General features: G+C 72.0%; 97 protein-coding genes and 1 tRNA gene (2 of these 98 cut by a window edge). 40 read left to right on the plus strand and 58 right to left on the minus strand.

Going from position 1 to position 114327, the window contains the following annotated elements:
- The 3 genes from OG892_RS06845 to metH all read right to left on the minus strand — a co-directional run.
- On the minus strand, window positions 1-166 hold the start of the coding sequence (locus tag OG892_RS06845) for an ABC transporter substrate-binding protein (protein WP_371628693.1). It extends 1436 nt beyond the left edge of the window; only the first 166 of its 1602 coding nucleotides appear in the window; the start codon lies at window positions 164-166; its stop codon lies off the left edge, out of view.
- 375 nt (window positions 167-541) lie between these two features.
- The gene (locus OG892_RS06850) at window positions 542-1243 is read right to left on the minus strand and encodes an HAD family phosphatase (protein ID WP_073737383.1); all 702 of its coding nucleotides are present in this window, start codon (window positions 1241-1243) and stop codon (window positions 542-544) included.
- Between the two features lie 120 nt (window positions 1244-1363).
- Window positions 1364-4876: a methionine synthase gene (metH, locus tag OG892_RS06855; protein ID WP_073737382.1), complete on the minus strand. Its 3513-nt coding sequence runs from the start codon at window positions 4874-4876 to the stop codon at window positions 1364-1366.
- A 239-nt stretch (window positions 4877-5115) separates the two neighbouring features.
- On the opposite strand from metH, the gene OG892_RS06860 reads away from it, so the two are divergent.
- From OG892_RS06860 to OG892_RS06880, 5 genes are all read left to right on the plus strand, one after another.
- A complete protein-coding gene (locus OG892_RS06860) occupies window positions 5116-5880 on the plus strand; it encodes an IclR family transcriptional regulator (RefSeq protein WP_242436800.1) in 765 nt (254 codons plus the stop codon).
- A 239-nt stretch (window positions 5881-6119) separates the two neighbouring features.
- Window positions 6120-6911, plus strand: coding sequence for an MIP/aquaporin family protein (locus tag OG892_RS06865; RefSeq protein WP_073737380.1), 792 nt, complete (start codon window positions 6120-6122; stop codon window positions 6909-6911).
- 56 nt (window positions 6912-6967) lie between these two features.
- On the plus strand, window positions 6968-8509 hold the full coding sequence (gene glpK / locus OG892_RS06870) for a glycerol kinase GlpK (protein ID WP_073737379.1): 1542 nt from the start codon (window positions 6968-6970) through the stop codon (window positions 8507-8509).
- A 6-nt stretch (window positions 8510-8515) separates the two neighbouring features.
- Entirely contained in the window at window positions 8516-10129 is a 1614-nt protein-coding gene (locus OG892_RS06875; protein ID WP_328867630.1) for a glycerol-3-phosphate dehydrogenase/oxidase, read from the plus strand.
- Between the two features lie 189 nt (window positions 10130-10318).
- Window positions 10319-10990: a FadR/GntR family transcriptional regulator gene (locus tag OG892_RS06880; RefSeq protein ID WP_024490929.1), complete on the plus strand. Its 672-nt coding sequence runs from the start codon at window positions 10319-10321 to the stop codon at window positions 10988-10990.
- Between the two features lie 103 nt (window positions 10991-11093).
- On the opposite strand, the gene OG892_RS06885 is transcribed toward OG892_RS06880, so the two are convergent.
- The 5 genes from OG892_RS06885 to OG892_RS06905 form a co-directional block, all read right to left on the minus strand.
- Entirely contained in the window at window positions 11094-12146 is a 1053-nt protein-coding gene (locus OG892_RS06885) for an ABC transporter permease (protein WP_073737377.1), read from the minus strand.
- A complete protein-coding gene (locus OG892_RS06890) occupies window positions 12143-13663 on the minus strand; it encodes a sugar ABC transporter ATP-binding protein (RefSeq protein WP_327336109.1) in 1521 nt (506 codons plus the stop codon). The genes OG892_RS06885 and OG892_RS06890 overlap by 4 nt, the downstream gene beginning before the upstream one ends.
- Before the next feature lie 2 nt (window positions 13664-13665).
- On the minus strand, window positions 13666-14706 hold the full coding sequence (locus tag OG892_RS06895) for a sugar ABC transporter substrate-binding protein (protein WP_371628694.1): 1041 nt from the start codon (window positions 14704-14706) through the stop codon (window positions 13666-13668).
- Window positions 14707-14828: 122 nt separating this feature from the next.
- Entirely contained in the window at window positions 14829-15608 is a 780-nt protein-coding gene (locus tag OG892_RS06900; RefSeq protein WP_073737374.1) for an SDR family NAD(P)-dependent oxidoreductase, read from the minus strand.
- Window positions 15605-16942 (minus strand): L-fuconate dehydratase, encoded by a 1338-nt coding sequence (locus OG892_RS06905; RefSeq protein WP_327336111.1) that lies wholly within the window; start codon window positions 16940-16942, stop codon window positions 15605-15607. The genes OG892_RS06900 and OG892_RS06905 overlap by 4 nt, the downstream gene beginning before the upstream one ends.
- A gap of 257 nt (window positions 16943-17199) precedes the next feature.
- Between OG892_RS06905 and OG892_RS06910 the strand changes: the two genes are divergently transcribed.
- Window positions 17200-18363 (plus strand): PAC2 family protein, encoded by a 1164-nt coding sequence (locus tag OG892_RS06910; protein ID WP_371628695.1) that lies wholly within the window; start codon window positions 17200-17202, stop codon window positions 18361-18363.
- A 63-nt stretch (window positions 18364-18426) separates the two neighbouring features.
- Here the strand turns inward: OG892_RS06910 and OG892_RS06915 are convergent, their stop codons facing one another.
- The 5 genes from OG892_RS06915 to OG892_RS06935 form a co-directional block, all read right to left on the minus strand.
- The gene (locus tag OG892_RS06915) at window positions 18427-21471 is read right to left on the minus strand and encodes an NPCBM/NEW2 domain-containing protein (protein ID WP_371628696.1); all 3045 of its coding nucleotides are present in this window, start codon (window positions 21469-21471) and stop codon (window positions 18427-18429) included.
- Between the two features lie 109 nt (window positions 21472-21580).
- Window positions 21581-22810, minus strand: coding sequence for a cysteine--1-D-myo-inosityl 2-amino-2-deoxy-alpha-D-glucopyranoside ligase (gene mshC / locus OG892_RS06920; RefSeq protein WP_371628697.1), 1230 nt, complete (start codon window positions 22808-22810; stop codon window positions 21581-21583).
- A 179-nt stretch (window positions 22811-22989) separates the two neighbouring features.
- The gene (locus OG892_RS06925; RefSeq protein WP_371628698.1) at window positions 22990-23829 is read right to left on the minus strand and encodes an SCO1664 family protein; all 840 of its coding nucleotides are present in this window, start codon (window positions 23827-23829) and stop codon (window positions 22990-22992) included.
- Window positions 23793-24383, minus strand: coding sequence for a DUF3090 domain-containing protein (locus OG892_RS06930; protein ID WP_073737368.1), 591 nt, complete (start codon window positions 24381-24383; stop codon window positions 23793-23795). The genes OG892_RS06925 and OG892_RS06930 overlap by 37 nt, the downstream gene beginning before the upstream one ends.
- A 107-nt stretch (window positions 24384-24490) precedes the next feature.
- Entirely contained in the window at window positions 24491-25201 is a 711-nt protein-coding gene (locus OG892_RS06935; protein ID WP_328867625.1) for a histidine phosphatase family protein, read from the minus strand.
- Window positions 25202-25260: 59 nt separating this feature from the next.
- On the opposite strand from OG892_RS06935, the gene corA reads away from it, so the two are divergent.
- Window positions 25261-26256, plus strand: coding sequence for a magnesium/cobalt transporter CorA (gene corA / locus OG892_RS06940; RefSeq protein ID WP_073737562.1), 996 nt, complete (start codon window positions 25261-25263; stop codon window positions 26254-26256).
- Between the two features lie 18 nt (window positions 26257-26274).
- Here the strand turns inward: corA and OG892_RS06945 are convergent, their stop codons facing one another.
- Window positions 26275-27063, minus strand: a complete 789-nt coding sequence (locus OG892_RS06945) for a hypothetical protein (RefSeq protein WP_073737366.1) — start codon at window positions 27061-27063, stop codon at window positions 26275-26277.
- Window positions 27064-27323: 260 nt separating this feature from the next.
- The gene (locus tag OG892_RS06950) at window positions 27324-28373 is read right to left on the minus strand and encodes an LLM class F420-dependent oxidoreductase (RefSeq protein WP_073737365.1); all 1050 of its coding nucleotides are present in this window, start codon (window positions 28371-28373) and stop codon (window positions 27324-27326) included.
- Between the two features lie 140 nt (window positions 28374-28513).
- Between OG892_RS06950 and OG892_RS06955 the strand changes: the two genes are divergently transcribed.
- The gene (locus OG892_RS06955; RefSeq protein WP_073737364.1) at window positions 28514-29497 is read left to right on the plus strand and encodes an aldo/keto reductase; all 984 of its coding nucleotides are present in this window, start codon (window positions 28514-28516) and stop codon (window positions 29495-29497) included.
- Entirely contained in the window at window positions 29494-31812 is a 2319-nt protein-coding gene (locus OG892_RS06960; protein ID WP_371628699.1) for a helix-hairpin-helix domain-containing protein, read from the plus strand. Before OG892_RS06955 ends, OG892_RS06960 begins: the two co-directional genes overlap by 4 nt.
- Window positions 31813-31901: 89 nt before the next feature.
- Here the strand turns inward: OG892_RS06960 and OG892_RS06965 are convergent, their stop codons facing one another.
- Window positions 31902-32573, minus strand: coding sequence for a hypothetical protein (locus OG892_RS06965; protein ID WP_073737362.1), 672 nt, complete (start codon window positions 32571-32573; stop codon window positions 31902-31904).
- 47 nt (window positions 32574-32620) lie between these two features.
- Between OG892_RS06965 and OG892_RS06970 the strand changes: the two genes are divergently transcribed.
- On the plus strand, window positions 32621-32809 hold the full coding sequence (locus OG892_RS06970; protein WP_024493806.1) for a DUF5703 family protein: 189 nt from the start codon (window positions 32621-32623) through the stop codon (window positions 32807-32809).
- A 75-nt stretch (window positions 32810-32884) separates the two neighbouring features.
- On the opposite strand, the gene OG892_RS06975 is transcribed toward OG892_RS06970, so the two are convergent.
- The 3 genes from OG892_RS06975 to OG892_RS06985 form a co-directional block, all read right to left on the minus strand.
- Window positions 32885-33703: a chaplin gene (locus tag OG892_RS06975; protein ID WP_328867623.1), complete on the minus strand. Its 819-nt coding sequence runs from the start codon at window positions 33701-33703 to the stop codon at window positions 32885-32887.
- 138 nt (window positions 33704-33841) lie between these two features.
- Window positions 33842-34075: a chaplin gene (locus OG892_RS06980; protein WP_073737360.1), complete on the minus strand. Its 234-nt coding sequence runs from the start codon at window positions 34073-34075 to the stop codon at window positions 33842-33844.
- 142 nt (window positions 34076-34217) lie between these two features.
- Window positions 34218-35552 carry a M20/M25/M40 family metallo-hydrolase gene (locus OG892_RS06985; RefSeq protein WP_073737359.1) on the minus strand — a complete coding sequence of 445 codons (1335 nt, stop codon included), beginning with the start codon at window positions 35550-35552 and terminating at the stop codon, window positions 34218-34220.
- A gap of 183 nt (window positions 35553-35735) precedes the next feature.
- Here OG892_RS06985 and OG892_RS06990 point away from each other — a divergent pair.
- Window positions 35736-35823: transfer RNA gene (locus tag OG892_RS06990), tRNA-Leu, on the plus strand.
- A 143-nt stretch (window positions 35824-35966) separates the two neighbouring features.
- On the opposite strand, the gene OG892_RS06995 is transcribed toward OG892_RS06990, so the two are convergent.
- Both OG892_RS06995 and OG892_RS07000 read right to left on the minus strand, forming a co-directional pair.
- A complete protein-coding gene (locus OG892_RS06995; RefSeq protein WP_371628700.1) occupies window positions 35967-39935 on the minus strand; it encodes an AAA domain-containing protein in 3969 nt (1322 codons plus the stop codon).
- Between the two features lie 152 nt (window positions 39936-40087).
- A complete protein-coding gene (locus OG892_RS07000; RefSeq protein WP_371628701.1) occupies window positions 40088-40825 on the minus strand; it encodes a dienelactone hydrolase family protein in 738 nt (245 codons plus the stop codon).
- A 268-nt stretch (window positions 40826-41093) separates the two neighbouring features.
- Here OG892_RS07000 and OG892_RS07005 point away from each other — a divergent pair, with 268 nt between their 5' ends.
- From OG892_RS07005 to OG892_RS07020, 4 genes are all read left to right on the plus strand, one after another.
- The gene (locus tag OG892_RS07005; RefSeq protein ID WP_371628702.1) at window positions 41094-43982 is read left to right on the plus strand and encodes a glycoside hydrolase family 2 TIM barrel-domain containing protein; all 2889 of its coding nucleotides are present in this window, start codon (window positions 41094-41096) and stop codon (window positions 43980-43982) included.
- A gap of 170 nt (window positions 43983-44152) precedes the next feature.
- Window positions 44153-45220 (plus strand): hypothetical protein, encoded by a 1068-nt coding sequence (locus tag OG892_RS07010; protein ID WP_371628703.1) that lies wholly within the window; start codon window positions 44153-44155, stop codon window positions 45218-45220.
- A complete protein-coding gene (locus tag OG892_RS07015; RefSeq protein WP_371628704.1) occupies window positions 45217-46440 on the plus strand; it encodes a hypothetical protein in 1224 nt (407 codons plus the stop codon). The genes OG892_RS07010 and OG892_RS07015 overlap by 4 nt, the downstream gene beginning before the upstream one ends.
- A gap of 101 nt (window positions 46441-46541) precedes the next feature.
- Window positions 46542-47477, plus strand: coding sequence for a pseudouridine synthase (locus OG892_RS07020; RefSeq protein ID WP_328867617.1), 936 nt, complete (start codon window positions 46542-46544; stop codon window positions 47475-47477).
- 9 nt (window positions 47478-47486) lie between these two features.
- Here the strand turns inward: OG892_RS07020 and OG892_RS07025 are convergent, their stop codons facing one another.
- The 3 genes from OG892_RS07025 to OG892_RS07035 form a co-directional block, all read right to left on the minus strand.
- Entirely contained in the window at window positions 47487-48116 is a 630-nt protein-coding gene (locus OG892_RS07025; protein ID WP_328867616.1) for an MBL fold metallo-hydrolase, read from the minus strand.
- Window positions 48116-49201, minus strand: a complete 1086-nt coding sequence (locus OG892_RS07030; protein WP_328867615.1) for an S-(hydroxymethyl)mycothiol dehydrogenase — start codon at window positions 49199-49201, stop codon at window positions 48116-48118. Before OG892_RS07030 ends, OG892_RS07025 begins: the two co-directional genes overlap by 1 nt.
- 128 nt (window positions 49202-49329) lie before the next feature.
- Entirely contained in the window at window positions 49330-50031 is a 702-nt protein-coding gene (locus tag OG892_RS07035; protein WP_073737350.1) for a FadR/GntR family transcriptional regulator, read from the minus strand.
- 143 nt (window positions 50032-50174) lie between these two features.
- On the opposite strand from OG892_RS07035, the gene OG892_RS07040 reads away from it, so the two are divergent.
- Window positions 50175-50684 (plus strand): gluconokinase, encoded by a 510-nt coding sequence (locus OG892_RS07040; RefSeq protein ID WP_073737349.1) that lies wholly within the window; start codon window positions 50175-50177, stop codon window positions 50682-50684.
- Between the two features lie 11 nt (window positions 50685-50695).
- A complete protein-coding gene (locus tag OG892_RS07045; RefSeq protein WP_073737348.1) occupies window positions 50696-52093 on the plus strand; it encodes a GntP family permease in 1398 nt (465 codons plus the stop codon).
- Here OG892_RS07045 and OG892_RS07050 read toward each other — a convergent pair.
- Window positions 52055-52759, minus strand: coding sequence for a cytochrome b/b6 domain-containing protein (locus tag OG892_RS07050; RefSeq protein WP_371628705.1), 705 nt, complete (start codon window positions 52757-52759; stop codon window positions 52055-52057). The genes OG892_RS07045 and OG892_RS07050 overlap by 39 nt on opposite strands.
- The gene (locus tag OG892_RS07055) at window positions 52701-53465 is read right to left on the minus strand and encodes a molybdopterin-dependent oxidoreductase (RefSeq protein ID WP_371628706.1); all 765 of its coding nucleotides are present in this window, start codon (window positions 53463-53465) and stop codon (window positions 52701-52703) included. The genes OG892_RS07050 and OG892_RS07055 overlap by 59 nt, the downstream gene beginning before the upstream one ends.
- 110 nt (window positions 53466-53575) lie before the next feature.
- Between OG892_RS07055 and OG892_RS07060 the strand changes: the two genes are divergently transcribed.
- On the plus strand, window positions 53576-54019 hold the full coding sequence (locus OG892_RS07060; protein ID WP_371628707.1) for an ASCH domain-containing protein: 444 nt from the start codon (window positions 53576-53578) through the stop codon (window positions 54017-54019).
- Window positions 54020-54025: 6 nt separating this feature from the next.
- Here OG892_RS07060 and OG892_RS07065 read toward each other — a convergent pair whose 3' ends face one another.
- Window positions 54026-55279, minus strand: a complete 1254-nt coding sequence (locus OG892_RS07065; RefSeq protein WP_327336131.1) for an aromatic acid exporter family protein — start codon at window positions 55277-55279, stop codon at window positions 54026-54028.
- Window positions 55280-55381: 102 nt separating this feature from the next.
- On the minus strand, window positions 55382-57037 hold the full coding sequence (locus OG892_RS07070; RefSeq protein WP_073739366.1) for an FAD-binding dehydrogenase: 1656 nt from the start codon (window positions 57035-57037) through the stop codon (window positions 55382-55384).
- A 217-nt stretch (window positions 57038-57254) separates the two neighbouring features.
- Between OG892_RS07070 and OG892_RS07075 the strand changes: the two genes are divergently transcribed.
- From OG892_RS07075 to OG892_RS07100, 6 genes are all read left to right on the plus strand, one after another.
- Window positions 57255-58148 (plus strand): DMT family transporter, encoded by an 894-nt coding sequence (locus OG892_RS07075; protein WP_073739365.1) that lies wholly within the window; start codon window positions 57255-57257, stop codon window positions 58146-58148.
- A gap of 96 nt (window positions 58149-58244) precedes the next feature.
- Window positions 58245-58874, plus strand: coding sequence for a TetR/AcrR family transcriptional regulator (locus tag OG892_RS07080; RefSeq protein WP_371628708.1), 630 nt, complete (start codon window positions 58245-58247; stop codon window positions 58872-58874).
- 63 nt (window positions 58875-58937) lie between these two features.
- The gene (locus OG892_RS07085) at window positions 58938-59711 is read left to right on the plus strand and encodes a glucose 1-dehydrogenase (protein WP_371628709.1); all 774 of its coding nucleotides are present in this window, start codon (window positions 58938-58940) and stop codon (window positions 59709-59711) included.
- Window positions 59712-59745: 34 nt separating this feature from the next.
- Window positions 59746-60258, plus strand: coding sequence for an NUDIX hydrolase (locus OG892_RS07090; protein WP_371628710.1), 513 nt, complete (start codon window positions 59746-59748; stop codon window positions 60256-60258).
- 43 nt (window positions 60259-60301) lie between these two features.
- On the plus strand, window positions 60302-60697 hold the full coding sequence (locus OG892_RS07095) for a YidH family protein (protein ID WP_123528100.1): 396 nt from the start codon (window positions 60302-60304) through the stop codon (window positions 60695-60697).
- On the plus strand, window positions 60694-61005 hold the full coding sequence (locus OG892_RS07100) for a DUF202 domain-containing protein (protein WP_073739360.1): 312 nt from the start codon (window positions 60694-60696) through the stop codon (window positions 61003-61005). Before OG892_RS07095 ends, OG892_RS07100 begins: the two co-directional genes overlap by 4 nt.
- 43 nt (window positions 61006-61048) lie before the next feature.
- Here the strand turns inward: OG892_RS07100 and OG892_RS07105 are convergent, their stop codons facing one another.
- Together OG892_RS07105 and OG892_RS07110 are read right to left on the minus strand one after the other, a co-directional pair.
- A complete protein-coding gene (locus OG892_RS07105; RefSeq protein ID WP_328867608.1) occupies window positions 61049-61984 on the minus strand; it encodes an NADP-dependent oxidoreductase in 936 nt (311 codons plus the stop codon).
- Between the two features lie 59 nt (window positions 61985-62043).
- On the minus strand, window positions 62044-63333 hold the full coding sequence (locus tag OG892_RS07110; protein ID WP_371628711.1) for a glucarate dehydratase family protein: 1290 nt from the start codon (window positions 63331-63333) through the stop codon (window positions 62044-62046).
- A 155-nt stretch (window positions 63334-63488) separates the two neighbouring features.
- Between OG892_RS07110 and OG892_RS07115 the strand changes: the two genes are divergently transcribed.
- Window positions 63489-64517, plus strand: coding sequence for a phosphotransferase family protein (locus OG892_RS07115; RefSeq protein ID WP_073739384.1), 1029 nt, complete (start codon window positions 63489-63491; stop codon window positions 64515-64517).
- 8 nt (window positions 64518-64525) lie between these two features.
- Window positions 64526-65740 (plus strand): acyl-CoA dehydrogenase family protein, encoded by a 1215-nt coding sequence (locus tag OG892_RS07120; RefSeq protein ID WP_073739357.1) that lies wholly within the window; start codon window positions 64526-64528, stop codon window positions 65738-65740.
- Window positions 65741-65817: 77 nt separating this feature from the next.
- Here OG892_RS07120 and OG892_RS07125 read toward each other — a convergent pair whose 3' ends face one another.
- Both OG892_RS07125 and OG892_RS07130 read right to left on the minus strand, forming a co-directional pair.
- A complete protein-coding gene (locus tag OG892_RS07125) occupies window positions 65818-70350 on the minus strand; it encodes a HEAT repeat domain-containing protein (protein ID WP_371628712.1) in 4533 nt (1510 codons plus the stop codon).
- Window positions 70351-70412: 62 nt separating this feature from the next.
- The gene (locus OG892_RS07130) at window positions 70413-70577 is read right to left on the minus strand and encodes a hypothetical protein (RefSeq protein WP_199884560.1); all 165 of its coding nucleotides are present in this window, start codon (window positions 70575-70577) and stop codon (window positions 70413-70415) included.
- A gap of 74 nt (window positions 70578-70651) precedes the next feature.
- Here OG892_RS07130 and OG892_RS07135 point away from each other — a divergent pair, with 74 nt between their 5' ends.
- Window positions 70652-71536, plus strand: a complete 885-nt coding sequence (locus OG892_RS07135; RefSeq protein ID WP_371628713.1) for a LysR family transcriptional regulator — start codon at window positions 70652-70654, stop codon at window positions 71534-71536.
- 4 nt (window positions 71537-71540) lie between these two features.
- Here OG892_RS07135 and OG892_RS07140 read toward each other — a convergent pair whose 3' ends face one another.
- The 3 genes from OG892_RS07140 to OG892_RS07150 are packed head-to-tail and all read right to left on the minus strand — an operon-like array spanning window position 71541 to window position 74601.
- Entirely contained in the window at window positions 71541-72134 is a 594-nt protein-coding gene (locus tag OG892_RS07140) for a TetR/AcrR family transcriptional regulator (RefSeq protein WP_073739354.1), read from the minus strand.
- Window positions 72135-72181: 47 nt separating this feature from the next.
- On the minus strand, window positions 72182-73840 hold the full coding sequence (locus OG892_RS07145; protein ID WP_371628714.1) for an AMP-binding protein: 1659 nt from the start codon (window positions 73838-73840) through the stop codon (window positions 72182-72184).
- The gene (locus OG892_RS07150) at window positions 73837-74601 is read right to left on the minus strand and encodes an SDR family oxidoreductase (protein WP_073739353.1); all 765 of its coding nucleotides are present in this window, start codon (window positions 74599-74601) and stop codon (window positions 73837-73839) included. The genes OG892_RS07145 and OG892_RS07150 overlap by 4 nt, the downstream gene beginning before the upstream one ends.
- A 182-nt stretch (window positions 74602-74783) precedes the next feature.
- Between OG892_RS07150 and OG892_RS07155 the strand changes: the two genes are divergently transcribed.
- Complete coding sequence (locus OG892_RS07155) at window positions 74784-76070, plus strand: exo-beta-N-acetylmuramidase NamZ domain-containing protein (RefSeq protein WP_371628715.1); 1287 nt, start codon at window positions 74784-74786, stop codon at window positions 76068-76070.
- A 45-nt stretch (window positions 76071-76115) separates the two neighbouring features.
- Here OG892_RS07155 and OG892_RS07160 read toward each other — a convergent pair whose 3' ends face one another.
- Window positions 76116-78956: a penicillin acylase family protein gene (locus tag OG892_RS07160; RefSeq protein WP_371628716.1), complete on the minus strand. Its 2841-nt coding sequence runs from the start codon at window positions 78954-78956 to the stop codon at window positions 76116-76118.
- A 231-nt stretch (window positions 78957-79187) separates the two neighbouring features.
- Between OG892_RS07160 and OG892_RS07165 the strand changes: the two genes are divergently transcribed.
- The gene (locus OG892_RS07165; RefSeq protein WP_073739350.1) at window positions 79188-79799 is read left to right on the plus strand and encodes a hypothetical protein; all 612 of its coding nucleotides are present in this window, start codon (window positions 79188-79190) and stop codon (window positions 79797-79799) included.
- 140 nt (window positions 79800-79939) lie between these two features.
- Here OG892_RS07165 and soxR read toward each other — a convergent pair whose 3' ends face one another.
- Window positions 79940-80422, minus strand: coding sequence for a redox-sensitive transcriptional activator SoxR (soxR, locus tag OG892_RS07170; protein ID WP_073739349.1), 483 nt, complete (start codon window positions 80420-80422; stop codon window positions 79940-79942).
- 131 nt (window positions 80423-80553) lie between these two features.
- On the opposite strand from soxR, the gene OG892_RS07175 reads away from it, so the two are divergent.
- Window positions 80554-81015, plus strand: coding sequence for a MaoC family dehydratase (locus tag OG892_RS07175; protein WP_327336150.1), 462 nt, complete (start codon window positions 80554-80556; stop codon window positions 81013-81015).
- A gap of 24 nt (window positions 81016-81039) precedes the next feature.
- Here the strand turns inward: OG892_RS07175 and OG892_RS07180 are convergent, their stop codons facing one another.
- From OG892_RS07180 to OG892_RS07190, 3 genes are all read right to left on the minus strand, one after another.
- Window positions 81040-81663 (minus strand): TetR/AcrR family transcriptional regulator, encoded by a 624-nt coding sequence (locus OG892_RS07180; protein ID WP_327336151.1) that lies wholly within the window; start codon window positions 81661-81663, stop codon window positions 81040-81042.
- Window positions 81664-81742: 79 nt separating this feature from the next.
- Window positions 81743-82033 carry a YiaA/YiaB family inner membrane protein gene (locus OG892_RS07185; RefSeq protein ID WP_199884559.1) on the minus strand — a complete coding sequence of 97 codons (291 nt, stop codon included), beginning with the start codon at window positions 82031-82033 and terminating at the stop codon, window positions 81743-81745.
- 117 nt (window positions 82034-82150) lie between these two features.
- Window positions 82151-83302, minus strand: coding sequence for an acyl-CoA dehydrogenase family protein (locus tag OG892_RS07190; RefSeq protein ID WP_371628717.1), 1152 nt, complete (start codon window positions 83300-83302; stop codon window positions 82151-82153).
- A gap of 64 nt (window positions 83303-83366) precedes the next feature.
- Between OG892_RS07190 and OG892_RS07195 the strand changes: the two genes are divergently transcribed.
- The 3 genes from OG892_RS07195 to OG892_RS07205 are packed head-to-tail and all read left to right on the plus strand — an operon-like array spanning window position 83367 to window position 85742.
- Window positions 83367-84041 (plus strand): TetR/AcrR family transcriptional regulator, encoded by a 675-nt coding sequence (locus OG892_RS07195; protein WP_371628718.1) that lies wholly within the window; start codon window positions 83367-83369, stop codon window positions 84039-84041.
- A 15-nt stretch (window positions 84042-84056) separates the two neighbouring features.
- A complete protein-coding gene (locus OG892_RS07200) occupies window positions 84057-84767 on the plus strand; it encodes a winged helix-turn-helix domain-containing protein (RefSeq protein WP_328867599.1) in 711 nt (236 codons plus the stop codon).
- A 33-nt stretch (window positions 84768-84800) separates the two neighbouring features.
- Window positions 84801-85742: a DMT family transporter gene (locus tag OG892_RS07205; RefSeq protein WP_073739344.1), complete on the plus strand. Its 942-nt coding sequence runs from the start codon at window positions 84801-84803 to the stop codon at window positions 85740-85742.
- A 6-nt stretch (window positions 85743-85748) separates the two neighbouring features.
- Here the strand turns inward: OG892_RS07205 and OG892_RS07210 are convergent, their stop codons facing one another.
- The 8 genes from OG892_RS07210 to OG892_RS07245 form a co-directional block, all read right to left on the minus strand.
- Window positions 85749-86828 carry a Zn-dependent alcohol dehydrogenase gene (locus tag OG892_RS07210; protein ID WP_371628719.1) on the minus strand — a complete coding sequence of 360 codons (1080 nt, stop codon included), beginning with the start codon at window positions 86826-86828 and terminating at the stop codon, window positions 85749-85751.
- 59 nt (window positions 86829-86887) lie between these two features.
- Entirely contained in the window at window positions 86888-88282 is a 1395-nt protein-coding gene (locus OG892_RS07215; RefSeq protein ID WP_371628720.1) for an aldehyde dehydrogenase family protein, read from the minus strand.
- A gap of 116 nt (window positions 88283-88398) precedes the next feature.
- Window positions 88399-89757 (minus strand): ABC transporter ATP-binding protein, encoded by a 1359-nt coding sequence (locus tag OG892_RS07220; protein ID WP_073739341.1) that lies wholly within the window; start codon window positions 89755-89757, stop codon window positions 88399-88401.
- Between the two features lie 195 nt (window positions 89758-89952).
- Window positions 89953-90573, minus strand: coding sequence for a TetR/AcrR family transcriptional regulator (locus OG892_RS07225; protein ID WP_327336159.1), 621 nt, complete (start codon window positions 90571-90573; stop codon window positions 89953-89955).
- A gap of 178 nt (window positions 90574-90751) precedes the next feature.
- Window positions 90752-91441: an SDR family NAD(P)-dependent oxidoreductase gene (locus OG892_RS07230; RefSeq protein WP_328867596.1), complete on the minus strand. Its 690-nt coding sequence runs from the start codon at window positions 91439-91441 to the stop codon at window positions 90752-90754.
- A gap of 104 nt (window positions 91442-91545) precedes the next feature.
- The gene (locus OG892_RS07235) at window positions 91546-92829 is read right to left on the minus strand and encodes a hypothetical protein (protein ID WP_371631589.1); all 1284 of its coding nucleotides are present in this window, start codon (window positions 92827-92829) and stop codon (window positions 91546-91548) included.
- A gap of 50 nt (window positions 92830-92879) precedes the next feature.
- On the minus strand, window positions 92880-93683 hold the full coding sequence (locus OG892_RS07240) for a hypothetical protein (RefSeq protein WP_371631590.1): 804 nt from the start codon (window positions 93681-93683) through the stop codon (window positions 92880-92882).
- An 89-nt stretch (window positions 93684-93772) separates the two neighbouring features.
- Window positions 93773-95887: a right-handed parallel beta-helix repeat-containing protein gene (locus OG892_RS07245; RefSeq protein WP_371628721.1), complete on the minus strand. Its 2115-nt coding sequence runs from the start codon at window positions 95885-95887 to the stop codon at window positions 93773-93775.
- Window positions 95888-96009: 122 nt separating this feature from the next.
- Here OG892_RS07245 and hmgA point away from each other — a divergent pair, with 122 nt between their 5' ends.
- From hmgA to OG892_RS07260, 3 genes are all read left to right on the plus strand, one after another.
- Window positions 96010-97338 (plus strand): homogentisate 1,2-dioxygenase, encoded by a 1329-nt coding sequence (gene hmgA / locus OG892_RS07250; protein ID WP_371628722.1) that lies wholly within the window; start codon window positions 96010-96012, stop codon window positions 97336-97338.
- A 97-nt stretch (window positions 97339-97435) separates the two neighbouring features.
- Window positions 97436-98221, plus strand: coding sequence for a GntR family transcriptional regulator (locus OG892_RS07255; protein WP_371628723.1), 786 nt, complete (start codon window positions 97436-97438; stop codon window positions 98219-98221).
- A gap of 104 nt (window positions 98222-98325) precedes the next feature.
- Window positions 98326-99549, plus strand: a complete 1224-nt coding sequence (locus OG892_RS07260; RefSeq protein ID WP_371628724.1) for a type ISP restriction/modification enzyme — start codon at window positions 98326-98328, stop codon at window positions 99547-99549.
- 98 nt (window positions 99550-99647) lie between these two features.
- On the opposite strand, the gene OG892_RS07265 is transcribed toward OG892_RS07260, so the two are convergent.
- The 3 genes from OG892_RS07265 to OG892_RS07275 all read right to left on the minus strand — a co-directional run bounded on the left by OG892_RS07265 (window position 99648) and on the right by OG892_RS07275 (window position 101777).
- On the minus strand, window positions 99648-100256 hold the full coding sequence (locus tag OG892_RS07265; protein WP_073739334.1) for a TetR/AcrR family transcriptional regulator: 609 nt from the start codon (window positions 100254-100256) through the stop codon (window positions 99648-99650).
- A gap of 176 nt (window positions 100257-100432) precedes the next feature.
- On the minus strand, window positions 100433-100696 hold the full coding sequence (locus OG892_RS07270) for a hypothetical protein (RefSeq protein WP_073739333.1): 264 nt from the start codon (window positions 100694-100696) through the stop codon (window positions 100433-100435).
- A 271-nt stretch (window positions 100697-100967) separates the two neighbouring features.
- Window positions 100968-101777, minus strand: a complete 810-nt coding sequence (locus OG892_RS07275; protein ID WP_073739332.1) for an SGNH/GDSL hydrolase family protein — start codon at window positions 101775-101777, stop codon at window positions 100968-100970.
- 251 nt (window positions 101778-102028) lie between these two features.
- On the opposite strand from OG892_RS07275, the gene OG892_RS07280 reads away from it, so the two are divergent.
- Window positions 102029-103135 (plus strand): DUF5925 domain-containing protein, encoded by a 1107-nt coding sequence (locus tag OG892_RS07280; RefSeq protein WP_371628725.1) that lies wholly within the window; start codon window positions 102029-102031, stop codon window positions 103133-103135.
- Window positions 103136-103228: 93 nt separating this feature from the next.
- Here the strand turns inward: OG892_RS07280 and OG892_RS07285 are convergent, their stop codons facing one another.
- Complete coding sequence (locus tag OG892_RS07285; RefSeq protein WP_073739330.1) at window positions 103229-103603, minus strand: GntR family transcriptional regulator; 375 nt, start codon at window positions 103601-103603, stop codon at window positions 103229-103231.
- Between the two features lie 99 nt (window positions 103604-103702).
- Between OG892_RS07285 and OG892_RS07290 the strand changes: the two genes are divergently transcribed.
- Together OG892_RS07290 and OG892_RS07295 are read left to right on the plus strand one after the other, a co-directional pair.
- Window positions 103703-104623 carry a GNAT family N-acetyltransferase gene (locus OG892_RS07290; RefSeq protein ID WP_073739329.1) on the plus strand — a complete coding sequence of 307 codons (921 nt, stop codon included), beginning with the start codon at window positions 103703-103705 and terminating at the stop codon, window positions 104621-104623.
- The gene (locus OG892_RS07295) at window positions 104604-105140 is read left to right on the plus strand and encodes a DUF402 domain-containing protein (protein WP_371628726.1); all 537 of its coding nucleotides are present in this window, start codon (window positions 104604-104606) and stop codon (window positions 105138-105140) included. The genes OG892_RS07290 and OG892_RS07295 overlap by 20 nt, the downstream gene beginning before the upstream one ends.
- A gap of 15 nt (window positions 105141-105155) precedes the next feature.
- Here the strand turns inward: OG892_RS07295 and OG892_RS07300 are convergent, their stop codons facing one another.
- From OG892_RS07300 to OG892_RS07315, 4 genes are all read right to left on the minus strand, one after another.
- On the minus strand, window positions 105156-106634 hold the full coding sequence (locus OG892_RS07300) for a trifunctional class I SAM-dependent methyltransferase/NUDIX hydrolase/VOC family protein (RefSeq protein ID WP_371628727.1): 1479 nt from the start codon (window positions 106632-106634) through the stop codon (window positions 105156-105158).
- Between the two features lie 67 nt (window positions 106635-106701).
- A complete protein-coding gene (locus tag OG892_RS07305; protein WP_328867588.1) occupies window positions 106702-107595 on the minus strand; it encodes an alpha/beta fold hydrolase in 894 nt (297 codons plus the stop codon).
- A 213-nt stretch (window positions 107596-107808) separates the two neighbouring features.
- Window positions 107809-108792 carry a hypothetical protein gene (locus tag OG892_RS07310; RefSeq protein WP_371631591.1) on the minus strand — a complete coding sequence of 328 codons (984 nt, stop codon included), beginning with the start codon at window positions 108790-108792 and terminating at the stop codon, window positions 107809-107811.
- 5 nt (window positions 108793-108797) lie between these two features.
- Window positions 108798-112334, minus strand: a complete 3537-nt coding sequence (locus tag OG892_RS07315) for a DNA polymerase III subunit alpha (protein WP_371628728.1) — start codon at window positions 112332-112334, stop codon at window positions 108798-108800.
- A 197-nt stretch (window positions 112335-112531) separates the two neighbouring features.
- Between OG892_RS07315 and OG892_RS07320 the strand changes: the two genes are divergently transcribed.
- Window positions 112532-113623 carry a DUF3533 domain-containing protein gene (locus OG892_RS07320; protein WP_371628729.1) on the plus strand — a complete coding sequence of 364 codons (1092 nt, stop codon included), beginning with the start codon at window positions 112532-112534 and terminating at the stop codon, window positions 113621-113623.
- A gap of 3 nt (window positions 113624-113626) precedes the next feature.
- On the opposite strand, the gene OG892_RS07325 is transcribed toward OG892_RS07320, so the two are convergent.
- Window positions 113627-114037: a hypothetical protein gene (locus tag OG892_RS07325; protein ID WP_073739323.1), complete on the minus strand. Its 411-nt coding sequence runs from the start codon at window positions 114035-114037 to the stop codon at window positions 113627-113629.
- Window positions 114038-114191: 154 nt separating this feature from the next.
- Window positions 114192-114327: the final stretch of an oxaloacetate decarboxylase gene (locus OG892_RS07330; RefSeq protein WP_073739322.1), read on the minus strand. It continues 731 nt past the right edge of the window; 136 of the gene's 867 nt are visible here — the last part of the coding sequence; its start codon lies beyond the right edge, outside the window — the gene reads right to left on this strand; it ends in the stop codon at window positions 114192-114194.

Raw genomic sequence — 114327 nt, forward strand, 5'->3', positions numbered from 1 at the left:
CGGGGTCGAGCGGTGCGGGGGCGTCCTTCGAGCCGACGAACCGGTCCGTGGTGCCGACAACGATGGCGCCGCTGCCATCGCTCCCACCGTCCGACGCGCCGCAGGCGGCGAGTACGGGCGCGAGCAGGCCGACCACGGCCGGCAGCACCAGTGTCTTGCGGTTCATCGTGGACGTTCTCCCTCATCCGGTCATGGAGAAAACGACATTAGTAGGCGTCATCGGCAATGCCGGACCGGAGCCGTCCGATACGTAATCAGGTGGTCACGGGCATGCGGGGAGCACAGTTTCCCGGATGCCGGAATGATTCGTACAGGGATTCATGAACCAGGACACTTGGGTACGCCAAAACGGACAGCCAGGTGAATCTCCCGAACACATTACCGGCCATTCGGGTGACGAAGGTCACTTCAATGGAAACAGGGTGAGCGGTTCCAGGTATTGACATGCACTCGACTTGCTTACACGTGAGTGCGACAGGAACTGCACGTCCCGTACCGAGAGATTCTCCATTCATTCACAGAAATACTCTCGGTGTACGGCTCAACGCATTCCCGTGACCAGGCCCCTGAGAAATGCGAGGTCGACTTCTTCGAGGGAACTCACGACGACCCGGCCGGGGGCGGGGGCGATCGGTGACACCGACGGCACGGCGACCACCCGGCACCCGGCGGCCTCCGCCGCGGCCACCCCGGTCGCGGTGTCCTCGATGACCGCGCAGAGCCGGGGATCGGCCCCGAAGCCGCGCGCGGCGGTGAGATACGGCTCCGGGTGCGGCTTCGTCCGGGTGACCTCGTCGCCCGCGACGGTCAGCCCGAAGTGATGGTGGCCCACCGAGTCCAGCACCCGGTCGATGATCCGCCGGTGCGAGGCCGAGACCAGGGCGGTGGGGATCCGGTGCCGGCCCAGCTCGGCCAGCAGCCGGGCCGCTCCGGGCATCAGCGGCGCACCGAGGCCGATGCGCTTCTCGAAACGGTCGTTGAGCAGCACGGTCAGCTCGGGAAGTGTGATGTCGGCGCCCGTGGACTCGATCAGGTATCCGGCGCTGCGGGTCATCGGGCCGCCGACGACCACCTCACGCCACGCCTCGTCCAGGGTGTGCCCGAGGTCGGCGAAGACCTCCTTCTCGACGTCCCACCAGAAGCCCTCGGTGTCGACCAGGGTGCCGTCCATGTCGAGAAGCACGGCCTGCAGGGCCGCACCCTCGGCCGTACGGGTCAAGGACGCGGGAATCGTACTGGTCATCCGGCACACCTTTCATGAGGGGCGAGAAGGCCGGCCACCGTTCCCCTGAGGGACGGTGACCGGCCTGCACTGGACCGACCAGTGTACGACTCGTCCGGCTACCACGCGTTGAACGGAGCCCTACCGCGCGTTGAAGTACTTCGCCTCCGGGTGGTGGATGACGATCGCGTCGGTGGACTGCTCCGGGTGCAGCTGGAACTCCTCGGAGAGGTGCACGCCGATCCGCTCGGGCTGGAGCAGGTCCGCGATCTTCGCCCGGTCCTCCAGGTCGGGGCAGGCGCCGTAGCCGAGGGAGAAGCGCGCGCCCCGGTACTTCAGCGCGAACATGTCCTCGACGTCGGCCGGGTCCTCCCCGGCGAAGCCCAGCTCCGAGCGGACCCGGGCGTGCCAGTACTCGGCGAGCGCCTCGGCCAGCTGGACGGAGAGCCCGTGCAGTTCCAGGTAGTCGCGGTAGGCGTTGGCCTCGAAGAGCTTGGCGGTCTCGCCGCCGATCCGCGATCCGACGGTGACGACCTGGAGGCCGATCACGTCCGTCTCGCCGGACTCCTCCGGGCGGAAGAAGTCGGCGAGGCAGAGGCGGCGGCCGCGGCGCTGGCGCGGGAAGGTGAAACGGGTGCGCTCCGAGCCGTCCTCGTGGAGCAGGATCAGGTCGTCGCCCTTGGAGACGCAGGGGAAGTAGCCGTAGACGACGGCGGCCTCCAGCAGGTTCTCGGTGTGCAGCTTGTCGAGCCAGCCGCGCAGGTGCGGGCGGCCCTCGGTCTCGACCAGTTCCTCGTACGTCGGTCCGTCACCGGCGCGGGCCTGCTTGAGGCCCCACTGCCCCTTGAAGAGGGCGCCCTCGTCGAGCCAGGAGGCGTACTCCTTGAGCTGGATGCCCTTGATGACCCGGGTGCCCCAGAACGGCGGGGTGGGCACCGGGTTGTCGACGGACACGTCGGAGCGGACACCCTCCTCCGGCTCCTCGACCTCCAGCACCGCGGTCTCCCGCTTGGGCACGCGCCGCTGCTTGAGTTCGGGGAGGGTGGCGCCGGGGACGCCGCGCTTGACCCCGATGAGGGCGTCCATCAGGCGCAGCCCCTCGAAGGCGTCGCGGGCGTAGCGGACCTCGCCCTCGTAGATCTCGTGCAGATCCTGCTCGACGTAGGCGCGGGTGAGGGCCGCGCCGCCGAGGATGACGGGGTACTCGGCGGCCAGCTTGCGCTGGTTGAGCTCCTGGAGGTTCTCCTTCATGATCACGGTGGACTTGACCAGGAGACCGGACATGCCGATGACGTCGGCGCGATTCTCCTCTGCGGCTTCCAGGATCGCGGAGACGGGCTGCTTGATGCCGATGTTGACGACGTTGTAGCCGTTGTTGGACAGGATGATGTCGACGAGATTCTTGCCGATGTCGTGGACGTCGCCGCGGACGGTGGCCAGCACGATGGTGCCCTTGCCCTCGGCGTCCGACTTCTCCATGTGCGGTTCCAGGTGGGCCACCGCGCTCTTCATGACCTCGGCGGACTGGAGCACGAACGGCAGCTGCATCTGCCCGGAGCCGAACAGCTCACCGACGACCTTCATGCCCTCCAGCAGGGTGTCGTTGACGATGTCGAGAGCGGGACGGGTCTGCAGGGCCTCGTCGAGGTCGGTCTCCAGGCCCTTCTTCTCGCCGTCGATGATCCGGCGCTGGAGACGCTCGTCCAGCGGCAGGGCGAGGAGTTCCTCGGCCTTGCCCGCCTTCATCGACTTCATGTTGACGCCCTCGAAGAGCTCCATGAGCTTCTGCAGCGGGTCGTAGCCCTCGGCGCGGCGGTCGTAGATCAGGTCGTGAGCTGCCTTGAACTGCTCCTCGTCCAGCCGGGCGATCGGCAGGATCTTCGACGCGTGCACGATCGCGGAATCGAGTCCGGCCTTCACGCACTCGTCGAGGAAGACCGAGTTCAGGACGACGCGGGCGGCCGGGTTGAGACCGAAGGAGATGTTGGACAGGCCCAGCGTCGTCTGCACGTCGGGGTGGCGCTTCTTGAGCTCACGGATCGCCCCGATCGTCGCGATGCCGTCGCCCCGCGACTCCTCCTGCCCGGTGCAGATGGTGAAGGTGAGGCAGTCGATGAGGATGTCCGACTCCTGGATGCCCCAGTTGCCGGTCAGATCCGCGATGAGCCGCTCCGCGATGGCGACCTTGTGCTCGACGGTACGGGCCTGGCCCTCCTCGTCGATGGTCAGCGCGATCAGCGCGGCGCCGTGCTCGGCGGCCAGCTGCGTGACCTTCACGAACCGCGACTCGGGCCCGTCACCGTCCTCGTAGTTCACCGAGTTCAGCACCGCACGGCCGCCGAGCTTCTCCAGACCGGCCCGCAGCACCGGCAGCTCCGTGGAGTCCAGCACGATCGGCAGGGTGGAGGCGGTCGCGAACCGGCCGGCCAGCTCCTCCATGTCCGCGACCCCGTCGCGGCCGACGTAGTCGACGCAGAGGTCGAGCATGTGCGCGCCCTCGCGGATCTGGTCGCGGGCCATCTCCACGCAGTCGTCCCAGCGGGCCTCCAGCATCGCCTCGCGGAACTTCTTCGACCCGTTGGCATTCGTCCGCTCACCGATCGCCAGGTACGAGGTGTCCTGCCGGAACGGCACCGTCTGGTAGAGCGAGGCGGCGCCGGGCTCGGGGCGCGGGTCGCGGACGGCGGGGGTGAGGTCACGGGCCCGGTCGACGACCTGGCGCAGGTGCTCCGGCGTCGTACCGCAGCACCCGCCGATCAGGGACAGACCGTAGTCGGTCACGAAGGCTTCCTGCGCGTCCGCCAGACCCTCGGGGCCGAGCGGGAAGTGCGCGCCGTCCTTGGTCAGCACGGGCAGGCCCGCGTTCGGCATGCACATCAGCGGGGTACGCGAGTGCCGGGCCAGATAGCGCAGGTGCTCGCTCATCTCGGCCGGGCCCGTCGAGCAGTTCAGGCCGATCAGGTCGATACCCAGCGGCTCCAGAGCCGTCAGGGCGGCGCCGATCTCCGAGCCGAGCAGCATGACGCCGGTCGTCTCGAAGGCGAGCGAGCAGATCAGCGGCACGTCGACGCCCAGGGCGTCCATCGCCCGGCGCGCGCCGATCAGGCTGGACTTGGTCTGCAGCAGGTCCTGCGTGGTCTCCACGATCAGGGCATCCGCGCCGCCGGCGAGCAGGCCCTCGGCGTTCTTCTGGTAGCCGTCGCGCAGCACGTCGTACGCGATGTGGCCGAGCGAGGGCAGCTTGGTGCCGGGGCCCACCGAGCCGAGGACCCAGCGCTGGCGGCCGTCCTTGGCCGCGAACTCGTCGGCGACCTCGCGGGCGATGCGGGCGCCCGACTCGGACAGTTCGTGGATGCGGTCGGCGATCTCGTACTCGTTCGCCGCCGAGTGGTTCGCGCCGAAGGTGTTCGTCTCCACGCAGTCCACGCCGACCGCGAAGTACTCCTCGTGCACCGAACGCACGATGTCCGGCCGGGTGAGATTCAGGATCTCGTTGCAGCCTTCGAGGTTCTCGAAGTCCTCGAGCGTGGGGTCCTGGGCCTGGAGCATGGTGCCCATCGCGCCATCGGCCACCACCACCCGGGTGGCGAGCGCTTCACGGAGTGCTGCGGATCGGGTCCTGCTGTCGGCGGAAGGGGTCGGCGACGGGGCCATGGATGTACTCCCTGGGATGCGACGGCTGTCGGCTTTGCGGCTTCGGCGGAAGGCGCACCTGGCCAGCCTAGCCGGGCGGCGTCCTGAGCCGTCACTCTGTCCCACGAATCGGACGGCATGCTGTTCCGGGGGCTGTCCGGACCGGCGGGGTGCCGCAGACTTCTCCTGCGATCGAGCACGGGTCGGCATCGACCGATAGTGTTCAGCATTGTCGAACCACAGTGGAGGAGTACGGCGCGATGGCCAAGAACATCCAGTCGCTGGAGCGGGCGGCCGCGATGCTGCGACTGCTGGCGGGCGGCGAGCGGCGACTGGGACTCTCCGACATCGCCTCCTCGCTGGGCCTGGCCAAGGGCACCGCCCACGGCATCCTGCGCACGCTCCAGCACGAGGGCTTCGTCGAACAGGACGACACCTCCGGCCGCTACCAGCTCGGCGCCGAGCTGCTGCGCCTGGGCAACAGCTATCTGGACGTCCACGAGCTGCGGTCCCGCGCGCTGGTCTGGACGGACGACCTGGCCCGGTCCAGCGGTGAAAGCACCCATCTGGGCGTACTGCACCAGCGTGGCGTCCTCATCGTCCACCACGTCTTCCGGCCCGACGACAGCCGGCAGGTCCTGGAGGTCGGGGCCATGCAGCCGCTGCACTCCACGGCCCTGGGCAAGGTGCTGGCCGCCTACGACCCGGTGGCGCACACGGAGGCCATGGAGGCCGAACGGCAGTCGTTCACGCCCCGCACCGTCACCGATCCGCAGGAGTTCGAGTCGATGCTCGACCTGATCCGCGCGCGCGGCTGGGCGGCCGACATGGAGGAGACGTGGGAGGGCGTGGCCGCGGTGGCCGCCCCCATCCACGACCGGCGCCGGATGCCGGTCGGCGCCGTGGCCGTGACCGGTGCGGTGGAGCGGGTCTGCGTGGACGGCGGACTCAGGCCCGACCTGGTCGCCGCGGTACGCGACTGCGCCCGCGCGGTCTCCCGGGATCTGGGCGCCAGGCGCTTCTGAGCTCCGTAAGGAATCATCGGATATGGGTCCCACGATCGAGTTGTAGGCCACAGACCCCTTGACGCCCCATTCACCTGAGAGAAACACTGCCGTGCACCGGTCGGCATTGTCGAACGTCTAACGGAAACAAGCGTTAGGGTGTGACAGTGCCAAGGGCCGGTAACGCCCTCACATGAGGGCGCGGACCACCGGAGGGACCCGGGGTTCGGCTTCCTGGACGAAGGACAAAGGAGTCGCGGGTGTCCAGCTCCGACATCTTCATCGGCGAGACCATCGGTACCGCCGTACTCATTCTGCTCGGCGCCGGTGTCTGTGCCGCCGTCACCCTCAAGCACTCGAAGGCACAGAACGCCGGCTGGCTGGCGGTCACGTTCGGGTGGGGCTTCGCGGTCCTGACCGGCGCGTATATCGCGGGCGGCGTTTCCGGCGCCCACCTCAACCCGGCGGTCACCATCGGTCTGGCGATCGAGGGCGGCACCAAGTGGAGCGACGTACCGCTCTACCTGGCGTCCCAGCTCCTCGGCGCGATGATCGGCGCGGTGCTGGTCTGGCTGACGTACTACGGGCAGTTCCGGGCGCATCTGACGGATCCGGAGATCCTGAAGGCGCACCTGGGCGAAGAGGGCATGGTGGACCAGGCTTCTGCCCCCAAGGCCGGACCGGTTCTCGGCATTTTCTCGACCGGTCCTGAGATCCGCAACGCCGTGCAGAACGTCGTCACCGAGATCATCGCGACGGTCGTCCTGGTGCTGGCGATCCTGACCCAGGGCCTCAACGACAACGGCAACGGCCTCGGCGCGCTCGGCGCGCTGATCACCGCCCTGGTCGTCGTCGCCATCGGCCTCTCGCTCGGCGGGCCGACGGGTTACGCGATCAACCCGGTCCGCGACCTCGGTCCGCGCATCGTGCACGCGCTGCTTCCGCTGCCGAACAAGGGCGGTTCCGACTGGGGCTACGCATGGATCCCGGTCGTCGGCCCCCTCGTCGGCGGCGCACTCGCGGGCGGGCTCTACAACCTCGCCTTCGCGTGAGACACCGGGCCCAGAGCCGTAACCCCAAGACCCTCACAGACCTCCGGGAGCACACCGTGACCGACGCACCTACCACCGGCACCCACGGAACCGGGCCGTTCATCGCGGCCATCGACCAGGGCACCACCTCCAGCCGCTGCATCGTCTTCGACAAGGACGGCCGGATCGTCTCGGTCGACCAGAAGGAGCACGAGCAGATCTTCCCGAAGCCGGGCTGGGTCGAGCACAACGCGACCGAGATCTGGGAGAACGTGCAGGAGGTAGTGGCGAGCGCCATCGTCAAGGCGGGCATCACCGCCGCCGACGTGAAGGCGATCGGCATCACCAACCAGCGCGAGACCACCCTGATGTGGGACAAGAACACCGGCGAGCCCGTCCACAACGCCCTCGTCTGGCAGGACACCCGCACCGACGCGCTCTGCAAGGAACTCGGCCGCAACGTGGGCCAGGACCGCTTCCGCCGTGAGACGGGCCTGCCGCTCGCCTCGTACTTCGCCGGGCCCAAGGTCCGCTGGCTGCTCGACAACGTCGAGGGGCTGCGCGAGCGGGCCGAGCGCGGCGACATCCTCTTCGGCACCATGGACTCCTGGGTCATCTGGAACCTGACCGGCGGCACCGAGGGCGGTGTGCACGTCACCGACGTCACCAACGCCTCGCGCACCCTCCTGATGAACCTGCACCGCATGGAGTGGGACGACAAGATCCTCTCGTCCATCGGCATCCCGGCCGCGGTGCTGCCCGAGATCCGGTCCTCCGCCGAGGTCTACGGCCACGCCAAGGGCGGCGTGCTCGACGGTGTGCCGGTCGCCTCCGCGCTCGGTGACCAGCAGGCCGCGCTGTTCGGCCAGACGTGTTTCGCCGAGGGCGAGGCGAAGTCCACGTACGGCACCGGCACCTTCATGCTGCTGAACACCGGCGAGACGCCCGTCAACTCCTACAACGGGCTGCTGACCACGGTCGGCTACCAGATCGGCGACCAGAAGCCGGTCTACGCCCTGGAGGGGTCGATCGCCGTCACCGGTTCGCTGGTGCAGTGGATGCGCGACCAGATGGGCCTGATCCAGTCCGCGGCCGAGATCGAGACCCTGGCCCTGTCGGTCGAGGACAACGGCGGCGCGTACTTCGTGCCCGCCTTCTCCGGACTGTTCGCCCCGTACTGGCGCCCCGACGCCCGCGGCGTCATCGCCGGTCTCACCCGCTACGTCACCAAGGCGCATATCGCCCGTGCCGTACTGGAGGCCACCGCCTGGCAGACCCGCGAGATCAGCGACGCCATGACCAAGGACTCCGGCGTCGAGCTGACCGCGCTCAAGGTCGACGGCGGCATGACCTCCAACAACCTGCTGATGCAGACCCTCGCCGACTTCCTGGACGCACCCGTGGTGCGGCCCATGGTCGCCGAGACCACCTGCCTCGGCGCCGCCTACGCCGCCGGCCTCGCCGTCGGCTTCTGGCCGGACACCGACGCGCTGCGCGCCAACTGGCGCCGGGCCGCCGAGTGGACCCCCCGCATGGACGCGGACACCCGCGACCGCGAGTACAAGAGCTGGCTCAAGGCCGTACAGCGGACCATGGACTGGCTCGAAGACGAGGAGTAGAGATACATGACCACCCTGCAGAGCGTCCCCGCCCTCGGGACGCATCCGGCCTCCGGCTCCCTTCCGAGCCGCGCCGAGACCCGGGAGCAGCTTTCCAAGGCGACGTACGACCTCCTGGTGATCGGCGGCGGCATCCTGGGCATCTCCACCGCCTGGCACGCCGCGCAGTCCGGACTGCGGGTGGCTCTGGTGGACGCCGGTGACTTCGCCGGCGCCACCTCCTCCGCCTCCTCCAAGCTGCTCCACGGCGGTCTGCGCTACCTGCAGACCGGCGCGGTGAAGCTGGTCGCGGAGAACCACTTCGAGCGGCGTGCGGTGTCCCGTCAGGTGGCCCCGCACCTCGCCAACCCGCTCACCTTCTACCTGCCGGTCTACAAGGGCGGGCCGCACGGCGCCGCCAAGCTCGGCGCGGGCGTGTTCGCGTACTCGGCGCTCTCCGCCTTCGGTGACGGCGTCGGCCACGTGATCAGCCCGGCGAAGGCGCAGCGCGATGTTCCGGAGCTGCGGACCGACAACCTGAAGGCCGTCGCGGTCTACGGCGACGACCAGATGAACGACGCGCGGATGGCGCTGATGACGGTCCGCGCGGCCGTCGAGGCGGGCGCCGCCGTGCTGAACCACGCTGCCGTCACCGGGCTCCGCTTCACCAGGGGCCGGGTGACCGGTGCCGATCTGCGGGACGCCGTGGACGGTACGGAGTTCGGGATCAACGCCCGTCTGGTGCTGAACGCCACCGGGCCGTGGGTCGACCACCTGCGCAAGATGGAGAACCCGGACGCGGCGCCTTCCATACGCCTGTCCAAGGGCGCGCACCTGGTGCTCAGGCGGACCCGCCCCTGGAAGGCCGCGCTCGCCACCCCGATCGACAAGTACCGCATCACGTTCGCCCTGCCGTGGGAGGACATGCTGCTGCTCGGCACGACGGACGAGGAGTACGAGGGCGATCCGGCGGATGTCGCGGTCACCGAGAAGGACACCGCGCAGATCCTGGACGAGGCGGCGTTCTCGGTCCGGGACCAGCAGCTGTCGCGGGATCTGATCACTTACTCCTTCGCTGGTCTGCGGGTGCTGCCGGGCGGTCCCGGCGGTACGGCCAAGGCCAAGCGCGAGACCGTCGTGACGGAGGGCCGCGGCGGGATGCTGTCGGTCGCGGGCGGCAAGTGGACGACGTTCCGCCACATCGGCCGGACGGTGATGAACAAGCTGGCCGCGCTCCCCGGGCACCCGCTGGCCGAGGACATGGAGCCGATGGCCCGGCTGCCGAAGAAGCTCCCGCTGCCGGGGATCGCCAACCCGAACGCGGTCGCGCACCGGCTGCTGGCCGACGGCGGCGTGCCGGGACCGCGGATGTCCGCCGACACGGCACGGCACCTGGCCACGCACTACGGTTCGCTGTCCTTCGACATCGCCCGGCTGGCCAACGAGGACCCGGTGCTCGCCGAGCGCATCCACCCGGACGCGCCGGAGATCTGGGCGCAGGTCGCCTACGCGCGCGACCACGAGTGGGCCGAGACGGCGGACGACGTGCTGCGGCGCCGCACGACGCTGACCATCCGGGGACTGGCCACGGACGAGATCCGGGCCGGCGTCGAGTCCGTGCTCGGCGACCGCAGGAGCTGACCGGCCGGGAGGGGGCGGCGTCCATCCGTGGACGCCGCCCCCTCCCGTATGCGTAAGGACGTATGTGTACGGACCCGGGTGAATCTCCGCGCCTCGGCGGTCATCGTCGCAGAGGTTGCCCCGAAGGGACTGTGGGCCGCCGTCGGGGACGCATAATGGAGCGATACATCGGATGTCTGGAGGTCGCCCATGGCTGTCACTGACGAGGCCATCGAGAAGATCAAGGGAATGATCGTCTCGGGTGCGCTACGGCCCGGCGATCGTCTCCCCAAGGAGAGCGAACTCGCCGCGGAGCTCGGCCTGTCCCGCAACTCACTGCGGGAGGCGGTGCGCGCTCTGTCGCTCATCCGCATTCTCGACGTGCGCCAGGGCGACGGCACGTACGTCACCAGTCTGGATCCGCAGCTGCTGCTGGAGGCGCTGAGCTTCGTGGTGGACTTCCACCGCGACGACACGGTGCTGGAGTTCCTGGCGGTCCGCCGGATCCTGGAGCCGGCCGCGACCGCGATGGCGGCGAGCCGGATCACCGAGGAGCAACTGGACCTGCTGAGCTCCCAGCTGGACGCCCTGGGCAGCCACCCCTCTGTCGAGGAGCTGGTGGCCTGCGATCTGGAGTTCCACCGCGGGATCGTCCAGTCGTCCGGCAACTCGGTGCTCTGCTCACTGCTCGACGGGCTCTCGGGGCCGACGACCCGGGCCCGGGTCTGGCGCGGTCTGACCCAGGAGGACGCGGTGAGCCGCACGCTGCATGAGCACCGGGCGATCGTCTCGGCGCTGCGGGACCGCGACGCGGAGGCCGCGCGGGCGTGGGCGACGGTGCATGTGGCCAGCGTGGAGCAGTGGCTGCGGTCGACGCTGTAGTCGGGGTGCGGGGTGAACCGGGGCTCCGCCCCGCACCCCGCACCTCAAACGCCGGCGGAGCTGAAAAGATCAGCCCCGCCGGCGTTCTTCGAACGTATAACGCTCAGTCCTGCTTCTCACCGCTCGCGAAGCGGGAGATGACCAGGGCGACGATGATGATCGCGCCGTTGAGGAACTGGTTCCACAGGGCCGGGACGCCGCCGAGGGTCATCACGTTGACCACCAGCTGGAGCGTCAGGACGCCGGTCAGCGCACCGAACAGGGTGCCTCGGCCGCCCTTGAGGCTGATACCGCCGATCACCGCGGCCGCGAACACCTGGAAGATCCAGCCGTTGCCCTGCGTCGCGGCGACCGCGCCGTAGTGGCCGGTGTAGAGGATGCCCGCGAAGGCGGCCAGCAGGCCGCCGATGGCGAGGACGATCCAGGTGACCCGGTCGACCCGGATACCGGCGGCGCGCGCCGCTTCCGGGTTGCCGCCGATCGCGTACAGCGAGCGTCCGTGGCGCAGCCAGGCCAGGGCCGCGCCGCCGACCGCGAAGAGGAACAGGCAGATCCAGACCGCGGCCGGCGCACCGAGCCACGAGGTCTTGCCGAGGTAGCGGAAGGACTCCGGGACATCGGTGATGGACTTGCCCTCGGTGATGCCGATGTGGAGTCCGCGCAGCATGGTCAGCATGCCGAGCGTGGCGATGAAGCCGTTGACCCGCAGTTTCAGCATCAGGAAGCCGTTGATCGCGCCGATGACGAGACCCACCAGCAGGCAGAGCGGGATCGCCATCCAGGTGGGGAGGATTCCCAGGCCGGCGAAGCGGCCGTCGTCACCGGGCAGCACCAGCCACATGGCGACGACGGGCGCGATGCCGATCGTCGACTCCAGCGACAGGTCCATCCGCCCGCAGATCAGGATCAGGGCCTGGCCCAGGACCAGCAGACTGAGTTCGGAGGACTGCTGGACGACGCTGATCAGGTTGTCGGAGGTGAGGAAGACCGGCGACACGATGAAGCCGATCACCATCAGCACCAGGATCACCGGCACCAGCGAGAAGTCGCTCCACCGGATCAGCTTGAGCCGGCTCAGCGGGCTGTCGTCCCCGGGTCCGCCCTTCGGTCCCGCTTCGATGTCGTCGGCCGTGGACGGCCGTATCGTGCCGGTCATTCCCTTTCCCCCACACCTTCCATGGCGGCGACGAGTTCCCCGTCGGTCCACCCGCTTGCGAACGTGGCGACCACTCGCCCGTGGAACAGGGCCAGCACCCGGTCGCAGACCCGCAGATCGTCCAGCTCGTCGGAGACGACGACCGCGGCATTGCCCTCGTCGGCCACCCGGCGGACGACCCCGAGGAGCGAGTCCTTGGACTTGACGTCCACGCCCGCGGTGGGCCGGACCGCCACCAGCACGCTGGGCCTGCGGGCCAGCGCGCGGGCGACCACCACCTTCTGCTGGTTGCCGCCGGAGAGCCCGGCGACGGGCTGCTCGGGGCCCTGGGTCTTGATGTCCAGTGAGTCGATCATGCCCCGGGCGAACTCCCGCGTACGGGAGGGCAGTACGGTCCCCCACGGTCCGAGCTGGTCGGCGACCGTGAGGGTGGCGTTCTCCGCGACGCTGCGCTGCAGGACCAGGCCCTGGTCGTGCCGGTCCTCCGGGATGTAGCCGATCCCGGCGGCCAGCGCGTGCGGCACGCTCCCCGGTCGCACGGTCTCGCCGTGCACCCGGACCGTGCCGCCGCCCTGCTTGCGCATCCCCGCGAGCACCTCGCCCAGCGCGGTGTTGCCGCTGGCCGCGGAACCGGCCAGGCCGAGCACCTCGCCGGGGCGCACCTGGAGGTCCAGCGGTTCGAACCGGTCCTCCAGGGTGAGCCCCTCGACGCTCAGGACGGGCGCCGCGGAGGCGTCGGGCGGTGTGGTGGTGCCGGCCGCGTGCCAGGCGACGGCGCCGCCGGACTTCTCGCCCGTCATCGCCGCCACCAGCTCCGTCTTCGCCACGTCCGCCACCGGGGCGGTCAGTACGTGCCGGGCGTCGCGGTAGACGGTGACGGCCGTGCAGAGCTCGTACACCTCCTGCAGGTGGTGGGAGATGAAGAGGAACGCCACTCCCTGGCTCTGCAGTTCCCGGAGCTTGTCGAAGAGCCGCCCGATGCCGCGGGCGTCGAGCTGGGCGGTCGGCTCGTCGAGGATGATCAGCCGCGCGCCGAAGGACAGCGCGCGGGCGATCTCGACGAACTGCCGCTGCTCGACGGCGAGGTCGCGGGCCCGGGTGTTCGGGTCGACCTGGACGCCGTAGTCGGCCAGGAGCTGCTCCGCGCGCTTGCGCAGCCGCCCCCAGCTGATCCAGCGGGCGTTGTCGTCGAACCGGTTGAGGAAGAGGTTCTCCGCGACGGTCAGGTCGGGGACGACCATGGACTTCTGGTAGACGCAGGCGACCTTCGACTGCCAGGCCGTGGTGTCCCCGAAGGCGGGCGCGGGTTCCCCGCCGAAGGTGACCGTGCCCGCGTCCGCCTTGTGGAGCCCGGTCAACACGCTGACCAGGGTCGACTTGCCCGCGCCGTTGCGGCCGACCAGGGCGTGCGACTCCCCCGGCTGCACGGTGAGCTTCACCCCGTCGAGCGCGACGGTCGGTCCGAAGCGCTTGACGACGCCTTCCGCCTGTACGGCAGGTGGTGGTGCCTGGTCCATGGCTAGCTCTTCTTCTCCAGCTGGTTGGCCCACAGCTTCGGGTCGTCGACGTTTTCCTTGGTCACCAGCGGGGCGGGCAGCTGGTCCTCGAAGCCGTTCGGGATCTTGATGATGGTGGAGTCGTGGTCGGTCGGGCCCTCCTTGAAGGTCTTCCCGTCCAGCGCCGCCTTCGCGTAGTACAGCGCGTACTTCGCGTAGAGGTCGGCGGGCTGGGAGATCGTCGCGTCGATCTTCCCGGCCTTGATCGCGTCGAACTCCTCCGGGATGCCGTCGTTGGAGATGATGGTGATGTGGCCGGGCGAACCGGCCGGCTTCAGCAGCTTCTTCTGCTCCAGGAGTGCGAGGGTCGGCTGCAGGAAGACACCGCCGGCCTGCATGTAGATGCCGTTGATGTCGGGGTGCGCGGCCAGTGTCGACTGGAGCTTCGCCGAGGCGACGTCACCCTTCCAGTCGGTGGCCAGCTCGAACACCTTGATGCCGGGGAAGTCCTTGTCCATGCAGGCCTTGAAGGCCTCCGAGCGGTCGCGGCCGTTGATCGAGGACAGGTCGCCCTGGAACTCGACGACCTTGCCCTTGCCCTTCAGCTGCTCACCGAGGTACTTGCAGGCGTTCGTCCCGTACGCCTTGTTGTCGGCGCGCACCACCATGTAGATGTCGCCCTTGTCCGGGCGGGTGTCCACGCTGATGACCGGGATCTTCTTCTCGTTCAGCGTGTTCAGCGACTCGGCTATCGCGCCGGTGTCCTGAGGGGCCATCACCACGGCCTTAGCACCCTGGTCGGCGAAGGTCTGGACGTTGGCGACCAGCTTGCCGATGTCGTTCTGCGAGTTGGTCAGCGGAAGCGCCTTGACCTCGCCGCCCTTGACCCCCTTCTGGATGTAGTTCTGGTAGGAGTTCCAGAAGTCGCTGTCGCTGCGCGGCAGGTCGATGCCGACCTTCCCGCCACCCGCACCGTCGTCCGATGATTCGCGGTTGCAGCCCGCGAGGGCAGTGACGGCCAGCAGTACGGCGCAGGCTGCCGCACTCGTCGTACGCACTCTCATTGGTGTCCCGTTCCTTTGTGGAGTACCGGCTCTGAGATCTGTTGGCATGTACTGGGGTGCCTGGTGCGGGTGGTACGAGGCGGGCGGCCCAGGTGGTTCGGCTCGGGCCGCCCGCCCTGCTGTCAGCTGTCGGCGGGGCGCAGACGCAGGCCCTGCATTCCGCCGTCGACGGCCAGCGCGGTGCCCGTCACGGAGGCGGCGGCCGGGCTGGCGAGGTACACGATCGCGGCGGCCACCTCGTCGGCGGAGACCAGCCGGCCCAGCGGCTGCCGGGCGTTGAGGGCCGCGCGCTCCGCGGCCGGGTCCCCGGCCTGGCCGAGCAGCCGCCCGATCCACGGGGTGTCCGCGGTGCCGGGGTTGACGCAGTTGACCCGGACGCCCTCGCGGACGTGATCGGCGGCCATCGCCAGGGTCAGCGAGAGGACCGCGCCCTTGCTCGCGCTGTACAGGGCGCGTTGCGGCAGCCCGGCGGTCGCGGCGATCGAACAGGTCTGGGTGATCGAGACGGCGCCGGGGCGCTCGGCCGCGGCGCGCCGCAGGTGCGGCAGGGCGTGCCGGGCGGTGCGGACCATGCCGAGGACGTTGATGTCCAGGACCCGGGTCCACTCGTCGTCGTCGTTGTCCTCGACGGAGCCGATGGACCCGATGCCCGCGTTCGAGACGAGCGTGTGCAGGGAGCCCAGTTCGGCCGCCGCCCGGTCGACCGCGTCGCGCACGGCCGCGTCGTCGGTGACGTCCGCCTCGACGGCGAGGGTGCCCGCCGGGGCGCCCGCGGTCTCCCGGTCGAGGACGGCCACCTGGGCGCCCCGCTCCAGGAGCATGGTCGCGACGGCGGCCCCGATACCGGAGGCGCCGCCCGTCACCAGAGCGTTCATCCCCTCGAAGTCGCGTGTGCCGGTCATCGGCTGTCCTCCTCAGTGGTGCGGCGGGCCTGCCATACGGGGCCCTCCGGATAACGGTGTGCGGCGATCGACTCGGGAAGCATCCGGGCGGAGAAGCCCGGGGAGGCCGGGGCCCGGTAGCGGCCCGATTCGATCACGGTGGGGTCCGCGAAGTGTTCGTGCAGATGGTCGACGTATTCGATCACCCGGTCCTCCCAGGTCCCGGAGACCGCCACGTAGTCGAACATCGAGAGGTGCTGCACCAGCTCGCACAGGCCGACGCCGCCCGCGTGCGGGCAGACCGGTACGCCGTACTTGGCGGCGAGCAGCAGGATCGCCAGGTTCTCGTTGACACCCGCGACCCGTGCGGCGTCGATCTGGACGAAGTCGACCGCGCCGGCCTGGAGCAGCTGCTTGAACACGACCCGGTTGGCGACGTGTTCGCCGGTGGCCACCTTGACCGGCTGCCCGGCACGGACGGCGGCGTGGCCGAGGATGTCGTCGGGGCTGGTCGGCTCCTCGATCCAGTGCGGGTCGTACGGTGCGAGCGCGTTCATCCACTCGACCGCGTCGGCGACGTCCCAGCGCTGGTTGGCGTCGACCGCGATCCGCACGTCGGCGCCGACGGCCTGCCGGGCGAGCCCGAGCCTGCGGACGTCGTCGGCGAGGTCGCCGCCGACCTTGAGCTTGATCTGGGTGAAACCGTCCGCGACGGCCTCCTTCGCCAGTCCGACCAGTTTGTCGTCGGAGTAGCCGAGCCAGCCGGGCGAGGTGGTGTAGGCGGGGTATCCCTCGGCGCGCAGCCGCTCGGCCCGCTCGGCCCGGCCCGGTTCGGCGGCGCGCAGGATCGCGAGCGCCTCCTCTGGGGTGAGGGCGTCGCTGAGGTAGCGGAAGTCGACGAGGGAGACGAGCTCCTCGGGCGTCATCTCGGCCAGGAACTGCCAGACGGGTCTGTCCGCCCGCTTCGCCGCCAGGTCCCAGGCCGCGTTGACGACCGCACCGGCCGCCATGTGCATCACGCCCTTCTCGGGCCCCAGCCAGCGCAGTTGGGAATCGTGGGTGAGGTCCCGGTACAGCGCGCCCAGATCGGCCGCGGTGCGGGGCACGGGACGGCCCACGACGTAGGGCCGCAACGCCTGGATGGCGGCTGCCATCACCTCGTTGCCGCGCCCGATGGTGAAACAGAAGCCATGTCCCTCGATACCGCCACCATCATGGTCCGCGGCGTCAGTACGTAGTACGACATAGGCAGCCGAGTAGTCGGGATCGGGGTTCATGGCGTCCGAGCCGTCCAGTTGCTCCGAGGTCGGAAAACGGATGTCGTGAACCTCGAAGTCCGTGACGGTCTGACTCATGTGCGCCCCCAGGGGAAATAACATCGGACCTCTGCTCTGGTCATCCGATGTATAGCGCCCCGAAGGGGCCAACGTCCAGGGTTGAGCCGAAATTGCCCCCACACAGCTCGGATGTATGACGGGCTTGATGCCCTGATTCGACCGGTGATGCACCCCCGTGGCCCGGCTTCGCCCGGCCGTGCGCGGGGGCTGCGGCGGGAGTGGCCGGACGCCGTAAGGTTGTTCCGTACGCAAGGGAACTTCGGAAGGAGGCCTGGGTGATCGAGCTCGACGGGGTTCCCGAGCTGATCGACCCGGTCATGGTGGCCGCGTTCGAGGGGTGGAACGACGCAGGTGATGCGGCTTCCACGGCGGTCGCGCACCTGGACCGGGAGTGGAAGGGAGAGGTGTTCGCGGCGCTGGACGCCGAGGACTACTACGACTTCCAGGTCAACCGGCCGACGGTGTTCCTGGAGGGCGGGGCGCGCAAGATCACTTGGCCGACGACCCGGCTCTCGGTGGTCCGCATCGGCGGGGAGAAGCCACGCGATCTCGTCCTGGTCCGGGGCATCGAGCCGTCGATGCGCTGGCGCTCGTTCTGCAACGAGATCCTGGGCTTCGCCCACGAACTGGGCGTCGAGATGGTGGTGGTGCTCGGTGCGCTGCTCGGCGACACCCCGCACACCCGTCCGGTACCGGTCAGCGGTGTGACGTCCGATCCGGACCTGGCGCGGACCATGGACCTGGAGGAGACCAGGTACGAGGGGCCGACCGGCATCGTCGGCATCCTCCAGGAGGCGTGCACCCACGCGGGCGTGCCCGCGGTGAGCCTGTGGGCGGCGGTGCCGCACTACGTGTCGCAGCCGCCCAACCCGAAGGCCACCCTGGCGCTGCTGAACCGGCTGGAGGACCTCATCGGGCTGCGCATCCCGCTGGGCGAACTGGCGGAGGACGCACGCGCCTGGCAGCTCGGGGTGGACCAACTGGCCGCGGAGGACAGCGAGGTCGCGGAGTACGTGCAGACGCTGGAGGAGGCCCGCGACACCGCGGAGCTTCCCGAGGCGAGCGGTGAGGCCATCGCCCGGGAGTTCGAGCGCTACCTGCGGCGCCGTGACCCCGGTCCGGGCGCCGGACCGGGTGGACACGCGACGGAGAGCGGCGACGGCTCGTACCTGCGCGACACGTCGAGCGGCCGGACCAGGCCGCCGAAGCCGACCCGGCCGGACACCGGTCCGGGTCCGGTGAGTGGGCCCGGAAGCGGTCCCGCGCGCGGCACGGATTCCGGTTCGGGCTCCGGTTCGGGTCCCGGTTCGGGTCCGACGCCGGGCGAGGCGCCGAAGGACACCCCGAAGGATGCTCCGGGCGACGCCTCCGCGGACTCGCCGCAGGATCCACCGGACGACGCGGCGGGCGATTCATCGGAGGATTCGTCGGAGGACTGATCCGGACAGCCGGGAGCCGGGCGGGTGGACACCCGCCCGGCTCCCTTGTTCCGCCGCTGACGATCAGGAGCAGGTGAAGCGCGCGGCGCCCCAGTCGGCGTGGTCGCCGGTCTTGGACGCGTTGGTGTCCGTGACCTTCAGGCGCACATGGCGCGCACCGTCCAGCGGTACGTCGACGGGGACGGCAGCCGACGCCCCGGTCACCTTCGGCGAGGTCCAGAGCACCTTGCCGTCGGCCTCGACGGAGAACGCCACCTCGCCGTATCCGTCGATCTCGTCGTCGATCCCGGCGTCCGCGGTGAACTTCGAGCACTGTCCGCCGGTGTAGAACTCGATGTCGGAGTCGGCGTGGGTGCCGATCCCCTTCTCGTACGTCTTCCCGGCCAGCGTGAGGGGCTTGCCGTCCTCCGCGCCCGATTCTCCGTTGCTGCGGTCGCGTTCCGCCGGACCGTAGCCGTTGACCGAGCTCAGCCACTCCAGATCGCTCGCCCACGCCTCACCGGTGGGCGGCGGCGGCATCACGGAGGCGGCGATCCGCTGGACCGCAGTACGGGATTCGCCCGCCGAACGGTAGCGGGCCAGCGCGGTGATCTGCGCCTCGCCCACGGTCGCGTCCTTCGCCGGGGTCACCGACACCTCGACCCGCCGGGTGGTGCCCGCCGGGATCCGGCGCACGGCGGCTGCCGGGGTGGCCTTCCAGCCCTTGGGGACGTCCAGCGAGACGGCGGCGTCCGTGACGTCGCCGCGGCCCGCGGTGACATCGACGGCGACGGTGGCCGGGGCGCCCGCGCCGATCTCCTGGCCCCCGGGGGCGGAGACGGTGGCCGTGGCCGCCGCGTTCCGTCCGCCGACCGCGCTGGTGTGCTCCAGCTTCACGGAGAACTTCTTGCCCGTGGACAGCGGGGCGGTCTTGATCTTCACCACGCCGCCGCGGTCGTCCCGGTCGTACCACCAGCCCTGCTTCGCCTTCGCGTACGCGGCGGCCGAGCCGAGCCGGGGCAGCTTGCCGGTGAGCTTCACCGCGCTCGGCTCAGAGCCCGTGTGCACACTGAACTCGTACGGACGGCTGCTCTGCTTGCCGGTGAACTTCCCCTTGCTCTCACCGATGTTCACGGTGATGTCGCCCGCGCCCTTGGACGGTGCGCGGACATCGGCCCGCTGGGTCGCGTACGCGCCGTCGCGGTGCTCGCGGGTCACGCCGTCGTCCTCGTACAGGGTGAAGGAGGACGTGCCCTGCGGGTAGATGTCCCAGGCGAGCGGGGAGCCGGCGGTGCGGTCCTTGTAGGAGCGGATGCCCGGCCACATCGGCACACTGGCGCCGCCCCTGACGAACAGCGGCAGGGTGTCGAGCGGGGCGCTGTAGTCGTCGACGGTCGTCGGCCCCTGGTAGGTCCGCCCGGTCCAGTAGTCGGTCCAGGTGCCCTTCGGCAGGTAGATGCCGTCGCGCTCGGTGCTGTCCTGGTAGACGGGGGCGACGAGGAAGTCCTCACCGGACATGAACTCGTACTTGGCCGCGTCCGTAGCGGCCTTCGGGTCGTCCGGGTACTCCAGCACCAGCGGGCGGACCATGCCGACGCCGGTCTTCGTCGCCTCGTGCGCGTAGGAGTACTGGTAGGGCAGCAGCGACTCCTTGAGCTTCAGGTAGTCGCGGTTGATGGAGGTGTACGGCTCCCCGTAGCGGAAGGGCTGCTTGTCGCTGGCCGCCCAGCCGTCCATGGTCATCGTGGTCCCCAGGAACATCTTCCACTGGAGGTCACGGGTGTACGTCTTGGCGCTGCCGCCGAAGATGCCGTCGACGTCGCCCGTGGTGTAGGCGAGGCCGGACATCGTGGCGCCCGCGTAGGTCGGGATCTGCCAGCGGATGTAGTCCCAGGTGCCGTACTGGTCGCCGGACCACTGGACTCCGCAGCGCTGGGCGCCCGACCAGCTCTCGGGGGCGTAGGTGAAGCCCCGGGCGTCGCTGTTGTCCTCGATGCCCTTGTAGGCGTCCTTGCAGCCGTCCAGGGCGAACTTGTAGCCGTCACCGATCCAGGCGACGTCGAGTTTGGCGACGCGCTGGCCTGCCTTGACCTGTTCGGCGATCTTGTCGATGCCGTCCTGGGTCCACAGGCCGAGCTGCATGTCGCGGTCCTGGAGGCCCTTGGCGGTCTCCGCGAGGTCCTCGTGACCGCAGCCGTAGCCGTCGTTGACGAGCATCCAGCCGTTCGGCATGTCGTTCTCGACGTAGCCGTCGGCGACCTTCAGCGAGTCCAGGGTGTGGCGCTCGCCACGGTTGGCGTTGTGCAGGTAGCAGTCGGCGTCGCCGATCTCCATGCCGTAGACCGGCGGCAGGAACGGCTTGCCGGTGAGCTCGGTGTACTGGCCTATGACGTCCTTGGCGTCGCCCGCGAAGTAGTAGGCGTCGAAGCGCTGTTCCTGCGCGCTGGTGCTCACCGGGTCGTTGAAGGCGTAGGTGTTCGGCGCGAAGGTGTTGCGGAACACGCCGTAGCCGGCCGAGGAGAGGTAGAAGGGCACCGAGTTGGGGTGCCCGCCGTCGTCCCAGTTGTAGTCGACGCCGACCTCGACGGTCTGGCCCCGGTGCGAGGTGTTGCCCCGGCCGTTCTGCATTCCGGCGCCGTAGAACTGCTCGTCGCCGCCGCGCGCGAGGGTCTGGGTGGTCTTCTCGCCGTCCCAGCTGAGCCCCTTCGCCTCCGACCACACCTGGGTGCCGTCGGCCCGGTACAGGGCGAACCGCAGCGGCGACTTGTAGGCACGCAGGGTGACATCGCCGGTGGAGAGGTCGTAACGGTCGCTCCGCTCCTTCCAGTGGGTGCGGGGCGGGGTCCCCTGGGGCAGCACGATGGCGTCGCCCGCCGGGTCGGTGAACGTGCCGTCCGGGGCGAGTTCGATCCGGAAGGTCTCGTCGGACACGAAGCTGACCCGGGCCTGTGCGGTGCCCGCCCGCAGGTGGTAGACGGATCCGTCGGCCGAGAAGCCGGTAAGATCGCCGACCGTCGACTCGGTGGGGGCGGCCGAATCCGCCTGGGCACCGCCCGGTCCCGAGACGACGGCGAACAGTCCCAGCAGCGCTGCAACTACAGCCGTTCTGATGCGTGTTGATGATTGCATAGAGCGCTTTTAGCGCAGCATCGAGCATTTGACCATGGACAAAACGGAACCGGCCCCGAACTTCATCAAGAAGTTCGGGGCCGGTGAACGGACGTAATACGGCGGGCGGTTACAGCGCGACACCGAACAGCGCGTCGACGGTGCGCGAGACGAGTCCCGGCGCCCCCTCGTCCGGGCCGCCCGCGGCGCTCTGCCGCTCCGCCCAGCGGTCCACCGCGGCCAGCGCCGTCGGGGTGTCCAGATCGTCGGCGAGGGCCTCGCGGACCTCCTCGACCAGCGCGTCGGCGGCGAGCCCGTCGGGCCGCGAGACGGCGGCGCGCCAGCGGGCGAGCCGGTCCACCGCGTCCGCGAGGACCTGGTCCGTCCACTCCCAGTCGGAGCGATAGTGGTGCGAGAGGAGGGCCAGGCGGATCGCCGCCGGGTCCACGCCGTCGCGGCGCAGCGCAGAGACGAAGACCAGGTTCCCCTTGGACTTGGACATCTTCTCGCCGTCCAGGCCGACCATGCCGGCGTGCACGTACGCCTGGGCGAACGGGTGCTCGCCGGTCAGCACCTGGGCGTGCGAGGCGCCCATCTCGTGGTGCGGGAAGGCGAGGTCGGAGCCGCCGCCCTGGACGTCGAAGCCCATGCCGAGGTGGTCCAGGGCGATGGCGACGCACTCGATGTGCCAGCCGGGCCGGCCGGCGCCGAGCGAGGCGCCGTCCCAGCTCGGCTCGCCTTCGCGGGCGGCCATCCAGAGCATCGGGTCGAGGGGGTTCTTCTTGCCCGGACGCTCCGGGTCCCCGCCGCGCTCCGCGGAGAGCAGCCGCATCGCCTCCGCGTCCAGGTTGGAGACCTGGCCGAAGTGCGGATCGGTGTCGACGGAGAAGTACACGTCGCCGTCGAGGTCGTAGGCGGCGCCCGCGTCCCTGAGACGTTCGACGAGCGGCACGATGCCGGGTATCGCCTCGACGGCTCCGATGTAGTGCTGCGGCGGGAGCATGCGCAGGGCGGTCATGTCCTCACGGAACAGGGCCGTCTCGCGCTCGGCGAGCTCGGTCCAGTCCTGACCGTCGCGCACGGCCCGCTCCAGCAGCGGGTCGTCCACGTCCGTCACGTTCTGGACATAGTGAACCTGCCGCTTGGTGTCGAGCCACACGCGCTGGACGAGGTCGAACGCGTTGTAGGTCGCCGCATGACCCATATGGGTCGCGTCGTACGGCGTGATGCCGCAGACATAGATGCGGGCGACGGGACCGGGGTCAAGGGTGATCCGTCCGCCGGTCGCGGTGTCGTGGATCCGAAGGTCGCGGCCCTTGCCAGGAAGGGCGGGGACCTCAGAAGCGGGCCAGGCATGCATGCGACGAGCGTAACCGGACGCGGCTTCCGGATACGAACCGGAGGGGGGATCCTGTCCGAAGAGGCACTCTTGCGCCCGGCCCCGGAGCGTGCTTCACACCCCCGGGACGCAGACGCCGGACGCGCGCCCGAGCGGGAGCGGGCCGGGCGGCCCGGCGGGGGCCGCCCGCCGGGCCCCGCCTACACCGGCGGCCACGGAATGGCCGGCCAGCCCCCGCTCGGCTCCCGGTGGAGTCCGGTGGACCGCAGCCCCGCCACCCGGGCCCGCAGCGCCTCGATCTCGGCCGCGGTGATCAGTTCCTCCAGCCGGGTGACCAGGGCCGCCCCCGGCTCCAGCTCGCCGGCCAGCCGGTCCAGCACCTCGACCGCCTCCGCGGGCAGCGGCTCTCCCGCCCAGCCCCAGAGCAGGGTGCGCAGCTTGTCCTCCGCGTTGAAGGTCACACCGTGGTCGATGCCGTACAGCCGGCCGTCGGGCGCGGGCAGCAGGTGCCCGCCCTTGCGGTCGCCGTTGTTGATCACCGCGTCGAGCACGGCGAGCCGTCGCAGCCGGGGATCGTCCGCGTGCACGAGCAGCGCGGTCTTCCCCTCCGCCACCTCGGCGAGGGCGACGGCCTTCCAGCCATCGCCCGGCTCCTCGTCCTCGACGAGCGCGAGCAGTCCCGGATCGTCCTCGCCCTGCGGCGCCGCCTCGATCCACAGCTGGCACATGCCCTGGCCGTACGGACCGTCCCGCAGCACGGTCGGCGGCACCAGGCCCCAGCCGGTCGCCTCCGAGACCTCGTAGGCGGCCACCTCGCGCTGGGCGAGAGTGCCGTCGGGGAAGTCCCACAGGGGCTGCTCACCGGCGACCGGCTTGTACACGCAGTGCGCCTCTTCGCCCTCGTACGCGACCGAGCAGTACAGCACCGCGTTGGACGCTCCGCGGACCTGTCCGAGGACGGTGAGCTCGCCCTTGCCGAGCAGGGTCATCCGCCCGGCGTCGGTCAGGCCCCGCGACGGTATCCGTTCTGGCGCGGGCATACGTGTCCTTCCGGATCGAGCGGGAGGCTGCACAGCGGGCACGGCGGGCGGCCGGCGTTCACGACGTCCAGGGCGCGTTTGGCGAAGGCTCGGGCCTGGGCTCCGCCGAGCCGGACCCGGAGCATCGGCGGGCCGTTCTCCTCGTCCTGGAGCAGCCGCTCCTCGGCCTCCGCGAGATCCTCGACGGATTCCGCGTCCAGCTCGACCAGGGCCTGCGCCTCGACGATCATGCGCTGTTCCTCGCCGTCCCAGGCGAGGGCCATCGTGCCGACCCGGAACTCCTCCTCGACGGGGACGTCGAGCGGAGCGGTGTCGGTGACGTCCATCGGGGCCACGGCCGGCACCGGGGAGTTGCCCCCGGTGCGGCGGACCACTTCGTCGAGCAGTTCGTCCACCCGCTCTGCGAGGGCGGCGACTTGGGTCTTCTCCAGGGCCACGCTGGTGACACGTCCGCCTGAGGATGCCTGCAGGAAGAACGTACGACGTCCAGGCAGCCCGACCGTACCGGCCACGAAACGGTCCGGGGGGTCGTAGAGGAACACCTGACGGGACACGTCCTGTCTCCCTTGTGATTTGACGCGGATGAGGGATCGGCCGGGGCCCGGGAGAGAGTCCTCCCGGAACGGCGCCTACGGCGCGTCCACCCTACTGCGCGGAGCGATCACGGCGCCCCAGCGCCGCCCCCGACCGCGGCATCGGCCTCCGTACCGGCCGTCTTCGTCTCGTCGGGAGACGGTTCGCGCGGCGCCAGCGGGGCGAGATCGCCCGTGTCGCCCAGCCTCAGCAGGAAGGGCCGCAGCCTGGTGTAACGGATCGCGGTGACCGAGCACGGGTCGGCGTGGACCCGCTGGAAGAGGTCCAGGTGCATGCCGAGCGCGTCGGCCACAAGGGACTTGATGATGTCCCCGTGCGAGCACATCACGTAGACGGCGTTCTCACCGTGCTCCGCCTCGATCCGCGCGTTCCACTCCCGGACCGCGTCGACGGCGCGTGCCTGCATCGCCCTCATGGACTCGCCGCCGGGGAAGGCCGCCGCCGACGGGTGCTGCTGCACGACCGTCATCAGCGGCTCGTCGGTGAGTTCGGCGAGCTTGCGGCCCGACCAGTCACCGTAGTCGCACTCGCTGATGCGCTCCTCGGTGTGCAGCGGCAGTTCCGGCCGGGCGTCGAGCAGGGGGCGCAGCGTCTCGCGGCAGCGCTGCAGGGGGCTGCTGACGGCCGCGACGAGCGGCAGTGCGGCCAGCCGTGCGGGGAGCGCCGCGGCCTGCTCGGCGCCGCGCTCGTCGAGCGCGACGCCGGGGGTCCGGCCCGCGAGCACCCCGGCCGTGTTGGCGGTGGAGCGTCCGTGGCGTACGAGGATCAGGGTGGGCATACCGGCCAGGGTAGGCCGACGCCCCGGCAAAGGTGCGCCCGGGACCTGGGCAGGGCACAATACGCGCCGTGATTGTGGACTGCGCCATCTACCGCGACGGGCGCCGCACCGACGGCCCCGCCGACTTCTCCGACGCCCTCGACGAGGCCCGCGCCACCGGTGACGCGTTCTTGTGGATAGGTCTGCACGAGCCGACGGAGAAGGAGTTCGAGCTGGTCAGCAGCGAGTTCGGACTGCACCCGCTGGCGGTGGAGGACGCGCTGGCCGCGCACCAGCGGCCGAAGCTGGAGGTCTACGACGACTCGCTGTTCGCGGTCATAAAGCCGGTCGTGTACGACCACGAGAGCGACACGGTCTCCGCGGACGAACTGATGGTGTTCATAGGCGACTCGTTCGTCGTGACGGTCCGGCACGGCGAGGGTGCTCCGCTCGCCGCCGTACGCCGTCGGCTGGAGGCCGAGACCGATGTGCTCAAGCACGGTCCGACCGCGGTGCTGTACGCGATCAGCGACGCGATCGTGGACCACTACATCGACGTCGCGGGCGAGCTCCAGGTCGACCTGGAGGAGCTGGAGACCGAGGTCTTCGCCCCGGCCGCGACCGGCGACTCGAAGAACACCGCGGCCCGCATCTACACGTTCAAGCGCCAGGTGCTGGAGTTCCGCAGGGCGACCGTTCCGCTGGGCGCCCCGATGGCCCGGCTGGCGAGCGCGGGGGTGCCCTTCGTCCATGAACAGTCGCAGCCGTTCTTCCGGGACGTCCAGGACCATCTGACGCGCGCCAACGAGCAGGTGGAGGGGCTCGACCGGCTGCTCTCCGACATCCTGTCCGCGCATCTCGCGCAGATGGGGGTGCGGCAGAACGACGACATGCGCAAGATCTCGGCCTGGGCGGCGATGGCGGCGGTCCCGACCATGGTGGCTGGGATCTACGGCATGAACTTCGACCACATGCCGGAGCTGAAGTGGGTCTGGGCCTATCCGGCGGTGATCCTGCTGATGGCGGGCGTGGTCCTCGGCCTGTACCGACAGTTCAAACGGCGCGGCTGGCTCTGACCGAGGGCCCTGTCCCGCTCAGCCGTACTCGGGCGCCGGGACGGCCGGGCCCCCGAGCGCGTCGCGCCGCTCCGGCGGTGCCAGGCTGACCATGCGCCGCCAGCCCACCAGGCGCTCGTAGGCGTAGACGGCGTGGATTCCCGCCGCCAGGAGCGCGACCTTGGCTCTCGGCCAGCCCAGGATGCGGCCCATGTGGTCCATCACGGCGAGGCTGACGTCGCGGTAGACCCGGATCTCACCGAGTGCGCACTCGCGCAGGACGCTCTGGATCGTACGGCCGTGTCCGGACCGGGCGAAGCGCAGCAGTTCCTCGTGGCAGTACGCCAGGTGGTTGTCCTCGTCGTTCGAGATCATCCTGACCGCGCGGCCCAGCTCCGGGTGGTCCGCGAAGTACTTCCGCAGCAGCCGCATCTGCTCGGAGGCGCGCTGCTCGGTGACCCGGCTGTGGGCGAGGTAGGTGATGATGTCGCGCTCGGCCAGCGGCTCCTCGCGCCCCAGCTGCTCATGGGCGAGGCCGATGCCGTACTGCTCCAGCAGCATCGTGTAGTCGGTCTCGTGGGGGACCTCGACGGGCGTCAGACCGCGCTTCCTGAGGAGTGCGTCGAAGATCCGGCCGTGCTTGTCCTCGTCGGCTCCGTGCCGGGCGATCTTGGGGGCCAGGGCGCGCTGGCTCACGGGGGCGAGGGCCGCGATGCGGCCGTTCTCCCAGCCTCCCTGGGACTCCCCGCCGGCGGCGATGGAGCAGAACAGCCGGAACGACTCGTCGTCGTCGAGAATCTCCTGGAACAGGTTCTTTGCCGAGAGCATCACTGCCACCTCCGTGCCGGCATCCGCCGAGCGACAGTCAAATGCTCCCGGCCCCGGCGGGCAACACGAAGGCCCCCGGACTGGGCCGAACGTGCGCCCCGTGCGGGCCCCGCTTCCGGCCCCGGCGAACCGTTTCCGCACAGGCCCCGTAACCCAGCCGCCCCGGCCGCGTTGTTCCGCGTGACGGCCGTGGCGGGGAGGCCCCGAGCCCCCACCACGGCCGTAGTGCTGCCCGGCAGACGGCAGTTTGACGACAGGCCCTACGCGAGCCCGGAGCGCTCCAGCGCGTCCGTGCCGGCGCGCAGCGCGGCGATCCGCTCGTCGAGCGTGAAGCCTGCCGGGGCCAGGGTCAGGGTGGTGACGCCCGCGGCCGCGTAGGCCTGCATCCGGTCGGAGATCCGCTCCACCGGGCCGAGCAGCGTGGTCTGGTCGATCAGCTGGTGCGGAACGGCGGTGGCGGCACCGCTCTTGTCTCCGGACAGGTACTTCTCCTGGATCTCGGCGGCTTCCTTCTCGTACCCCATGCGCTGGGCGAGCTGGTTGTAGAAGTTCTGCTTGGGGCTGCCCATGCCGCCGACGTACAGCGCGGTGTACGGCCGGAACATGTCCGCGAGGCCGGTGACGTCGTCGCCGACCGCGAGCGGCAGGGTCGGACAGACGTCGAAGCCCTCCATGGTCTTGCCGGCCTTCTCCCGGCCGGCCCGCAGGTGCCTGATCGCGGTGTCCTCCAGGTGCTCGGCGGAGGGGAAGATCAGCAGTGCCCCGTCACCGATCTCGCCGGTCTGCTCCAGGTTCTTCGGGCCGATCGCGGCGATGTACACCGGGATGTGCTCGCGCTCCGGGTGGATGGTCAGCTTGATCGGCTTGCCCGGCCCGTCCGGCAGCGGGAGCGTCCAGTGCTGTCCCTCGTACGACAGCCGCTCGCGGGTCATCGCCTTGCGGACGATCTCGACGTACTCGCGGGTGCGGGCCAGCGGCTTGTCGAACTTGACGCCGTACCAGCCCTCGGAGACCTGCGGCCCCGACACCCCGAGGCCGAGCCGGAACCGGCCGCCGGAGAGCGAGTCGAGGGTGGCGGCCGTCATCGCCGTCATGGCGGGCTGGCGGGCCGGGATCTGCATGATCGCGGAGCCGATGTCGATGGACTCGGTCTGCGCGGCCACCCAGCTCAGCACGGTCGGGGCGTCGGAGCCGTAGGCCTCGGCCGCCCAGCAGACGTCGTAGCCGAGCCGGTCGGCCTCCTGCGCGACGGCGAGGTTGTCCCCGTCCATACCCGCGCCCCAGTAGCCGAGATTGATGCCGAGCCGCATAGCCGCTCCCCTTACTGATCAGTAACGTCTCTGTGCTCCGGACTCTAGCGCGCGGGAACACGTTCCGGCAGGGGTGACCCGGACCCCGGTTGTCCACAGCCCCGCACCGAGTGGAGCCATGGCCAGTAATCTCAGCGCCCATGGAGCAGAGGCATCTCGGCCGCACCGGCCTTCGAGTGTCCCGGATCGGGCTCGGCACCCTCACCTGGGGCAGGGACACCGACGAGCACGACGCTGCCGAGCAGCTCAAGGCCTTCTGGGAGGTGGGCGGCACCCTGGTCGACACGGCGGACGTGTACGGCGGCGGCGAGTCCGAGTACCTGCTCGGGCGGCTCGTCGAGGGGCTGGTGCCGAGGCGTGATCTGGTCATCGCCACCAAGGCCGGCAGCGTGCCCGACCCGTACCGCAGGTTCGACGGTTCACGCGGGCATCTGCTGGCCGCCCTCGACGCCTCGCTGGCCCGGCTCGGCACGGACTACGTGGACCTGTGGCAGGTGCACGCCTTCGATCCGGTGACGCCGCTGGACGAGACGCTCCAGGCGCTGGACCTGGCGGTGTCCAGCGGGCGCGCCCGCTACGCGGGAGTGTCGAACTTCTGCGGCTGGCAGCTGGCCAAGGCCGCGACCTGGCAGCTGGCCGCCCCGGGCCTGCGGACCCGGCTGGCCAGTACGCAGATGGAGTACTCGCTGCTGCAACGGGGCGTGGAGCGCGAGGTGTTGCCGGCGGCGCTCGACCTCGGGGTGGGGCTGCTGCCGTCCTCGCCGCTGGGCCGGGGCGTGCTGACCGCCAAGTACCGCACCGGCACCCCGACGGACTCGCGCGGCGCCTCAGAGCTGCTGGCCCCGTTCGTGGAGCCGTACCTCGACGAGCCGGCGAGCCGCATCGTGGACGCCGTGGCGACCGCCGCCGACGGACTGGCCACGACGCCGCTGCAGGTGGCGCTCGCCTGGGTGCGGGACCGTCCGGGCGTGGTCGCCCCGATCGTCGGCGCGCGCAACGCGCACCAGCTCACGGAGGCTTTGTCAGTGGAGACGCTTAGTCTTCCTGACGAGATCTGCCGCGCGCTCGACGATGTGTCGGCGCCCGTGCACCGCTATCCCGACCAGGACTGGAGCACGCTGTGACTGCGCTTCCCCGGGGGGAAACCCCCGGCTCCCCGGCCACCGACGACGAAAGCGTCGTCGCGGACGTCTCCACGCCCTCCCCCGCGGAGGAGGCCGCCGCCGGGACCGACGAAGCGACCGAAGGCGCGGCTGACGACGCGGCCGACGAAGCCACCGACGGGGCAGCTGACGGCTCGTCGGCCGACGCGCCGGCCGACGACGGTACCGACAGCGAGCCGGCCGACGGCGGAGGGACGGCCGGTGGGGCTGACGCGAGCGGCGACGGCGACACCGCCGCCGCCCCGGTCCTCTCCGAGGCGGAGGCGGAGCTGGCGGCCCAGCGCGAGCTGCTGGAGCGGATCGAGAAGCGCAAGGCCGAGAAGGACGGCCCCATCCCCGCCGGTACGAAGCTGAGCGGACCGGCCGCCGATCTGCTGGCGGCCGTACGCGCCGTGGAGAGCGGCGAGAAGCCGGGCGCCGCGTTCTTCGACGCCCCCGCGCCCGCCACCCCCCGCAGGCCCGCTCCCGCCCCGGTCCGGGAGCGGGCCCCGGAGCCCGTCGGCGCGGACCGGGGCGCCGCCCCGGAGGCGGTCGCCGCCGTGGCCGCCGTGCTGGCCTCCGGCGGCGCCCCGGAGAGCCTGGCCGCCCCGGCCGCCGGGACGCTCGGCGCACACGCGGCCGACGTCCTGCGCGAGGACCCCTGGCAGCTGCTCGCCCTGCCCGGCGTCGGGCCCGAGCAGGCCGACGGCTTCGCACGGGCGCTGCTGGGCGCGGAGTGCGGCCCTGACGACGAGCGGCGCACCGACGCCCTGATCGGCTGGCTGCTGGAGCGCGCGGCGCTGCAGGGCCACACCGCGCTGGACTCCGCGGAGGTGCGCACCGCGCTCACCGGACGGTCGGTGAGCGACCCGGACGCCGCCGTACAGCACGCCGTCGCCGAGGGCGTCGTCCTGGTCTTCCAGAACGGGGCGGAGGACGGCGCGGAGGACGGGGCGGAGGAGGAAGCGCAGGAGGAGGGGCCGGAAGCCGCCGAGACGCCCGCAGAGGACCGGGAAGCGGGCCCGCAGGAGCCGGTGCAGGTGTTCCTGGGCCTCGACCGCTATGCCCTGGCGGAGGAGAGCCTCGCGGACGGGCTGGCCCGGCTGGTGAACGCGGTGGAGAAGGACGCCGACTGGACCGGGGCCGCCGAGTCGGCGCCCTCCCCCTCTGCCGCCGAGCTGATCCGTACCGCCGCCGCCCACGGGCTCGTCGCGCACACCGGCGGCGAGGCGGCGAGGGCCGAGCCCGCCGCCCTGATCGCCGCGGCGAGCGGCCTCGGCCTGCGGGCCCTGGGCACCACCCACAGCGCGGACGGCGCACGGCGGCTGGCCGAGGCGGTGGGCGACGCCTCGGCGGCCGTCACGCTGGCCGGGCTGCTCTCCGGCGCCGAGGGCCCGGGACGGGACGAGGAGGGGGCCCTCGCCGTCGACCTGCTCGTCGTGCTGGACGCCCCTCAGCTCGACGTCGAGACCGGCGCGATGCTGGTGGAGGCCCTCGCGGACGGGGCCCGGCTGGTCCTCAGCGGCGATCCGGGCGTGCTGGGCTCAGCGGGTGCGGGCCGGGTCTTCGCCGATGTGCTGGCCGCCCGCGCGTGCCCGCAGGTCGTCTCCCGTACGCCGGATCCCGGTCCGATCGGGGAGCTGGTCTCCGGCATCGGCATCGGGGAGCTGAACCAGGTGGCGGCGCCGGGCCGGGAAGTGGTGATCGTGCCCGTGCGTGACGCGGGCGAGGCGGTGCACCGCACGGTGCAGCTGGTGGCCGACTCGGTGCCGCGCGCCATCGGCGTCCCGTCGTCCGACACCCAGGTGATCACCGTGGGCCACGGCGGGTCCGCGGGCACCCGGGCGCTGAACGAGGCGCTCAAGCAGCGGCTCAACCCCGGCCCCGGCCGCTTCGGCGGCTTCGACCCCGGCGACCGGATCGCCCATGTCCCCGCACCGGGCCGGACGGTGCCCGGCGTGGTCGTCTCGGCCGACGCGGAGGGCCTGCACCTGGACTGTGCGGGGACCCCGGTCGTCGTGCCGCAGGAGCGGGTGGAGGCGTCCGTACGCCACGCCTGGGCGCTCAGCGCCCATCAGGCGGCCGGTATGCGGTGGCCCGCGGTGGTCGTCGTACTGCCGGGTGACGCCGCGCAGGGGCTCAGCCGCCCCTGGGTCTACACCGCCTTCGGCCGGGGCGAACGGCACCTGTCCGTGGTCCACGGGGTGGATCAGGCGCTGCCGCGCGCGGTCGCCCAGTCCCCCGCGCAGGACCGCACCACCCGGCTGCGCACCCTGCTGGAGGCGTCCGAGGGCTGAGACCCGGCGGGGGCCGGGCGGACGCGTGACGCGTCCGCCCGGCCCCCTGACACGAGCACGGGCACGAGCACGGGCACAGGACGGACCGGTCAGGAGCCGTCCCGCGCCAGACCGTCGAGTTCCCCGCCCAGTTCGCCGTCCAGCTCGTCCTCGTCGAAGACGGCACTGACGTCGAACCGGCAGACCACCAGTTCCGGATCCGCGTCGTCGAAGGGCGCGCCCAGCCACTCCCCCGGCTCCGGCAGCTCGTCCGCCGCCGCGACCCAGAGCGTCGAGTCGCCCTCCTCAAGGCCGAATTCGGTGTGCCGGGACGCGATCTCGTCCGCCTCGTACTCCCCGAAGAGCACCCCGAGCGCCGCGTGGACGCTACTGCCGGCCGAGGCCGCGCTCTCGCTGTCGCGGACGTCCGGGTCCAGGTCGGCGAGGCGCTGTGCCTGGGCGAGCAGCCGCTGCGGCTCCACCACCGCGTAGTCGCGGCGGATCAGCACGCTGAGCGCGTTCGGCTCCTCGGGACCGCTGTAGGGCGGCAGGGAGTCCCCCGCGCCCGGAATCTCGAAGGGGGTGACCTCGTCGTGGCGGTCGTAGAGGAGTTCGTCGTAGACCTCCGCCGCAGCGGCCAGTGCGTTGAACGCGTCGTAGACAGCGGGGTCGTCGTCCCCGGACCGGCGTTCGACCGCGTCGAGGTGACGGTCGAGCGCGACCTTGACCGCATCAGCGGCGGCGCGTACCTCGGCAGCGGATGGCTGCGCAGCATCAGACATAGGGCAGACGCTATCCGTACCGGGGGTCTGCCCGCACAATAGATGCGATGCCGGAATACGAATTTGTCGACGTGTACGTGCCGCGCGGGCTGTCCCGGAAGGAGACGACCCGCCTGCTGACCGACCATGCCGAGTACGGGCACTGGGAGTTGGACCGACTGACGCTGCGCCTGGACGGCAGCCGCCGGGTGCGGCTGCGTCGGCGGATCATCCGCCAGCTGCGGGCCACCTGGTGAAACGGAACGGGCCCCGCTGTTCGCGGGGCCCGCTCTCCGATCCAGCCTGATCCAGCCTGATCCAGCCGAAAGAACCTAGGCGGCGGCCTTGCCGCGGCGGTACAGCACCGTGCCCGCGCCTGCCAGCAGCAGGCCCGCGCCGGCCGGGATCAGCAGGTCGAGCCCGCCCGATCCGGTGTGTGCGAGCTGCGGAGTGCCCTCGGGCATGCTCTGCGGCTCCGGCGCGTTCGGGATGGTGCGGGGCCCGGGTGCCGGCGGCGCCTTGGGGTGGGTGACCGGAGTCACCGGAGGAGCCACCGGAGGAGCGACCGGCGGCGTGACCTGCGGCGTGCTCTCGTTCTCGCAGTCGTTGCCGAAGCTGGGGTTCAGCAGTCCGACGATGTCGATGCTGTTCCCGCAGGCGTTCACGGGGATGTCGATGGGGGCCTGGATCTGGTTGCCAGAGAGCAGACCGGGCGAGCCCTGCGCGTAGCCCTGTGCCGTTGCCCCGCCACCGTTGTCCGTGGGCACGGCACGGTGCTTGCCGGTGCCCGTCCGCGCCCCCTGGCCACGGTCCTGCGACGCGCGGCTGCCGGAGGCCCGGCTGTCCGCAGCGTGGCTGCCCGACCCAGTACCTGCGGACGATCCGGTCCGGCCTGCGGCCGCACCCCCAGAACCGTTTCCGCAGGCGTTCCCGAAGGTCGGATTGATCAGTCCGACGACGCTCACGGAGTTACCGCAGACGTTCACCGGTACGTCGACCGGGATCTGTACCGAATTCCCTGAAAGCACCCCCGGGGAATTCGACGCACCGCCGGACGCTCCCGCGTCGGCGTGCGCGTAACCGCCACTGAGCGCGAGTACGCCGCCCGCGGCCGCCATGGTGATCAGGCCTTTACGCGTGACCTGTCGCATAGGTTGTTTCCTGCCTTCTACCTTCCGGAATACCCCCGGACTTGAGCGTTCGGAGGCAAAGGACCCGGCGGCCCCGGAGCACATGGCGCGCGCTCCGAGGCCGACCGGGCTCAAACCCTTGCGGGTTGACGCGCAACGTCAGGCGTTGACGCAGGTGTTGCCGAAGGACGGGTTCAGCAGACCGATGACGTTAACGGTGTTGCCGCAGAGGTTGACCGGGATGTGAACCGGAACCTGGACGACGTTGCCCGAGAGCACGCCGGGGCTGCCGATAGCGGCACCCTGGGCGCCCGCGTCGGCGACGGCCATGCCGGCGCCCGCGAGCACCAGACCACCGGTGACAGCCGCAGCGGCGACGATCTTCTTGATCATTGTTCCTCCTAGTTGGCAAATGCGGTCCCAGCCGCGGACCGCATCACCTGTAACGAGGAGAAAGCATTCGGGCTACGAGCAGAAACCCCCTTTCACTCGTTCCGGTCTGCCCGTACACGCTGTCGAATTACTCGGCCCGGGGTCAGCTGTTGTCGATGAAACGGTCGAGAACCCGGACGCCGAACTTCAGGCCGTCGACCGGTACCCGCTCGTCCACGCCGTGGAACATGCCCGCGAAGTCCAGCTCCGGGGGGAGCTTCAGCGGGGCGAACCCGAAGCAGCGGATGCCCAGGTCGTCGAAGGACTTGGCGTCCGTACCGCCCGAGAGCATGTACGGGACCGCGCGGGCGATCGGGTCCTCCGCCTTGAGCGCGATCTGCATCGCGTCCACCAGGGAGCCGTCGAAGTCGGTCTCCAGCGCCTTGTCGCCGTGCACGTCCTCGCGCTTGACGCGCGGGCCGAGGATCCGGTCGAGGTCGGTCAGGAACTCCTGCTCGTACCCCGGCAGGAAGCGGCCGTCGACATGGGCGGTGGCCTGCCCCGGGATCACGTTCACCTTGTAGCCCGCGCCCAGCATGGTGGGGGCGGCGGAGTTGCGCAGGGTGGCGCCGACCATCTTGGCGATGCCGCCCAGCTTGGCCAGCGTGGCGTCCATGTCCTCGGGGTCCAGCGGGGTGCCGAGCGCGTCGGACAGCTCGTCCAGGAAGGACCGCACGGTCTTGGTCACCCGAACCGGCCACTTGTGCCGCCCGAGCCGCCCGACCGCCTCGCACAGCTCGGTGATCGCGTTGTCGTCATTGGTCATGGACCCGTGCCCGGCCGTGCCGTCCACGGTCAGCCGCATCCAGTGCATGCCCTTCTGCGCGGTCTCCACGAGGTAGAGGCGCAGGTTCTCGTTGACCGTGAAGGAGAAGCCGCCGACCTCGCCGATCGCCTCGGTGACGCCCTCGAACAGGTCGGGGTGCTTGTCGACGAGATACCGGGCCCCGTAGGTGCCGCCCGCCTCCTCGTCCGCGAGGAAGGCGAGCACGATGTCCCGCGGGGGCTTGCGGCCGCTGCGCATCCGCTCGCGCACGACCGCGAGGGTCATCGCGTCCATGTCCTTCATGTCGACCGCGCCCCGGCCCCACACGCAGCCGTCCGCGATCTCCCCCGAGAAGGGGTGGTGCGTCCAGTCGTGGGCGTTCGCCGGGACGACATCGGTGTGGCCGTGGATCAGCAGCGCCGGCTTGGAGGAGTCCTCGCCCTCGATCCGCGCCACGGTGGAGGCCCGGCCCTTGTGGGACTCGAAGATCTGCGGCTCCAGCCCGACCTCCGAGAGCTTCTCGGCCACGTACTCGGCGGCCAGCCGCTCACCCGGCCCCGAGTGGTCCCCGTAGTTGCTGGTGTCGATCCGGATCAGGTCACGACAGAGGTCCACGACCTCACTCTCGGCGCTCTCACCCGAGCCGGTCCGGGCCGCATTGGTCTCGCTCACGCTGGTTCCTTCCACTGTCGCTGTGGTGCTCCCCCTCATCCTCCCGCGCCCGGCCCGCACACCCAAGGCCCCCCACCCCCCGTCATCCGCCCTTCACACAGACCGGGGCGTGATCGAGCACCTCCCAATGTTTGCTATGGTTTTCCACGTCGGAACGGGCCGGGCCCGCGAGACAGACACCTTGTCCGGGTGGCGGAATGGCAGACGCGCTAGCTTGAGGTGCTAGTGCCCTTTATCGGGCGTGGGGGTTCAAGTCCCCCCTCGGACACCATGGCCGATCGACCAAACAGAGCCGGTCAAAGCGACACTTTGTCGCTTTGACCGGCTCTGTTGTGTGCACCGGACCGTGATCCGCCTCCCCCGGTTCGCGGGAGGCGGATCTGTCTGTGCCGGTCGGCGGGGACCAGCGCAGGGTCACTCTCCGTCCGGCGGCCAGGTCTCGCGGTCACTGACGTGGTCGAACTCCGTCAGTTCGCGAGCGAGGACGTCGAAATGGGCGAGCGGGGCCCACAGGTCGCGCTCACCGATGACGTAGAGGCGGCGCTTGGCGCGGCTCGCGGCCACGTTGAGCAGATGCGGGCTGCCGGCCGCCCACTCGCGTGCTCCGCGACGGCCGCCGCCGAGCACGAGGACGACGACATCGGCTTCCTTGCCCTGTGCGCGGTGGACCGTGGCGCAGCGTTCTTCCAGGAGTTCAGCGGTCCAGCCTGCGCGGTCGCGGCAGACCTTCTTGCACTCGGCGACGAGGGCACGGAACGGGGCGATGACCCGTATGCGCTCGACGCCGACGCCGTTGCGCTCCAGGAGATCGAGGACGAACTCGAACGCACGCCGGTCGCGTACGCCCCACGGGGCGTCGGCCGGGCGGGCGGAGTCATCGGTGTTGAGCCAGCGGCTGGGCAGCAGCCCGTCCCGTTCGCTGTCGGGGAACGCCTGTCGCGCGGTGCCGTGGACCATGAGGCCGCCGTACGCGACCTCATTGCTGACGGTGAACATCGGCTCCTCGCAACGGCGGTGGACGCGCAGCGGTGACCCCACCCAGACGTGGCCGTCGTCGCTGTCCGGTGCCGGCAGGTAGGTGCCGTAGCGGTTGGTCCGGTCGGCCACGGCCTGGGCCGAGGTGGCCGAGGGCAGCCACCGCTCGTCGACGCCGTAGGCGCGCAGCAGCCTGCGCTGCAGAGCGGTGGGCATGGTGACGACGGGCTCGAGCTGGAGCGGATCGCCGACCAGCACGGCACGGCGGGCACGCCACAGCGCGCCCACGGCGGCCTGTGGTGTGGCCTGCCCGGCCTCGTCGACGAGCAGCCAGCCGATCGACTCCCGGCCGAGGCGCGCGAACATGCTGCCGACGGAGGAGAACGTGGTGGACACTACGGGCACCACGAGGAACAGGGTCTGCCAGGCATGCTCGACCTCTTCGTCGGGCAGCGGCCCATTGGTTCCCGCCATCAGCTCCATGAGTACCTGGAGATTGCCCCGGACCTTTTGCGCGGCCCCGGCCACAAAGGCGCGGTGCAGGTCGAGAGCGCGCAGGAACAGGTCGCTGCGCGCGGTGGACCATTCCTCGTCCGACCAGGGAGAGCCGAGTTCCTGCACGGCCTCGTCGTCATGCTGCCAGCCGAGCGGCAGTGAGGGCAGAGCCGCAGCCGCCCATTGCAGCGCGTTGTGGCGCCGGTTGAGCTCGGTCGTGGCGGCCCGCAGGTCGCCCAAGGCCGTGTCGACGGCCTGCCGGGCCTGCCGCAGGGCAGTGTCCGCCGCGGCCTGCCGGGTGCGCGCGGTCCGTTCGTGCGCGCGGGCTGCGGTGAGACCGGCGGCCGCCTCTTCGGCTGCGGTGGCGGACCGCGAGATCCGGCCTACGGCCAGGGACTCGGCGTGCACGGCTGCGGCGACCCGCGCCACGGAGTCGTCGAGGGCGGCGCGGTGCTGGAGGAGCAGTTCCGTGATCTCGGCCTGGGTTCGCTCCTGCCGGTGTTGGGCGGCCTGCCGGTCGGCAGAGCTCTGGAGCAGGCGCCGCAGCCCGCCGCGCAGGCCCGGCTCGACGGTTTGTGGTGCGTCCTGGCGGGAAGTGAGCGCGGTGACGTAGTCGCGGTGGTGCGCGGCCAGTTCGCGGGCGGCCGACACATCCGCGCGGGCGGCGGCCAGTTCCTGCCGGGCTCGTGGCACGTGCTCGGTCGCCGCCCGGTGCCGGGCCTCGGCGGCCGCTGTGGCGCTCTGCGCTTCTTCGGTGACGCCGGCGGCCCGCTCCACGGCGGCCGCCGCGGCGACGACCTTCCGGTCCGCGCGGGGTACGGCGGCTTCCAGGTCCGCGATCCGCTGCCCGGCCGACGGGGAGTCGACGGCCGCCAGTTCGGAGGCCAGCCGGGCACGCTCGACGCGCAGGCGCTCGACCTCGTCCTGGGCGGTGCGGAACGCGAGGACCGCGTCGGACCACGACGGCACGGGCTCGACGGGCCCGGCCGGTGCGCCGCCGGCCGCCGAGGCGGCGGGGCGCCGGCCGCCGGGCGGAATCCTCGGCGGGATCCAGTCACTCAGAACGGCCCGCATACCGCGCAGTGGCGGCCGTCCCGCCTCGGACCGGGCGTCGGCCTCCCTCTCGGGCAGCCTGCCCCACCAGAACCGGTCGCCGAACTCCTTGCGGTTGGTCTTGTTTCCGAGCACCGCCGCGACCAGCCCCCACGCGGGGCCGCCGAGGAGGGCCGAGGCGAGGTCGGAGAAGTGGTCGGGTCCGCCGTGCCAGTGCTCATCGAGCGCGCTGAGGCCGGGCAGTTCAGCGGTGATGTTCTCGACCGCACCGTTGTTGGAGGAGGCGACCACGATCTCGAAACCGGTCAGCCGGGGGTCGAGCCTCGACACGAACCGCGTGTGCGTGCCCTGGCGGTCCTTGCCCCGCCATGCCGGGCCGGTGAATGCCTGTCCGGGCCGGTCGAACGTGGCCAGTACCGCCGCCCGCTCGACCACCAGTGCGGCGACCAGGTCGCGCAGCATCGTCGTCTTGCCCGTGCCTGGCGGGCCGTTCACCGAGAACATCCCGCCCCCGGTACCCGCGCGGTCCGCGAGCATCCGGTCGACCGCGAACTGCTGGCTCAGCGCGAGCGGGAACCGCGCCGGTGCGGGCCAGCGCCCCGCCGGAACCAGCTCCGGACCCACCCCGGCCAGGACGACTCCGCGCTCCTGGCGCACATCCGTCCGCGCCCCCACGGCTAGGGCATCGTGCTCGGTCAGATACGCGTCCAGAGCCGGGCCGATCCCCTTGCCGACCGCCCCTGCCACCCGGTCGAGATCAGGAGGAAGCAGACTGTTCAGGAAGGGGGCCGCGGCGGCCACCTTCGCCTGCGGGTCCCTGGGCCGGTGGACGAGCCTGCTGCGCACCCGGACCACTCGGGGCCGCAGGCGGTCCCGCACCCCGCACAGGTCGGCGATCTGCGCGGTGAGGGCGACGAGATCGGCGAACCCGAGCGCGCGGGGGCCGGACCCGCCCTCGCGCGCCTCCGGCGTGTCCGCGGAGCCGGCCCGCACCGGCCCGGGAACGGTTCCGGCGCTCTCCGGATCCCCGGGCTCCCCCTCGTTCGCTACGAGCCGACGGGCCGCCGCCCAGTCGGCGGCGCGGCTCACCAGGGGTTCGGCCGCGCCCTGCAAGGCGGCGCCGGCGACCTCGCCGAACAGGGCCTCGACCGCGCCGACGGCGGCGCCGCCCAGGATTTCGCCGAGCAGCCGCTGCCAACTCGCGCGGTCGGAGCCGGCCGCGGTTCCCGGCTCACGGCCGGAGCCCGGCCGCTGCTCGGACGTCGTGCCAGGGGGTGGGGCGGCGGAGCCGTAGGGAATCGTGGTGGCTGTCAGTTCGTCGATCGCCGTGCCGAACGCGTCGTCGAGGTCCTCGAATCCGTCCAGCCAACCCCGCGCGGAGGGTCCCGGATCGAAGAGGCGGCCGGTCGCCCAGGCACAGGCGGAGATCACGGACGTGTCCTCGACCGGTCGCCCCTCTTCATCCAGGATCAGGGCGAACATCGCGCTCTCGCCCGCCAGCGTCAGCTCGGACTGCGGCACACCGGGATCCGGATCGGTCCCCGCGGGGAGTACCGCGATCATGGCCTGCCGGAGCAGTTCCAGTTCGAAAATCCCGCAGTAGATCTCGTGACGCCACATCCGGCCGCGGGGCGCCCGGCGCGCGCCTGTGTCCGGGTGGCCGCCGTCCCACGGCAGGAGCGGCGGCGCCTGTCCCGGCAGCGGCGTCAGATCGACGATGTACTCGTCGCCCGGCCCGGACCGTGCGGCGGAGCGCCGTCGGGGCAGTGCCGGAATGCTCGGCGGACCGAACAGCTCGATGGCGCGCCAGCACTCCAGCAGTGCTTCCCGGTGGTGGTACCGCCCCTGTCCGCTCCGCACTGCCCTGCCCCCTGTCCCGCGCGCGGCCTCCGGCCGCTCCCATTCGCTGACCGGCTGTCGGTCGAATCTACCGGACCCCAACGGGGCGGGTCCCGGCACGTTGTGGCGCGGTCAATCACGCGACGCGGCCGCGCCACAGCCGTACCGGAGACTCAGCCGGCGGGCAGGGAACGCTCCAGGAGGGGCAGCAGGCGGTCCCAGTGGAGCTGCAGCCCGGAGGCGCTGAACGCGTCGGTGTCGGACATGGTGAAGCCGTGGACGGTGTCCGGGTAGATCTCGGAAGTGAAGCCGGCTCCCGCGGCGTCCAGGGACCGGTTCAGCTCGTCCAGGCCCTCGGGCGTGATGTCGCCCTCGGCGTGGCCGAGGTGGACCTGAGCGGTGACCGTGGAGAAGAGTTCCGGACCGTCGGCGCCCACGGGGGCGTGGAATCCGGCGACGGCGGCCACCTTGTCCGGGTAGGCCGCGGCGGTGCGCATCGCGAGCAGTCCGCCTATGCAGTATCCGGTCACCGCGACCGGGCCGTCACTCACCTCGGGGCGGCCGGCGAGGAACCCCAGGTAGGCGTCGGCGTCGCTGCGCACGCGTTCGGCGGTGTGCGCCCCGATCAGGGGCATCACCTGGGCCATGACCCCGGAGCGGGCCTCTTCCCCGATGTACTCGGGAAGTTCGATGACCGGGTTGGGGCCGTGCCGGTAGAAGACGTTCGGGACGAGCACGTAGTACCCGTGTCCGGCCAGTTCGGCTGCCATGTCCCGCAGCACGGGCCTGATGCCGAAGCCGTCCGGGTACATCAGCACCCCGGGGTGCCGCCGGCCGCTGTCGGGAAAGACGGCGAAGGCGTCGGCCAGGCCGTCCGCGGTGGGGATCTGAAGCGTGGTGGTGGTGGGCATGGGTTCTCTCCTGTCGTGATGAACGTGTCGAGCGGTGAGCAGCACGACAGGAGGCGGGGCCCGCGCGGCAGCGCCGGGTCCCCGGTCGGACGGCGGGCCGGCGACGGCCCGTACGGCGCTCAGAGGAGCGCCGGGTAACCGATCCGTGTGTGGCGCGAGGCCGTCCCGGTAGTCATGGTCACGCAGCCTAGCGGACGCCCCTTGTTGAGACGGTTCGCCCCTCGTTAACGTCCAACCGTGAGACGGGCGTTGCCGAACGAGGAGACCCATGAGCAGTACAGCCGCCGACGCAGTTTCCTGGTACGAGGACATGAGCCCGGGATCGGGCGGGCTCGCGCCCCGGTCCTGGTACCCGGCGTCCGATGCCCCGCGGGTGTCAGTCAACGGCGAGTGGGCCTTCAGGTTCTCGCCCGACGCGGGTGCGCGGGACGAGTCGTTCGCGCGGCCGGGGTTCGACGCCTCGGGGTGGCGGACGGTCGAGGTGCCGGGGCACTGGGCGCTGCAGGGGGCCGGTGGCGCTCCCGCGTACACGAATGTGGTCTATCCCTTCCCCGTCGATCCGCCGCGGGTGCCGTCCGAGAATCCGACCGGCGATCATCTGCACAGGTTCACGCCGCCTGCCGGGCTGCCGGAGGGCGGCGACTGGGTGCTCCGGTTCGACGGGGTGGAGTCGTGCGCCCGGGTCTGGCTCAACGGGCAGGAGCTGGGCGACTTCAAGGGGTCCCGGCTGGCGCACGAGTTCGCCGTGGGCGGGCTGCTGCGGGCCGGTGAGAACGTGCTGGCCGTGCGGGTGCACGCCTGGTCCTCCGGAAGCTATCTGGAGGACCAGGACCAGTGGTGGCTGCCCGGGATCTTCCGTGACGTGACGCTGCTGCACCGGCCGCGGGGCGCGCCCCGGGACTTCTTCGTGCACGCCGGGTACGACCACCGTGACGGCTGCGGCACGCTGCGGGTCGAGTGCGAGGGCGCCGAGGGGCGGATTCTCGTACCGGAGCTGGGAGTCGACGCTCCGGCGGGCGAGCCGGTGACCCTGCCGGTGGAGCCGTGGACCGCGGAGACGCCCCGGCTGTACGACGCGGAGCTGGTGACGCCCGGCGAGCGGATCGCGTTGCGCGTCGGCTTCCGTACGGTCGCCGTCGAGGACGGCGTCATCAAGGTCAACGGGCGGCGGCTGCTCCTGCGCGGGGTGAACCGGCACGAGTTCCATCCGGAGACCGGCCGGACGGTGGACGCCCGGGCCATGCGCCACGACCTGGTGCTGATGAAGCGGCACAACATCAACGCCGTCCGGACCAGCCACTATCCGCCGCACCCCGCCTTCCTGGACCTGTGCGACGAGCTGGGGCTCTGGGTGATCGACGAATGCGATCTGGAGACACATGGCTTTGTCGACCTGGAGTGGCGCGGCAACCCGGTCGACGACGAGCGGTGGACCCCCGCGCTGCTCGACCGGGCGGAGAGGATGGTCGAGCGCGACAAGAACCACGCCTCGGTGATCATCTGGTCGCTCGGCAACGAATGCGGTTCGGGCCGCGGCCTGAGCGCGATGGCCGAGTGGATCCGGGGGCGGGACCCGGAGCGGCTGCTGCACTACGAGGGCGATCTCTCGTGCAAGGACGTCGATCTGTACTCGCGGATGTATCCGACGCACGCCGAGGTCGAGCTGATCGGGCAGCGGGCCGAGGAGCCGTGGGGCGATCCGGAGCTGGATGCCCGGCGGCGCGCGATGCCGTTCATCATGTGCGAGTACGCCCACGCCATGGGGAACGGTCCGGGCGGACTGAGCGAGTACCAGCGGCTGTTCGAGCGGTACGAACGCTGCCAGGGCGGTTTCGTCTGGGAGTGGATCGACCACGGCCTCGCCCACCCGGAGCACGGCTTCGCCTACGGCGGTGACTTCGGCGAGGAGCTGCACGACGGCAACTTCGTCTGTGACGGTCTGCTCTTCCCCGACCGCACGCCCTCCCCCGGGCTCGTCGAGTACAAGAAGGTCATCGAGCCGGTGCGGATCGGCCCGGCTTCCCGGCCGGGTGCCTTCACGGTGACCAACGGGTACGACTTCACGGACCTCGGCCACCTGGACTTCCTGTGGTCGCACGAGGTGGAGGGGGTGGTCGTCGCCTCCGGCGCCCTGAAGGTGCCGGAACTCGCCCCCGGCGCATCGGCGGAGGTGGCCGCGGAGACCGCCGGCGGCGAGGGGGTGTGGACCTTGCGTGCGGTGCTCGCCGAGGACACCGCGTGGGCCGGGCGCGGGCATGTGGTGGCGTGGGGCCAGGCGGAGTCCGGCGCACCCCGGTCCCCCGCCCCGGCGGCCGGTGCGCGTCCGGTCCGGGGCGCGGGGGTGATCACGCTGGGGCCCGGGGTCTTCGACGCGGCGACCGGGGCTCCGGTACGGCTCGGGGACCTCGCGGTGGAGGGGCTGCGGCTGGACGTGTGGCGGGCGCCCACCGACAACGACAACGGTGCGGCGTGGCAGCCGGACGAGCGGTACGGGGTGCGGTGGCGGGAGCTGGGGCTGCACCGGATGCGGCACCGCGTCGACGCGGTCGAGACCGGCCGGGACGCCCTGACCGTACGGACCCGGGTGGCTCCGGCCGGGTCGGACCTGGGCCTTCGGACCACGTACCGGTGGACCTCGGCCCGGGACCGGCTGGGCCTCACGGTGTCCGTGGTGCCGGAGGGCGACTGGCGGGTGCCGCTGCCCCGGCTGGGCATCCGGTTCGGGCTGCCCGCCGCGTTCGGCCGGGCGCGGTGGTTCGGCGGCGGTCCGGGCGAGGCGTACCCGGACACCCGGGCCGCCGCGATGCTGGGGCTCTGGGAGCGGGACGTGGACGCGCTGCAGACCCCGTACGTCCGGCCGCAGGAGAACGGCGCGCGGGCCGACGTCCGCTGGGCGGAGCTGACCGACGGCAGCGGCGCGGGGCTGCGGGCCGAGGGCGGCACGCCGTTCTGGTTCACCGCGCGGCGCTGGACGAACGAGCGGCTGGACGCCGCGGAGCACCTGCCGGACCTGGTGGCCGGGGAGCGGGTCTGGGTCGGCCTGGACCATGCGGTGCAGGGCATCGGCTCGCAGTCGTGCGGACCGGGCGTGCTGCCGGAACACCGGCTCCACGCGGCCCCGGCGGAGTTCTCGTTCGTGTTCTCGCCCCTGGGCTGATCCCCCGACCGGAACAGACCTGCGCGCCCGGCCCCGCTCGGCGTCATCGCGCCGCCGCCCCGCCGAACCCTTCGGCGCCGCCTGCCCCAACCTCCCTGCCCATCAAGGCCGGTGACGACGTAGCATCGTCCGTTCGCGGTCATCTACGTGGTGCGCAAGGGGGAATTGTCATGGTCAGCGGGGGCAGACGGCGGGCCGCGGTCCTTGCCGGAGGTGTCGTCGGCGCGGTGCTGGTGTCCGGCATCGGGCTGTGGGCGACCGACAGTTGGCCGTTCCGCGCTTCCTACTGCTGGGGCGCGTGGGAGCAGAACAGCGGCGCGTCGTTCCTCGGCGAAGAGGCGCTCGGCAAGTCCGGCTCCGAGCGGCGGGCCACCGAGTCCGCGCCGCCCTCGGCCGGCCGGCCGCACGGCACCTGCACACTGGCGGTGACCTCGGAGGCCGAGGACAGCGACTCGGACAAGCCGCTCACCTTCAAGGAACAGATCACCCTGGAGTACGGGCCGGTGCCCGCGGGCGCCAAGGAGCGCCGGGCCTGGATAGCCCAGTACTTCCACGGTTCGGCCTCGCCGCTCCCGGACGGGCTCGACGGGCTGGTCGCCGCCGACCGGGCCATGCTGGTGCTACCCGGGGAGTGCGACGCGGACGGACGGCCGTCGGCGGTGACGATCCGGAGCGAGAGCACGGGCGACGGCCATCTCGGCAAGGTGGCCATGCCGTTCGCGATCGGCAATACCGCCGAGGTCGGACGCATGCTGCTCGATGCCGCCAACACCACGATGAAGAAGGCCGGTTGCGCACCGGGCAAGCCGCTGCGCACGGTGTCGCCCCTGGTGACGGTGGCGGAGGACGACGAGCGGGCGGAGAATCCGCTGTGCCGGATACCCGGGATGTCCTTCGACTTCGGTCAGGGTTCGCGCTATCAGCAGCAGGTGGGCGCGGTCACCGACCGGCTCCAGACGTGTTCGGTGGTGTGGCAGACCCCGCGAGCTGCCGACGAGCCGTCGGCGCAGTATGTGATGGCCCGCCGACCGCGCCTGGTCGCACTCTTCGACGGCCTGCCCACCGGTTCGGCCCACGGGCTGCTGCGCACCAACTGCGGTGGACGCCCGACGGTGTTCTACGGACACGTCGAAACCGGTCTCCAGGACCGGGGCAGGCCCAGCGACCGGCGGGTGTTCGACCGATTCACGGAGTCCGTCGGCAAGCGCATCGGCTGCGGGGACGGTGAGGACGCGTGAGCGAGGACCAGCCCGTCCCGGTCGAGGACGCCGAGAGCCCTGCGAGCCCCGAGGGTCCCGAGAGCCCCACGACCCTTGAGAATCCTGCGAGTGCCGGGGACGCCTTGGACGGCGGCAGTGGCCGTCCGTCCTTCGTGCGCCGCCTGCTCAGGAGCCGTACCGCCCGTGCCGTCACCGCCGCCGGACTGGCCGGCGTGCTGCTCGGCGCCGGTGCGGTCGCCTGGCGGACCGATACCCTGCCGCTGCTCGGGGACGCTCCCTGCTGGGACTCGCTCGGGGACGCCAGTGTGTCCGGGCTCTTCGGTGACCGCAGGATCGAGGTCGACGAACAGTCACTGGGCAACGCCCGGCAGGGCGACGGACTGTCGTACGGGCAGTGCCGCATCACCAGCTTCAAGGACGACCGGGCCATGCGTCAGGTGACCGTCAACGTGCACCAGCTGGACGGGCTGCGGGGAACCGACTCGGCGCGCTGGCCCCAGGAGTTCCTGGCGGCCGGCATGGTGTCGCTGGGCGAGGGGCTCCCCGGGATGGTGTCCGCGTCACGCGGCTGGCTGGCGCTGCCGCAGGGCTGCACGGGGCGCGGCGACTTCTCCGGGCCCACTGTGGTGGAGATCGCGATGGGACGGGCGGGCCTGGACTTCTCGTCGGACTTCGCGAAGGAGGACCGCGGCGCCCTCACCGATGCCCTGGTGGACGCGGCCAACGGGGTCATCCGGTCCTTCGGCTGCTCGGGCCGCTACCCGTCGCCGCGGTCACTGCCGTCCGTCGGCACCTGGCAGGACACCGACGCGGCCGCGCTCTGCGGCACCAAGGGGTTCGCCCTGCCCTCGGCGTACCGCAAGGAGCTGTCCAGCACCCTGACCGGTGCCGGCGACGACGGGCCGGCCCGGATCTGCGAGGTCGGCAGCGACTACAGCGAACCGGTGCTGCGGCTGACGACGGTGGTGGACCCGGCGCTGGCCGAGGTCTTCTCCTGGGACGCGCTGCGGTCCGGTGCCTCTCTGAAGGGCACCACGGGCTACGGAAAGACGACCGGGGGCCGGGCGGTGTACCGGGCGCGCTGCCAGACCGGGCCCGTGGTGTTCGTGGTGGAGCAGCTGCGGCAGACAGCGAAGGGCGGCTTCACGCTCACCGATGAGCTGCTGCCGGGCTACGTCGCCGCGGAGGCGGAGCGCATCGGCTGCGGCCCCCAGAAGCTGACGCTCCCCTCCGCCTGAGGCGGCGTGCCGGGCGAGCCCCGCTGACGCGCGGGGCTCGCCCGCTGTGGAAGGATCCTCCGCACCATGAGAACCAGCACCCGGGCGCCGGGCGGCCCCCGGTGAGGGGCCGCGCCAAGCCTCCCCCGTCCCCGTTGCCGCAGCGCGACGGGATCGATCCGGTGCGGGTGCGGCTCCCCGAGGACCCCGGTGGGCAGTGGCCCACGGTGCGTGATCATCTGCTGGAGCGGTTCGGCGGCGCGATCGGGGCGGACCGGCTCGACGCCATGATCGCGGCCGGCCGGTTCGTCTCGGCCAAGGGCCCGGTGACGGGCCGGGAGCCGTACGCGGCGGGCCGGTACCTCTGGTTCCACCGGGACTTCGCGCCGGAGGAGCCGGTGCCGTTCCCGGTCGGTGTCGTGCACCGTGACGAGCACCTGGTCGTCGCGGACAAGCCGCACTTCCTGGCGACGACGCCGCGCGGCCGGCACATCACCGAGACGGCGGTGGCCCGGCTCCGCCGCGAGCTGGGCCTTCCGCTGCTCCAGCCGGCGCACCGGCTCGACCGGCTGACGGCGGGGCTCGTGCTGTTCGTCGTGCGGCCCGAGGAGCGGGGCGCCTACCAGACGCTGTTCCGGGACCGCCTGGTGCGCAAGGAGTACGAGGCGGTGGCGCCGTACGACGCGCGCCTCGCCTTCCCGCGCACCGTGCGCAGCCTGATCGTCAAGGAGCGCGGGGTGATCGCCGCCCGTGAGGAGCCGGGCGAGCCGAACAGCGAGAGCCGGATCGAGCTGCTGGAGCACCGGGAGGGCCTCGGCCGCTACCGGCTGCTGCCCGCCACCGGGCGGACGCATCAGCTGCGGGTCCACATGAACGGCCTGGGGCTGCCGCTCGTCCATGACCCGGTCTATCCCGTGGTCGAGGCGGAGGGGGCGCCGGACGACTGGTCGCGCCCGCTCCAACTGCTGGCGCGGGTGCTGGAGTTCACCGACCCGGTCACGGGAGAGCCGCGCCGCTTCGAGAGCGGGCTGCGGCTCTCCGCGTGGCCGCAGGGGTGAGTCCCGCCCTCAGTGGCCGCGGGCGATCCATTCGTCCAGGTGCGGGGCCTCCGCGCCGATGGTCGTGGAGTCACCGTGCCCGGTGCGGACGGCGGTGTCCGGGTCGAGGGCGAGCAGCCGGTCCCTGATCGAGGCGACGATCGTCGGGAAGTGGGAGAACGACCGGCCGGTGGCGCCGGGCCCGCCCCGGAAGAGCGTGTCGCCGGTGAAGACGGTGGACAGCCCGGGGGCGTACAGGCAGACAGCGCCCGGGGCGTGTCCCGGCGTGTGCAGCACCTTGAGGGCCGTACCGGCGATCGTCAACTCCTGGCCGTCGGCGAGTTCGCCGTCGGGGGCCCGGTCCGGGTGGGTCTGCTTCCACAGCGGCAGGTCGTCGGGGTGCAGCAGGATCGGCGCGCCGGTGGCGTCGGCGAGCGCCGGGGCCGCGTCGATGTGGTCGTTGTGCGCGTGGGTGCAGATGATGGCGCGCAGCGTACGGCCGTTCAGCGCGGCCTCGATCGCGGCGGCGTCGTGGGCGGCGTCGATGACGACCGCCTCCGTGTCGTCACCGACGATCCAGACGTTGTTGTCGACGTCCCATTCGCCGCCGTCCAGGGCGAAGGTGCCGGAGGTGACGAGGTGGTCGATGCGGGCGGTCATCAGAGGACCACCACCGAGCGCAGGACGTCGCCGTCGTGCATCCGGGCGAAGGCCTGCTCGATGTCTCCGAGCGCGATGGTCTCGGTGACGAACGCGCCGAGGTCGATCCGGCCCTGCTGGTGGAGGTCGATGAGCATCGGGAAGTCGCGCGAGGGCAGGCAGTCGCCGTACCAGGAGGACTTGAGCGAGCCGCCCCGGCCGAAGACGTCCAGGAGTGGGAGTTCGAGCTGCATCTCCGGGGTGGGGACGCCGACCAGGACGACGGTGCCGGCGAGGTCGCGGGCGTAGAACGCCTGCTTGTACGTCTCCGGGCGGCCGACCGCCTCGATGACGACGTCGGCGCCGTTGCCGTCGGTGAGTGCGCGGATGGCCTCGACCGGGTCCTGGGCGCGGGAGTTGACGGAGTGCGTGGCACCCATCTTCTTCGCCGTCTCCAGCTTGCGGTCGTCGATGTCCACCGCGATGATCTTCGCCGCACCGGCGAGCCGGGCACCGGCGATCGCCGCGTCACCGACGCCGCCGCAGCCGATGACGGCGACCGAGTCGCCCCGGCCGACCTGACCGGTGTTGATGGCGGCGCCGATGCCCGCCATAACGCCGCAGCCGAGGAGTCCGGCGACGGCCGGGGCGACCTCGGGGTCGACCTTGGTGCACTGGCCGGAGGCGACCAGGGTCTTCTCCGCGAAGGCGCCGATGCCGAGCGCGGGCGACAGCTCGGTGCCGTCCAGCAGGGTCATCTTCTGCTTGGCGTTGTGGGTGTCGAAGCAGTACCAGGGGCGGCCTCGCAGACAGGCGCGGCACTGCCCGCACACCGCGCGCCAGTTGAGGACGACGAAGTCGCCCGGTTCGACGTCCGTGACGCCCTCGCCGACGGACTCCACGACACCCGCGGCCTCGTGGCCGAGGAGGAAGGGGAACTCGTCGTTGATGCCGCCCTGCTTGTAGTGCAGATCGGTGTGGCACACGCCGCACGCCTGGATCTTCACCACGGCCTCGCCGGGGCCGGGGTCCGGGATGACGATCGTCTCGACCCGTACCGGCTCGTTCTTTCCCGGTGCGATGACCCCTTGTACGTGCTGCGCCATTCCCGTGGACTCCCTTTCCCGACGTTCCCGAAGACCGATTCACGCCCTTGGGAGCGATGTGTTCCCGAGGATCGATCACGGACAACGGTACGCCGTGCGGGGTGCGGCAGGGCCGGGCGCGGCCGCCTTCAGGGCGCGAGTACGTCCAGCTCGTGCAGGGCGCCCACCGCGATCTCCTTCGTGAGCCGCTCCGCCTGCGCCGCGTCGCCCTCGCGCACCGCTTCGGCGAGCCGGACGTGGAGGGTGACGGCGGCCGGGTCGGGGTCCTCGAACATCACCTGGTGGTGGGTGCGTCCCGCCAGGACCTCCGCGACCACGTCCCCGAGGCGGGCGAACATCTCGTTGCCGGAGGCGTTGAGGACGATGCGGTGGAAGGCGATGTCGTGTTCCAGATACCCCTCCAGCTGCTGGCCGCGCGAGGTGGCGACCATGCCGAGGGCCCGCTCGGTGAGCTGCGCGCACTGGTCAGGGGTGGCGTGCCGGGCGGCGAGCGAGGCGGCGACGGGCTCGATCGCCGAGCGCAGCACCGTCAGTGAGCGCAGCTGGCGCGGCCGGTCGGTGCCGGCCAGCCGCCACCGGATGACCTGCGGGTCGTAGACGTTCCACTCCTCGGTCGGCCGCACGGTCACGCCGACCCGGCGCCGGGACTCGACCAGGTGCATGGACTCCAGGACGCGGACGACCTCGCGTACGACCGTACGGGAGACGTCGAAGCGTCGGGCCAGCTCGTCGGTGCGCAGCACCTGGCCGGGCAGGTGCTCTCCCGCGGCGATCTCCAGACCCAGGGTGTCCAGCACATGCGTATGCAGCCCCTGGGCAGGTGTGGTCATGGACCAAGGGTACGGGGCACCTCTCGGGAACATTAAGTACGACGTTTATGTCACAGCATCTTGAATAAGTCGTACGTATGAGTTTCAGTAGCGCGACGGACCGATGTCGAGGAAGACATCGACGAGGACAGCGAGGCACCGTAATGAGCACCCCCCACGTCGTCGTGGTGATGGGCGTGGCAGGGACCGGCAAGACCACGATCGGCCCCCTGCTCGCCGCCGCACTGGGCGTTCCGTACGCCGAGGGCGACGATTTCCACCCCCCGGCGAACATCGCCAAGATGTCGGCCGGCACTCCGCTGGAGGATGCCGACCGGTGGCCCTGGCTCGACGCGATCGGCCAGTGGGCACACGGCCGGGCCGGGCTCGGCGGCGTGGTCAGCAGCTCGGCGCTGAAGCGGGCCTACCGCGACCGGCTGCGCGCGGAGGCTCCCGGTGCCGTGTTCCTGCATCTGACCGGCGACCGGTCCCTGATCGAGGAGCGGATGGCGGACCGCAAGGGCCACTTCATGCCGGCCGCGCTCCTCGACTCGCAGTTCGCCACCCTCCAGCCCCTGGCTGACGACGAGGCCGGGGTCGCCGTGGATGTGGCCGGCACCCCGGAGGAAATCACCCAGCGAGCCGTCGCCGCGTTGCGCCGGCTCGAGAACTAAGGATCATCACCGTGACCAGTCTCAGCGTCGAGACGCTGGCAGCGGACGCCGTCGAACCGATCACCTCGGCCGGCAACGCCCAGTTGGGCATTGCCGTCCTGGCGGGCATCGCCGTCATCGTCCTGCTCATCACCAAGTTCAAGATGCACGCGTTCCTCGCGCTCACCATCGGCTCGCTGGCGCTCGGTTCGTTCGCCGGCGCCGCGCCGGAGAAGACGATCGCGAGCTTCACCGCGGGCCTCGGCTCGACCGTCGCGGGCGTCGGTGTCCTCATCGCGCTCGGCGCGATCCTGGGCAAGCTGCTCGCCGACTCCGGCGGTGCGGACCAGATCGTCGACACCATCCTCGCGCGGACGAGCAACCGGGCCATGCCCTGGGCGATGGTCCTGATCGCCTCGATCGTCGGTCTGCCGCTGTTCTTCGAGGTCGGGATCGTGCTGATGATCCCGGTGGTGCTGCTCGTCGCCAAGCGCGGCAACTACTCCCTGATGCGGATCGGCATCCCGGCCCTGGCCGGCCTCTCCGTGATGCACGGGCTCATCCCCCCGCACCCCGGCCCGCTGGTGGCGATCGACGCCCTCGGCGCCAACCTCGGCATCACGCTGGCCCTCGGTGTGGTCGTCGCGATCCCGACGGTGATCCTCGCGGGTCCGGTCTTCTCGCGCTACGCCGCCCGCTGGGTGGACATCAAGGCGCCGGAGAAGATGATCCCGCAGCGCCCGTCGGAGGACCTGGACCGCCGGCCCAGCTTCGGCGCCACGCTGGCGACGATCCTGCTGCCCGTCGTCCTGATGCTGGTCAAGGCGCTCGTGGACATCGTCGTGGACGACCCCGAGCAGGGTCTCCAGCGGGTGACCGACGTGATCGGCTCGCCGCTGATCGCACTGCTGGCGGCCGTCATCGTCGCCATGTTCACGCTGGGCCGGGCGGCCGGTTTCACCAAGGGCCGGCTCTCCTCCACCGTCGAGAAGTCCCTCGCCCCGATCGCCGGGGTGCTGCTGATCGTCGGCGCGGGCGGCGGGTTCAAGCAGACCCTGGTCGACGCCGGCGTGGGCCAGATGATCCTGGACATATCCGAGAGCTGGTCGATCCCCGCGCTGCTGCTCGGCTGGCTGATCGCCGTGGCGATCCGGCTCGCGACCGGCTCCGCGACCGTCGCCACCATCTCGGCGGCCGGTCTGGTCGCCCCGCTGGCGGCCGACATGTCGACCTCCCACGTCGCACTGCTGGTGCTGGCCGTGGGCGCGGGCTCGCTCTTCTTCAGCCATGTCAACGACGCCGGGTTCTGGCTGGTGAAGGAGTACTTCGGGATGGACGTCGGCCAGACGGTGAAGACCTGGTCGGTCATGGAGACCATCATCTCCGTGGTCTCACTGGTCTTCATCCTGCTGCTGTCGCTGATCCTCTAGCGGCTCGTCCGGCGCCCGCCACAGCGGGTGCTCACGGCGGGCCCACTCCCGCCCCACCGACCCGGAGCGCATGCCGCGGCGTGCCTCCGGGTCGGCGTACGCCATCGCGATGTGACCGGCCAGCACCAGGCCGACGGCCAGGGCCAGCCAGTCGTGGACGAAGGTCGCGCCGGTCCGCCACATCAGCGGGGCCAGCCCGGTGAACCACATCAGCAGCCCGGTCCCCGCCATCACCAGCACCGCACCCGCGATCCAGGCCGCGTACAGCTTCTGCCCGGCGTTGAACTTCCCGGCGGGCCGCGACCCCGGCCGCCGGTCCCGGCGGCGGACCGCCCGCAGCCACTGCCGGTCGTGCGGCCCGAAGCGGTTGAGCCGGCCCAGATCGGCGCGCAGGGACCGCGCCAGCAGCCCCGCCAGCAGCGGTACGGGAATGAGCAGCCCGGACCACTCGTGGACGGTGACCACCAGATGGCGGCGGCCGACGAGTTCGGCGAACTGCGGCACGTACAGACAGGCGGCCGACGCCACGCAGAGGAGCATCAGGGCCGCGGTGGTGCGGTGCACCCAGCGCACCGGCCGGCCGAACCGCCGTACCCGGCCGGATGCCTCAGGTCGTGGGGGCGTCGTCACGGCCGTTGGACCGGCCGACCCAGGCGTCGACGTCATAGCCGAGCTCCTCCCAGTATCCGGGGCGTACGGAGTCCGTGACGGTGATCCCGGAGAGCCATTTCGCCGACTTGTAGAAGTACATCGGGGCCACGTAGAGCCGGACCGGGCCGCCGTGGGAGTGGGGCACCGGCCGGTCCTGCATGCGCAGCGCGACCAGCACGTCGGCTCGGCGGGCCTGGGCGAGGGTGAGGCTCTCGCTGTAGGTGCCGTCGAAGCAGGTGAAACGGATCGCCTTCGCGTCCGGCCGGACCCCCGCCGCGTCCAGCAGCGCGGAGAGCCGTACGCCCTCGAACGGGGTCTGCGGCACCCGCCAGCCGGTGACGCACTGGACGTCCCGCACCATCCGCGTCTGCGGCAGCGCCTTCAGGGCGTCCAGGGTGTACGTGGCCGGGTGGTCGACCAGTCCGTCGACGGTCAGCCGGTAGTCGGCCGCGCCCTTCGACGGTACGGAGGACGCCACCGAGTAGTACCGGAAGCCGCCGCCGTTGGGCAGCAGGCCGGTCAGCCCGGTGGGGTCCTTGTCGGCGACCGCGCCCAGACCGGATTCCAGGGTCCGCTGCAGGACCGGCGCGGCGACCAGCCCGGCGGCGCCGAGGCCGAGCATCGTCAGGACCAGGCGGCGGCCGACGGGGGCGCCGACGGCGTCCGGATCGGGTCCGGGCGCCGCCGGATCGGGGCCGGCGCCGGGAGGAGGACTGTTCACTCCTTGATTCGAGCACTCCGGGCCGCCGGACGCCAGGGGCTGCGCCCGGACGTCACCGACCCGTCAGAATCTCCGCGCGGCGGGCGCGGGGCGGATGCCAGACTTGCGCCATGCCGAACCGCGAAGCCCTCAAGCCCTTCCTGCTCGCCTTCCCCGGCCCGCTGCGCGACCAGTTGGTCGCCGCGGTCCTGGACGGGCGGAAGGTGTCGACCTCCGGCCTGCTCGTGGAGTACGAGATCGAGAGGGAGGAGCTGCCTCCGGTCGGTGAGCGGTCCGCCCTCATCGACTCCGGCGGCCGGGAGATCGCGGTGCTCGAAGTGACCGAGGTGCGTGTGCTGCGGCTCGCCGACGTCGGCCTCCAGCACGCGCTGGACGAGGGCGAGGGCTATGCGTCGGTCGCCGAGTGGCGGGCGGGCCACGAGCGGTTCTGGCACAGCGAGGAGATGCGGGACGCGCTCGGCGACCCGGAGTTCACCGTGGACGACGACACGATGATCGTCGCCGAGCGGTTCCGGGTCGTCGAGCGCGTCGGCCCCGACGCCCCGCAGGGCTGAGCGGGCTCACCGCGCCTGGGCCTCCTCGGCCCCCTTCTCCCGGCCCGCGCCCTTCACGAGGCCCAGCCGGCGCCGGAACGTGAGCAGCCGGGGATGGCGCTCGTGCAGATCGGCCGAACGCCGGTCGAGCTCCTGGCCCAGGCGCTCGGCGCGCTTCTCGATGTCCAGCTCGTCCAGGATGCGGTCCACCTCGGCGAGCAGGGCCCCGTGCAGCTGCCACTTCCTGGGGTGTTCCTGGACGGCGGCCAGCAGCATGTCCGCCACCAGGTCGCGGGTCGCCCGGCTGGTGGTGAGCGCGTCGGCGAGCCGGTCCTCCGCCTCCTCCGCGCTGGCGGCCATCGGGGTGGTGATGAGCACCGAGAAGCTTTCGATGGCCCCCGCCATCTGTCCGAACAGTTCCGTGATGTGGGCGGCGACCTCGGCGGGGAACAGGGGTTCGTCGCCCCGGTCCTTGGCGAGGTCGGTCAGCGTCCTGGACAGCACCCGCACGACGACCGCGCAGATCTCCAGCGTGTCCAGACCGGTGCGCAGCACCACCCGGTGGAGCAGCCCCTGCCGCACCCTCGGATTGAGCATGAGGCTTTCCTCCGCCTGCCGCAGGGAGGCGTCCACCTCGACGATGTCGTGGTCGAGACGGCGGGCCCGGTGCAGCCGGTCCGCCGCCTCCGGGACGGTGACCGGACGGGCGAGGTCGCTGCCCAGGTCGCGGAACATCTGCCCCATCTCGCGGGCCAGTCCGTCGATGGACGTGCCCGCGGTCTGCACCCAGACGGGCGGGGCGAACAGCAGGTTGAACAGCAGGCCCACGCCCGCGCCGATCAACGTCTCGAACACGCGCTCCCACGCCATGCTCGTCCTCGCGGACACCGAGGTGACGCCGAGGACCAGCATGGCGCTGATCGCCACCTCGGGGACGAACTCGTCGACCCGGACCAGTCTGCCGATGATCAGCGCGGTGAAGATGGTCAGCCCCAGGCTCCACCAGGACAGGCCGACCAGGGCGCTGAATCCGCTCGCGATGAGGACGCCGACGACCACGGCGGTCACACGCTTGACCGACATGTTGACGGTGGCGTAGAGGGTGACCTGGACGACGAGCAGCGCGGTCAGCGGTGCGGTCAGCGGTGCGGGTTCGGTCAGCGTCGCGGTCGCCACGGCAAAGGCGATCACCGCCGCGCCCGTGGAGCGCAGGGTCTGCGCGGCCACGGGCTCGGTGGTGCGCCGGACGAGGTTGATGACGGGTTCGGCTACTCCTGGCATCTTCTTCCCATGCCCGGATCCGGCGCCCGCGCACGGTCCCGGGCACCGAACCCCACCGGACGGACGCGCGAACGCGGCGCGCGGAGCCCGGCGGGGCAGCCGTCAGCCGACCGCCTGGGCCGCGGCCCGGCCGGCGGCCCGGCCGGAGAAGATGCAGCCGCCGAGGAAGGTGCCCTCCAGCGACCGGTAGCCGTGCACCCCGCCGCCGCCGAACCCGGCCGCCTCGCCGGCCGCGTAGACCCCGGCCAGCGGGGTGCCGTCCGCGGTGAGGACCCGGGAGGACAGGTCCGTCTCCAGGCCGCCGAGCGATTTGCGGGTGAGGATGTTCAGCCGTACGGCGATCAGCGGCCCGGCCTTGGGGTCGAGGATGCGGTGCGGCGCGGCGGTCCGGATCAGCTTGTCGCCCAGGTAGGCGCGGGCGCCCCGGATCGCGGTGATCTGGAGGTCCTTGGTGAAGGGGTTGGCGATCTCGCGGTCGCGGGCGGTGATCTCGCGGCGCAGGTCGTCCTCGTCGATGAGCCCGTCGCCGGTCAGGGCGTTCATGCCGCGCACCAGGGCGCCGAGGTCGTCCTCGACGACGAAGTCCGCCCCGTTGTCCATGAACGCCTTCACCGGAGCGGGCACGTCCGCGCGCGCCCGGCCGATCACGCCCCGGACGGACTTGCCGGTCAGGTCGGGGTTCTGCTCGGAGCCGGAGAGCGCGAACTCCTTGCCGATGATCTTCTGGTCCAGCACGAACCAGGTGTAGTCGTGGCCGGTGCGCATGATGTGTTCGAGGGTGCCGAGCGTGTCGAAGCCGGGGAAGAGCGGGACGGGCAGCCGCTTGCCCCGGGCGTCCAGCCAGAGCGAGGAAGGGCCGGGCAGGATGCGGATGGCGTGCTTGGCCCAGATCGGGTTCCAGTTCTCGATGCCCTCGGTGTAGTGCCACATCCGGTCGCGGTTGATGTGGTGGGCGCCCGCCTCCTCCGTGATGCCGAGCATCAGCCCGTCCACGTGGGCGGGCACGCCGCAGAGCATCCTGTCGGGCGGGGTGCCGAGCCGCTGCGGCCACTGCTTGCGCACGAGCTCGTGGTTGCCGCCGATGCCGCCGGAGGTGACGATCACCGCCTGGGCCCGCAGCTCGAAGGCGCCGGCCGCCTCGCGGCTGCTCGCGGTCCCGCGCGCCGCGCCGCTCGGCTCCAGGATCTCGCCGCTGACGGTGTCGATGGCGCCCCCGGTGCGGCCGAGACCGGTGACCCGGTGGCGGAAGCGGAAGGTGACCAGGCCCTTGGCGACGCCCTCGCGGACCCGGCGCTCGAACGGGGCGACGACACCGGGCCCGGTGCCCCAGGTGATGTGGAAGCGGGGGACGGAGTTGCCGTGGCCGTTCGCGTCGTACCCGCCGCGCTCGGCCCAGCCGACGACGGGGAAGAACCGCATGCCCTGCTGGTGCAGCCAGGAGCGCTTCTCACCGGCGGCGAAGTCGACGTACGCCTCGGCCCACTTCCTCGGCCAGTGGTCCTCCTCGCGGTCGAAGCCCGCCGTGCCCAGCCAGTCCTGGAGGGCCAGTTCATGCGTGTCCTTGATCCGCATCCGGCGCTGTTCGGGTGAGTCGACGAGGAAGAGCCCGCCGAAGGACCAGTGCGCCTGACCGCCGAGCGACTGCTCGGGCTCCTGGTCGAGCACGATCACCGAGCGGCCCGCGTCGACCAGCTCGGCGGTGGCGACCAGCCCGGCGAGTCCCGCCCCGATCACGATCACATCAGCGTCGTACGCCATGGGTTCCATCCTTGTCGGGGCGATCCGGACACGGTCCGGCGGAGGGTCCGCACCTGCCCGTGAGGTTCCTCGCGAAGTTACTGGTGCGTCAGATCTTCGGTACCGGCCGCCCCGGCGTCAACCGCCCGGTCGGCGGCACTCCGGCCGCACCGGTGGCGTCCAGGCGCTATCGTCGAAACAATTCACTCTCTTCCGGCCTGACTTGGGGTAGAGAAGCGTGTCGGTGCTGGTTCTGGTACTCGCCGTGAGCGCGGCCTGCTGTCTGGGCTTCGGCTTCGTGCTGCAGCAGGCCGCCGCCAGCCACGCCCCGAAGAGCGACTATCTGTCGTTCCGGCTGCTGCTGGACCTGATGCGGGTACGCAGCTGGCTGGCCGGTATCGGCCTGATGGTCTGCGGCATGGTGCTGGGCGCGCTGGCCCTGGGCAAGGGCGAGGTCTCCGTCGTCGAACCGCTGCTGGCCACCAATCTGCTCTTCGCGATGACCCTGTCCCGCCACCGCACCGGCCAGCGCCTCGGACGGCAGGGCTGGGCCGGGCTCTGGCTGCTGGCCTGCGGGGTCGCCGCGTTCCTGCTGGCGGGCGAGCCGAAGGGCGGCTCCGCGGTGTCGAGCCCGCTGCGGCACTGGCTGGTGATCGGCGTGGTGGCGGGCATCGCCCTGGCGCTCACCATGTACGCGGCACGCTCGCGGTCCGTGGCGGCCCCGGCGCTCCTCGCGGTGGCGGCCGGACTGCTGTACGGACTCCAGGACGCGCTGACCCGGGTGAGCGGCCAGCTGATCGGGGACGACGGCTGGGCGGCGCTGGTGATGAGCTGGCAGCCGTACGCGGTACTGGTCCTGGGGGTGACGGGGCTGCTCCTGGTGCAGAGCGCGTTCGAGACGGGACCGCTGCGGATGTCGCTGCCCGCGCTGACCGCGGCCCAGCCGCTGGCCGGGATCGCCTGCGGCATCGGGTTCCTCGGCGACCAGGTGCGCACCGACACCGGCGCGCTGGCCTGGCAGGCGGCCGGGCTCGCGGCGATCGTGACCGGGATCGTGCTGCTGGGGCTGCATCCGGCGATGCCGGAGGGGCCGGTGGGCGGGCGGCGCACCAAGACCCTTGAGCCGCGCTGAAGCCGGTACGCGCACAGCGTCCGGTGTCCCTTTTCTCACAGGAGTGCGGCCGCCCCGTCCTGGCAATTAATAATGGCCATCATTACAGTTGCCGGTATGGCGCGAACGTCGGGACAAGAGACCAGGGAAAAGCTGATCCGCGCGGCCGAGGAGATCTTCGCCGCGCAGGGTACGGACGGCGCCCAGCTGCGGGACATCGTCCGGCTGGCGGGCCAGAGCAATCCGTCGGCGGTCCAGTACCACTTCGGTTCCCGCGCCGGGCTGCTCGACGCCGTGATGGCCGGCCGCCAGGCCCGTACGGAGCAGGTGGTGGCGCCGCTGCTCGACGGGCTGGGCGCCGGCTGCGGTGTACGGGAGCTGCTCACCGCGCTGGTGACGGCGGAGGCGAGCCTGCTCACCGATGACCGGGGCCGGCGCTGTCTGCGGATCTCGGCCCAGCTGAGCCACGAGACCGGTCTGCGGACCGGCCCCCTACACCCGGCCCTGGACGGCACCGCCTACGGCCGGCTGATCGGCCGGATCCGGGACCGGCTGGACACACTGCCGGAGCCGGTCCGGCTGGAGCGGCTCGATCTGGCGCTCACCCTGATCGGCGCGGCGCTGGCCGACCGCGCCCGCCAGGGGCTCGACGGCACGGAGCCGCTGACCGGCCAGGGGCTCTTCCTGGCCGATCTCGTCGGGACCACCACCGCGTTCCTGGACGCCCCCGCGCCGCAGGGCGCGTGAACCACCGCACCACATGAACCACCCGCATCACATGAACCACCCGCACCGCATGAAGGACATGTCATGACCGACAAGAACAACCTCACCGACCGGACCGTCGTCATCACCGGCGCCGCCCGCGGCCTCGGGGCAGAGGCCGCGCGCCTCGCCGTGGCCGGCGGCGCGAACGTCGTGATCACCGATGTACTCGACGAGGAGGGCGCGGCGACCGCCGCGGAGCTCGGCGCGAAGGCCCGCTTCGTCCACCACGACGTGACCTCGGAGGAGGACTGGCAGCGCGTCGCCGCGTTCGCCCTCTCCGAGTTCGGCCGGATCGACGGCCTGGTCAACAACGCCGGGGTCTCCACCGGGCAGCCGCTGGAGAGCGAGACGGTCGAGCACTTCCGCAGGGTCATCGACATCAACCTGACGGCCGTCTTCATCGGCATGAAGACGGTGATCCCGCTGATGAAGGAGAACGGCGGCGGCTCGATCGTCAACATCTCCTCTGCCGCCGGGCTGATGGGCCTGGCCCTGACCTCCAGCTACGGCGCGTCCAAGTGGGGCGTGCGCGGGCTGACGAAGGTCGGCGCGGTGGAGCTCGGCACGGCGAAGGTGCGGGTGAACTCGGTGCACCCCGGCATGGTCTACACGCCGATGACCGCCTCGGTCGGCATCCAGCAGGGTGACGGCAACTACCCCAACACCCCGATGGGCCGGGTCGGTGAGGCCGGTGAGATCGCCGAGGCCGTCGTCTTCCTGCTCTCGGACGCCGCCTCCTACATCACCGGCGCCGAACTCGCCGTGGACGGCGGCTGGACCACCGGCCCGACCGTCAAGTACGTCATGGGCCAGTGATCACCCCCGGGCGGTCTGCTGTTGGATGAGGTGCATGACACCTTCTGACGAGATCCTGGACATCGTCGACGAGAACGACGAGGTCGTCGGGCAGGCCACGCGCGGCGAGGCGACCGCGCGCGGCCTGCGCCACCGCTGCGCGTTCATCGAGGCCCGGGACGCCGACGGCCGGATCTTCGTGCACCGCAGGACCGCCACCAAGCTGGTCTTCCCGTCCCACTACGACATGTTCGTCGGCGGGGTGGTCGGTGCGGGCGAGACGTACGGCGAGGCGGCGCTGCGGGAGGCCGAGGAGGAGCTGGGTGTCACGGGGCTCCCCCGGCCGGAGCCGCTCTTCAAGTTCCTTTACGACGGCGACGGGCACAGCTGGTGGTCGTACGTGTACCAGGTGCGGTGCGAGCTGCCGGTGAAGCCGCAGGCGGAAGAGGTCGCCTGGCACACCTTCCTCACCGACGAGGAGCTGGAGCGGCGGCTCGCCGACTGGCCGTGGGTGCCGGACGGCCTCGATGCCTACCGGCGGCTGCGGGCGTTCCGTGGAGTGTCCTGAACCGCCCCGCAGCGCGTACCGAAGCGGCAGATAAGGTCCGGACGTGAACGAATTCGTACAGAGCCTGCGGCTGTGGTTCGCGCCGCAGCGGATCCGCGAAGAGGGCGACACCCCCGATTACCGCTTCTCACTCGCCAACGAGCGGACCTTCCTCGCCTGGATCCGGACGGCTCTCGCGCTGATCGGCGGCGGTTTCGCGGTCGACCAGTTCCTGCCCGAACTGTCCTGGGGCGTGCGCGCCGGCCTGGCGCTGGCGCTGCTCGCGGCCGGGGTGCTGTGCGCGCTGCGGGCCGTCAACCACTGGGTGCGGTGCGAGCGGGCGATGCGGCGCGGCGAGGACCTGCCGGTGTCCCGGTTCCCGACGCTGCTGAGTCTCGCGGTCGCGGTGGTGGCCGTGGCGATGGTGGTGGTGGTCCTGTTCGGCTGGGAGGGCCGGTGACCGCGGCCGGACGCGATCCGGGGCTCCAGCCGGAGCGGACCAGGCTGGCCTGGCGGCGCACCACGCTGTCCTGCACGGTGGTGGCGCTGCTGGCGGGCAAGCAGGCGCTGCACGGCGGGGCGGGCCCGGCGGGGATCATCGCGCTGTCGCTGAGCGTGCTCGCCTGGCTGGGGTTCCTGCGGGTGGCCAACCGCCGGGTGCAGGGCATGGGCACCGCGCGCCCGAGGCCGCTGGGCGCGCGCGCCGCGCTGACGGCGGCGGCGTGCACGGTCGCGCTGGCCGTGTTCGCGGCCGCCATGCTGTTCTGATCCCGGACCGGCGGACACCGGTCCGGGCGGCGCGCCGGTCCCGTCAGCTCTCCCAGTCCACCGTCACGACGATCTTCCCCCGGGTGCGCCCCTGCGCGTTGAGCCGGTGCGCCTCCGCGGTCCGCTCCAGGGGGAAGACCCGGTCGACGTGGACCGTGATGATGCCGCGCTCCGCCAGTTCGGCCAGATGGGCGAGGTCCTTGGCGTCGGGCCGCACGAAGGCGTACTTGCCGCCGTACGAGAACACCTCGCTGTCCACGATGGAGGTCAGCCGCCCGTCCGGCGCGAGCGTCTCGGCGGAGGCCCGCAGTGCCTCCCCGCCCACCGTGTCGAAGGCGGCGTCGATCCCGTCCGGGGCCAGCGTCCGCAGCCGGTCCACGAGCCCGTCCCCGTACTCCACGGGTTCCGCGCCGAGCTGTCGCAGGTGCTCGTGGTTGTGCGCGCTCGCGGTCCCGATGACCCGGCACCCCGCGTGGCGGGCGAGCTGGACGGCCAGTGAGCCGACGCCGCCCGCCGCCGCGTGGACCAGGACGGTGTCGCCGTTGCGGATCCGCAGCGACCGGTGGAGCACCTGGTAGGCGGTGAGGCCGGCCAGCGGCAGCCCGGCGGCCTCCTCGAAGCTCAGGCTCAGCGGTTTGCGGGCGAGGGTGCGCACCGGGGCGGCGACGTACTCCGCGAAGGTGCCGCGGCTGAGGAAGTCCTCCCGCACGTATCCGATGACCTCGTCGCCGACTGCGAACTCGTCCACGGCCACGCCGGGCTGCACGACGACCCCGGACACGTCCCAGCCGGGGATCACCGGGAAGACCGCGTCGAGCGCGGAGTCCAGATTTCCCTGCCGCGCCTGCCGGTCCACCGGGTTGACCGCGGCGGCCCGCACCTTCACCAGGACGGTGTCGGGGCCGACCTTGGGGTCGGGCCGCTCGCCGTACTCCAGGACGTCGGCATCGCCGTATCCGCTGTAGCTGATCGCCTTCATCCTTCGACCATCGGCGCAGGTCAGGCGCAGCGCAAATCAGGCCGTCCCGGGGCCGGGGCTCACCAGCGCGGGATCGACGGCGTCCGCCAGCCGGGCTCGGCCTTGCGCATCGCGGCGGCGTCGTCGCGCTCGCGCATCGTGCCGTCGTCGTCGAGCCAGCGGCGGTGCAGTGCGGCCAGCCGCTCCCGGTCCAGCTCCACGCCGAGGCCGGGGGCGTCGGAGACGGTGAGCCGGCCGTCCTCGAAGACGTGGCGGGTGGTGATGACGTCCTCGGTCTGCCAGGGGTAGTGGCTGTCGCAGGCGTAGTCGAGGTTGGGGACGGTGGCCGCGACGTGCGTCATGGCGGCGAGGCTGATCCCGAGGTGGGTGTTGGAGTGCATGGAGAGCCCGACGCCGAAGGTGCGGCAGATCCCGGCCAGTTCACGGGTGCGGTGCAGTCCGCCCCAGTAGTGGTGGTCGGAGAGGATGACCTGCACGGCGTCCCGGGCGAAGGCCTCGGGGACCTCCGCGAGGGTGGTGACGCACATGTTGGTGGCCAGCGGTACGTCGGTGCCGGCCGCGACGTCGGCCATCAGCCCGGTACCGGCCGCCGGGTCCTCCAGGTATTCGAGCACGCCCTTGAGCTGCTCGGCGACGTACAGCGAGGTCTCGACGGACCAGGCGCCGTTGGGGTCGAGGCGCAGCGGCTGACCGGGGAACGCCTCGGCCAGCGCGCGGACCGCGGCGATCTCCTGCTCCGGCGGGAAGACACCGCCCTTCAGCTTGAACGAGGAGAAACCGTAGTCGCGGGCGAAGCGTCGCGCCTGGGCGACGACTCCGGCCGGGTCTACGGCCGCTCCCCAGTCGTCCCGCTCGCCGCCCTCGGGGTGCTCGGCCCAGCGGTAGAAGAGGTAGGCGCTGTACTCGACGGTGTCGCGGACCTTGCCGCCGAGCAGCGCGTGCACCGGCAGGCCGAGGGACTTGCCGAGCGCGTCCAGGCAGGCCACCTCGAAGCCGGAGACCACCGAGAGCCGCAGCTTGTCCGCGGTCTGGACGCCGCGCAGCCCGCCCGCGTCGACCCGCTCGTCGGCGGCGCGTGAATCCGCGCACACCTCGTCGGCGAGGGCGAAGAGCCCGTTCACATCGCTGACCGGGCGGCCCGGCAGGGCGGCGGCGAGCGGCTCGGCCAGTTCGAGGTACTTGCCGTCGCCGTAGGTCTCCCCGACGCCGGTCACTCCGCCGCGGGTGACGACCTCCACGACGAGGCGCGGGGTGTAGGGCTGGTGGACGCCCTGGGTGTTGAGGAGCGGCGGGTCGGCAATGAGGATCGGGGTCAGCCGGACTTCTTCGATCAACAACGCTGTATCCATACGTGAACTCTATTCAGAGATGAGACTGAATACCAGAGGCTGGGCAGCCGATCACACCGGAGCGGTCACATCCGGTTCCGGGAGTTCACTGGACGACATACCGACTGGTCGGCATCATGAACACCGACCGTTCATCCATCCCGGAGGTGCGCACGATGAGCCCAGTCCACCCGCCAGGCCTCGACCTCGACCGGTTGCGCGGCCACCTCGACCGCGAACGGCCGGGCCTGGTGAACGGACCGCTGGACGCCCGGCTCATCGAGGGCGGCCGTTCGAACCTGACCTACGCCGTCACGGACACGGACGGCACCGGCCGCTGGGTCGTCCGGCGCCCGCCGCTGGGTCATGTGCTGGCCACCGCGCACGACATGAAGCGCGAGCACCGGGTGATCAGCGCACTGCACCCGACGGCCGTCCCGGTCCCCGAGCCGATCCTGCTCTGCGAGGACGACTCCGTCATCGGCTCGCCGTTCTACGTGATGGAGTACGTCGAGGGCACCCCGTACCGCACCGCGGAACAGCTCGCCCCGCTCGGCGCGGAGCGCACCCGGGCGGCCGTGCTCGGACTGGTCGACACCCTGGTCGAACTGCACGCCGTGGACCCGCAGGCGGTCGGACTCGGCGACTTCGGGCGCCCCGAGGGCTTCCTGGACCGGCAGCTGCGCCGCTGGGGCAAGCAGCTGGACGCCTCCCGCAACCGCGAACTGGCGGGCATCGACGAGCTGCACGCGGCGCTCGGCCGCACCCTGCCGTCCTCCCCCGCACCGACGGTGGTGCACGGCGACTACCGCCTGGACAACGTCCTGATCGGCTCCGACGACCGGATCAGGGCCGTGCTCGACTGGGAGATGTCCACGCTCGGTGACCCGCTCACCGACCTCGGCCTGCTGGTCATGTACAGCTCCGACCTCGGGCTGCCCGAGTCACCGGTCTCCACCACGAGCGGCGCGGCCGGCCACCCCTCCCCCGCCGAACTGATCGAGCGCTACGCCGCCCGCTCCGGCCGGGACACCTCCGCCATCTCCTGGTACACGGCGTTCGCCTGGTTCAAGCTCGCCGTGATCCTGGAGGGCATCCACTACCGCTACACGCAGGGCCAGACCGTCGGCGGCGGCTTCGACCGCATCGGTGATCTCGTCCCCGTCTTCATCGCGCACGGCCTCACCACCCTCCAGGAAGGCTGATCAACCCCATGGACTTCGCATTCGACGCCCGTACCGAAGAGCTGCGGGCCAAGCTGCTCACCTTCATGGACGAGCACGTCCACCCGGCGGAGCGGACCGCGCAGGAGCAGCGGGAGGGGCTCGCGTCGCCGTGGGACACCCCGCAGGTCGTCGAGGACCTCAAGGCCGAGGCGCGCAGGCAGGGGCTGTGGAACCTCTTCCTGCCGGACGCCGAGTACGGCGCCGGGCTGACCAACCTCCAGTACGCCCCGCTGGCCGAGATCCTGGGCCGCTCACCGCAGTTGGCGCCGACCGCGCTGAACTGCGCGGCGCCGGACACCGGGAACATGGAGGTGCTCGCCCAGTTCGGCACCGACGCGCAGAAGAAGCAGTGGCTGGAGCCGCTGCTGGCGGGTGAGATCCGGTCCGCGTTCGCGATGACGGAGCCGGAGGTGGCGTCGTCGGACGCGACCAACATCGAGACCCGGATCACCCGTGACGGCGAGGACTACGTCATCAACGGGCGCAAGTGGTACATCTCCGGGGCGATGAACCCGGACTGCGCGATCTTCATCGTGATGGGCAAGACCGACCCGGACGGCGACGACATCCGCCGTCAGCAGTCGCAGATCCTCGTCCCGCGCGACACCCCGGGGCTGACGGTGAAGCGCGCCATGAAGGTCTACGGCTACGAGGACCACTACCACGGCGGCCACGCCGAGGTGCTCTTCGACAACGTGCGGGTGCCCGCGACGAACCTGGTGGGCGAGGAGGGCGGCGGTTTCGCCATCGCCCAGGCACGGCTGGGACCGGGCCGCATCCACCACTGCATGCGGCTGATCGGCATGGCGGAGCGCGCCATCGAGCTGATGTGCCGGCGCGCGGTGTCCCGCACCGCCTTCGGCAAGCCGCTCGCCCAGCAGGGCGTGGTGCAGAACTGGATCGCGGACGCCCGGGTCCAGGTGGAGCAGTTGCGGCTGCTGGTGCTGAAGACGGCCTGGCTGATGGACACGGTGGGCAACCGGGGCGCGCACACCGAGATCCAGTCCATCAAGATCGCCACTCCGCGTGCGGTGGTCTCCATCCTCGACCAGGCGGTCCAGCTGTACGGCGCGGGCGGCGTCAGCCAGGACTTCCCGCTGGCCGAACTGTGGGCGGCGGCGCGGACGCTGCGGCTGGCGGACGGCCCGGACGAGGTGCACCAGCGGTCGCTGGCCCGCCGGGAGATCAAGAAGTACCTGTAGCCGGGGAGCGGTTACGGGACCGGCGACGGACCGCGTCAGCGCCCGTCGGCCCCAGGAGCGGTTGGCGGCGGACCGCGTCAGTGCTCGTCGGCCCCGATCCGGTCCAGCAGGTCCGTGTACAGGGGCCGCCGGTCGGGCCGGGCGCGGGCGGCGGCGTGCCGGAGCGCGGGGACCGCCGCCCCGCCCAGCCCGGCCAGCGCCTCGGCCGCCGCGTCGCGCACGGTCGCGTGCGGGTGCCGGAGCAGTCCGGTGACGGCGGGGAACGCCGGCTCCCAGCCCGCCCGGCAGAGCGTGCGCAGGGCCATGCGCACCACGTCCGGCCGGGGGTCGTCCAGCAACTGCCCGGTGCGGCGCAGGTACTCCGTCCGGTCGAGCATCGCGCGCGCGGTGCGGTGGGCCCGCAGCCGGACCCGGGGCCTGGGGTGCGTCAGCAGCTCACCGAGCAGGTCGACCAGGCGCGGGTCCCGGTCCGGTCCGGGGCCGGTGTGCGCCTCGGACAGCTCGGTGAGCGCCCGGCAGATCTGCTCGGGGGCGCCGGTCGCGGCCAGGTCCATCAGCTCACGCCGGGTTCGGGGGCGCCGCGTCGCGGCGGGACGGGCCGCGTCCCGGTCGCGGAGTGCGGCCAGGGCAGCCGCGTCCTGCCGTCCGGCGTCCGGCCCCCGCAACGGCCCGTCCACCAGGACGATCCGGTCCGCGAGTTCGTCGCGCCCTTCGGTACGCAGCCGGTGGCGGGCCCGCGTGAGCGCCGGGGTGCGCAGGAGCCGGCGACCGGTGAGCAGGTCCAGGAATCCCCAGGCCCCGGCGTCGAGCCGGTCGCCCAACGCTTCGGCCAGCGCGTCGGCGGGATGGGCGCGGAGCACGTCGGTGACGGCCCCGGCCGAGGCGGGCGGCGTGTGCTCCCACCACTCCAGCAGCAGCGGGACGAGCCGTTGCCGCTCCTGCGGTTCGAGCCCCGCGGCCGCTTCCGCCACCCGGTCGCGCCGGATCGCGTCGCCCCGGAGTTCGCTCACACTGATGGCGCCGAGCGCGCCGCCCACGTCGGCTGCGGCGGGCCGGGCGATCCGTCCGGTCAGGTACGCGCGCAGCACCGCCAGTCGGGCCTCCGGCTCCGGCCACCGCGCCAGCGCCTCGGCCGCGGTCTGCCGGCGCCCCGCCTCCGCCGAGCCGAGCATGGTGAGCAGCCGCTCCCGCAGGGCGGCGGAGCGCGGCTGGTCCAGGTCGTCGGCGTGGACCCGGCGCGGGGCCGGCTCCGGTGCGCGGGCGCTCTCCGCGAGGGTCCAGGGCGGCGCGTCCAGGGGCTGGAGCCGGGTCATCCAGTCGACGAGGGCGGACCGGACCCCGGGGGCGGCGCCGTTGTGCGCCTCGATCAGGGCGGCCAGCCGGATCCGGGAGGGGACGGTGCCGTCGTCCGTGCGGCGGAACTCCGCCAGTGCGCCCGGCTCCCGGACCGCGTCGGCCAGCGCGGACCGCCAGGCCCGTGCCGCGTCCGGCCCGGGTGCGGTGGCGGGCGCGGGCTCCGTTACCGCGAAGGCCTCCCGGAGCACGTCGGTCGCGGCCCGCGCGGGCTCTGCGCAGAGCCGGGCCTCCGCGAGGGCGCGGTCGAGGTCGGCGCGGACCGGTATCGCGCCGAGGCGGCGCAGCAGTGTCAGCGTGGAGCGGCCCGGCACCGCCGGTGCGGGGGCCAGGGCGCGGACCGCGGTGACGGCGGCCGGTCTCCCGGTGGCCGCCAGCAGCGGCGCCGCCGCTTCGAGTACGCCGATCAGCGCGTGCCGGTCCGCGTCGCGGGCGTCGGCCAGCGCGTCCAGCAGGAGCGGGAACGACCGGGCGAGCACGGTGAGTTCCGGGCGGCTCAGGGACCAGGAACAGAGCCTCAGCGTGAACCGCATGACCGGGGCCCCGGTCCCTGGACGCGAGCCCGCGAGCGCGAGCCAGTCGGCCAGCATCGGGCGCAGCCGTTGGGCGCGCAGGGAACCCAGCGGCTCGTCCCGCGCCACGAGGCGCAGTGCGGTCCCCTGGTCCCAGCCCCCGGTCACCAGGGCCTCGATGTCGCGGTCCGTCCCGGCCTCCGCGGCGGGGTCTGAGGCCGGGACGGTGATCCCGTGCGCGGTCATGGCCGGCGCCAGATCCGTCACGGAGCCGTCGGCCAGTGCGACCGCGCGGGCGGCCACCAGGGTGAGTAGCGGGTACGCCACCGGGGACCGCTGCTCGTCCAGTGCGCGCACCGAGCGCGCGGTGACCACACCGTGCAGGCCCACCAGCAGCCGTCGCCGGGTGGCGTCGTCCTGGCTGTGCTCGGCGGCGGCGACCAGGGTGGCCGGGTAGGCGTCGCGGAGGACGGCGCGCAGGGCCGCGACGAGGGACTCGCGCAGACCGGGGTTGCCGTCCTGCCCGAGCATGGCCAGGAGCTTCGGGACGGCCTGCGGTGAGCCCGCCCTGACCAGCGCATCGGCCGCGGTCTTCCTGATGTTCATGTTCGGGTGGTCGAGGCAGGCGGAGATCGCGCCGCTCGCCCAGTGGGCCCGGACCTGGCCCAGGGCGAGCAGGGCCTGCCGGACGGTCTGGATGTCCTGGGCCCTGGTCAGGGCGGTCAGGGACGCCGAGAGTGCCTGGGTGTCCTCCCCGGTGGCGTCGTGGGCGAGCAGGGCGATGACGTGCTTGCGTACGTGCCGGTCGCGGTGGCGCAGCAGTCGGTACACCCGTGCGCGGGTGCCCGTCCAGTCCGCCCTGAGCAGCAGTTCGAGCAGGACCACCCGCTCGTCGTCGGAGCGTGCGGGGCCGTCGAGGAGGTCCAGTGCCGTGCTCGCGACCAGGGCGTGCCCGGCCTCCTGGGCGTCCGTGGCGTCGAGCAGGCAGACGGGCCGGATCGCGCCCCGCTCGTGGAGCCGGCGGCCGAGGGCGGTCATGGCGTCCAGGACGTCCTGCGGCACCACGGGCTCACCGGCCGGCTGCCCGTGCTCCCCGGTCCGGGGCGCCGCGTCCGGGCTCCGCGAAGCGGCCAGGTCCGCCACGATGCGCGACAGCAGGTCCGCGATGACCGGGAGGGTCGCGGCGTCGCCGTGGGCGGCGAGCCGGCACAGCGCCGCCACCGGCGCGTCCGGGTCCAGGTGGGAGCTGAGCAGCGCCAGTTCGGCGGCGTCCGGTCCGCCGAGTCCGGCCGCGACGCGCGGCGGCAGATCGACGGGGTCGAGCCGGGCGAGCAGGGCGCGGCGCAGGGCCGGATCCCGATTCAGCTGCCAGAGGAGTTCGAGGGCCCGGCCGCGCACGGGGCGCAGGTGGGGCGCCGTCCCGCCGGTGCTGAGGCCCAGCCCTTCGCGCAGGGCCCGTACCGTCGGTTCGCCGCCGATCGCCTCCAGGGTGTCCAGGGCAGCGGCCGGTGCCGAGGGAAGCAGGGCGATGACGGCTTCTTCCGCGTCTGTGTGGCGCAGGGCGCGGATCGCTTCGAGGAAGGGCACGGGTGAGGGCGCGGAGGGCAGTAGGCGGGTGACGGCGTCCCCGGCCGGGAGGTCGCCCGCCCCCTGTCCGGCCAGCGCGACGAGCAGGGCGAGCCGTCGCGGCCAGGCCGGATCCGCGGCCGGGGCGTTTGTCAGTACCTTGAGCGCCTCGTTCCGGGAGGTGTAGAGGACGGTCGCCACGTCGCGGGCCGGGATGGAGTGATCGGCGAGGGCGAGGCCGACGAGGGCGGGGACCTGGTCGTCGTCCGGGAAGTGCCCCCGGCGGTGGAGCCCGCGCAGGCAGGCCACGGCCGGGCCGCCGAGCAGCAGCGGATCGCGGGTGGCGGCGGCCGTCAGGGCGCCGATGTCGTCGCGGTCCGCCAGTTCACCGAGCAGTTCCATCCCGCTCCGGCGCAGGCCGGGCGTCAGCCGGGGGTCCTCGACGACCCGGCGCAGCAGTTCGCGGTGGCCGTGGCGGGCGGCGGCCACGAGGGCGGCTTCGGCCACCGGGGGCCGTTCCCGTACCGGCTCCGGGCCCAGGAACGGGGCGAGGAGGCCGGGCGGCAGCGGGGCCGCCGCCGCCCATGGTTCGGCGAGTGCGCCGAGCGCGCCCGCGACGACCGGGGCGCTGTCCGCCGCCAGCAGTCCGATCAGCTTCTCCCGGACCGTCGCCGGGGCCAGCAGTCCGGTGTGCAGTGCCTCGCGGGCCAGTCGCAGCGCCTCGGCCCTGAGCACCGGATCGCCGCTGTCCGCCAGCTCGTCCACCAGCGGGCCCGGCCGGTGCGTGACGCTGATGTCCAGCTCGCGCACGGCCTGGTACAGGAGCTCGCCCGGGGTCTCGTCGCGGAGGACGGCCGGGTCGTGGAGCACATCGGCGCGCAGCCAGGCGATGCGTACCGTCGCCGGAAGGTGGCCGGCCGCGCGCCACCGGGGCCGGGGGCGGTCCGTCAGCCGGTGGCCGAGCCGCTCGTAGAGCCGGGCCAGCAGGAGGTCGGCCTCCGGCGGTCCGGTGAGGGACTGGGGCAGCAGTCCGGCGAGTGTGTCCATCTCCCCGTCGGACGGGGGGCGGGTGGCGACGAGTTCGGTCAGCCGGACCAGTGCCGTGTGACGCTGCCCGGGGTCCTCCTGCCCGATCTCTCGTCCCAGGGTGTGCAGCTCTTGTCCGGCCGGCGTCCGCATCGTCGGATGCTAGCCGGACGCTCCCGGGGCCCACCAACGCGTTTCGGGCCCGCGCCTCCGGCTCAGTAGCCGCCGTACGGTACGTGGTCGGCGAGTGCCAGCTCGCGGGCGAAGGCCCGCACCCGCAGCAGGCACCGTGCCAGGGCCCGGACGGTGCGCGGCCGGTGCGGCCCGTAAGCGACGGTCCACAGGGCGGGGACCCGCGTCGTTGTCTGGATGTGCGCCATGTATCCAGCGTGAACCCGTCGGCCGGTTCGGTCCAACAGATGGATTCGCTGGCTGCCATCGCTACCGTAGATGGATGGAGATTCGCCAGCTCCGCCACTTCATGGCGGTCATCACGCACGGCAGCTTCACCGCCGCCGCCCGCGCCGAACTGATCGTGCAGTCCGCGCTGAGCACGTCCGTGCGCAATCTCGAACGGGAGCTGGGCGCCGACCTGTTCGACCGCACCGGCCGCCGGGTGGTGCTGACCGAGGCGGGCCGGGCGCTGCTGCCGTCGGCGCGGACGGTCCTCGCGGGGACGGACGCGGCGCGCGACGCGGTGGCCGCCGTCTCCGAGCTGGCCACCGGCCGGGTGCGGATCGGCACCATCCAGACGCTGACCTGCGTGGATCTGGCCGCCGAGCTCGCCGCCTTCCACCGGCTGTGGCCCGGGGTGCAGATCTCCCTGCGCGAGGCGACGACCCCGGAGCTGCTGGCGGGGCTGCTCGCCGGTGAGCTGGACCTCGGCTTTCTGGCGCCGGACGCCGCCGGACTCCCGGACGGCCTCGCGGCGTTCGCGTCCTGGCAGGAGGACCTGGTCCTGATCACCGCCCCAGGTCACCGGCTGGCGACGGCCGGGCGCACCCTGGTCAAGGACCTCGCCGGGGAGCCGTTCGTGGACTTCCGGGCCGGTACCGGTCTGGAGACGGCGGTGCGGCGGCTGGCCGCGCACTGTGGTCTGGAGCGCCGGATCACCTGCGATGTCACCCAGATCCGGCTGCTGGTGGATCTCGTACGGGCCGGCATCGGTGTGGCGATCGTGCCGCGCCGGATCGGTGAGGATGCCGGGCTGCCGTGTGTGAGCATCCGGCAGCCGGAGCCGGGCCGGACGGTGATGCTGGCGGGCCGGACGCCCCGGCCGCGCAACCCTGCGGCGGTGGCGCTGCTGGACCGGCTGGCCGGTGGCGGTGGTCCGGAGTGACGGATCAGGGCCGCAGCGCGCGCAGCAGCAGATCGGCCAGGTGGTCGGCGACCTCCTGCTGGGTGAGCGGGCCGTCGGGGCGGTACCAGGTGGACAGGTGGTGGACCGAGCCGAAGTGGTAGTCGACGATCAGGTCCGCCGGGGTGGCGGTGGAGAACACCCCGCTGCGCTGCCCCTCCTCCACCAGGGCCCGGAAGCGCTCGTGGTAGCGGCGCCGCTCCAGCCGGACCTGCTTGTTCTTCTCGGGGCTGAGGTGGTGCATCGAGCGGAAGAAGATCGAGGCGTCGTCGAGGTTCTCGATGGTGGTGACGACCACGTCGGCCGCCGCTTCGCGCAGCCGCTGCTCCACGGGGGCGTCGGCGTCCGCGAAGGCGTCGAGGCGCTCCTGCTGGAGCCGCAGCACCCGGGCGTAGACCTCCTGGAGGAGGTCCTCCTTGGAGCCGAAGTAGTGGTAGAGCGCGCCCTTGGTGACGCCGGCCGCCTCGACGATCTCCTGGACCGAGGTGCGGTCGTACCCCTGTTCCGCGAAGAGCCGGGTGGCGGCGGCGAGCAGCCGCTGGGGAACGGGGGTGCCGCTCCCGTCCGTCGCCTTGGCCATAGCCGCCGCCTTCCTTCCGTGCGTAGTGCGTAGTGCGTATGTGGGTTCTACCGGGGTGAACGCAGTTCCCGCCTGAGGATCTTCCCACTCGCCGTCTTGGGGAGTTCGGCCAGGATCTCGACTTCGCGCGGGTACTTGTACGCGGCGAGCCGTTCCTTGCAGTACGCGCCCAGTTCGTCCGGTTCCACCGAGGCGCCGGGCCGCAGGCTGACGTAGGCGCGGACCGTTTCGCCCCGGTAGGCGTCGGGGACGCCCACGACGGCCGCCTCGCGGACGGCGGGATGGGTGTAGAGGACGTCCTCCACCTCGCGCGGCCAGACCTTGAAGCCGGAGGCGTTGATCATGTCCTTCTTGCGGTCGACGACGTAGAGCCAGCCCTGGCGGTCCATGAAGCCGATGTCGCCGGTGCGCAGTTCGCCGTCCGGGAAGGCGGCGGCGGTGGCCTCGGGAAGCCGCCAGTAGCCGGAGACGACCTGCGGTCCGCGCACCGCGATCTCGCCCTGCTCGCCGAAGGGCACGTCCGCGCCGTTCTCGTCGATGATCCGCACCACCGTGTCCGGGCCCGGCACGCCGACCGAGAGGGTGCCGGAGACCGGGTCCACGGGGGCCTCCCGCTCGGGCGGTACGGAGGCGCAGGGCGCGGTGCACTCGGTGAGGCCGTAGCCGTTGCGGATGTACGGGCCGAAGCCCGCCCGGAACTTCTCCACGAGCGCGGGCGGCAGCGGTGCGCCGCCGGAGGAGATCACCCGGAACGAGGAGAAGTGCTCGGGCGTGACTCCGGGGGTCGCGGCGAGCGCCATGAAGGCGGTGGAGGGGCCGACGGTGTAGGCGGGGCGGTGCTCGGCGAAGGCGTCGAGGACGACGCCGGGGTGGAAGCGGTACGCGAGGACGAGGGTGCTCGCATGGGCGAGGCAGACGGCCAGCTGGCACACCATGCCGGTGATGTGGAAGAGCGGGGCGAGCGCGAAGTAGGCGGAGCCCTCGGCGATGGGGTGGCCGGTGCGCTGGCGCTCGACGTTGACCATGATGTTGCCGTGCGCGTTCATGGCGCCCTTGGGGGTGCCGCTGGTCCCGGAGGTGTAGCTGATCAGCGCCACGTCGGTGGCCGTGAGCTCCCGGTCGGCGGGGGCCGCGAGCCCCTGCCGCGCGACGGCGACCAGATCGTCGGCGTCCTCGGCGGCGGGCAGCCTCTCGAAGTTCAGCACCCGGTCGTCGCTCGTGGTCTGGAAGTCGAGCTCGCAGGCCGTGAGCGCGATCCGGACGGCCGGGGCGGCGGCCGCCGTGTCCCGCAGATACGACGCCCAGGCCCGGTCCGAGCAGATCAGCGCGGAGACCTCGGCGTCCTTCAGCACATGGCCGACCTCGCCGGACTTGTACATCGGGTTGAGCGGGACGACGGTCGCCCCGGCCTTCCAGGCGCCCAGAAGGGCGATGACGAAGTGCGGCGAGTTCTGCAGCATGATCGCGACCCGGTCGCCGCGCTCCAGCCCCCGGGCGGCGAGGTGGCCGGCCACGGAGTCGGAGAGCGCGTCGGTCTCGCGGTAGCTGAGGCGCCCGTCGAAGTAGGCGAGCGCCGGGTGCTCAGGGCTGCGGGCCACCGAGTCCCGGAAGGCGTGCACCAGGGTCGCGGCCGGGTGGACGGGGGCCCGCTGGGCCTCGCTGAGCAGCGGCAGCCAGGGCTTCGCCGCGTAGATCGACTCGGTCATGCGCCGGTCGCCTCCCACTTCTGCTGGAGATGGTTCATGCTGCCGAGCCACTGGTCGGTGTCCTTGGCCCTGGCCCGGTAGTACGTGGCGACCTCGGGGTGCGGCAGGACGAGGAAGCGGTCCTCTGCCATCGCCGCGAAGAGCGCGTCCGCGACGGCCTCGGGCTCGATGGCGCTGGGGGCGAGGACGAGCTCCCCCGCCGATCCGGCGGCGGTCAGCATGTCGGTACGCACGCCCTGCGGGCAGATCGCGTGGACCTTGACGCCCCGGTGGCCGTAGGTGAGGGCGAGCCACTCCGCGAAGGCGACCACCCCGTGCTTGGTGACGCTGTACGGCGCCGCGCCGATCATCGTGAGCAGTCCGGCGGCCGAGGCGGTGGAGACGAACCTGCCGCTGCCGCGCTCCAGCCAGTGCGGGAGCAGCGCCCTGGCCGCGCGGACGTGGGCCATCACGTTGACGTCCCAGGCGTCGGCCCAGACCTCCTCGGCCGCGAAGACGTCACCGGGCGAGGCGAGCCCCGCGTTGGCGCAGTAGATGTCCACCGTGCCGTCCAGGGCGTCCCTGGCGGCGTCGACGATCCGGGAGGCGTCCCCCGCGACGGCGGTACCGCCGATCTCCTCGGCCAGCGCCTCGATCCGGCTCGCGTCGAGGTCGTTGACCACGACCCGTGCGCCCTCGGCCGCGAATCTGCGGGCCAGCGCGGCTCCGATGCCGCCTCCGGCCCCGGTGACCACTACGCCCGCGCCCTGCACCGTACTCATCGGTCCTGCCTCTCTGCCGACTGCACCAGCAGACTAACCAGTCGGTATGTCGTCGGGGAAGGGGCTGGCGCCTCTCATGCGTCACGCCTGCCACATCGGTCACGTCCGGCTCGTTCCCTGCGGCCCGAGCGCGCGCTAGCGTGCGTGACCATGACAGACGTCGCGATCATGGAGGTAGCGGAATGAGCCTGACCAGGCGTGGTTTGCTGGCCGCGGGCGGTGCCGTGGGGGCCCTCGCGGCGACGGCTGCTCCCGCAGCCGCCGGTACGTCGCACGGCAAGGGCCACGGGCACGGGGACGGACACGGCGGCGGGCACGGCAGCCTCCGTACCGGCTTCGACCGGCTCTCGGCGGACGGCTACGCGCTGCTGAAGGGGCAGCGGGTCGGCATCGTCACCAACCCGACCGGGGTCACCTCCGACGTACGCCACATCGTCGATGAGATGCACGCGGACGGACGGGTCGATCTGAAGGCCGTCTTCGGCCCGGAGCACGGCTTCCGCGGCACCGCGCAGGCGGGCGGCTCCGAGGGCCGCTACGACGACCCCGCGACGGGGCTCCCGGTCTACGACACCTACCTCAAGAGCGGGCAGCCGCTGGCCGACGTGTTCACGGAGTCCGGCGTCGACACGATCGTCTTCGACATCCAGGACGCGGGCGCCCGCTTCTACACGTACATCTGGACGCTGTACGACTGCATGGAGGCGGCGGCCCTGGCGGGCAAGAGGTTCGTCGTCCTGGACCGGCCGAACCCGGTGTCCGGGCGGGCGGCCCTCGGACCGGTCCTCGATCCGGCCTTCGGCACCTTCGTGGGCCGCCGGGAGATCGCCCAGGCGCACGGCATGACGGTCACCGAACTCGCCCTGCTGTTCAACGGGGAGTTCCTCGCGGACCGTCCGGCCGAGCTGGAGATTGTGAAGATGTCGGGGTGGTCGCGCTCGGACTTCTTCGACGCGAGCGGTCTGCCGTGGGTGCCGCCGAGCCCCAACATGCCGACGCCCGACACGGCGCTCGTCTACTCGGGCACCTGCCTGTTCGAGGGCACGAACCTCTCCGAGGGGCGCGGCACGACACGCCCGTTCGAGCTGCTGGGCGCGGAGGGGATCGACCACACCTGGGCGGCCGCCGCCAACGCGCTCGACCTGCCCGGAGTGGCCTTCCGCGAGGCGTACTTCGCGCCGACGTTCTCCAAGTTCGAGGGGAAGACGGTCGGTGGGGTGCAGGTCCATGTGCGCGACCGGGAGGTCTTCGACCCGGTGCGCACCGGGATCGCGCTGCTGGTCACGGCGAAGCAGACGTGGAGCGGGTTCGCCTGGCGGTCCGACAACTGGATCGACAAGCTCACCGGCAACACCCGGGTCCGCACCATGATCGACGCGGGTGCGGACACGGATGAGGTCGTGGGGGCGTGGGCGAAGGATCTCGCCGCGTTCCGGGCCGTGCGGAAGCGGTACCTGCAGTACCGGTGAGGTGGTGCCGGGCGGGCCCGTCGGACACGGGCCCGCCCGGATCGCTCAGCGGTGCGCCGGGAACTCCACCACCTGCTGGTACGTCGGGCGGTTCTGCCAGTGGATCGCCTTCTGCCCGATCCCGCCCAGTGCCCGGTGGATGATCGAGTCGGTGCACCACTGCTCACCGGCCTTGCAGTTGTCGTCGGCCGGGTAGACCTCGGCCGCCGGTACCGCCGCCGCCTGCTTCAGCGTGGACAGCAGCGCGGCGCGGCAGCTGCTCAGATCTCCGTTGCCACAGTAGGACCTGGCCAGCGGCCCCTTGACCGGCTGCCCGAGCACTTGGCGCAGGTCCTTGTCGGCGAAGCCCCACCAGCCGTACTGGAAGGCCGAACCGCTGTGCGCGCCGCTCGGTCCGTGGCTGGCCGCCGGGGACTCGTCGGTGGCGAGGTTGGCGGTCAGCGCCCCGTACAGGTTGTCGCCGAGCCCCGGCTTGAACTCCGCGTCGATCAGCTTCGGCCACCACGCGTCCATGATCCGTACCGCGTCGGCGTAGGTGTACGCGTGCGAACCGGGACTGCTCTCCTTGCGCTGGGCGCCCGCCGCCCGCCAGGAATCCAGCTGCTGGACCACCGCGTTCAGGTCCGGGTCGGTGACCGGCTGGGAGCGGATGACCTTCAGCAGTTCGGGCAGCAGCTGCTCGCCGCGCAGATCGGTGAGTGCGGCGTCCGCCATCGCCCGGGCGAGGGAGGCGCGGGTCACGCCGCCCTCCTGGACCAGCTTCGACACCCGCTCGTCGAGCAGATCGGCCCGGTGCACCGCGCTGAGCCCGAAGCCCGCGGAGGCGTACCCCTCGGCCTGCTTGTTGTTCCAGGAGACGTAGTAGTCCTGGCCGCTGGAGTGCGGGTGCTCGGCGAACGGGGTGTAGTCGGCCGTGTTGGCCGCCCGGTCGTACCCCTGCCACTCGTACGCCTTCTCGGCCTTGATCGGCAGTGCCGGGTCGACGCCGGGGGCGCGCACCGGGTTCATGCCGCTGTTGTAGAAGGCGGCGGTGCGCGAGTCGGCGTAGAACCAGTTGAAGGCGTAGTCGATGTTGCTCGCCGCGCGCTGGAAGGAGGCGGCGTCGGAGACGTACGAGGGGTCGTTGAGCATCTGGAAGCCGATGATCGAGTCGGCCTCGTGCCGGTAGGTGGTGCGCAGCGAGGTGTACGCGACCGGCTTGCCGCCCACGGTGGCGCGGTGGGTGACCACTCCGTAGCCGGTGCGCCACACCTGCATCCGGTAGGAGCCCTTCGCGGTGGAGTCCGCGACGGTGGGGCTCCAGGAGTTGGTGCGCTCCAGCTTCTCCATGGCGGTGCAGTCGCCCCGGTAGAGGTAGTGCGTGGAGTTCTTGGTGGGCGCGGAGCCGTCGGGCTCGCACAGTTCGACGGTGTAGGTGTCGGTGATGTCCTGGCCGGCCGAGGTGGCGCTCCAGGCGTAGTCCTGGCCGCGGCCCATCTGGATGTACATGCCGACGCCGGCGAAGGAGACGCCGCGGGCGCTGATGCCGGGGCCCTGGATCTCCTGGAGCATCATCAGCTGCGGGGCGAAGTAGCCGGTCTGCGGGCCGAACACGGCGATCGGGTTTCCGCTCGCGGTGCTCTTGCCGGAGACCAGCAGCGCGTTGGACATGCCGCGCTTCTGGGCTCCCGTGCCGGAGCCGGGGAGCGAGCCCTCGGGGATGACCCCGTCGTCGTAGATGCCCTGGGCCTTCTTGAGTTCGGCCGGTGCCTTGACCGGGGCCTTCGCGTTGGTGCCCGCGGAGCCGGTGCGGTCGTGGATCAGGGGTTCGGCGGTGACGGAGCCGGGGTCCGGGAGGGCTGTGCCGACGGCCTTGTCCGGCTTGTTCGCGTACGGGAAGGAGGTTCCGTCGTGGACGGTGAGCACCGCCTCCGGGTCGTTGCGCTGCCGGAACGACTCCCAGACCTTGGTGCCCTCGGCCACTCCGTACTTCTGCTGGGCGGAGAGCAGCGAGAGCGCCGCCTGCACCTCGCCGCCGCCCCCGCCGCCGAACTGGCCGCCGACGACGGAGGCGATCGAGATCAGGTCGGTCAGCTCGAACGGCTGGATCTCACCGACGTTGGTGATGGCGTCGATCTTTCCGGTGAGGACGTACTCGCCGGGGAAGTAGCGGCCCTTCTTCGACTTCTCGCGGTAGGAGTTGATGCCGTCCACATAGGCCTGGGCATCGGCCATGGCCTGCTCGCCGCGGGGGCCCTCGTGGGTCCGTATGTACTCGACCTGGGCTTTGAGATCGTCCTCCGTGTACGGGGCCTGCGGCCAGAACTGCTGCTCCAGGCCCTGGTTGGCCAGCGCGCCGCCGGCGAACGAGGTCAGCTGCCCGCGCCCGATGTGGCGGAAGAGGTCCATCAGCCAGAGCCGGTCCTGCCCGGCCGCGAAGCCGGCGCCGAACTCGGTGCCGTAGCGGGTGGTGCCCTTGATGTGCGGGACGCCGGACACCTTGTCGCGGGTGATGGTGACGTCGTCGCGGGGCGAGGTGACGGATTCGACCTGGTCCTTCGGGACGCCGAAGGAGGCGTCGTTGAAGAAGTCGGTGAGCTTCTGGTCGGTCAGGCCGGTGTGTCCGGCCACCAGCCCGTCGTAGCGGTCGAGTTGGTCGTCGCTGTGCGCGGGATGGGTGCCGAACGCCTTGTTGCCCAGGATGTCGACGAGGGTGGCGTTGCCGTTCTCGCCGGGGGGCAGGATGTCGTCGCACTGTCCCTGGCAGTAGTCGGGTACGGGATCGGGCTCGGCGGCGCCCGCGTGGGGCGCGGTGGCCAGCAGAGAGGCACCGAGTGCGAGAACGGCCGCGATCGTGGCGGCCCGGAACTTGCCGGTGCGGGCGGTGGTGCCGGTGCGTGGGGGCATGCGTGCTCCTCGGAAAGGCCGATGCGCCGGACGTTACCGGCGGTATGACCCGTCGGTAAGGTGAGCATCAGTCACCTTTTCCGAATCGCCACATGCGGTCACATGACGACCGGTCATCTCAGCAGATGGACGACCGCACTCATGGATGGAGCCGATCCGGGCAGTCGTACGTCCATTGAGTTGACGCCGAATTTCGGGCGACGGAGTACGAACGACGGAGGTGGCAGCGCAATGGCCGGTTTCCGGAGTCTTGCGAGACAGGTCCGCGATCCGCGGAGCGATCTGGCACTGCGGCGGTACTCGCTGCGCAAGTGCCTGGAGCGCTTCGCCCCTTACGGACACCGGGCGACCTGGGATCACCTGTGTGCCCGGCACGGAATAGAGCCCGAGGACCGGGCCCCCGATCCGGCGCGGCTGACGCGCGCGCTGGAGGAGCTGGAGACGGCCCGCGCGGTCTGGCTGCACTACGAGGCGGGGTTCGCCGAGCGCCGCCGGCGGGAGAAGCACGACGGACTGCGCCGGCCCGGCGCGTTCGACGACTGGCACCGGCGCACCTGGGGCGGGAACGGCGTCGCGCGGTGCGACGACCCGGCCGTCCACCCCGCGGCGCCGCTCGCGGAGGTACTGGCGCGGCTGATTTCCGCCCTGGAGTCGGAGCCGGGCAACGGCTGCCCGGTCTGCGCGCAGGGCCGGATCGCCTGGCGGCAGGACCTGGACAGCGAGCCGTGGTCCGGTCCGGTCTGCACCGGCTGCGGAATCGTGGTGCCGCAGCCCGTACTCACCCGGGCGGCGCTGGCGAAGGCCCGGCGGACCCGGCTGTGCGGCCTGGCATCGGTCGCCTGAGGACCTGAAGGAACGGAGCGGCCCGCCCGGCGTCCGAGGGACGCACGGCTGCCGGACGGGCAACACATACACGGCGGCCGGACGGGCAACACGCGCAGGCGGCTGCCGGACGGGCAACAACACACGTACGGCCAGGCGCCTCAGCGCCCTTCCCCGGCCCCCTTCGCGAGCTTGCCCGGCAGCAGGCGCGAGCCACTCATCCGTTCGCCGGAGATGTCGTCCGGGTTGGAGAGCACGCAGTTCTCCAGCGACAGGCAGCCGCAGCCGATGCAGTCGGTGAGGTGGTCGCGCAACCGCGCCAGCTGCACGATCCGCTCGTCCAGCTCGGAGCGCCACGCCTCGGAGAGCCGTGCCCAGTCGTCGCGGTTGGGGGTGCGCTCCTCCGGGAGTTCGGTCAGCGCGTCCCGGATGGTGGCGAGCGGGATGCCGACCCGCTGCGCCGCGCGGATGAAGGCGACCCGGCGCAGCGCGTCACGGTCGTAGCGGCGCTGGTTCCCGCTGGTGCGGCGGCTGCTGATCAGCCCCTTGGCCTCGTAGAAGTGCAGGGCCGAAACGGCGGCGCCGCTGCGCGCGGAGAGCTGGCCGACCGTGAGTTCATGGAGTGTCTGCGGGATCTGGGGCACCCCTCGAACCCTACGTGGCCTCGTCCCGGCCGGTCCGTCGTTGACAGGAACGCACCCGCGAACCATGCTGAGCAAGCGCTTAGACAGGCGCGACCACGGATGGCCGAGAGCGGGAAGGCAGGGCCAGGGACATGGCAGAGCCGAGGATCTTCACGTCCGCGCAGGAGCTGCGCGACGGGGTGGGCGAGCAGCTGGGGCACAGCGACTGGCTGGAGATCGAGCAGCAGCGGATCGATCTCTTCGCGGACGCCACCGGCGACCACCAGTGGATCCACGTGGACCCGGAGCGGGCGAAGGCCGGGCCGTTCGGCACGACGATCGCGCACGGCTACCTCACGCTCTCGCTGCTGCCGGCCCTGGTGCCGCAGGTCATGCGGGTCGAGGGCATGAAGATGGGCATCAACTACGGGACCAACAAGGTCCGTTTCCCCTCCACGGTGCCGGTCGGGTCGCGGCTGCGGGCGACGGCCGTCCTGAAGAGCGTCGAGGAGGCGGGCGGCGGCGTGCAGGTCACCGCGGTCGTCACGGTGGAGCGCGAGGGCGGCGACAAGCCTGCCTGCGTGGCCGAGTCGGTGTCGCGGTACTACTTCTGAGCCCTCCGCCCGGAGGCGGCCGGGTCAGCGTCCGGCCGCGACCATGCGCAGCACGAGGCCGGCGTACAGGTCGCCGACCTCGTCCGGCGTCCGGCTGCCCTGGGCGTTGAACCACCGCGCCACGTCGATGCAGAGCGAGAGCACGGCGAGCGTGGTGCCCGGCACGTCGGGGACGTCGAACTCCCCCGCCGCCACGCCCTCCCCGATGATCCGGCGCACCACCGCGTCGCTCCGGCGGCGCAGTTCGATGATCTCGGCGCGGTGCTCCGCACCGAGGGCGTCGAGTTCGTACTGCACGACGCGGGCGGTGGTGTGCCGCTCGGCGTGCCACTGGACGAAGGAGCGGACCGCGGCGGCCAGCCGCTCCGCAGCCGTGCCCTCACCGTCGGCCGCCGCCTCCAGGACGGCCAGGGCGCGGTCGTGGCCGATCCTGCTGATCCGGTGGAGCAGCTCTTCCTTCGTCTTGTAGTGGATGTAGAGCGCGGCGGGGCTCATTCCGGCGCGGCCCGCGATGTCCCGGGTGGTGGTCGCGTGGTACCCGCGCTCGGCGAAGGCGTCCACGGCGGCGACCAGAAGCCGCCTGGCGGCCTCGGGCGTCACTTCGGCCCACGGCGCGCTCTCGCCGTCGGTCTCCTCCGCCGTGCTCATCGTCATGGCCCCTCTCGGTCAGGACGAACACCATACCCTGTTCCTGAGCAAGCGCTTAGGGGTCCGGTGGATGAGATCGTCAGAGCTTCTGGAAGGGGTCGTGCTCGGCCAGGATCTTCTCCAGCCTGGCCTGGTCGACCCGGCTGACCAGCTGGCCCGCCTCCTGCCGGTCCCTGATGACCTTGGCCAGGGTGAAGCAGGACGTGACGAGATACAGGACGCCGATGGCGAGGAACCCCCGCACCCAGGCGTCCGCGTCGAGGAAGTAGATACCGAGAGCCACCGCGCCCATCGCCACCCCGAAGGACGCGACGGCCTGACCGTAGAAGGCGGCGGTGCTCTGCTGCTTGACCGATGTCGTCTCACTCATGCCGCCCAGCATCCCGGCGGCATGACGTACACCACATCCGTCCGGGTACTCAGTCCGGTACTCAGACGCCCGTTCGAGCAGCGCGGCGTCGGCCGAGCCGTGCGGCGCCGGACCGCCTCAGAACGCGGAGACCCCCGTCAGCGCCCGGCCGATGATCAGCTTCTGGATCTGGCTGGTGCCCTCGTAGAGCGTCATCACCCGGGCGTCGCGCAGCAGTTTGCCGACCGGGTACTCATCGATGTAGCCGTAGCCGCCGAACACCTGGAGGGCGTTGTTGGCGGCACGTACGGCCGCCTCAGAGGCGAAGAGCTTGGCCTTGGACGCGGCGGTGGCGAACTCCTCGCCCCGGTCGATCAGGTCGGCCACCCGCCAGGTGAGCAGGCGGGCGGCGTCGACGTCCACGGCGATATCGCTGATGAGCTCCTGGACGAGCTGGTAGCCCGCGATGGCCTTGCCGAACTGCTCGCGTTCACCGGCGTACCCGACGGCCGCGTCGAGAGCGGCCTGGGCGATGCCGACGCAGCCGGCCGCCACCGACATCCGCCCCTTGGCCAGGGCGGACATGGCGATCGAGAAGCCCTTGCCCTCGGGGCCGATGAGCGTGGTGGCGGGGACCCGGACGTCCTCCAGCACCACCTCCGCGGTCGCCTGGCCGCGCAGTCCGAGCTTGCCGTGGATGGTGCGGCGGGTGAGGCCGGGGGTGTCGGCGGGGACCAGGAAGGCGGATACGCCCTTGTGGCCGGGGGTGTCGTTGGTGCGGGCGAAGAGCAGCACCACATCGGCCCAGGTGCCGTTGGTGATGAACATCTTGGAGCCGTTGATGACGTAGTCCCCGCCGTCCCGCACGGCCCTGGTCGTCAGGTTCCCGGCGTCCGAGCCGGTGCCCGGCTCCGTGAGCCCGAAGCAGCCCACCGCGTCGCCCGAGGCCAGCCGCGGCAGCCACTGCCGCTTCTGCTCCTCGTCACCCCAGGCGGCGATGGTCTTCGCGACCAGCCCCAGGGATACGGAGACGATGCCCCGGACCGAGGAGTCGCCCCGGCCGAGCTCCTCGGTCACCAGGCAGTACGCGAGGTGGTCGCCGCCCGAGCCGCCGTACTCCTCGGGGACGGTCAGGCCGAGGAAGCCGAGGGAGCCCAGCTTCTTCACGATCGACTTGTCGACGCTCTCGGCGCGGTCCCACTCGACGACGTGCGGCGCGATGTCGCGGGCGACGAACTCCTTGGCGAGCTGCCGGACGGCTTCCTGCTCCTCGCTGAGCTCCAGGTTCATCAGTCGGCCCTCCACCTTAATTAGCACTGCTAGTTTTAGCTGCGCAGGGCCTACTATGTGCCGCATGGCCCGCCCGCGCAAGCCCCTCCTCAGCAGAGACCGCATCGTCGCGACGGCGGGTGCCCTGGTGGACGCCGAGGGGCTCGACGCCGTCTCGACCCGCCGGCTGGCGGCCGAGCTCGGGGTCAGCGGCCCTTCGCTCTACAACCACTTCCGCAACAAGGACGAGATCCTGGACGCGGTCGCCGACGCCGTCTCCGCACAGGTCGACCTGTCGATGTTCGAAGAGTCCGACAGCCGTGACTGGCGGGCCGCCCTGCACGACTGGGCGGTCTCCTATCGTGCGGCGCTCACCGAGCACCCGCACATCGTCCCGGTGCTGGCCCAGGGCCCCGGCCGCCGCCCGGCCGGTCTGCGGGTGGCCGACGCGGTGTTCGGCGCCATGGTCCGCGCGGGCTGGCCGCCCGCCCAGGCCACGTACATCGGCGCGCTGATGCGCTACTTCATCACCGGCTCCGCGCTCGGCTCCTTCGCCCGGGGCTTCGTGGACGACGAGACCGCGTACGACCCCGCCGACTACCCCCACCTCGGCCAGGCCCATCTGCTGGCCGAGCGCCGCCAGCAGGTCGACGAGGGGGCCTTCGAGACGGGGCTGCGCGCGCTGATCGACGGACTCGCCCTGCAGTACGCGCCGCCCACCGCCACCGGAACCGTTCGGCCCGCGCCGAAGCGTTCCTGACGCATCCTGGAACACATGGCATATCCCGACCCCGCCGCGCCCCGGCTCGCCGCCCTGGCCGCCCTCCTCGCGGACGAGACCCGCGCCGTCTTCTGCCTGGCCCTGCTCGACGGCCGGGCCTGGACCGCGGGCGAGCTGGCCCGGCACGCCTCGGTGGCCCCCTCGACCGCCAGCGAGCACCTGGGCAAGCTCGTGGCGGGCGGGCTGCTGGCCGAGGAGCGACAGGGCCGGCACCGCTATCTGCGGCTCGCCGGTGAACAGGCCGCGCACCTGGTCGAGGAGCTGGCGGGCCGGGAGGCGCCCGGCCCCGCCGCCCGGCCGCGCACCCTGGGGGCGTCGGGCGCCGACAGCGCGCTGGCCCGCGGCCGCACCTGCTACGACCATCTCGCGGGCCGCATCGGACTCGCGATCACCGATGCCATGACCGCACGGGGGCTGCTGCGGCAGGACACCGGCTTCGCGCTCACCGACGCCGGGCTCGGCTGGTTCGGCGCGCTGGGCATCGGCCTGGAGACCCGGTCGCGGCGCCCTCTCGTCCGCGGCTGCCTGGACTGGACCGAGCGCAGGCCTCATCTGGCGGGGACCGCGGGCGCCGCTCTGTGCCGCCACGTGCTGGAGTCCGGCTGGTGCGTACGGATCGGGTCCGGGCGCGCGGTGCGGGCCACCCCGGACGGGGAACGGGCCCTGGCCGCGCGGCTGGGCATCGATCCGGCGACTATTCGGTAGGCGCCGAAGGATCGCGGCCTTACGGTCGGGGCCATGACGACTATCCCCGCCCCCGCACCGCGCTCCGACTGGCGGGCCCCAGCCGCCGCCTGCACCACCGTGGTGCTGTGGGCCTCCGCCTTCGTCTCCATCCGCAGCGCGGGCGAGGCCTACTCCCCCGGCGCGCTGGCCCTCGGACGGCTGCTCACCGGCTCGCTGGCACTGGGCGCGCTCCTGCTCGTACGGCGCGAGGGCCTGCCGCCCAGGGCGGCCTGGCCGGGGATCATCGTCTCCGGACTGCTCTGGTTCGGCCTGTACATGGTGGTGCTCAACTGGGGTGAGCAGCAGGTGGACGCGGGGACGGCCGCCATGGTCGTGAACATCGGGCCGCTGCTGATCGCGCTGCTCGGCTCACGGCTGCTCGGCGAGGGCCTGCCGCGCCGGCTGGCCCTGGGCATGGGCGTGTCCTTCGCGGGCGCCGTGGTCGTGGGGCTCTCCATGTCGGGGAAGGGCAGCTCCCCGGTCCTGGGCGTGCTGCTCTGCCTGCTGGCCGCGGTGACGTACGCGGCCGGGGTGGTCGGCCAGAAGCCCGCACTGGGGCACGGCTCCGCGCTCCAGATCACCACGTTCGGCTGCCTGGTCGGTACGGTGGCGTGCCTGCCGTTCTCCGGTGCGCTCATCTCGGACGCCGCCGGCGCACCCCTGTCCGCGACGCTGAACATGGTCTATCTCGGCCTCTTCCCGACCGCGCTGGCGTTCACCACCTGGGCCTACGCGCTGGCCCGCACCACCGCCGGGCGGATGGGCGCCACCACCTACGCGGTGCCCGCGCTCGTCGTGCTGATGGCCTGGCTGCTGCTGGACGAGGTGCCCGCGCCGCTCACCATCGGCGGCGGGCTGCTCTGCCTCGCCGGGGTGGCCGTGTCCCGGACACGGCCGCGGGCCGGGCGGGCGCCGACGCGTCCCGCCCGGCCCGTCAGCACGAACCAGAGCTGAAGCTTTTCAGAACACCACCAGGGCCCGGCCGCCCTTGCCCGCGATCATGTTGTCGAAGGCGGCCGGGATGCCGTCGAGCCCGATCCGCTCCGTGACCATCATGGAGAGGTCGAAACGGCCCGCCGCGATGTGCCCGGCCAGCACCGGCAGATCGCGGGCCGGGTCGCTGTTCCCGTACACGCAGCCGGTCAGGGAGCGGCCCCAGTGGAAGATCTCCAGGGCGTTGAAGGTCACCTCCTGGTCCTTGCCGCCGATGCCGACGACCGTGGTGCGGCCGCCCCTGCGGGTGGACTCCCAGGCGGTACGGATGGTGGCGGCCCGGCCGACGCACTCGACCGCGACGTCCGCGCCCTGGCCGCCGGTGAGGCCGCGGATCTCGCGGGGCGTGGTGGCGGAGGCGACGACGTAGTCGGTGGCGCCCGCCTTCCGGGCCAGCTCCTCCTTCGCCGGGGAGACGTCCACCGCGATGATCCGCGAGGCGCCCGCGATCCGGGCGGACTGGAGCACCGCGAGGCCGACGCCGCCGATGCCGAACACGACGACGGACTCCCCCGCGCGGACCCGCGCGCTGTGGTGGACCGCGCCGTACCCGGTCAGCACCGCGCAGCCGAGCAGCGCGGCGTCGGTGAGCGGGACGCCGTCCGGTGCGGGCAGCACGCAGTTCGCGGCGACCACGGTCTCCTGTGCGAAGGCGGCGACGTTCAGCCCGGGGTGCAGCTCGGTGCCGTCGGCGGTGCGGGCGTGGATGTTCGCCGCGCCGGCCAGGGCGTTGGCGCAGAGCCAGACCTCACCGATCCCGCAGTGGTGGCAGTTCCCGCAGGACGGGGCCCAGTTGAGGACCACCCCGTCGCCGGGTGCGACGTGGCCGACGTCCTCGCCCACGGAGAGGACGGTGCCTGCTCCCTCGTGGCCGAGGACGGCGGGCACCGGCACCCGCATCGTGCCGTTGGACAGTGAGAGGTCGGAGTGGCAGACCCCGGCGGCGGCGAGCCGGACGCGCACCTGGCCGGGGCCGGGCTCAGGGAGTTCGATGCCGGTGATCTCCAGCGGGGCTCCGACGGCGGGCAGTACGGCGGCGCGGACCACGGACTGGCTCCTTGCTGAGAGGGGAAACGGATTGCGGGCGGCGGACTCGGTGGACCGGTTCAGAACTGGAGGGACTTGGTCTGCAGGTACTCCGCGAGGCCGTGGGAGCCGAGTTCGCGGCCGACGCCGGACTGCTTGTAGCCGCCGAAGGGGGCGAGCGGGTTGAACCGGCCGCCGTTGATGTCGACCTGGCCGGTGTCCATCCGGCGGGCGAAGGCGACGGCCTCCGTGTCGTCGGCGGCCCAGACGGCGCCGGCGAGCCCGTACACGGTGCCGTTGGCGATCCGCAGCGCGTCGTCCTCGTCCTCGTACTTCAGGATCGAGATGACCGGGCCGAAGATCTCCTCCTGGGCGATGGTCATCTCCGGGGTGACGTCGGCGAACACGGTGGGGCTGACGTAGTACCCGGTCGGGAGCGGCGCCTCGGGGCCACCCGCGACGACCCGGGCGCCCTCCTCGATGCCCTTCTCGATGTAGCCGCGGACCCGGGCCCGCTGCTTGGCGTTGACGAGCGGGCCGACCCGCTCGCCGGGCACGTACTTGGCGACGGCCGCTGCTGCGAGGGCGACGGCCTCCTCGTACCGGTCCGCGTCCACCAGCATCCGGGTCCAGGCGCTGCACGTCTGGCCGGAGTTGGACATCACGTTGGCGACGCCGACGTTGACCGCCTTGGCGAGATCGGCGCCGGGCAGGATGACGTTGGCGGACTTCCCGCCCAGCTCCAGTGCGACGCGCTTGACCGCGCCGCCCGCCGTCGCGCCGATCTGCTTCCCGACGGCGGTGGAGCCGGTGAAGGAGACCAGGTCGACGTCCTCGTGCCCGGCGAGCGCCTGTCCGGCGACCGAGCCGAGGCCGGTGACCAGGTTGAACACCCCGGCCGGCAGTCCGGCCTCCTCGGTGGCCTCGGCGAAGAGCTGAGCGGTGAGCGGGGTGTCCTCCGCGGGCTTGAGGACGACGGTGCAGCCCGCGGCGAGCGCGGGGGCGACCTTGGCGACGATCTGGTGCAGCGGGTAGTTCCACGGGGTGATCGCGCCGACCACACCGACCGGCTCCAGCAGCACGGTGGAGTTGCCGTGCCGCTCCTCGAAGGCGTAGGTCGCGGCCAGTTCGGCGTACGAGCCGGCGACGAGCACCGGCACCCCGGCGTGCACGGCCTGCGACATCGGCAGCGGCGAACCGAGTTCCGCCGTGACCGTCGCGGCGATCTCGTCCTTGCGGGCCGCCAGGACGTCGCGCAGCGCGCCGATCCGGGCGGCGCGTTCGGCCGGCGGGGTCGCGGCCCAGCCGGGGAAGGCGGCGCGGGCGGCCCGTACCGCGTCATCGACATCGACGGCCGTCCCGGCCGGGACATGGGCGATGACCTGCTCGTCCGCCGGATTCACGACCGCGATCGTGTCCGTTGCCGCGGCCGGCCGCCAGGCGCCGCCGATGTACATACCGTCGTGGGCCTTCATGGCTGTTCCTCCCGGGCACGGTGACGGACGGGGTCGTCCACGCCCCAAACTAGCGCCGTTAGTTTTCAGGCGCCAGAGACACAGGTCACGCCATCCCCGCCCGTCCGGCCGCCCCGTTACATGTCCAGCCCCGGCACATCCCTCGGCAACGGGCAGATCCGGCGCCCCTGGTGATCGAAGACGTACAGGTGCGCCAGGTCCACCAGCAGCGGGACCTGGCCTCCGGTGCGCAGCCGCATGTCCGGGCCGGTGCGCACCACGAGGTCGCTGGCCGTGACGGCGGGGCGGTCCGGGCTGCGCACCCCCGGCGCCGGCGTCTCGGATTCGGGTGCGTCCAGGACGGCGACGGAGCCGCCGAGGTGCCCGGCGGCGCGCTCCCTGAGCCGCCCCAGCACCCCTGCTCCGCCCTCGGCACCCCGGCGCCTGCGCTGGGCACCGTGCTCCGGGCGGGCCGACTCCAGGTCCGGCACCACGGCGGGCTGCGAGCCGGTGTTGAGGTGGACCAGCGCCTCGTGCCCCTGGTACTCGACGTGCTCGACGATGCCGCTGAGTGCGACCTCCCCCGGGCGGGCCTGGCTCGGCGGGGCGATCCGGACCGCTTCGGAACGCAGTCCGACGATGATCCGGCGGCCCTGCTGGATGCGGAGCAACTGGTGGTCGGGGCTGAGCGGTTCGGTCAGCGGAAGGCGCTGGCGGCCGAGGTCGATCGACATCCGCCCCTCCAGGGGCGCGTGCACGACGGCCTGGAGCAGATTGATCCTCGGGGTGCCGATGAACGCGGCGACGAACACGTTCTCCGGCAGCGCGTAGACCTCACGCGGCGGGCTGACCTGCTGGAGCACCCCGCCGCGCATCACGGCGACCCGGTGGCCCAGCGACATCGCCTCCGCCTGGTCGTGGGTCACGTAGACGGTGGTGACGCCGAGTTCCTTGGTGAGCTGGGATATCTCGGCGCGCAGGTGGTTGCGGAGCTTCGCGTCGAGGTTGGAGAGCGGCTCGTCCATCAGGAAGGCGGACGGCTGGCGCGAAATGGCCCGGCCCATCGCGACCCGCTGGCGCTCCCCACCGGAGAGCTGGCCGGGGAGCCGGTCCAGGACGCTCTCGATCCCGAGCATCCTGGCCGTGTTCTCGATGCGCTCGCTGTGGTCCTGGCGCGGGTTCTCCAGCTTCAGCGGGAAGCCGATGTTGGCCCGGTTGGTCATCGTCGGGTACAGCGCGAAGTTCTGGAAGACCATGGCCATTCCGCGTTCGCGGGGGGTGAGGTGGTTGGCCGGTTCTCCGTCGAGCAGCACCTCGCCCTCGGAGACGTCCTCAAGACCGGCGATCATGCGGAGCACGGTCGATTTGCCGCAGCCCGAGGGGCCCAGCAGGACGACGAACTCGCCCGGGTCGATGGAGAGCGAGAGACGGTCGACGGCACGCGAGGACCGCCCGTACGCCTTGCTGACATTGTTCAGAATGATGGCGCGAGTCATGTGGTTCCGCCCGGAAGGATGGTGGTGGAGCGGTGGGGAGCGGCAGCAGTGGCCTGAAATTAACCCACTGGGCGGGGTGAGGGAATGATTCGCGCAAAGCTCGCCGGTCACGGGGGCCGCCGGGCCGGAAGTGCCAGGTGCGATTCCGCTTCGGCCCGGGTTCCCGGGAGCCGAGTGTCCCCGCGTCGGACCGTCTCAGTCCAGTACGCGTGCCAGGTACGCCTGGATCAGTACCCGGGTCTCGGTGACGATCGCGTGGTCGCCGTCGGGGTCGATGCGGAAGGCGAGTTTGAGCAGGGCGTCGGTGGCCTCCACGCAGACCAGGACGGTGCGCACCAGGTCCTCGTCAGAGGTGCGGCCCAGGTGCCCGCAGAGGAGGTCGGCCAGCCGGCTCGCGACCCGGTGGTTGGCGTCGTCGGCCGGGTCCTCGTCGGGTGCCGGGGCGCCGAAGTCGACCAGGGCGAAGCCGGGTACGGAACGCTTCATCGCGAGGTACTCGTCGAGCACGGCGTCGATGGCGCGGCGCCAGTCGTCGGCCGGGATGACGGCCAGCCGGGACGTGATGCGCTCGGCGTAGCTGTCCAGGTTGCGCAGGGCGAGGGCGTCGGCGAGGGCCCGCTTGTTGGAGAAGAAGCGGTAGACGGAGCCGATGGGGACCTCGGCGCGTACCGCCACGGCCCGGGTCGAGAGCTGTTCGTAGCCGGTCTCGTCGAGGAGTTCGGCGCAGGCGTCGAGTATCCGGGCGAGACGTTCGGCGCTGCGCTGCTGTACGGGGGCGCGGCGGAGGTTCGTGTTCACGTGGGGCACGGGCTCCATGATGCCGTGGGCCTCCTTCGCCGGGCGTAAGGACTCGGTCCGCGACCGCCGTCGGGAAGTGCGGGCCCCACGGGACGTCCGGTGAGGACCGTGCCGTACTTCGGCCCGGCCCCCGCCGCCCGCCACCACACCGCTCGTCAAGCGCGGAAAGGATTACGGATCTCGCCATGGACCTCGCCTACCAGGGCAGCGGGCCCTCCGCGTCGAAGTAGCCACCGGTCGGGCCGTCCGGACCCGGCTGAGCCATCCGGACAATGATCTCGGCGCCCTGTTCGACGGTCTGCGTGCCCTCGTGCCGGTTCAGGTCGGTCGAGGTGTAGCCGGGCTCCACAGCGTTGATCCGCATCTGCGGGAACGCCGTGGCGAACTGCACGGTAAGCATGTTGACCGCGGTTTTGGAGACCGGGTAGGCGGCCCCCGGATACCCCTTGCCGGCCTGGGCCAGCGAGGCCAGCCTGCTGCTGACATTGACCACGACCGGGGCCGCGGAGCGCTCCAGCAGCGGCAGGAAGGCGTGGGTGACCCGGACCAGGCCGAAGACGTTGGTCTCGAACACCTCACGCATCACGTCGGCGGTCAGCTCCGCGGCGCCGATGATGTCGCCTCCGGGTGACCGCACCTCGATTCCGGCGTTGTTGACGAGGACGTCCAGGCCGCCGTCGGCCTCGATGGTGGCCGCCGCGGCGGCGACCGACGCGTCGTCGGTGACGTCGAGTTGTACGAACCGGGCGCCCAGCTCGGTCGCGGCCGCCTTGCCCCGCTCGGGGTTGCGCGCCCCGACGTAGACGGTGTGTCCCGCGGCGATGAGGCAGCGGGCGGTCTCGTGGCCGAGGCCCTTGTTGGCCCCGGTGATCAAGGTTGTGGTCATGGGGTACAGCTTCCCTCCGGGATGTCGCGGCCGACCAATGGTTTACGACGCGGTCCGGCCGGGGCACCGGAGCACGTCGCGCGATCGCCTCCCGCGCACCGGCATCAGGCGATGAGCAGGCTCAGTCCGCCGACGGTGTACGCGATCATCAGGATCAGCAGCGGGAGTTGGCCGGCTATCGCGCGGCCGGGCGGGAAGAGCCGTACGGAACGGTCGTGGGCCGCGACGACGCCCAGGACGTGGCCGAGGACGATCGCGAGGACCTGGAGTGCGGCGACACCGCCCGGACCCAGCGGTGGCTCGGGCGGAGCGGGATTGTCAGTGCCGAGTGCCACCATGACTGTACGTGGACCTTCGGTGACGAAGAGTGTGAAGTAGTGGGCGACGAGATAGCCGAGCGCGATCGGGACGAGCGAGTGCGCGAAAGCGGTGAGGGGGTGCGCCAGTCGCCCGGAGAGCAGCCGGGTGGCACCGGCGCAGAGCGCGTAGAGGGAGGCCACCAGGGCGACGGCGCCCAGGAGTCCGAGCGTGGCCGCGGTGGTACGGCCCAGGGGGGAGGTCTGGACGGTGGTGATCCAGGAGGGTGCGTCGGAGAAGCCGTCGTAGGCGGTGGAGCCGAGCATGACGCAGACGGTGGCGACGAGTCCGGGGAGCTGGGGTGTGGCGTCGAGTCCGTTGAACGGGGAGCGCAGGACGAGGCGGCGGTCGGCGGGGCGGCGGCCGAGCGGGGAGAGCCTGGCCAGCAGCCCCGAGTAGACCTCGAAGGCGTCGGCGTGGTCGAACCAGTGGGCGCCGTGGCGGGCGGCGGCCGCGAGGTGGACGGCGCAGTACAGGGCGAGGAAGAGGAGGACCGCGGTGGGTGACGCGGGGTCGGGGGCGACGAGTTCGAGCCAGGTGAAGGCGAGCAGCCCGGCCGCCGCCGGCCACATCCCGAGGCGTACGGGCAGCGGCCGGCCGGCATCGGGGTCGCGCCCCAGCGCGCGGCAGGCCAGGAGGTGGAGGGTGCGCAGCGGATTGAGCAGCCGCCAGACGGGCCCCAACAGCAGGGAGGCCGGGACGAGCCCGACCCACAGGAGTACGTAGACGGCCCCGGGGGCCGGGTTGCGGTCCGGGTCCGCCGGGCCGAGGAGGAGGTGCGCCACGACGAACAGCGCGGCGGCCAGGCCGAGCGCGCGGGCCGCGACGCGGGTGGTGCGTGCGTCGGCCGCGCGCTGGACGGCGGCCGGCAGCGGGCGGCCCGCCAGGTCGCCGCGGAACCGGGAGGCGGACCAGAGCAGGCCGAGCGCGAGGAAGGAGACGAACAGCGCGGCGAAGGCGCCCGCGAACGCGTAGAACGGCGAGAGCGGCAGATCGTGCTGGGCGCCGATGCCGTGGGCGAGGACGTCCACGGCGCCGGGGGCCGGGCCGGTGCCGCCGGCCAAAGCGGCCGGACCGGCCGTCACCGTACGACGAGTTGGGTCAGGAGCAGGTCGGACTCGTGTGTCTCGACCTCGAAGAGCCCGGTGCGGTCGGCGGTGAACGTGAGGGTGACGGTCCGGCCGGCGGGCAGCCGCGCCTCCTTGTCGTAGCCGTGCACATGAAGGGTGTCGTCGTGGTCGCTGCGGACCTTCAGCCGCACGGTCCGGCCCTTCTTGATCTCGGCGCGCCCCGGCGCCGGGCTGACCTTGCCGTCGCGGACGGAGATCTCCAGCGTGGTGCCGGGGTCGGGTGCGGCGGGGGTGGAGGCGGGTGCGGTCGTCGGAGTGGCGGTGAGAGCGGCGGTGGCCTGCACCGGGGTGGAGCCGACGGCCCAGGCGGTGTGGTCGTCGGCGTAGAGGCGGGCGGTGAGTTCGGTGCCGCCCCCGGCGCCCCGGAGCAGTGACTCCGGCAGGTGGAACCAGGCGCCGTAGACCCGGGCGAGCGGATGGCCGTCGAGGAAGAGGCGGGCGTGGCCCCGGCCCAGGAGTGCGCCGCCGCCCACGCTGTCCGGGGTGAACCGGAAGTTCCGCACCGAGAGGTGGACGTTCCAGCCGTCCTCCGAGTCGGGCCGCACGGCGACGGTCACCTCCGGCGCGCCCTCGGCGTCGACCTGGCGCAGCCGGTGACCGGAGCCGTCGTCCGAGGACAGCAGTCGGCCGACGCTGCCGGTGGCCTGCTCGTGGCTGGTGCCCGGCTTGTGATGGGTGGTGGCCCGCCCGCCGCAGGCGCCCGCGCCGAGCGCGAGGGCGGCCACGACGAGCAGGGCGGCGACGGACCTGCGCACCGGGGCTGACGCGTGGTTCGGGTGCCGGTTCCGGGTGTGGTTCGGGTGCCGGTTCCGGGTGCGGTTCGGGTGCCGGTTCTGGGTGCGGTTCACGACGGTTCTCCGTCCGGTGCGGGGGGCGAAACGGGTTGGCCTGCCGGCGCGGGGGCCGAAACCGGTTCACCGTCCGGCGTGCCGGGCGAAACCGGCTTCCCGTCCGGCTCCGACCGTTCGCCGTGCCGGGCGGCGGCCATCACGGCCCAGACCACCCAGACCACGCCGAGGAGCCCCCGCACCCAGGCGGGGCTCAGCGGGATCCACGGGATCATGAACACGCCCTTGTCCAGCGCGTCGAGCAGCGTGAGCGCGCCCAGCACCACCGTCGTCCAGCCCAGCCCCGGCCGCCCCCGCCGCCGCAGCACGAGGCCGATGCCCGTCCACCACAGCCCGGTCAGCAGCAGCGCGACAGCGGGCAGGTAACCGGCGGCGAGCCCCATGGTCGACCCGGCCACGTCGAGACCGAGGCCGATGAGCCCGAGGACCGAGGCCGCCGTGGCGAGCCGGCTCGACCGGAGCCTGCGCCACCACAGGACGCCGCCGACCAGCACGAGCACCAGCGCGATGCCCAGGGCCGCCTGCAGCTCGATGCGTTCGATCCCGCGTGCGCCGTACCAGTCGCAGCCGGCCGGCAGCCGGCGCGCCTGCACGTTGTAGTCGGCGCAGACCAGCAGCTGGGCGAGCTTGACGGGTTCGCCCATCAGCCGGTCGGTGCTGCCGGTGACCGCGCCGCGTTCGTCTCCGCAGGCGGGCAGCGAGCGGGGGGTGGAGGGACCCGCGTCCGACTGCCAGCAGTTGCCGTCGCCCTGGCCGTCCCACCACACGTCGGTGCGATTGGGCCGCGCGTTGCCTGCCTTGTCCGTGCCGAGGTGGTTGTTGGCGTACCGGTTGTGGTGCGAGGTGTCGGTCTGCTTGCCGAGCGCGCTCTCGCCCCGGATGAAGGCGGGGACGGCGCTCAGGAAGAAGGCGGCGCGCTGCTGCCCGTAGACCCAGTTGTTCTCGTAGATGTTCCAGTTGCCGCCCGCGGTGATGATGCCGGTGCCCGGCGGCATGGAGATCTGCGGGCAGACCACCCCGTTCTCGTAACCGCGCTCGACCGGCGGCTTGGCGCAGGTGCCGTCGGCGACGTACGGGTAGTAGTCGGCGTTGTTGTCGTGGATCAGGTTGCGCTCGAAGCGGGCGTGGTTCTGCGGCAGCCCGGGGTGGCCCGGGAAGGCGCTGTCCATCGAGGCGCCGCCCATGTTGTGGTCGAACTCGTTGTCGTGGACGTAGACGGAGTCGCCCGCGGTGCCGGAGTAGCCGACCATGTTGTGGTGGCTGTGGCAGCCGGTGATCTCGATCGAGTAGCGGGGGACCTTGTAGCCGTAACCGTCGTTGATGTTCGACGCGCTGCCCGGGTAGATGCCGGAGTCGCCGTTGCCGTACGACTCGCAGTTCTTGTAGAGGCCGTGGTCGCTGGCGAAGGTCAGGAAGCCGTACTCGTCGTTCCAGCGGGTCAGCACGTCGTCGATGACGAAGCCGTCCTGGGCCAGGATGTACAGCGAGTTGAAGGTGGTGCGCTGGGCGGTGAAGTTCTTGAAGTAGACGCCGTCGGAGCCGTCCGCCCGGATCGCGTTGAGCTTGCGGTACTTGGCGTCGATGACGACGTCCGTGCGCTCGGCGCCGGTGCCCTCGATCTGGAGGTCCTTCTTGCCGAGGATCGCCACCAGGTTCTGGTTGTGCGGGCACTTCGCCTGCTGGGCGTAGCTCAGGATCTGGTAGCCGAGCTGGGAGTTGGGGGCCTTCAGCCGGGAGCACTCCCCGGTGGGCGCCGGCAGTGAGGGCTCCTCCTCGTAGAGGCCCGGCAGGATCGCGATGTTCTTGCCGGGGCCGGTGACCGCGTCGACGGCCTGCTGGAGGTGGCGGTAGCCGGACTTCTGGCACCGGTCGAAGAGCTTGAGGTTCCTGGAGCGCAGCGCTTCGGGGAAGCCCGATATCCGGTGCTCGAAGTCGGCCCGGTCGCTCTTGCAGACCAGGAGGTCCGGCTCGCCCGCGCGGTGCGCCGGGACGCTGCCGGTTCCGTCGGGCAGGGTGACCGGGCGTTCCTCGTGTGCCTGGGCGGCCGGGGCCGCGAGGAGGGCGGCGGCGAGCGCCGCCAGGATCACCAGGAGTCTACGTGTCCACGACATGTGCGGGAGAGTAGAGCATTGTTCAACTTTTGGAACCCCCCTGTGCGCGACGAATGCCGTTGACTCGCCTCCTTATGATTCCTACGGTTACCCATAGGATTCCTTCGGCACCGGGAGCGCGCATGAGTGGCATCGAGCAGGCGAGGAAGACGGCGGAGGGGCTGGAGCACTCCGCCGGTTTCGGTAATCAGCACAGCTCGGAGGCGGCGCCGGGGGCACTGCCGCACGGGCGCAACTCGCCGCAGCGCGCGCCCCTGGGGCTCTACGCGGAGCAGCTGAGCGGATCGGCGTTCACCGAGCCACGGGCGCACAACCGGCGCTCGTGGCTCTACCGGATCCGCCCCTCCGCGGCCCATCCGCCGTTCCGCCGGATCGACAACGGGGCCGTCCGCACCGCCCCGTTCACCGAGATCGTCCCCGATCCCAACCGGCTGCGCTGGGACCCGCTCCCGGAGCCCGCGCCCGGCACCGATTTCCTGGCCGGCCTCTGGACGCTGGGGGGCAACGGCGACGCGGGGCAGCGCAGCGGCATGGCCGTGCACCTCTACCACGCCAACGCCGCGATGACGGACCGGGTGTTCAGCGACAGCGACGGCGAGCTGCTGATCGTCCCCGAGCACGGCGGCCTCCTCATCCGCACCGAACTGGGCCTGCTGCGCGCCGAACCGGGCCACATCGCGCTGATCCCGCGCGGCGTCCGCTTCCGGGTCGAGCTGCTCGACGCCACCGCTCGGGGCTACGTCTGCGAGAACTACGGGCAGCCCTTCACCCTCCCGGATCTGGGCCCGATCGGCGCCAACGGCCTGGCCAACGCGCGGGACTTCCTCGCCCCGGTCGCCGCGTACGAGATCGTGGAGCGCCCGGTCGAGGTGGTCAACAAGTTCTGCGGCAACCTCTGGTCCGCGACGTACGACCACTCCCCGCTCGATGTGGTCGCCTGGCACGGCAACCACACCCCGTACGTCTACGACCTGCACCGGTTCAACGTCATCGGCTCGGTCAGCTACGACCACCCGGACCCGTCGATCTTCACGGTGCTGACCTCCCCCTCGGACACCCCCGGGCTGGCCGGGGTCGACTTCGTGGTGTTCGCCCCGCGCTGGCTGGTCGGTGAGGACACCTTCCGGCCGCCGTACTTCCACCGCAACGTGATGAGCGAGTACATGGGCCTGATCGAGGGCGCGTACGACGCGAAGACGGCCGGCAAGGGGGGCTTCGTGCCCGGCGGCGGTTCGCTGCACAACATGATGTCGGCGCACGGCCCGGACCGGGAGACCTTCGACCGGGCGAGCGCGGCGGAGCTGAAGCCGCAGAAGATCGACGACGGTCTGGCCTTCATGTTCGAGACCCGCTGGCCCGTCACGGCGACCGGCCTGGCCACCACCGCCGGCCATCTTCAGCACGGCTACGACGACGTGTGGCAGGGTCTGAGCCGCAACTTCCATCCGTAGCGGGCCCGCTCGCGCCGGTCCCCCGTGGCAGTGCCCCGTGCCACCGGCACGGGGCGGTGTCTCCCCGTGCCAGTGACGACGAATACAGGTGACCCGGATGTCGCAGACCCCTCTGAAGCCCCCCGCGCCCCAGGGGGCCGCCTTCGCACCCGACTCGCTGGTCCTGAACCGCAAACTGCCGCTCTGGTACCAGGTCTCGCAGTCGTTGCGGGCCTCGATACTGGGCCGCACGCCGGACGCCACACTGCGGCTGCCGACCGAGGAGCAGCTCGCCGCGCACTACGGCGTCAGCGTCCTCACCATGCGGCAGGCGCTCAAGGAGCTGGAGACGGAGGGGCTGATCAGCCGGCACCGACGGCGCGGCACGTTCATCGAGCCGCGCGCCCGCCGGGGGGCGCCGGTCCGGCTGCTCGGCTCGATCGACGCGATCGTCGCCCAGCAGTCGGGCGAGCTGACCACGCTGCTCGACCACGGCCCGCTCGCCGTGCCGGGCGATGTCGCGGAGCACTTCCCCGGCTGCCCGGAGGTGGTCGGCTACCGGCGGCTGCGGTGCGAGGAGGAATCCGGCGAGCCGACGAACTGGGCGCAGAACTGGCTCCGTCCGGAGGTCGCGGCCGCACTCGACCCGGCGGACCTGGAACGCTGGCCGATGACCAAGGTGCTGCGCGACCGGGTCGGGGTCCGGATCGCGCGGATCACCGACACGGTCGAGGCGAGACTGGCCGACCCGGTCACCGCCGAACTGCTCCGGGTCCCGCTGCTCAGCCCGATCCTGTACTACACGGGCGTGACGTACGACGAGAGCGGCCGGGTGGTCGATGTGGCGCAGATCCGTTACCGGGGCGACCGGTTCTCGTTCTCGGTCACGGTGGAGGCGCACTGACACCCCGCCCGGCACCCCGCACGGAGGCGCCCTGACGCGGGGTCCCGCAGCGCCGTTACGATGCCGGGGAAGGCGGCAGGCGTGGCGACGGGGAGGACGACACGGTGGCAGCTCCGGCAGCGGCCGGCTCCGGCGACGACTTGTCCGGCCCGCTCCTCGACGACCTCATGCCCTGGTCCGTACGGCCGCTCAGGACCGGACGCGCCTGGGTGACGGCCCCGGACGCGGCCTCGCTCAGGGCCCGCTGGGACCGGCTCGTGCGGGCCCAGGACGCCGAGCGGGAGCGGCTCTTCGGCCCCACCCGTTCCCGTACCCCGCACACTCCGGTGGCCGCGCTGCCCGGACAGACCACCGCAACCGCCCGGTTCGCCCGCGAGCCGGGCCCGTGCCCGGAGCCGGTACGGATCCTGCACGGCCCGTACGACGAGCAGTGGCTGCTCCCCGACCACCGGCTGATAGACGCGGCCCGGCCCGAACTGTGGCGGGTGGCCGACGGGCACCAGCTGTTCGTCGTCGAGCACGGCCGGATCCCGCAGGACACCGGACCCGCGCTGTCCGTGACGGCGCTGCTCCCCGACGGGCACTCCCCCGCGGGGCGCCCCGGCCGGATCCGGCCGCTCTACCGGCGCCCCGGCGGTCTCGAACCCAATCTGGCGCCCGGACTGCTCGCCCTTCTGCGCGCCCGGCACGGGGACGCGGTCTCCCCGGAGTCCGTGCTCGCGTGGATCCTCGCGGCGGCCCGGCACTCCCCGGCCGGCTGCGTGGTACCGCTGCCCGTGGACACCGCGCGCTGGACGGCGGGGGTGGAGCTGGGCCGGGAGCTGCTGCGGCTCCAGCTGCGCGGGGCCCGCGGCGGGGAGCGGCCCCGGCTGCCCGGCGGGCGCCGCCCGTACGTGCGGGCCGCCGTGCCGCCCGCCCCGGCCGAGCTGTCCTACGACGCCGAGGAGCAGGTGCTGCGGATCGGTACGGGCCGCATCTCGCCGGTGGACGCCGGGGCGTGGGAGTTCCGGGTGGGCGGCGTACGGATGCTGGAGCTCTGGTTCGAGCGGCGCACGGCGGTGACCGGGGCGGAGGCGGATGGCCTGGAGGCCGTACGGCCGCCCGCCTGGCCGCAGGAGTGGACGTCCGAGCTGCTGGAACTGATCACGCTGCTCGCCCTGCTGGACGGGCTGCGGCCCCGGCAGGACGCGTTGGCGCCCGGTGCGGGGATCGGCGCGCGGGAGCTGCGGGCGGCGGGGGTACTGCCGGTGCCGGCCTCGGCGCGGCGGCCCGCCTCCGTACTCGGTCTCCAGGAGGAGGGGCCGGACGGCCAGTTCGCACTGCTGTGAGCGCCGTCCGGGTCGGGTCCGGCCGCCCGGCCGGTCACACAATCACAAGGTCACGCGGTCACGCGGTCACTCGGGGAGCCGCTCAGCCGGCGAGCGTCTCAGCCGGGCAGTGCGGCCGGCCGGTCCAGTGCGCCCAGCAGTGCGATGAAGCTCGACTCCAGGAACGCGCCCAGCTCCGCGAGCGCGTCCGGCTCGTCGAGCCGCCAGCTGGTGACGGCCTCCTCCGCGAAGGCCATCCAGGCGCGTGCGGCGACGAGCAGCCGCGGCGAGTCCGGCATCCCGAGCCGCCGCTGGCCCTCCTCCACCCGCCGGGCCAGGATGGCGCGGGTGGACTCGACGATGTCCTCCACCGCGGGGTGGCTGCCGGCCGCGCCGCGGACCAGCGCGAGGTAGACCTTGCGGTGCTCCGTGACGTACGCCGCGAATCCGGCGATGAACGACCGCAGCCAGGCGACGGGCTCCAGCGACGGATCCGGGTCCGTGGCCGCGGCGAAGTCGTCGCACTCCCGCCGCACCACACAGCGGTAGAAGTCGCGTTTGGAGTCGAAGTAGTGGAAGAGCAGCCCCCGGGAGATGCCCGCGCGGCGCGCCACATCGTCGGTGGAGAGCTCGTCCAGCGAACAATCGGCGAGCATGTCCACGCCAATCGAGACCAGCTGCGCCCTTCGCTCGTCGGGACTCAGACGCGCGGCTCGCTTCTCGGGCATACCGCCAGTGTAGAAGTATTTCGGCGCCGAATTACCTCGACGCCCATTCGATGACTGACAGCCGGGCGCCGCAGCGGCTCCCAGGCCTCACGCGGACATGGCGACGCGCCACTGCCGACTCCGGGGATGACGGAAGAGTGGGCAGCGGCGCGATACCTGGACCGGGGGCCGTCGGATCAGCGGCGGCTGCCGAAGAGCGAGCGTCGCAGTCGTCGCAGAGGCGCGAAGAGCGAGACCCGCGCGCTCTTGCTCCGACGTGTGTGCGCGGCGTCGCGCGAGGTCAGCTCCCGCATCAGCAGCGTCGCCTCCGCGGAATCGCGCTGCGGGACGACAGGGCCGCCCAGCACCGCGAGATGGCGGTCGAGGCGCGAACTCGTCGCCCCGGTCCCGCAGGTAATAGCAGGCACTCGCGGCCTGCTTCGCACCGTTATCTGTTCCATGTCACTCCCCACCCGTACGAGGGCACCCGGCCCGGGCAGGTTAACCCTATCCCCCCGCGACGACACCCGTGTATCCCGGGCGCAGGATTGAGCACACACATACGGAGGTTGACGACGGTTCACCGACTTTGCCCGATTCCAGGGCGAGTTGGACAGGGCGCCGATGACCGGACACCCCGGGACCGATCCGCGCGGGGCGCCCGGAAGGCACCCGGAAGAGGGCCCCGGCCTGCGGGGACCCCCTCCCGGCGGAAGGGTTTCGGCGCGGGTGTCAGGCGGCCGAGTTGAGTACCGGCAGATAGCCACCGGACTGCCCGGCGGCGAAGGGGTGATACGACTCACCGATGTCGAGCCAGTTGAGACTGTGCAGCCAGGCGCTTCCCGAGCAGATCTCGTGCCCGGTGAACTTCCCCGCGACGTCACCGAAGGTGAAGCCGTGGTCGGCGGCACGCTTGGCGGTGGCCGCGTTCAGGTAGTCGGACGCGCCGTTGATGGCGGCGCGCACCTTGTCGCTGAGCCCGACGACACAGCTGCCGCCGATCTTGTAGAAGCGCGGGTAGCCGAGGACGACGACATGGGCGGACGGGGCCTTGGCGTGGATGGCGTCGTACACCGTGTCGAGCTTGCCGGGGAGCGTGGAGTCCACGTAACCGCGGGCGGTGGCGATGCGGTTGAGGCAGGTGGCCTCCGACTGGAGGACACAGGTCGTCATGACGTCGGAGAATCCCGCGTCGTTGCCGCCGATGGAGATCGAGACGAGGTCGGTCGAGGAGTTGAGCGGTCCGAGCTGGCCGGCCGTCACATCGCCGGTGCGCGCACCCGAACAGGCGGTGAAGGCGAACGAGGCGGGCGAGTTGGCGGCCGCCCAGAGCGAGGGGTAGGCGAGGGTGCTGCGCTTGCAGTCCCCACTGGAGCCGATGTAGCTGCCGGAGCCGACTCCGGAGGAGTAGGAGTCACCGAGGGCGACGTAGTCGACGGCCTGGACGGACGGAGCCGCGTTCGCGGTGGCCGCCCCGGTCAGGGCGATGACGGCACCGAACAGGAGCGAGGACGAGAACGCCACGAGTCTGGACATTTTCATGGAATCTCCCTTGGACCGACCAGCAGGATCTCTGCCACCTACGTGGTAGCAGCAGGGAGAGTCATTTCGGAAGTGTGCATGCCAAGTCCATCGGATGACCTTCTGGCGCCGGTGCTCTGAGGGCGCGTCACTCCGGCGCACAGGGGGATCGCGCGGGCGACGGGCCGCATTGTCCGGCGGCACCGGCCCACGCTGCGGGAAGTGGTGAAACCTGGGTGCGCCGGGTGCCCGGGTGACGGATCATGGGCGCCATGTCTGTCACCCCCGAGTCAGCTCTGCCGATCCGGCTCACCGTCGACGACAGCGACTCCCCGTCCGATGTCGTCGACGCCCTGTTTCTCGGCCGGTTCGCGACGGGCGAGCAGTCGTACTCCCACAGCACCTCCCTCGACCGGGTCCGGAGCGGGGCCACGCTCCTGCCCCAGGACGCCACGGTGTTGCGCGCCGCCCGTGACGACGACCGCAGCGCTCTGCTCGCGGAGGGCGAGGGCTGGACGCTGCTCGTCTCCCGCTGGAACCGGGGCGCCGACGTCACGGTCACCGCGACCACCCCCGAGCTGGCGCAGAAGGTGCTCGACGAGGCCACGGACGGCGCCCAGGACGAGCCGGAACCGCAGCCCGACAGCGTGACCATGGGGTTCTGGCACCTGTCGCCGCGCCGCGGCCCGTGCCGCACCACCCGGCAGATCACGGCCGGCGCCTGGGACGAGGTCCGCACCAACTACACCGCGCCGGTGGCCGATGCCATGGACGGCCTGATGAAGGTCACCCCGGACGACATCGCCGGCCGGCTGCTCCTGCTGCACGGCCCGCCCGGCACCGGCAAGACCTCCGCGCTGCGCACCCTGGCCCGGTCCTGGCGGGACTGGTGCCAGGTCGACTGCGTACTCGATCCCGAACGGCTCTTCAACGACGTCGGCTACCTGATGGACATAGCGATCGGCGAGGACGACGGAACGGCGAAGGGCCGCTGGCGGCTGCTGCTCCTGGAGGACTGCGACGAGCTGATCCGCGGCGAGGCCAAGCACACGGCCGGCCAGGCGCTGTCCCGGCTGCTGAACCTCACGGACGGGCTGCTGGGCCAGGGCCGCAACGTGCTCGTCGGGGTGACCACCAACGAGGACCTGGAACGCCTGCACCCGGCGGTCGTCCGGCCTGGCCGCTGCCTGGCCCGGATCGAGGTGGGCCCGCTGACCCGCGAGGAGTCGGCGGCCTGGCTCGGCACCGACGAGGGCCTGGGCCGCGACGGGTCACCCGAGGGCGCGACCCTGGCAGAGCTGTACGCCCTGCACCGCGGCACGGGCCCCGCCTCGGTCCCGAAGCAGGACTCGGGCGCGGACGCGGGGCTGTACCTCTGACCAGGCACAAGCCCGCTGAGCGCACATTCAAGCCCGTCCGGCGCTTGAGGACGAAGCGGCCCGCCGGACGTCCCGGCACCCGGACAACCGGCCTCACCCCGCGTACACCGCCCGCACCGCGTCCTGCGCCAGCGCGAGCGCCCGCGCGCGGGACAGGCCCAGCCGCCGGGCCTGCTCCGCGTACTCCTGCGCGGCGGAGGCCGCGTTGCGCTCGGCCGCGTCCCCCGCGGCGGCGATGAACGTGCCGTTGCGCCCGCGCGTCTCGATCACCCCGTCCGCCTCCAGCGCCCGGTACGCCTTGGCGACCGTGTTGGCGGCGAGGCCCAGTTCCTCGGCGAAGCCGCGTACGGTCGGAAGTCGGTAGCCCACCGGCAGTGCGCCGGAGCGGGCCAGTTCGGAGATCTGGGTGCGCAGCTGCTCGTACGGGGCGGCGCCGGAATCCGGGTCAACGGAGATCTTCAGAGTCACGGCCCGATTCTCCCCCTACCGCCCGAGGCCGCCGGTGCCCGCCCCGCCGCCGGGAAAATCACGGGCGCACCGGCGGTGCCTGCGGGTACGGTCCGCCGCATGACTGTCATCGTTCGCGACTTCCGCACCTCCGACGCCGAGGACTGGGTACGGGTGCGCCGCGCGGCGCTCCCGTTCCTGGTGACCACCCCGGAAGCGGTCGTCTTCAGCCTGGCGAACGCCCGTCCCGGCCGGCGCTACCGCCTGCTGGTCGCGGAGGAGGACGGCGAGATCATCGGGACGGTCGAGGCCGGTCTCGCCCATGGGAGCCCCAGGCCAGGTCAGGCCTCCTGCAATCCGCACGTCCATCCGGAGCGGACCGGCCGGGGCGCGGGCTCCCTGCTGCTGCGCACGGCCGAGGAGTATCTGGCCCTGGCCGGTGCGCGCGAGGTCTACGCCTGGGTGCTGGACGCCCCGCGCGACCGGGCGTTCGCGGAGCGGCACGGCTACGGACCCAGCCGCCCGGCGCATTTCTTGCATCTGGATCTGGCCGGCGGCACGCTGCCGCCCCGTCAGGAGCTCCCGGCCGGTGTCGAGCTGCGGACCGGCGCCGATTTCGAGGACGACCCGCGACCGCTCTTCGAGGCGGACGCCGAGACGACGGCGGACGAGCCGAGCGACACCCCGGCCCAGCCGTCGGACTACGAGGAGTGGCTCACCGGGACCTGGGCCGACCCCGCGCTCGACCGCCGCCTCACCTCGGTGGTGGTCGTCGACGGCGAGGTCGCGGCGTTCAGCGCGGCGCGGTGCGACAGCTCCGGCCGCTACTGGTCGGGGATGACCGGCACCCGGCGGGCGTACCGCGGCCGCGGGCTGGCGAAGCTCGCCAAGAACGACTCGCTGCACCGGGCGCGCGCCGCCGGGTACACCGACGCCTATACCGGCAATGACGCCGACAACGGTCCGATGCTGGCGGTCAACCGCTGGTTCGGCTACGAGATCTGTGCCACGGAGGTACGCCATGTCCGCAGGCTCGGCTGAGGCCGGACGGAACGCGGGACCGGGCACCGGACCGGAGTCCGGACTGACGGTCGTCCTGGTCAAGGCCGGAAAGACCAAGATCCGCTATCCCGCGGCCCTGGTCGCCGACGACGGTACCCGGGTGACGGTGCGGGCGCCCTGGGCCGCTCCCGGGGTCCGTGACTTCGGCTTCGTACGCTTCGAGCCGGGTTACGTCTTCACCGAGCACTACTGGCGCGACGCCTGGTTCGCGGTGAAGGAGGTCCGCACGGGGGCGGGCGAACTCAAGGGCTGGTACTGCGATGTGACCCGCCCGGCGGTGCTGCGGGACGGTGAGCTGATCGTCGAGGACCTGGATCTCGATCTGTGGGTGTCGGCGGACCGCTGCGACGTACTGCGCCTGGACGAGGACGAGTTCGAGGAGAGCGGGCTAGCCGGGCGCGATCCGGAGGCGGCGCGTGCCGCCGTCGCGGCGCTGGACGAGCTGGAGCGCCTCGCCCGTGCGCCGGAGGGGTTCGCCGTCCTGCTGGGCCGGTAGCAGGACCCTCGCCCCTCAGCCCACCACCAGCTCGACCTCGTACCCCGCCGCGTCCTCCAGGTACGCGGCCACGTGCCCGTCGCCGCCCGCGTGCGGATGGCGGTCCGGGAAGAGCAGCCGCCAGCCGTGCTCCGGGGCGCGGGCCACCAGCGCGTCGAGGGCCTCGCGGTCCGCCACGTGGAACGCCAGGTGGTTGAGGCCGGGACGGCACCGCTCGTGTGCTCCGGGGACCAGGTCGGGCGACTGCTCGACGACCACGTAGCTGTCGCCCCGGCGCCAGCTGCGCCCGTGCGCCCACCGCTGGTACGGCTCATGGCCCAGCTCGCCGAGGAGCCAGCCCCATCCCGCCTCGGCCGCCGCCAGGTCGGGCACCCACAGCTCGATGTGGTGGACCCGGCCGGTGCGGACCCCGCCGGCCGGCAGCGGGACCGCGCGGCGGGGTCCGCGCGGTTCGTACGCGACGGTGTCGCCGTCCTCGTGCCAGTGGACCAGGAAGCGCTCCCCCGCCCGGTAGCCGTCGAGCCCGGCCCTGCAGTACGCCACCATGTCGTCCGGCAGGGCGTCCAGCGGGAACCAGGCCAGCTCCGAGCACTTGTCCGGCTCGCGGTTGTACGGCGGCCGGGCCGGGTCGTACTCCGCCTCGAAGAACCAGCCGGTCCGCGGACCGCCGCCGGGCCCCCGGTGGTGCATGACGAGGGCCACCCGCAGCTCCTCCGGCTCCAGCGCGATCCCGGTCTCCTCCGCCGCCTCCCGGATCATGCCCTCGCGGACGTCCTCACCGTCCTCCAGGTGCCCGGACGGGGCGTGCAGCAGCCCGTCCGCGTACCCCGTACCGGCCCGGCGGGCGAGCAGGACGTCGGAGCCGCGCCGCAGGATCAGGTGTACGTCCACGACCTCGGTGTGCCGGCGCGGCGGTTCGGCGCGGGCGACCAGGGCGTAGCGCTCGTCGTCGACGTCCTTGCCCCAGAGGTCGCGGTCGCCGGAGAGCCGTTCGTGGTGGATTCGCTCGGTGAACGGGGCGAGCAGCGAGGTGAGTTGCCCGGCGGACAGCCCGACCCCGTTCCACACGCCTTCGATCAGCACCAGTCTGCCGCCGGGCCGCAGCAGACCGGACCAGTGCCGCAGGACCGCCGCCGGGTCGGGCAGCAGCCACACCACGTGCCGGGCCAGGATCACATCGAACCGCTGCTTGCCGACAGGCGGCGCGGCGGCGTCCCCGGCGAGCACCTCCGTCCCCGTGCCGGCCAGCTTGGCGCGCGCCTGCTCCACCATGCGCGGCGAGCGGTCCACGGCGGTGACCCGGTGCCCCTGCCCGGCGACGAGCAGCGCCAGGCTTCCGGTGCCGCAGCCCAGGTCGAGGACCTCGGAACGCTCCCGGGGCAGCCAGCTCTCCAGCCGTCGCGCCCAGGCGTGCCGGACCACGGGGTCGAGCAGCCCGTGGTCCGGCTCCTCGTCGAAGGAATCGGCGGCGGAGTCCCAGTCGATCGTCGTCATGCACCGATCGTGCCATCCGCCTCTGACAGCGGCGGATTCCGCAAAGCCCCGGTCCGGACGGGAGTCCCTAGCCGACGGCCGAGGCGCAGGTGGTCCGGGTGGCGTGCGCCGGGTCAAGGGCGTTGGCCACCTCGTGGTAGGCGACCCGGTCGATGGTCCCGATCGCCACGTGCTCGGACAGGTCGACCGGGCACAGGTCCTGGAGCAGCACGTTGTGCACGTCGGGCCCGTCCAGGAACTGGGTCCGGTACGGGGTCACGACCTCGTCGTACTTGGTCGCGATGACGGTGTAGTGCACGCCGGGCACGGTGTCGGGCAGCGAGTTGAGCTTGGTGACGAAGGGCGATCCGGCCACCTGGTCCGCGAGTCCCGGGGTGCCGGCGTTGAGCAGGTACGCGGCGCCGGGGAAGTACGGCAGCAGCTTCGTCAGTCCGAGGAGGGTGGTGCCGTGGTTGTCGGGCGCGAGCCCGATCATGGCGTTGACCTTGGCTGCCCCGCCGAGGAACTTCAGGTAGTAGTTGGGCATCATGCCGCCCTGGGAGTGGCCGACGATGTCCGCCTTGGGTGCCCCGGTGGAGGCGAGCACCTTGTCGACGAAGGTGGCGAGCTGCCCGGCCGACTTGTCGACCGGACCCAGGCCGTTGAAGAGCGGCACACCGGGGAGCTGTCCGTAGTCGAGCGAGTAGACGCAGTAGCCCCGGTTCACCAGGTAGGGGGCGAGGACGAGCCAGTTGTCGACCGAGTTCCCGAAGGTTCCGTGGACCAGGACGACGGGCCGGGGGTGGGCTGCGGAGGGTTTGCAGGAGTAGTCGTTCCAGCCGTGCGAGGTGGCTGTGGCTGCGGTGGGGGCGGCGGCAGCGGCGGTGGCCGTGGGGGCGGCCAGCGCGGCGACCGCGAGGAGCAGTGCGGCGAGGGTTCTGCGCGCTCGTGGGGTACGCGGCGCACGGGTCCAGGGCAGCATCGTGTGTTCTCCTTGCGGCTCAAGGGAGTTGCGATGTCTGTGCACCCTGCGGCCCGGACCACAAGTTCTGACGGTGTTCCGCACGCCTTGTTAAGCGTGCTCATGCCAACTTACGCACGAGTAGGGTTTCCTGGGAAGTTACGCGTCGGTAAAAACTGACCGGCGGTAACCGCTACTTCCGGACAGCCCGCAGCAGCGGCGGTGCACCGCCGCTCACCGCATCCCCGCGGTGCTGGCGGGCCGTACCGCGCCCGGCCCGAAGCGGGCGCGGGCGCGGTCGGCCGCGGCCTCGATGCGGCGGGTCTTGTCGTCGTCGGGGTCGAAGGTCAACTGCCGGGAGGCGGACGCGGCGTCGCCCAGTTCGCCCGCGCGCAGGGCGAGCGAGCGGACCCGGGCCCGCTGGAGCCCCAGGGACCCGTGCAGCGCGTGGGCGGTGGCGCGGAGCCGGGGGTTGTGCGCGGTGGCCTCGGACAGGGTTCGGCTGCGGGTGATCGACGACTGCCCCGCACGGTCGGCGTACTGGACGGTCAGGGTCAGCGCCCGGCAGGTCTGCCGCTCGTCGCGGAGGCGGGCACCGAGTTGTTCGGTCAGGTGGGTCAGGGCGGCGCGCTGTCGGGTGGCGTCGGACTCGTCGTGGCCGAAGCGGTGTTCGGCGTCGACCGTGCGGGGCGGGGCGCCGGGAGCGACGCGGGTGGGGTCGATGCCGGCCGCGCGTTCGCGCAGCTCACGCCCGGAGGCCGCGCCGAGGATGCGCTGGAGGGTGAGCAGCGGGGTGGCGGCGATCCGGTCGGCGGTGCGCAGGCCGTACGAGGCCAGGGTGCGGGCGGTGGCCGGGCCGACGCCGGGCAGCGCGGCGGCGGGGAGGCCGGTGAGGAACCGGGTGACGGCCTCGGGGTCGTCCGGGACCGTGCGGATGGCGCCGGGCTCCCCGCGGTGGGCGGCGAGCCGGGCGAGGAGCGGGTTGGGGCCGATGCCGACCGTCACGTCGAGGCCGTGGAGCGCCGCCGCGCGCATCCGGATCAGGGCCGCGAGCCCGGCGGCGTCGCGGCCGAAGTAGCGGGTGCTCCCGGACACGTCGGCCAGGGCCGCGTCCGGGGGAAGGGCCTGGGCGACCGGGGTGAACTCGCCGACCATGTCGAGGAGTCGGTGGTACGCGGGGTCCGGCTGCGGGGCGCCGAAGTGGAGGTAGAGGATCATCCCGGTCACCCCGCGCTTCCGGGGCTCGCGTGGTGGAAGGACCGTCCGTCGAGCGCGTCGAGGGCGGGCAGGGTGGCGGAGGCGGGGGTGCCGGGCGGCTGGAGGTCGGCCCAGGGGTGCAGGGCGTAGCCGTTCGGCTGGGTGAGGGTGCGGCGCGGCCCGGCGCCGCGCGGGGTGGGCTCGGGACGGGTGAGGCGGTCGGCGACGGCGGCGGGGCCGCCCTCGCGGTACAGGTCGATCAGCTCGGCCAGGTTCCAGGCGGCGGTGCCGGTGATGCTGAAGGCGCGCGGCGGACGGCGGGCGAGGGTGCCGCGTACGAGCAGCAGACCGCTGTGGAACACCGTGTGGGCGCAACGCCCGTGGCTGTCCTCGAAGAACGCCAGGTCGGACAGGCCGGTGGGGTCGTCCAGGGTGGCGAAGATGACGCGCTTGCCGGAGCGGATCGGCGGGGTCTGGGTGGCGACCTTGACACCGGCGACGAGCACGGTGGTGCCGTGCCGGAGGCCCGGCAGATCGGCGGCGGGGGTCGCCCCGATGTCGGCGAGCAGGGAGCGGTGCTCGTCGAGGAGGTGGTGGGAGATGTCCATGCCGAGTACGTCGAGCTCGGCGGCGAGCTGTTCGGACGCGTTCATGGCGGGCAGGCCCGTGGTACTGACGGCGTCGGCAGCGGTAGCCGCTCCACCGTCGTCCGGCCCGGCGCAGGTGTTCCCCGCGCCCGCCGAGCCGTTCACCCCCTCCGCGCTCTCCGCGCTCCCCGCGTCCGCCATGGGGAGCTGACCGGCGGCGGATCCCCCCGTGCCGCGCCGCGAGCGGTGCAGCTCGGCGAGGGTCAGCAGCAGCTCGCGGCGGGGCCCGAACGCGCTCAACGCGCCGACCTTGGCCAGCCGTTCGGCCAGCGGGCGGCTGGGCCGGGCACGCTCCCAGAAGTCCTCGACCGAGGTGTACGGCTGCCCGGCCGCGATGCGCCCGCTCTCGGCCTCCGTGATGCCGCGCACCTGCGAGAGGCCGATCCGCACCCCCCACTTACCAGACACCAGTTCGATTATGTGTGCGGCCTGGGACCGGTTGACGTCGGGCAGCAGCAGCGGCACCCCGTGACGCCGGGCGTCGGCGGCCAGGACCCGCTTGTGGTACATCCCCGGGTCGTGCGTGAGCAGCCCCGCGAGCAGGGCCGCCATCCGGTGGGCCTTGAGCCAGCTCGACTGGTAGGCGGGCTGCGCGAAGGCCGCGGCGTGCGCCTTGGCGAAACCGAAGCTGCCGAAGTTCTCCAGGGTCTTCCACACGTCCCGTACGACCTGGACCGAGTAGCCGCGCCCGCGGGCCCGATCGGCGAACCAGGCCCTGACCCGGCCCGCCCGCTCGGGAGCGGACAGGGCGCGGCGGGCCTCGTCCGCCATGCCCCGGTCGCAGCCGGTCATCGCCACCATGATCGCGATGACCTGCTCGTGGTAGACCACCTGCCCCTCGGTCTCGGCCAGGATCGCCTCCAGGTCGCGGTGCGCGTAACGGGTCACGTTCCGGCCCTCGCGGGCGCTGATCAGCGGCTCCACCATGTTCGCCGCGACCGGTCCGGGCCGGAACAGGCTGATGTCGAGCGCCAGGTCCCCGAACGAGCGCGGCCGCAGGTTCCGTACCAGCTCCCGCTGGCCCGGACTCTCCAGCTGGAAGGTGCCCAGGGTGTCCCCGGAGGAGATCAGGTCGTACGTGGCGGGGTCGTCCGGCGGCACCTGTGCGGGATCGTCCAGGTCGACGGGTTCGCCGGTGACGCGTTCGATCTCGGCGGCCGCGTGCGCGAGCGCCGACTGCATCCGTACGCCGATGACGTCGATCTTCGGGTGTCCGGTGTCCTCGATGTCCTCCTTGTCGAACTGGGACATGGCGATGTTCTCGACGGTGGTCGGCGCCAGCGGGGTGCGCCGTACCAGCGCCGCGTCGGAGACGAGCAGCCCGCACGGGTGCATCGCCGCCTCGAACGGCAGCTCGTCGAGCGCCTCCACCAGCTCCCAGAGCCGGCCGTGGTCCTCCGCGGCGACCTCGCGCAGCTCCGGCAGCTCGGCGAGCGCGGCCCGCACGTCCTTGGCCCGGATGTGCGGGAACGCCTTGCCGAGCCGGGCCGCCTCGTCCGGTGCCATGCCGCGGGCGCGGGCCACGACCTCGATCGCCCCGCGCGCCCGGTACGTCTTGTAGACGGCGAGCGTCGCCACCCGGTCGCCCCCGAACCGCTCCCGCACCGCCTGGTAGATCTCCAGGCGGCGGGCGGACTCGACGTCCAGGTCGATATCGGGCAGGGCCGAGCGGTGCTCGGACAGGAAGCGCTCCATCACCAGGCCGTGCGCCACCGGGTCGACCGGGCTGATCCCCAGCAGATGCGTGACCAGCGAGCCCACGCCGGAGCCGCGCGCGGCCACCCGGACACCGAGCCGACGGGCCTGCGCCGCGACCTCCGCGACGGTCAGGAAGTACCCGGCGAAGCCGTGCCCGGCGATGATCCGCAACTCGTTCTCCAGCCGGTCCCAGCGCTCCCCTTCCCGGTGGTAGGCCCGGCTCAGCATGCCCGCCGCACACCGGTCCGCGAGCACCCGGTCCGCCGACTCGGCGCTCGCGCCCACGAGTTCGGGCTCCGGAAGGTTCAGCCGGCCGAGCCCGAACGCGTCACCGGGATCGACCGCGCACGCCTCGGCCGTCTCCTCCGTCGCGGTGAGCAGCCGCCGCGCGTCCCCGCCCCGGCCGCCCACGGCCTCCGCGATCCGCCCGGCGATCCGCTCCATCTCCCCGGCGTCCTTCAGCCACCGCTGCCCGCTGTCGAGCCGGGACGCGTCACGGGCGTCGATCGGCACCAGCAGGCGGGCGGAGTCCAGGATGTCGGCGACCTCGCCCCGGTCCGGGTCGGCGTAGCGCACGGCGTTGCTCAGTACGGGGACCAGCTGCTGCTCGGCGGCGAAGCCCGCCATGCGCGCGGCCAGCCGCAGCGATCCCGGCCCGGTGCCGGGCCGCCCGTGCCAGGACGCCTCGATGCGCAACGACCCGCCGAACCGTTCGCGCCAGGGGCCGAGCAGTACGGCGGCCCGGTCCGGGCGCCCCGACGCCAGCGCCTGCCCCACCTCGGAGTCCGCCCCGAGGAGGACGAACAGCTCGTCGTCCGGGCAGGACAGGTCCTCCCAGGTGACGCCCCGGTCCGACGCGGCCGACACCAGACGGCACAGCTCGGCCCAGCCGCGTGCGGTCCGGGCCAGGAATACCGCGCGCTGCGGCGCCTCCGTCACGAACGCACCGCCCCGGGAGGGGGTGGCCCGCTGCCTCTTCGCCGACGCCGGTCCGGTCGCCGGTACGCCGGGCACCGCCAGGTCGACGCCGAACAGCGGCCGGATCCCGGCCCCCGCACACGCCTTCGCGAAGCGCACCGCGCCCGCCAGGGAGTCCCGGTCGGTCAGCGCCAGGGCGTCGAGGCCACGCTCGGCAGCCCGCTCGGCGAGTGCGTGCGGGTGGCTGGCTCCGTACCGCAGCGAGTAACCGCTCGCCGCACGGAGGTGCGTAAACGACATACACACCTCCTGCTACTCATGGCCCCCCTTTGCGTTGTCCGTGTCATCCCGATTCACCCCGATCGAGAGAAGTACCCTAACCCCATGTTCGCACATTCATTCGATTAGATAATGAGGGGAACTCCGGAGACCCGCGAGGTCAGCCATTCGGCCCGGCCCCGACTGCGTGGACGACGGGCACGCAGGACGGTGGGGGCATGACTTTCGCTGATGAGGTGAAGAACGCCATCACTCCGCGGGCCGCGCTGCTCGTCATCGGCGTACTGGCGCTGCAACTGCTATTCATCGCGTCCTATGTCGGAGCGCTGCACAAGCCGAAGCCGACGGACGTCCCCTTCGGGGTCGTCGCACCCCAGCAGATCTCCGCCCGGCTCCTCACCGAGCTGAAGGACCTCCCCGGCGGCCCGCTGGATCCCCGCACGGTCAGCGACGCGGCCACCGCCCGCCGGCAGATCCTCGACCGCGACATCGACGGTGCCCTGATCGTCAGCCCCCGGGGCACCACCGACACCGTGCTGGTCGCCTCCGGCGGGGGCACCGTGCTGGCCGACTCGCTGACGAAGATCATCACGAAGGTCGACCTCACCCAGCGGCGCACGGTCCGCTCCGTGGACGTGGCCCCGGCCTCGGACGACGACTTCGACGGGCTCTCGTCCTTCTACCTGGTGGTGGGCTGGTGCGTCGGCGGGTACCTCTGCGCGTCGATCCTGGCGATCAGCGCCGGGACCCGCCCCGCCAACCGTCAGCGCGCGGTGATCCGGACCGGGGTCATGGCGCTGTACTCGATCGCGGGCGGAATCGGCGGCGCGATCATCATCGGCCCGATCCTGGGAGCCCTGCCCGGATCCTTCTGGGGGCTGTCCGGCCTGGGCGCGCTGACCGTCTTCTCGGTCGGCATGATCACGCTCGCCCTGGAGGCGCTCACCGGCATCGTCGGCATCGGCCTGGCCGTCCTGCTCGTGGTGATCGCGGGCAACCCGAGCGCGGGCGGCGCCTTCCCGCTCCCGATGCTCCCGGACTTCTGGCGGGCGATCGGCCCCGCACTGCCACCGGGGGCCGGCACCTGGGTGGCGCGCTCGATCGCGTACTTCCGGGGCAACGCGGTGACCGGCCCGCTGCTGGTGCTGTCCGCGTGGGCGGTGGTCGGCACGGTCGTCACCCTGCTGATGGCGATGCGGAAGAAGCCGGAGGCGGCGGACGACACCCGGCTCACGGGACCAGGAACGGGGACAGGAACTGGAACGGGGACGGGGACGGGGACGGCGAGCGGCGGCTCAAGTCTCGCTTAGCGGTCAACCCGTGGTGGCCCGGTCGGCGTCGCCCTCGGGGTCGTCGCCGCCCGCTGCCGCTCCCGTCTCCCGGTCGTCCGGTTCGTCCCGCTCGCCCTGCTCCACCGGGGCGGCCTGGAGCCTGGCGTCCGAAGGGCCCGTGACGTGCTGTTCGATGGCACCGCCGCCCCCGTCGTGGTCACTGCCCGCCGTCCCCTTGCTCAGCGGGCCGAGCACGTTGAGCGTTCTGTCGATCTCCAGCCAGGAGTCGGCGTTGGAGTTGTCGATGGTGATCAACGAGGGGCCGTGTCTCGTCTCCATGCCTCCGTCGGGGGCGTCGGCCCACGCGGCGCCTTCCGCGAACTGCGCCGCGCACAGCACACCGGCGAGGACCGCCAGGGTGGCTCGCGCTCTGGGCACGGTGAATCCCGTCATGCTGTTCCCGCTTCCCTGATGTGTTGTCCGTGACTGTCGTACCGAACGTGCCGAACGTGCCGAACCTGTTGGACGTGTTGGACGTGTTGAACGTCTGCCACGCGGGCCGGCCGGTCCGCCCTCACCGGCCGGGCCCGCTGCTCCCGGGTCCGCCTCAGGCGGTGACGAGGCGGGGTTCGGCCGGGTGGTGCCGGCTGATGTTCCTCTCCAGCAGTTCGGTGGAGGCCCGTACCCCCACCGATGAGCCCGGCGAGAACTCCGGGAGCCGCCCGTCGGCTTCCCTCAACTCG

It is taken from the genome of Streptomyces sp. NBC_00341, assembly GCF_041435055.1.
Classification (GTDB): domain Bacteria; phylum Actinomycetota; class Actinomycetes; order Streptomycetales; family Streptomycetaceae; genus Streptomyces.

Excerpts from the sequence above, each read along its gene's own strand:
- OG892_RS07105 (WP_328867608.1), bottom strand. The coding sequence starts at position 61,984 with ATGAAGGCGATCAGCTACAGCGGATACGGCGATGCCGACGTCCTGGAG.
- OG892_RS06915 (WP_371628696.1), bottom strand. The coding sequence starts at position 21,471 with ATGCAATCATCAACACGCATCAGAACGGCTGTAGTTGCAGCGCTGCTG.
- OG892_RS07205 (WP_073739344.1), top strand. The coding sequence starts at position 84,801 with ATGACGACTATCCCCGCCCCCGCACCGCGCTCCGACTGGCGGGCCCCA.
- OG892_RS06975 (WP_328867623.1), bottom strand. The coding sequence starts at position 33,703 with ATGCGACAGGTCACGCGTAAAGGCCTGATCACCATGGCGGCCGCGGGC.
- OG892_RS07000 (WP_371628701.1), bottom strand. The coding sequence starts at position 40,825 with ATGCCCACCACCACCACGCTTCAGATCCCCACCGCGGACGGCCTGGCC.
- OG892_RS07325 (WP_073739323.1), bottom strand. The coding sequence starts at position 114,037 with ATGACGGGATTCACCGTGCCCAGAGCGCGAGCCACCCTGGCGGTCCTC.
- OG892_RS07180 (WP_327336151.1), bottom strand. The coding sequence starts at position 81,663 with ATGAGCACGGCGGAGGAGACCGACGGCGAGAGCGCGCCGTGGGCCGAA.
- OG892_RS06970 (WP_024493806.1), top strand. The coding sequence starts at position 32,621 with ATGCCGGAATACGAATTTGTCGACGTGTACGTGCCGCGCGGGCTGTCC.
- OG892_RS07280 (WP_371628725.1), top strand. The coding sequence starts at position 102,029 with ATGTCTGTCACCCCCGAGTCAGCTCTGCCGATCCGGCTCACCGTCGAC.
- OG892_RS07125 (WP_371628712.1), bottom strand. The coding sequence starts at position 70,350 with ATGCGGACGCCGGCCGGACAAGAGCTGCACACCCTGGGACGAGAGATC.
- OG892_RS07065 (WP_327336131.1), bottom strand. The coding sequence starts at position 55,279 with ATGCCAGGAGTAGCCGAACCCGTCATCAACCTCGTCCGGCGCACCACC.
- OG892_RS07050 (WP_371628705.1), bottom strand. The coding sequence starts at position 52,759 with ATGACGTCGACGCCTGGGTCGGCCGGTCCAACGGCCGTGACGACGCCC.
- OG892_RS07200 (WP_328867599.1), top strand. The coding sequence starts at position 84,057 with ATGGCATATCCCGACCCCGCCGCGCCCCGGCTCGCCGCCCTGGCCGCC.
- OG892_RS07070 (WP_073739366.1), bottom strand. The coding sequence starts at position 57,037 with ATGGCGTACGACGCTGATGTGATCGTGATCGGGGCGGGACTCGCCGGG.
- OG892_RS07310 (WP_371631591.1), bottom strand. The coding sequence starts at position 108,792 with ATGATCCTCTACCTCCACTTCGGCGCCCCGCAGCCGGACCCCGCGTAC.
- OG892_RS07140 (WP_073739354.1), bottom strand. The coding sequence starts at position 72,134 with ATGGCCAAGGCGACGGACGGGAGCGGCACCCCCGTTCCCCAGCGGCTG.
- OG892_RS07290 (WP_073739329.1), top strand. The coding sequence starts at position 103,703 with ATGACTGTCATCGTTCGCGACTTCCGCACCTCCGACGCCGAGGACTGG.
- OG892_RS07215 (WP_371628720.1), bottom strand. The coding sequence starts at position 88,282 with ATGAAGGCCCACGACGGTATGTACATCGGCGGCGCCTGGCGGCCGGCC.
- OG892_RS07030 (WP_328867615.1), bottom strand. The coding sequence starts at position 49,201 with ATGGCGCAGCACGTACAAGGGGTCATCGCACCGGGAAAGAACGAGCCG.
- OG892_RS07025 (WP_328867616.1), bottom strand. The coding sequence starts at position 48,116 with ATGACCGCCCGCATCGACCACCTCGTCACCTCCGGCACCTTCGCCCTG.
- OG892_RS07135 (WP_371628713.1), top strand. The coding sequence starts at position 70,652 with ATGGAGATTCGCCAGCTCCGCCACTTCATGGCGGTCATCACGCACGGC.
- OG892_RS07115 (WP_073739384.1), top strand. The coding sequence starts at position 63,489 with ATGAGCCCAGTCCACCCGCCAGGCCTCGACCTCGACCGGTTGCGCGGC.
- OG892_RS07220 (WP_073739341.1), bottom strand. The coding sequence starts at position 89,757 with ATGACTCGCGCCATCATTCTGAACAATGTCAGCAAGGCGTACGGGCGG.
- OG892_RS06925 (WP_371628698.1), bottom strand. The coding sequence starts at position 23,829 with ATGCCCGCGCCAGAACGGATACCGTCGCGGGGCCTGACCGACGCCGGG.
- OG892_RS06850 (WP_073737383.1), bottom strand. The coding sequence starts at position 1,243 with ATGACCAGTACGATTCCCGCGTCCTTGACCCGTACGGCCGAGGGTGCG.
- OG892_RS07145 (WP_371628714.1), bottom strand. The coding sequence starts at position 73,840 with ATGACCGAGTCGATCTACGCGGCGAAGCCCTGGCTGCCGCTGCTCAGC.
- OG892_RS07185 (WP_199884559.1), bottom strand. The coding sequence starts at position 82,033 with ATGAGTGAGACGACATCGGTCAAGCAGCAGAGCACCGCCGCCTTCTAC.
- OG892_RS07295 (WP_371628726.1), top strand. The coding sequence starts at position 104,604 with ATGTCCGCAGGCTCGGCTGAGGCCGGACGGAACGCGGGACCGGGCACC.
- OG892_RS07320 (WP_371628729.1), top strand. The coding sequence starts at position 112,532 with ATGACTTTCGCTGATGAGGTGAAGAACGCCATCACTCCGCGGGCCGCG.
- OG892_RS06945 (WP_073737366.1), bottom strand. The coding sequence starts at position 27,063 with ATGCTCTCGGCAAAGAACCTGTTCCAGGAGATTCTCGACGACGACGAG.
- OG892_RS07165 (WP_073739350.1), top strand. The coding sequence starts at position 79,188 with ATGGCCGGTTTCCGGAGTCTTGCGAGACAGGTCCGCGATCCGCGGAGC.
- OG892_RS07305 (WP_328867588.1), bottom strand. The coding sequence starts at position 107,595 with ATGCTGCCCTGGACCCGTGCGCCGCGTACCCCACGAGCGCGCAGAACC.
- OG892_RS06860 (WP_242436800.1), top strand. The coding sequence starts at position 5,116 with ATGGCCAAGAACATCCAGTCGCTGGAGCGGGCGGCCGCGATGCTGCGA.
- hmgA (WP_371628722.1), top strand. The coding sequence starts at position 96,010 with ATGAGTGGCATCGAGCAGGCGAGGAAGACGGCGGAGGGGCTGGAGCAC.
- mshC (WP_371628697.1), bottom strand. The coding sequence starts at position 22,810 with ATGCATGCCTGGCCCGCTTCTGAGGTCCCCGCCCTTCCTGGCAAGGGC.
- OG892_RS07040 (WP_073737349.1), top strand. The coding sequence starts at position 50,175 with ATGAGCACCCCCCACGTCGTCGTGGTGATGGGCGTGGCAGGGACCGGC.
- OG892_RS07155 (WP_371628715.1), top strand. The coding sequence starts at position 74,784 with ATGAGCCTGACCAGGCGTGGTTTGCTGGCCGCGGGCGGTGCCGTGGGG.
- OG892_RS07275 (WP_073739332.1), bottom strand. The coding sequence starts at position 101,777 with ATGAAAATGTCCAGACTCGTGGCGTTCTCGTCCTCGCTCCTGTTCGGT.
- OG892_RS07270 (WP_073739333.1), bottom strand. The coding sequence starts at position 100,696 with ATGGAACAGATAACGGTGCGAAGCAGGCCGCGAGTGCCTGCTATTACC.
- OG892_RS07035 (WP_073737350.1), bottom strand. The coding sequence starts at position 50,031 with ATGACCACACCTGCCCAGGGGCTGCATACGCATGTGCTGGACACCCTG.
- OG892_RS06900 (WP_073737374.1), bottom strand. The coding sequence starts at position 15,608 with ATGACCGGCACACGCGACTTCGAGGGGATGAACGCTCTGGTGACGGGC.
- OG892_RS07195 (WP_371628718.1), top strand. The coding sequence starts at position 83,367 with ATGGCCCGCCCGCGCAAGCCCCTCCTCAGCAGAGACCGCATCGTCGCG.
- OG892_RS07090 (WP_371628710.1), top strand. The coding sequence starts at position 59,746 with ATGACACCTTCTGACGAGATCCTGGACATCGTCGACGAGAACGACGAG.
- OG892_RS06885 (WP_073737377.1), bottom strand. The coding sequence starts at position 12,146 with ATGACCGGCACGATACGGCCGTCCACGGCCGACGACATCGAAGCGGGA.
- OG892_RS07225 (WP_327336159.1), bottom strand. The coding sequence starts at position 90,573 with ATGGAGCCCGTGCCCCACGTGAACACGAACCTCCGCCGCGCCCCCGTA.
- OG892_RS06935 (WP_328867625.1), bottom strand. The coding sequence starts at position 25,201 with ATGCCCACCCTGATCCTCGTACGCCACGGACGCTCCACCGCCAACACG.
- OG892_RS07060 (WP_371628707.1), top strand. The coding sequence starts at position 53,576 with ATGCCGAACCGCGAAGCCCTCAAGCCCTTCCTGCTCGCCTTCCCCGGC.
- metH (WP_073737382.1), bottom strand. The coding sequence starts at position 4,876 with ATGGCCCCGTCGCCGACCCCTTCCGCCGACAGCAGGACCCGATCCGCA.
- OG892_RS06965 (WP_073737362.1), bottom strand. The coding sequence starts at position 32,573 with ATGTCTGATGCTGCGCAGCCATCCGCTGCCGAGGTACGCGCCGCCGCT.
- OG892_RS06955 (WP_073737364.1), top strand. The coding sequence starts at position 28,514 with ATGGAGCAGAGGCATCTCGGCCGCACCGGCCTTCGAGTGTCCCGGATC.
- OG892_RS07080 (WP_371628708.1), top strand. The coding sequence starts at position 58,245 with ATGGCGCGAACGTCGGGACAAGAGACCAGGGAAAAGCTGATCCGCGCG.
- OG892_RS07175 (WP_327336150.1), top strand. The coding sequence starts at position 80,554 with ATGGCAGAGCCGAGGATCTTCACGTCCGCGCAGGAGCTGCGCGACGGG.
- OG892_RS07245 (WP_371628721.1), bottom strand. The coding sequence starts at position 95,887 with ATGTCGTGGACACGTAGACTCCTGGTGATCCTGGCGGCGCTCGCCGCC.
- OG892_RS07255 (WP_371628723.1), top strand. The coding sequence starts at position 97,436 with ATGTCGCAGACCCCTCTGAAGCCCCCCGCGCCCCAGGGGGCCGCCTTC.
- OG892_RS07110 (WP_371628711.1), bottom strand. The coding sequence starts at position 63,333 with ATGGATACAGCGTTGTTGATCGAAGAAGTCCGGCTGACCCCGATCCTC.
- OG892_RS07300 (WP_371628727.1), bottom strand. The coding sequence starts at position 106,634 with ATGACGACGATCGACTGGGACTCCGCCGCCGATTCCTTCGACGAGGAG.
- OG892_RS07230 (WP_328867596.1), bottom strand. The coding sequence starts at position 91,441 with ATGACCACAACCTTGATCACCGGGGCCAACAAGGGCCTCGGCCACGAG.
- OG892_RS07120 (WP_073739357.1), top strand. The coding sequence starts at position 64,526 with ATGGACTTCGCATTCGACGCCCGTACCGAAGAGCTGCGGGCCAAGCTG.
- OG892_RS06875 (WP_328867630.1), top strand. The coding sequence starts at position 8,516 with ATGACCACCCTGCAGAGCGTCCCCGCCCTCGGGACGCATCCGGCCTCC.
- OG892_RS06950 (WP_073737365.1), bottom strand. The coding sequence starts at position 28,373 with ATGCGGCTCGGCATCAATCTCGGCTACTGGGGCGCGGGTATGGACGGG.
- OG892_RS07130 (WP_199884560.1), bottom strand. The coding sequence starts at position 70,577 with ATGGCGCACATCCAGACAACGACGCGGGTCCCCGCCCTGTGGACCGTC.
- OG892_RS07265 (WP_073739334.1), bottom strand. The coding sequence starts at position 100,256 with ATGCCCGAGAAGCGAGCCGCGCGTCTGAGTCCCGACGAGCGAAGGGCG.
- OG892_RS06895 (WP_371628694.1), bottom strand. The coding sequence starts at position 14,706 with ATGAGAGTGCGTACGACGAGTGCGGCAGCCTGCGCCGTACTGCTGGCC.
- OG892_RS07315 (WP_371628728.1), bottom strand. The coding sequence starts at position 112,334 with ATGTCGTTTACGCACCTCCGTGCGGCGAGCGGTTACTCGCTGCGGTAC.
- OG892_RS06980 (WP_073737360.1), bottom strand. The coding sequence starts at position 34,075 with ATGATCAAGAAGATCGTCGCCGCTGCGGCTGTCACCGGTGGTCTGGTG.
- OG892_RS07010 (WP_371628703.1), top strand. The coding sequence starts at position 44,153 with ATGGTCAGCGGGGGCAGACGGCGGGCCGCGGTCCTTGCCGGAGGTGTC.
- OG892_RS06880 (WP_024490929.1), top strand. The coding sequence starts at position 10,319 with ATGGCTGTCACTGACGAGGCCATCGAGAAGATCAAGGGAATGATCGTC.
- OG892_RS07160 (WP_371628716.1), bottom strand. The coding sequence starts at position 78,956 with ATGCCCCCACGCACCGGCACCACCGCCCGCACCGGCAAGTTCCGGGCC.
- OG892_RS07150 (WP_073739353.1), bottom strand. The coding sequence starts at position 74,601 with ATGAGTACGGTGCAGGGCGCGGGCGTAGTGGTCACCGGGGCCGGAGGC.
- OG892_RS06890 (WP_327336109.1), bottom strand. The coding sequence starts at position 13,663 with ATGGACCAGGCACCACCACCTGCCGTACAGGCGGAAGGCGTCGTCAAG.
- OG892_RS07005 (WP_371628702.1), top strand. The coding sequence starts at position 41,094 with ATGAGCAGTACAGCCGCCGACGCAGTTTCCTGGTACGAGGACATGAGC.
- OG892_RS07085 (WP_371628709.1), top strand. The coding sequence starts at position 58,938 with ATGACCGACAAGAACAACCTCACCGACCGGACCGTCGTCATCACCGGC.
- OG892_RS07190 (WP_371628717.1), bottom strand. The coding sequence starts at position 83,302 with ATGAACCTGGAGCTCAGCGAGGAGCAGGAAGCCGTCCGGCAGCTCGCC.
- OG892_RS06905 (WP_327336111.1), bottom strand. The coding sequence starts at position 16,942 with ATGAGTCAGACCGTCACGGACTTCGAGGTTCACGACATCCGTTTTCCG.